Genomic DNA, 81,956 nt, shown 5'->3' on the forward strand with positions numbered 1-81,956 from the left:
TGGAATACTACAATTCCTTTAGGTATCAATGGGGATTAAAAAGAATGACCCCAGAACAATTCCGGGGTCACCTCTTAGCTGCTTAGGTCCTTTTATTAAACTGTCTATTTTTAAGGGTACAGTTCAAAACAAGGTCAAGCTGTCATTTTTTTGGACTGTATTAGTTCTCGTTGGAGTAGTTTTTATCTTATAATACGATCGGGGGCGATTGCTGCACAAGTAATCGCTCTTTGAATGTATTGTTAGTAATTTGAAACCAATTGGTTAATAAAATCGTAATTTCAATAAGTTAGTTGTACAATGGCGATGTATAACAATAGGTGAATGAGGTTGAAACTCCTAATCCAAGATAAAGGAGCTGAAAAATATGGGAGCTTTTTTTATAATTCTATTGCTTGGATTACCAATAATCGGTATCCTGATTTGCCAACGGATGTCGGAACGCGAACGTAAACCTGAGTTTCATCAATTATCCTTTGACGAGGCTGAAGAAAAAGTCCGTAAAAGACTACTTTTTTTGATGAAGATGAATAAGTTTTTCATAGACGATGACCAACACATGTATCCTTTTTTATGTACATACGAAATGACACCTTATGTTCTTTTAGCAAAGAAACGAACAGATGACAAAGCGATCGAAATACACAATGGTGAAGCGGGTTTTTTTAAAGGAATTACACTTTATTATTCACTTACAGATAAAACATTTAAAGAACCTTTAAACATTGGAGATAAATCATATACCTACACAATCGTTAGAATAGATAATTGTATGCTTAATGGTGATAATTTTAACGTTCGCTTGAACGAGATATATAAATAATTTTGTATTGAATTTGTTCAATAATCGGGGGCGTTGATCTAATATGGATTACGGCTCAATTGTTCAATTTCCTCTAACGAAAAAATAGAAGTGAGTTTGATAAGTAACCTTAGTCGGAGGTTTTCCGGATTATGAGAACAATAAACTTTACGGTCTTGCCGCCACCAAAAGTATTAAGACGCGATCTAGAGTGCTTTCGGATAGCCTCGTATACTGGCAGTGAAGCACTTGAGGTTAAAGTGTGTCCAAATGGTCTTCCTGGTATTGTGTTCCAGCTTTCTACCGATGATTCTGCTGCTATAGACCGTATTACGACCTGCTCGGCACAAGTCTCGAATATCCCCAAATTGTTTCTTCATGGGCAAGGTTCGGAACCTAGTGTCATGCACTTCAGAAACAAGCCGTATACGACAATACAAGTTGTCTTCAAGTCTCATGCGCTCTATACCCTGTTTGGTATGGATGCATCCTCGCTTGACCAAGGTTTTCTAATACCCGATCAATTTGGCGCAAAAGAGCTTGAGAAACATCTTATAGCTACCAGAACAAATTCCGAGCGAATTACAATGCTCGGAGAATTCCTGATCACAAAGCTGGAGCAATCGGATAAAAGAGATGAACTCATCGAGCAAGCACTGGGTTTTATTCGTTTGCATATTTCAACTGTCAAAGTGAAAGATTTATTGTCGGAATTTCATATTTCGGAGCGCCAATTCCAGAAGCGCTTTGCCAGGGTCGTTGGTATGCCACCCCAGTTGTACATTCGAGTAAAGCGAGTGAATGAGGCACTGAGGATGATGAATACAGGGAAGTACGAACGGTTTTCAGATATCGCTTATGCGCTTGATTATTACGATCAATCGCATTTTATCCGTGACATCAAAGCGTTTTCCTGGGTTACGCCGAAAAGCATTACGAATAAGGTAAGTGAATTCCATAACGATGAGGCAGGGTCATCGTATTTATAAAATAGATGACGGTTTTGTACAATTTTAAATCACTCTTTCCAATTATAATGGGTATGAAAAAACTTAAGGAAGGAGTATATTACAATGCGTAAAGTCAAAATGATCAACCGAGTTTCAATTGATGGTTATTTTGCGAGTCTAAACGAAATGACTGGAGGTATGGACTGGTTCGTCCCGGACAACGAGGTGGATCAAACGACTCACGAGATGGTGAAGGCAGATACGCTCATAGTGGGTAAGGATACTTTTGAGTTGTTCGAGGCTTCATGGCCGCCTGTTCTGCGAGACCCGAACACCCCTAAAGAAATGAAAGCGTTGGCGCAAGAGCTGACTGACATGAGGAAAATTGTCTTCTCAGAGACGATGAAGGAGTCTGACTGGGAGAACACTGAATTTTATAATAGCAATATAATTGAAGTTGTGAAAATGCTTAAGCAAGAAGAAGGATCTGACATTCTCATCATGGGGAGCAGCACCGTCGTGCAGCAACTTACGAATGCTGGCCTGATAGACGAGTATGTGTTCATTATGACACCAGTCATCGCTAGCGAAGGAAAGCCACTTTTTAAAGAGGTTTATCAAAAGGAGCTTACGTTCCTCAAAGCCAAGAGCTTTGCCTCTGGCAATGTGCTGCTGCACTACGCTGTTGCTGAATAGTTCACGGTATGTTGGTAAAACCATGCCTGTGGTAGCCGAGTGCTCCCACAGGCATATTGGACCTTGCCAGAAGTAGAGGTTTTTCCTATGAATAAGAATAACTTGAGGTGAGAAAACAAATGAACCTGGAACTGATGGATATTTTTCGAATGGAATTTGACTTTAGTTGGGATACTGAGACCTGGTTTTTACCTTTAGAATCTGCCCTTAAGGGTTTAGATTCCACAGATGCAAGCTGGCAACCACCTGGAGGAGGGAATACCATTTGGCAAACTGTGAATCATCTGAATTATTACAACGCCTTGCTTGTCAGACAGATCAATGACACAACCCCTGGAAAAAAGACATCTGATAGGAAGCCCTCATTCGGAGATATCGGGGAACCACCAGATTCTAAATGGAAGGAGATCTTCGCAGAGAATACATTTGGAGATAGCGGAGACCCGACAGATTCTGAAAAATGGAAGGCAGTCTTGGCAGATACTCACCTCATTTGTGAAAATTTGCGTAAATTACTAGCACAAGTCAATGACATTCAGCTGGATGAGGAACGTGTCGGGGTTCTGGCTCGTCAGATTTTGCACAACGTATACCACATAGGGCAAATTGTATTGATTCGCAAACAACAAGGTTCTTGGCCAAAGGAGCGAGAATAATTTGTATAGTTACATAAAGTTGTTTTCCTTCCTTTGCTGCATCGATGATCACTTACAGTTCTAAATCAAAGTAAATGTTCTTTTTACCCATTCTGTATCCTTATAGGCTTTAGCGATTCCAAACTGAAGGATATCCTTCTTCTTTACAATCTTTATACGAATAGAAACAACGGATTCAGATGCTAAAGGAAATGGACGCAGAGAAACATGCTTGGAATCGGCCCATTCCGCGACGATTTTTCGTCCGTCTGCAAAAGGAAACCTTTGCCGAAACCCCTCTTTAAACCAAGAAAATTCTTCCTCCTTAGGAGTACCTGGTTCTTGCATGCACAAATATAAAGAGAGATCATCACAAAATTGGACCATCAAAAAGTGATCATTCAATATGTCTTCATTATCCGGGAGATCCAATTGTTCCATCAATCGGTGCTGTCGGGCTTTTTCCTGTCTCGAGAATTCAATGGCGGCAGGCTCCTTTGCTCCGATCAAAAAGGAGTGGTAGTGGAGGCTGCACAGCAATCCAGCGTAAGTCGACTGTTTCTCAACTTCATTGATTCCTTTTTTATAAAAAGTAAGCTTGGGAATCAGTGGGAAATCGATGAAGGAATAAGGACTTTTGTCTTTATCATTCCAAAAAGGCGTTTCATCCAGATCGATCCAGGCACGATCATGTTGTGCAATGGCAAAATTCACTTCGCCCCATCTCTCTGTACCTCTGATATAGTCAGGATTCCAATGTTGAGCGATATCCCCTGAAAGAAGGCCGTGATTATGTTGCGGAATCATTACCCAATCGTCTTCTCTCTCATAGATGACCAAAATATCCCTCCATTATCTATATTAATTAATGTTGTTCTTCTACTATATTTCAAATATTGACAAGTAGGCAAGAGCTACAAAAGTAGTCATATCAGAAGTAATCGTTCCAAAATGGGCAAAGGTTTTTTATATTGTTTTCGCATATATGTTTTTCTTAAAGGAAAAAGTATGCAAGAAAGGAGATGGCATAATGGAAAAGCGAAAGAAAGAGGAGCCGACAGTTGCCCCTGGTATGGATGATTACGAACAGCTGAAAAAAGATGCGACAGAAGAAGACATTAAGAAAGGTGACTCTACGACAGTCACCAGGCTTTCTTTGGATGAAGTAGACCCAAGCTGATAAGAGTTGTGAAAAACAAAAATTGATAGAAAGGGTTGTCCGAAAGAAGAGTGTCAGACACCTCCAACACAACATTTTGTTTCAAAAACATGCATTTTATCAAAAAGTTGTAACGTTCGGAGAGTCTCAGACACTTATTGGACAGCCCTTTTTTGGGGACCTGTTCAATTGCTTTTTGATTCGTTCATCTTGATAAGATGATAGTAGATGATTTGCAGAATTTGAGCTGACATATAGATCGGGGCTGACCAAAACATTTTAAAACCTTTTTCATAATGAAATATTCCAACCTTTATTGCGATCCATTCAATAAGCAACGATATACCTAACCATATCAAAAGATATACGACTGTCATGTACCCTTTGATGTTCAGTTTTGCATAAAGGTATATGAAAAAATAACTATAAGGTCCATACATGAGGTAGCTGAGAAAATCGATGAATTGATAACCTGAATTATCATTCACATCATAAAAATCCCAGGGAGGCACACTGATGGTATGATCATAGAACATCCCGATGAAGAACCCATATACAAAATGTGCAGTCCCTTCAATAAATGAGAAAATTTTTGGCGTTATCCAAATGAGAAAAATGAATAACACGAGACTGACGATGACAAACCATTCATTAGAATCAAATGAATTTTCATATACCTTCATGTCGATGCTCCCAGTGATCGAAACAAATTATTTTTGCAAGTCCTATACCAATCAAAAAGTAGGTTGTATCCACCAAGGTATGATGAAATAAGGTGATTTTAACAAAATCGATGACATTAAAATATTCGGATAGGAAATTTAACCCTGCAATTACAGGTATGGAACAAATATAAATGATGATACGTTTCCCCCCAGAAGGAGTCCGTAAATAAATATTGACAAAAATGAGCACCAGTAAAGGAATCAATATTTCCCGATTAATAAGGAAAAACAAAAATAAAAATTGATCTTCTGTCGTATGAATGACTTTCCAATTCAGTGACATTAATGTACTGATATTTTTAGTCAATATGGAAATCACCATAAACAACAGTGAATTTTGTAAGAATGACAGACTTTTGGTAAGAAAAAAGAAAAAGAGGGAAACCAAAATAGTCACGGTGATGATAGTTGGTAAAGCGATATGAATCATTCTTTTTCTCCTTTCTCATTAAAATTCTATTACCTGAAGATATGGAGAATCATGAATCAATCGGACTCTTTTTTCTTTATAAGCTTATCTTTATCAGTCGTACCTGGAGGCTCTTCAAGCCAAGCATTCTGGATCATCAAATCCGCGCCATCTTTTGCGAATTGAGCAATTTCAAGAGACAGACGTTGATAATTTGTGATCAAATCGCTTCTCTGGCTTGCCGCAGCAGCAGTTGCATAATTGCCTATACCTGCAGCACTCATGAAACCGATTTGGAAAAGTGCTAGTTTGTCTGAGAAAGGCGGCGTTGTAGAATCGGTAACAGAGGCATCAGATGTAACCGGCGGCTGGATGTAATTGTCCAGAAGAGATTTCGTGAAAATTTGGACATGTTTCTTTGAAATATCCCTCCCTCTTTTCATGTACTCCTGTATTTCTTCCCTGGGTGAAATTTGGGCAAAGCTCAAGGAGAGTTTGCTTCCGATGAGGTTCGTCTGGATATTCATGTATAAATGGGAAATTTCCACTGAGTTCAACGGCCTCTGCCTACTGAATAGAGATACCCCGCTTAAGTACTTTTTGGAGTCCACAAAATCGGTTTTTTCGGGATATTCAATATAAGGGGCTCGGACAAAAACACCTTTCGAAAGGGCGATTTGTGAACTTAACTCATATAACTTAGCAGACTCTTGGAGGCCTTCTATGTACATCAATCTGATATCCTCCCGGGAGCTCATAGAGACGAATCCACTGTAACCAAGCATACCGATTTTTGCCATATGGTTGATGTAGGTCAAAAGGAATACATCACTATAAAGGCGTGGAGCATTTAAATTCACGTCACTTTCAAGAGTAAAGCCGACTGGTACAGGGATATCTTCCTCATTGAATATCTTTGTATACTTTTCAAGGTGATCCGATGAAATATCATAAGCAAGCTGTATTACTGGTCTGATTTCTTGATCATCAATAATGGTTAGAAAGTAACTCATTACACATTTTGACATGCTGTCCTGCATATAACCCGTCCAAACCGAAGCGATTTCAGAAGCAGTCAATGGTATTTTTTCAGTCATTGAGGAACCTCCACACAATATTTGTCATCATATAAATGATATTCTGTGTAAAAATTCGTATATTATAACTGCTACCGAGAGAACTTTTGATATAAAAAAGTATGCCCATAGAAAGTTGCTTCACATAAATGGAAACTGTTTATTCGTTTTTATTGGATGTTCGAACACATATGAGAGTAAAAAAGACAAAGTTATAGGTAAAACAGTTAACTCTTGATAATATCAATTTGCATTTACGATTCTATTTTAAACAAAAATCAACCCCCGTATATAAAAAATACGGGGGCTATTCTATACTATTGATATAATATGGTTTTTCATCTACTTGTCTTTTCTTCTGACACCTGTAGGTCGAAACCCCGGTTTTTCTTCAATTTCATAAGTAGTATCGAGTTCTTTCGAAAGCTCAACTTCTTCCTCATTCATACCACTAGTTTGATTCGGGACTTGTGAAATTTTCTTTTTATTATTATTACCTTTTCGGCCATGATCATCTCTTCCCATGAAACAACCTCCTTTCATGGGTTTAGAATACGAAAATGACAAATTATTTATTCAAATTTGCTATTCTTAACTCCTTTAACACACTAAAAATTCTGGGTACCAAAAATGCGTAAGCGGCTGGAAGATTGTTTGAGTTATTAGTAACCGTCACATTAACCTGTTCAAAGGCGGAAATATAAAATTGGACCCAAACATGATTAGGATTCGAAAGCTAATATTAGAAGACTTACCACATATGTATGACTGGATTAGAAATCACTTTTGAAAAATTTTTGTCAACTATTAGTAAAGGGGTTCTTTGTGTTGAAAAACATTCCTAGTACAAAACAGAATATTGAGTATTTGTTAATTTTCATAACATAAATTCAGCATTTTTTGTGGCTACAAAAAATAATCACGATACCTTCTAGTCAAACAATTTTAGATTTCAATAATTTCTTTTTCACTTAAAGCGAAATGAAAAAGAGTGGATTTTCATGTTAGGTCCAGGAAGTTGGATAATCATAGGAGTTGAAGCTTTACTAATTTTTGGTCCCAAGAAATTACCTGAACTCGGAAAAGCTGCTGGTAAATTACGTAAAGAGAAACTAGATTAAGAGAGGATAACTGACATTGGACTTGCTGATTTTTATTAAAGCAATCATTTTAGGAATGGTGGAGGGGTTGACTGAGTTTGCACCGATCTCTTCTACAGGTCATATGATCATCGTTGATGACATGTGGCTGCAATCAAGGGAATTCTTGACAAAGTATGTCGCAAATACCTTTAAGGTCGTCATTCAGCTCGGATCGATTTTAGCGGTTGTCGTCGTTTTCTGGAAAAGGTTGATTGGCTTGGTCAGCTTTACAAGACCCAGAAAGAATGCAGTTAATGAGGGAGAACAACTCAAATTATCCCAGGTCATCGTTGGGTTATTGCCAGCAGGTGTTTTAGGAGTATTGTTTGAAGACTATATCGATGAATATTTGTTTTCTACAGAAACTGTATTGATCGGGCTAGTCATAGGAGCGTTCTTTATGATTTTTGCAGATGTGTTCGCAGCGAAAGTGCCGACTGCTATGACAGTTGACCAGATTACTTACAAACAAGCATTTACGGTCGGAATCATTCAGTGCTTCTCGTTATGGCCTGGATTTTCCCGTTCAGGATCGACAATCTCAGGCGGGGTCCTGGTTGGGATGAGCCATCGGGCAGCAGCTGATTTCACTTTCATCATGGCAGTACCGATCATGGCAGGTGCGAGCTTCTTATCACTTCTGAAAAATTGGCAATACTTCTCAATGGATGCTTTACCTTTCTTTATTGTCGGCTTCATCAGTGCTTTTCTATTCGCTTTACTCTCAATACAATTCTTTTTGAAAATCATCAGCAAAATCAAACTAGTTCCCTTTGCGATCTATCGGATTGTTCTAGCTGGTGTTGTATATTTGATCTACTTTTAAAAAGGGACTAAAAGAGTCAGCTTCATCAAAGACCTTTTAATGACTATTTTCAATTTTGAATTAACGAATAAACGATCAAGTAGATAATATATACCAGTTCTAATGGAATCCTTCTACCATATAAAGAAAGGAAACATAATCAGAAAAACGATATACTTCCTTCTTTGGAATTAGAATATAATAATTCTAAAAAGAATTGGTTAAGCCCTGTTTTCATCAAATAATGATTAAGTTAGATCTCATAATTTTGACTTTAATTTTCATCTATAAACTAAATGACGCATTAAACGTTCAAGTGGTCCATTAATATGGAATTTTTCTAAAATGGATGCGATTACTACAGCTAATAGCCATATGGATATAGCAACAAGTGTGACTCCAGTGTTGGTCAATACTCCTCCTAAACCTAATGCTACGGGCGACAATAGGATGACCAACAAGGTTTCATTCAGAATAAAAAATGTGAGTGAACGTTTCCCTAAAGCAGTCATTGACCTAGTGATCCAACCCGGATTTTCAATGAAATTACCAATCATTCCGAATAAAGCTGCATATCCCATTCCACCAGCAGTCCCTGTTACAATTTGAACGCCATAAATGATTCCAGCTACGAAAAAACTTGGTTCCCAAATTTCATTGATCATGACTAAAGGAAGAGCACCAAAAATTGATATGGTCATTCCAATTGCAGTGATTTTTTTTAATGTTCGATGGTGCAGATGCGAATCAATTAATAGACGTTTTCTTCCAGCCCATATACCTATAAGTACTGACGGCAGAATAGGGAAAAGAAAATGAATGAAGACAGGGATGACAGGAAAGTAAAAAATGGCTTCCGTTAACGATTGTATATACCGATCATTCGCCGAAAAGTCAGAGCCAAACCCATAGCTGCCGATTTCATTTAAAAAAGACCCCCATATAAATGGAAGATAGAGAATGAAAATGAAAGTGACGATGGTTGTCACTTTGATTAATGTATTGTTAGGGCGCAATAACAACCAACCCACAAGAATACCGGCAACACCATAGGCCATTAATATATCTTGACCACCGATAAATACGGCCAAGATAAAACCGAACAAGATTAAATAGAAACATCTTCTTCTAATTGTTTGTATGGCTTCTTTTTTAGAATTCCCTTTTGTAAGCTGTTTTTCAAATACCATGGCTAATCCGTAGCCAAATAATACAGCAAACATAGGTCGTGCTCGATTGTCTATCAGTAGTTCTCCTAAAGAGTTTAATAGCTTATCTAGAAAAGTAACACTTTCCGGGCGGCTCATGACCCCTGGTTCAGAACTGTATAGAAATAATGGTGCATGGGCAAGTACGATTAACAAAAGCATGAAGCCTCTGGCTAAATCTAATGAAATCGCTCGCTTTGTTGAAGTTAGATTTCGTTGTAGGTGCATATTGCTTTTCCCCTTGAATCTTTTATAATGAGTCTTATTTCATTTATCACCATTCTTCAATCTTAAATCCATTATTAATAAACTTGCATTAAAAGTAAAGATAACTGTAGTTACCTTTGCCCACATCCCCTAGTTGCACGATAATTGACGCGTTTGGTCTTTTCCCAGCTGCGATGATCTTATTAGCAAAGGTTTTCATCATGGGATTGATTCTTACAAGTTTGAGAGTCTATTCTAGAAGAAGGTTATGAAAATTGAAAATAGTGAAGATTTACATTTAAAATGACGGTGTACTTATTATTAACCGTACTGGATCCAACTTCTATAAATACACCGTTTAAAAATGTTATAGATGGACTTGCAGCAGAAGAGGATATCTGGAAACCATGAAACACAAGAGGAGGCTAACAGTGTTTAAAGGGACAGGAGCTAAAATTCTTGACGGCTCACCAAATTATTTCGTGATAGAAGACATCGGGCAGGTATCAACCATCAACCAATTTGAAAAACTTCTGCACGACCTATACGGCTATGTACAAATGAAGGATATTCAATCTGTCAAAATCGTTTTAAACGAACGAGAAGCATCGAACAATGAGTATCTGAATTTAATGGATGATTACAACTTTTTGAAACACGATACACAATGTTTTTATAAACGGGACCTGAATTCTGTAGATGCTTCCGAACTGGTACCATCCATTGATTTCAAATCAATTGAACAAGCATCCGATGACTTATTTAAAAATGTATGGCAAAAAGTCGTGACCGAGTCCCTAAACGCTCCTCCATCACTTTCCATTGAGAAGGAATTTGAAGGCATGAAAACTGAACTTGGTCCTAATTACATAAAAAACTGTTTGATCGCTTATCATGAAAAAGTTCCGATCGGGATTACGATACCCCACATTGAACCAGGTACCATTGATGAAGGCAGACTCTTCTATTTTGGATTGGTTCCAGAATATCGAGGTAAGAAATGGGGATGGCACTCCACAAACTTTCCTTGCAATTTCTGAAAAGTATAGGAGCCACATACTATATCGGTGCAACCGGATATCGAAATATCCCTATGCAACGTATCTTTCAACTAAACGGTTGTATAATGTTCGAAAAGAAAGTCATCTTTCGATTGAATAGACATTCTACTTGAACTTTTTTCCACAGAACGATGCTATATAAGATATAAGGAGCAAACGTTATTATAATCTTGAAATTTGGGGGATAATTCATGAGAAAATTTGTAGTAGTTTTAAAAGATAAAAAGAAAGGTGACCTGACAGATAAGCTTTTGGGTCAACATATAGAACATCTGCAAAAGTTGAACCAAAAATCAAACCTGCTTATTTGTGGCCCCTTTAAGGATGATGAAAAGGCTATGCAAATATTGATCTGTAATACCATGAAAGAGGCAATAGCTCTTGTTGAGAGTGACCCTTTTGTCCAAGAAGGTTATTATGGTGATTATGAAATAAATGAGTTGATCGAAGCGAATGAGGATAATAATTGGTTGGTCAATAAGTGAATTTCAGGAAAGGAATGGATATCGGATGACATTGCGAGTAGCGCCCAATCTAATGATGGACGGAAACGCAAAGGAAGCGATCCAATTTTACAAAGACATATTGGATGCTGAAGTGCTGTCTATTACAACCTATGCAGATATTGCAGAATTTCCAGGAATGTCTTTCTCGGAAAAAATATTGGACCGTATAGCTTATGCAACATTAAAAATCGGACATACAGAGCTAAAGATTTATGACTCACCAGGATTTTCCCGTCAAATAGGAAATCAAGTAGCCATCCATTTAACTGCGACCGACCCTGTAAAAACAAAGCAAATTTTTGAAGCTTTCCAGGAGGAAGGTAAGGTGATCGGCCCCTTAGAGAAAACTTCCTTCACCTCCGCTCAGGGTATGGTAATGGACAAGTTCGGTGTAACATTCACAATTGTGACTGACAATTAAAATAAGTGTACGGTTTAGGGATAATCAATAATCGGGTGCTTATCAGTAGAATCAAGGGGGAGTAAATTTTGTTGCACGATTTAAAAGGACACTCTAATATGGAGCCAGTTGTTGGATTATTATATTCGACGGTTCATGAAAACTTCCAGCGGCTTAAAAGAATTACGGAAGATATGTCACAAGAGGAATTAGATTATAATGGTCCGGATGGTGACTTCAATAGTACAGCACAGTTACTAAAGCATTTAGCCTATGTCGATCTGAAATGGGTATATAGATTGAAAGGTGAAACGATTCCAGATTGTTTGATGGAAAAATACGGACCAGAATTAGATAGTAACAACCAACTCCCGATGATTAAAGGTCAAAGTTTAAACAAACTGATTCTGGACTATGAAGAGGTATTAAAAATGTTAAACGATACATGTTCACAATTAAAGGATATTGACTTAGATAAAATTGTAAACTATGAAACTGGAAAAAGAGCAACAATCCGTTGGGGAATATGGCACATGTCCGATCATAGTAGATATCACCAAGCACACATAAACCAACTAAGAAAGTGGTATGAGTCGCATTAACCTGGTTTGAAATTTGGGAAATATTATCGAGGCTTTCGTTGAGTATGAGGGGAAACTTCTGATTAATAAGAAGTTCCCTCATTTTTAATTGAAATTAAAGAACATAAAGATTCAAGTGGAATAAATTATTAGACTAGTGACACTCCTTTATCCAACAACTCGCGGATTCCTTCGCCGATTATTTCAATGCCTAACGGGATGTTCTTGTCTTTTACCTGGGACACACTCAATCGGATCCGGTTTTCCTTTCGGTAGTTTGAGAGATACATAGCTGTTGCATCTTGTACGAGTACATTCTTATCTTTAAGATGATCCACCAGCTTTTTCGCTTTCATTCGTTCCGGTAGTTCAATGGTCGAATAAAAACCGGAGTCTCCGCCAGTAACCCCGGCTTCTGGAGGAAGGTACTCAAGATAAGCCTTTTTGAGGAGGGTACCTTTCCTTTTGTAATATTGTCTGAGCTTCTGAATGTGCGACTTGTACATCCCGCTTTGCAAATAGATTTCCAGAGCACCTTGTGTGATGACAGGCGTGTGGACATCTGCTGCAAATTTCGCTCTGGCAAAGCTGTCAAGCAAAACTTCAGGCAAGACGGCAACGCCTAGCCTCAATCCAGGCAAAAGGACTTTAGAGAAACTCTTTGTATAAATGACTCTGCCAGACGGATCATAAGCATACATAGGATCCGCCTTTCTTTTTGTATCCAGATCCCCCATATAATCGTCCTCAATGATGTATACATCGTATTTCTGTGCGAGTTCTACGATTTTCTTCCTCTCATGATTGGAATAGCTATATCCTGTAGGATTCTGAAATCTCGATACAGTATAAAACAATTTGATTTCTCGTTCTTTAAAAATTCGTTCCAAATGGGTGAAATCAATTCCTTCGTTCGTTATTTCAATCCCACTGATTTTCAGATCACGGGAGGTAAGAGATTGGATGAAACTAGGGTGCGTCGGCTGTTCCGTGCAAATTTCGTCCTTCCCATTCGGAAAAGGAAGGGAGATGAGAAGATCGAGGGCTTGCTGCGAACCGGACACGACACAGATCCGTTCAGGTGGAGCAAAAACCTGTAGATCCTGTAATTGTTTTGAAAGTTGTTTTCGTAATTGATCAATCCCCAACGGTTCTGAGTAATGGAACATTTCCTCTTTATACAATTCAATTGCCTGGTTCATACAATGCTGGTAATCACGGTATGGCATCCGGCTTCGGTCAGGTCCAGCCGAAGTGAAATCAATCAGTTCTTTATGTGAATTGTTCCTAGATTGATTACCACCAACAAGAAAATAGCCACTCTTCGGTACTGAATAAATCCTATGCTGTTTCTCTAACTCAGTGTAAGCCTTAATGACTGTATTGATGCTGCATCGGAGTTCTTTGGATAATCTTCGGACTGAAGGAAGACGTTCACCGGGTTTCAGGTGCCCTTCGCTGATTCTTTCCTCGATTTCCTTGATCGTCTCTTCGTATTTCTTTTCCATTTTTCCTTCCTCCCTATCACATCTGTAAGGGTACAGATGACGAAAACATCGCTTTCTGGGCTTGGACTTTCTGAGTATAGTATAAGTTATCAACGACGAGGTGACATCATGTGAAAATACCAATTTAGGAGGAAGAAGATGAAATTTTTTCGTTCAGGTTTGTTTGTATTGCTGTCACTCATGCTCGTTTGGACTGGGATGTCAACAGATACGAGTGCACAGGGGAAACATGAAAAAGAATTGGACATCGAGGCTTTATTCAATGGAAAAGATGGGACCATGGTATTGAAAAATCTCAAAAATGACAACGTTTTTGTGTACAACCAGGAGAGAAGCAGGGAAAGGTTCACGCCTGAATCGACGTTCAAAGTACCGAACGCCTTGATCGGACTCCAAACATCAGCGGTCAGAGATGAATATGAGGTTAAACGGTGGGATGGCATAACCAGGGAATTTGAGGATTGGAATCGGGATCATACACTTGCTTCAGGTATGAGACATTCTGTGATCTGGTACTATCAAGACATGGCCCGTGATATCGGAGAAGAACGAATGGAAAAGTATGTGAACCTTATAAACTATGGAAATCAAGATATCTCCGGCGGAATCGATACATTCTGGCTGGACAGCAGCCTTGAGATTACTGTAAGAGAACAATTGGACTTCATCGAAAAATTAGTCAAGGAACAACTGCCCTTTGAAGAGGAACATCAGAAAACGGCAAAACGGATGATGATTGACGAGGAACAAGATGCGTACACACTCCATGGAAAGACTGGAACAAGACTTTCAGATTTCGGGTTAGGCTGGTATGTCGGTTTCATCACCACAGAAAAAGACACCTGGGTGTTTGCAGTGAACCTCGACGGAACCGGAACCGAAGCAAAAAATATCGTCAAAGAGACCTTAAAGCAGATGGACATTATAAGTGAAGAACTTTAAGTATCACAAATGGGGACGTGCTTTTCATCAAGCCGTCCCCAAAGTTTCATTTGAAAATAGGTAACTAACGTAGAATAAATGGTTGATCAGTCTCTTCATTTTTGTCTTGCTAGGAGTATTTACGATTTTAGGTTTTCTCCAGATATTCTTAGAGTGTTATTCAGATTCTAGAACGTATAGAATAGTACTCAAGCAGAAAAGGTTCTATAATTTTACAAATTAAATGGTATTGCATTCTCTTTGAAGTAGACACAATAGGGAGGTGGGAAGAATCAATGATTTGGTTTTTTGGGTAACGTCTATTGGTAGTATATTAACTTTAGGGGTTATTATTTGCTATTACGCATCGTTAGGAAAAAGAGTTTCAGAAGAGGAAAAGAATGCCGGGAAAGATTTGACTACGATATTAATCCATTTACAGGCACTTCAAAAATTTAAAAATGTATTTTATAGATTAGTATGGAATTTACATAGTTTGAAAGAAGGAAGGGAACTTGATGACAGTTTCAGAGAAGCCTGGACAAATCGTTATCCTCAATGGGGCACCCAGATCTGGAAAGTCAAGCATAGCACTGGAGATCCAAAATACATTTGAGGGAGTGTGGATGAACATAGGTGTAGATAAGGTCATGGAAATGACTCCAGAACGATTTTTACCAGGGATAGGATTAAGACCTGGAGGAGAGCGACCAGATCTTGAGCCTCTAATAATGCTGATGTACAAAGGGATGTATGAAACGATTGCATCACACAGTCGTTTAGGTTTAAACATAGTCGTGGATGTCGGTCATCATGATTCTTATTCTGTTCCTCTTGGCATTCTACCAAAATGCGCTCAAATACTAACCGGTCTTCCTGTTTTATTTGTGGGAGTATGCTGTCCACTCGAGGTTATCATGGAACGTCGTATCAACACCTGGAATTCTAGTTATGCCAAAGACGGTTCAGTTCCAGTTCCAATAAGAAAATGGCAAATGTCAGTCCACGAACCAGGGATTTATGATTTGGAAGTCGATACCTCACTGTTAACCGTAGAAGAGTGTGCGAACAAAATACAACAGAGACTTGAAGATGATCAACCTTTAACAGCTTTTCAAATTATTAAGGATATTTAAATTAGAAATGAAGAAATAAAATCAACTGTAAAGTAAATGGAAATAGGAGGAATAAAGTTGGCTTTAAATGTAGGGGATATGATTACATTTGAACGTACTTTCACAGCAGAAGATGTGGAATTATTCACTAAGATTTCCGGTGATGGAAACCCCTGGACGACGAGTCTTAGTTCGCTTAGAGGTTCAACTGCCTCGCTGTTCCCACATGAGGGTCGTTAATTTCGTTCAAGCGCCATTATATAAAACTGAGGCTCAGTATTTTTCAACCGGAGCATTTCTTCAAGAAGGAGAAATGCTTTTCTTGTGGAACTAAAGGGTAGGTTTTAGTCGGAGAGGAGGGTCGATCTGCCTGAGCGCTTCAAATACATCAAAAGCAAAATAATTTAACTATAGTGAGGAGGATCATGGAATGGAAACAGGCAATAAAGTGACAATTACGGTAGAAACGACAGTCCGCACTCCAGTTGAGGAAGTTTGGAGATATTGGACAGAGCCACAGCATATAACAAAATGGAGTTTTGCTTCGGATGATTGGCATGCACCGAATGCCGAAAATGATTTAAGGACTGGCGGAAAGTTCCACACAAGAATGGAAGCGAAGGATGGTAGCTTTGGGTTTGATTTCAGTGGTGTCTATGACGAAGTGAAAATACACGAGTTGATTTCCTACACGCTTGACGATGGAAGAAAAGTCACGATCAGTTTTGTTCCTCAAGAGAATGAAACGAAGATTATCGAGACGTTTGAAGCAGAAAGTGACAATCCCATTGAAATGCAGGAAGCAGGCTGGCAAGCGTTTCTCGACAATTTTAAAAAGTATAGTGAAATCTCCAATAAAGCTTAGGTAGTAAATCTTATTAGAAGAGGCATATCCGAATCAGGATCTGCCTCTTTATTAGGAAAATAATCATTGAGTTCGGGTGAATATTTTGAAATAATTGGTATTGGACAAAAGGTAAAGGGGATGACATATGAAACAGGCGATCACAATCATACATACAAATGATCTTCACGCGAATTATGAATACTTATTAAGACAAGCTTCATACATAAAGAAACGGGTGAAAGAACTCGATTCCGAAAATGAGAATTATCTCCTTTTAGATGGTGGCGATCACCTGGATATGAGTATCAATGAGTGTTTGGCCACTCAAGGAAACATGCATTTAGAGATGTTGGCAGATGTGGGTTATCATGCGATGTCAGTAGGCAATAATGAATTGTTGCGTTCGACTCCGGAACTGATTCGTAAGCATAGTCTCGAAACGACCGTTCCATGGTTATTGTTGAATTTGGCTGAAAGCGATGGATCAGCGATTGGAGGGATGAAAGAATCCCTGTTATTAAAAGCAGGTCAGTTGAAGATAGGGCTTTTCGGAACAACCGATCAATTTGGAGATCTTTATGAAAATAAGCATGGTTTTCGTAATCGAGATACAGTGACTTCAATAAAGAAAGCGGTTGACGACTTACGTGATCAAGGGGCTGATTTTATCATTTTCCTTTCACACATGGGGTATGAAGCTGACCTTGAATTGGCCGAAAATTTAAGTGGAGTCGTTGACGTGATTATTGGTGCCCACTCTCATACGGTTCTTGAAAGTCCGATTGTCGAATCCGGCGTGATTATTGTACAGGCAGGATCTTACGGGAAATATGTTGGAGAACTGCGACTTGAAATTGATCTAGAAGATAAAAAAATAGAAAAGTATACCGGTAAATTGATAGAAATCAATCTCGACTCCGAGTGTGATCCTGGCATGACTGCGATATTGGAACGAGGGCGCGCCGAAACGAATGAGTTCCTATCGGAAGTATTGTCTTATACCGAAGAGCCTCTAGCACATGAAGATGTCATCAAACTCATGGCTGATGGCATACGGAATTTTTGGGATGCAGAAATCGGTATCATGTATGGTGGAGCGGCTATCGGAGGACTGGAGAAAGGTGAATTGACGAGGGGCAAAGTATTGGATATTTGTAAAAGCATGCACACCCCTGTGTTGATCGAAATGAAAGGGAAGCAGATTGCAGGTTTAATAAAAGATAGTTTGAGAGAAGAACTCACCTCTAAAAAGGTTTACGGAAATGGGTTCCGTCCACATGGAATCACGATTGGATCATTAGGATTCTCTGGCGTTTCATGGACAGATCAGAATGGCGTGATCTCAGAGATAAGGGTGAACGGCGAACGATTACAAGAAGAGCGGGTATACACAGTTGGCAGCGGAACACCCCTGTTGTACGAAGAAGTTTGCGGATATGCACCTGTCAAAGGATGTAAAATGATTGATATCGCTAAAACGTTGATGGTGAAAGACGTGTTCATGATGTATTTGAAGGAAAATAATAGATTGAAGATGGATAACGTATCATGTTAAGTTTTCGTAAATAAAAAGCGGCATACCCTGAGGTCAATGTTTAATTTAAAGAGGCATATCCGAATAAGGATATGCCTCTTTTTGTTATTCAGTTAGGGGAATGGATCCAATAATCATAGAACCCGGTTTGAGGAGTAAGCCTTGATAACCTTCACTTATATACGTTTATCAATAAGTGAAACATAACATACTAGAGTTAAAGCGTTCGTACGGACTATTCTTCAAAATGGTCTTTTTTAAAGTCAGTGAACAAGGAGGAGAAAATTGATTGAAAAATTTTAAAAATAAACAATTTGCGGTTCTTGGTCTTGGGCGTTTTGGGGGAAGTCTCGTTAAAGAATTTCACAGGCTTGGAGTAGATGTCCTGGCGGTGGATATTGATAGCGACAAAGTGAGTAAGCATAGTGAACTTGCTACACATATTGTTGAGGTAGACACTGTAGATGAAAATTCGATGGAAACATTAGGAATTCGGAATTTCGATTATGTAATTGTTGCTTTAGGAGATAATTTACAAGCGAGTATTCTAACCACACTCCATTTAAAAGAACAAGGGGTAAAAAATGTATGGGTGAAAGCACAAAATGAATATCATCATAAAGTTCTTGAAAAAATCGGAGCTGACAGAATCATCCATCCTGAACGTGATATGGCGATCCGAGTGGCTCATCATATCGTCTCAGAAAAAATAATTGATTACATCGAGTTATCCAAAGAACACAGTATCATTGAGGTAGTTGCGACAAAAAAGGTGGCTGATCGCTCGCTATTACAATTGAATACAAGAGCAAGGTATGGTTGTACCATCAGTGCCATCAGAAGTGGTAAGAAGATAAAGGTAGCTCCCTCTGCTGAGGAAATTATTTTGAAAGATGACATCCTTGTATTGATTGGTCATAACAAAGATTTGATCCGATTTGAGGAAGAAGGTGTATAGACATGCAGCCCAGAAGATATGTGATCAATTTCAGTCCACCCCAATTCTTATCCCTTATTTTCCTTTTTTTTATTATTCTTGGGACATGTTTATTAAAATTACCTAATGCCACAACTGAAGGAATCACTTGGATGGATGCATTCTTCACTGCAACCTCAGCAATGACAGTAACAGGGCTAATTGTTGTGGATACCGGACAAGCTTTCACTTTTTTCGGTGAAATCATCATTCTTTCTTTAATCCAAATCGGCGGACTGGGGATCATGACTTTTGCTGTCTTAATCTTTATTTTATTAGGTAAGAAAATAGGAGTGAAAGAACGGTTACTCGTAAAGCAGGCCCTCAATCAGACCAATATTGGAGGAGTGATTTATCTGGTAAAAAGGTTATTTCTCTTTTCTATGATAATAGAAACGCTTGCTGCATTAATTTTGTTCCTGTATTGGGCACCACATATGGGATGGAAACATGGGCTTTATTCTGCTGTTTTTCATTCGGTTTCGGCCTTTAACAATGCTGGTTTTTCAATTTATTCAGATAGTTTGATACGTTTTGTAGGGGACCCGATTGTCAATATGATCATCTCCATACTGTTCATAGTTGGTGGGATTGGATTTACTGTTCTTTTTGATATCTTCAAAACGAGTCATTTTCGAAAACTATCCCTACATTCAAAATTGATGTTGGTGGGTACTTTGATAACTAATATTTTGGCAATATTCATCATCTTTATTTTGGAATACAATAACCCTGGAACCCTGGGCAACTTGTCTTTCTCCAATAAAGTATGGGCATCCTATTTTCAAGGAGTAGTCCCAAGAACTGCGGGATTCAATACGATTGAAATTGGAAGTATGGATGAGGCGACTCTATTCTTGATGATGATACTGATGTTTATTGGGGCTGGAAGTGCCTCAACTGGGGGCGGAATTAAACTGACCACTTTTTTGGCGATGGTTTTATCGGTGATCACTTTTCTAAAAAGAAAAGAAGATATCATGGTTTTTAGGAGGTCGATTACAGACCGGATTATCGTCCGTTCTCTAGCGATTTCGATTATCGGAATATTCGTCGTATTTCTAGGCGTTTTTATTTTGGATATAACAGAGAATGCCCCATTCATTGCAATTCTGTTTGAAACCATTTCTGCATTTGGAACAGTAGGATTGTCAATGGGCTTGACAGGAGATTTAACAGAGGTCGGGAAACTGGTAATTCTTTGTATCATGTTTGTGGGAAAAATCGGACCTTTAACATTGGCTTTTTCTCTGGCATACCCTGATAAAAATGGAATCCGTTATCCGAAGGAAGAAATTTTAACTGGATAGCAAAAGTAATCGCACGTACTGCTAAGGAAAAGCTGTTCCGAACAAAATAGATTTTGAATAAGATATTAGATAGTCTGTCATATAAGCTAGAGAGGAAATAAGAGGAATGATCATATCCCATAAATATAAGTTTATTTTTTTGAAAACGAAAAAAACAGCAGGAACCAGTATTGAAATTTCATTGTCGAGATATTGTGGTGATCGTGATATTATCACACCTATCATGCCTGAAGATGAGAAGATTAGAGCAGCACTGGGGAAATATCCGCAAAACAATCAAATTGGTCAAACGAATTTTTATAATCATGATTCTGCTAATAAAATAAAGTCTTTGATAGGGGAAGATATTTGGAACTCTTATTATAAGTTTTGTTTCGATAGAAACCCTTGGGACAAAGTTATTTCTTTGTACTACTTTCTTGTAAGAGACCCTCAAAAAGAAAGTTTTGATGAATTCTTGTCACGTGGAGGTTATCAATATGCTTATAACTTCCCGATCTACACAATTGATAATGACTCAGTAGTCGATTACATTGGGAGATATGAAAACTTAGAAAATGATTTGAAATCAATTTGTGATACGATTTCACTTCCTTTCGATGGTTGGCTACCAAAGGCAAAAGGACAATTCAGGAAAAACCGCGACCATTATTGTACGCAATATAATGAGGATCAAAGAGAGCTAATTGGAAACTATTATAAGAAAGAGATTGATTTATTCAAATATACATTCTAAGACTACAAGAATACAGGAGGTGGTTGAATCCAAGTCCGATCCAGACAGAAAAAAGGTTGGCGATGACCAACCCTTTTTAAACTGCAATAGATCAACAGAGTGCGAGTAAGATTTGCGGTGTGTAGAAGAAGCACGGCGCGAAGGTCGGGTAACAGAATCCGATTGTGATAAAAAAGTTGACAAAAGCTACCCATGCAAGAGCGATGCCGATTCCCCCAAATGGTGTCAGATAAAAGATCAACGTCCATCTTCCCTGGCAACCCCAGATTCCATTAATTCTTTCGTCTGTTTCAATGTCATCAGTGTATTCAGTATGAGGGCGCCTCTGAAATCCGAGCAGTGAGAAAACCTGTGTCGCACTTTGTGGCTGTTGTCCAATCAAAAATTGAAGCTGTGATTGAGGCATGGCTGACAATGTTGAAAAAAGATTGATCAAGTTCTGAGGTGGCCCAAAGGTAGGTCGGGAAAGTGTCGGGAGAATCTGCTGGACTTGCTGTTGCTGCTGCAGGGTCAATTGACCAGGCAATATGGTAGGTATCCCGACACTCCCCATTCCTCCTCCAATACCACCAAAACCACCAATACCTCCTATTCCTCCAAAGCCTCCGATTCCCCCTGGCCCGAATGGAGGCAATTGACGTGGATGTTCTGTCCGATGATACATTTTCCAATCCCCTTTTCGATGTATAATTCATATGTCACTATATGCATATTGGGATATTATGTGTTTTTTTGAAGTTTCGAACATCAATGTTTAATCTTTGCAGAGATGAAAAGCTATTGGTATGATTACTTTCATAAAAAAGAACGATTGCAACAAATTCGTTGGTTTTCACTTTTTTACACTATAAGAGAGTATAAATATTTTCTTCAATATAAGTGCAATTAAGGCTCAGCCTACGCCAATGGCTTGGCTTTACTGAGTTTTCTTTAGAGAGGTTGAGGTAGATGAGCACTTCAAGCATGGACAAACGTAAACTGACCTTATTTGCTCTCACATGGCCGATTTTCATCGAAATCCTTTTGCATATGATAATGGGAAGTGCAGATACCTTGATGCTAAGCCAGTATAATGATGATGCAGTTGCGGCGGTCGGTGTATCCAATCAGGTACTTCAACTTGTAATCGTCATGTTCGGTTTCATCGCCACCGGGACAGCCATCATGGTAGCTCAGCATCTTGGTGCGAAACAAGATGGGACAGCTGCCGAAATCGTGGTAGTATCCATAGGAGTTAACTCTGTCTTTAGTCTGTTCTTAAGCGGAGTATTGTTTCTATTTGCGGAAAAGATCCTGGTTGCAATGCACCTTCCAGGCGAGTTGATGGATCGAGCTGTTTTCTACTTGCAAATCGTGGGTCTTTTTTCATTTGTACAGGCATTGCTGATGACAATTGGAGCTAGTCTGAGGAGCTATGGATTTACGAAGGATGCGATGTACATCACAATCGGGATCAATATCATGAATATATTCGGGAACTATGTATTGATATTCGGGCAATTTGGATTTCCTGAAATGGGTGTGAAAGGGGTTGCGATTTCTACGGTTGTCAGCCGTGCAATTGGATTGATCTTCATTTTTGTCATTCTTTTGAAACGGATTCTCGTCCCATTTAAACAGTTACTCGGATATGCAAAAAAACACACATTGGATTTGTTGAAAATTGGAGTGCCCACGGCGGGGGAGCATGTTTCTTACAATACGTCACAGATGATGATCACGATATTCATCACTTCGTTAGGGACTGTAGCATTGACGACAAAAGTATACACTCAGAACCTGATGATGTTTGCCCTTTTATTCGGAGTTGCAATCGGTCAAGGGACACAAATTCTGATCGGACACCTTGTAGGTGAAGGCAACCATGAGAAAGCTTATTCAAGGTGTTTGAAAAGTTTGAGGATTGCGATGATCATATCCACTGGAATATCATTTTTATTTTATCTTTTTTCAAATGAATTGCTTGGTATATTCACAGATAATGATGAAATCATCCGGACAGGAAGTATCTTGATATTGTTGACGATCATACTTGAGCCGGGACGTTCGTTCAACCTTGTCGTCATTAATGCCCTCCGTGCTGCAGGTGATGTGAAGTTTCCAGTTTATCTGGGTATTTTGTCAATGTGGGGGATTTCTGTCCCTGTAGCATACCTGTTGGGGATCCACTTCAATCTTGGCCTGGTCGGAATCTGGATTGCGTTCATTTTAGATGAGTGGTTAAGAGGAATACTCATGCTTTGGAGATGGCGTTCAAAGGTATGGTTGGATATGAGTTTCGTACGGTCTGAATCTTTGGACAAAGCAACATGACATTCAATAAAAGATTATGATATAGATCAAGATTAGCAGCACAAACCAAGGCCATGGTTTGTGCTGCTATTTCTTATGAAAAAAATAAGCTGATCAATCGTTAACGGGTTGTACAAATCACTTTTTTTAATTAAATGGAATTCACAAGGGATGAAAATAAATATTGTAGAGTTGTTATTTCAACAGAGCTTTTGTCGTGTGATTTTATATGAAACTAATAGAACTAGAAAAATATGTTAAAATACTGATGGAAACATTTATGTACGTTATTCAAGAAAAGGGCAGTATTCTGGAATAAAACCTAAAACACAAAACATAACAATTCGTAAATAATATTGATAAAAAGAAATCTTAGGTAGGGGTACATGTTGAAAAAGATTGTTTCAATAATAGGCGGTATAATTATTAGTTTAGTTATTTCATATTTTACTTTGAGTTACGATGGTCATGAAATACATTTTCACGATAGAGACGGAAACAGATTTCAAATCATTCAAGAACCAGACACTAACCTAATGATGAATGGTTTGCTAATTGTACTGGGGACGACACTTATTATTTATTTGGTTTGGACATTTATAGAAAAAAAGGTTAACTAGCAAAAAGATATTATGTTGAATTGAACAATCGGTGGCATAAGCCTGGTAACGATATATCTTGGAGAGAGAAACCCCTATTGTTTACCAATTAATAATTGATAACAATAGGGGCTATATGTTGGATAAAGTAAATGAAAGTTGAAAATCAATTTACGGTAACAACATTAGAAAGGTCATTATCTTGCTTAACTTCTTTTGCTTTGTCTAAGTCAAAATTACGAATTGATTTAAGCACTAACAATATAAAACCACATAAAAACAAGATTACTGCTGCCAATAAAACAATAATATTAAGATTTAAAATTAATGCTAAAGTACCACCAATTAAACCACCAATTGGGGTTGCAATATTATTTAGTGTTGTCAACGCTGACATAACTCTCCCCATCATGTCAGGGGGAGTCATACTTTGAATTAAGGTGTTTTGTACAATATTAAGTACTCCAGAGAACATCCCAAAAAGTAGTATTGTTCCACAGATTAACCACCAATTGCTCATAAATGAAAATAGAAATAAGGCGAGACCATTTCCAATCCATGCTAATGAAATGGTTAAACCGTTTGTTTTTAGAAAATTAGTTGAAATCGCCCCAATAATAAAACCAATAAAAAAAGCTACATAAATACCACTATAGTATAAAGCTGAACCTTCTTTAACACCAATAGATGGCAATATTATTATTAAAATAGCCATTACAGCGTTTGATATTGCACCAAACGGTAAAACTAATCTTAAAAACTTATTTGTTTTTATAAATTGGATTCCCTGATTTAGTTCAACAATATATTTTTTCATTCTAAGAGTAAGCTTTACTTTTTTAATAGGTTGTTTATTTTTTTTTGCGATGGGATTCATTTTTAAAAGTACAACGTATGTAATACCAGCGATTATAATAGTAGCTGCTGAAATAGCAAAAGAAGTTGTAGTACCTAAGAATGTAATGAGTGATCCTCCAGCTAAAAAACCTAACAAATTAACCATTTGATCAGATGAACTAATTAAGGAATTTCCACTTAAGTATTCATTTTCTTCAACTATTTTTGTAAACAAAGAATTATCAGCAGGATAAAAAATTGAAGAAAATATAGAGGATACAAAAACCAATGAAATAATCAAAATTAAAGAACTGTAATTGTTTAAATATGCTAGAGTTATACATGAAATTAATAATGATTGTGCAAACAATGCTATACCTGCTATAAGGGCAGGATTATACCTATCTAAAACTGGTCCAAACATTACACTAAATAAAGTTGCTATAGTAAATGCAGTATATACATATCCTGTTGCTGATGTAGAATTTGTGATAACTTGTACAGTCCATAGTAGTGCAATAAAGTATATACTATCACCAATATTTGCACTACTTCTAGAGAACATAAATAATATGAAATTCTTATTTCTAATTAATGATGACAAATTCAGAATTCCCCCTTCTTGTAAGCACCCTCCATTAAATAATTTAACACATCATAACCAGACCACGTTTCAGGATAAAAAGATACAATGTCACTTATTTGTTGGAAAATCTCTTTTGATTGGCTCCTAATATTTTCTTTTGTATTCTCTTTATTTGGATATATAGGCTTCTCAAATGTGATTTTTATTTTACTATTATTCAGTCTTATAGTATGGACAACTATAACAGGAATTGAATACTTATGGCTTAATAAGGCACTTCCTTGTGGTAATACTACATCTAAGCCAACCAATTTAGTTTTTTCTTTTGGGCCAATTCCCATCGATACTTCAGGTGGTATTGCCACTATTTTATTATCTTTAATATCCTTGAATGCTTTTTTAAATATTAATGGATAAGGCTTGTCATCCAAGCTGTCAATGTAACTGTATTCTATATTGCTTATGTTGGGTGTATAAATACTATTTATTTTTTCTATCTTTCTAAGTGATTGCTCCACACCATATAGTGATATTGTGTAGTCCTTTAATTTTTCGGCAACATAATTAAGTAATATTTGATATAGATCCATATGTAGACCATTTAGAATCACTGTTCTATTTTTACTCAATTCTTCAAATAAGATATCAAGTCCTTCAAATTCAACATTATTATGAACAAAGTCCTTATTATTAAAAAACAGGAGATGTATTGCATAATACACTGGACTTTCATAGTAGTCACGAATGAAATATTTATGGGCTATTTCGAATTTTTCTTTAATGTTTTTTCCTACGTTTGTAAGTTGGACATTTTCAACGATTTGACTATAGGCTACTCTTAAATCATTAATTTGACTACTTACAGCTTGTTCTCTAACTGATAAAAAGAACTCTTCTAACTCATCTAAATTTTTATACTCAATTGATGATTCTTTATAAAAAGAATAGTCATCAATTAATGAATCAAATAAAAACATATCTTGTCTTTTTGGGATAGTAATTTTTGTTGTCATACCGTCACCTCTGTAATTTTTCTAGAACAAATATTACAATCTACCTTTTGTTTTTCCTCATACCAATTAATGGTTAGATTATTAAAGTCTAGTTCACCGGACTTATTGATTAATATTGGAGAAAATATTGGTGATAATACCTTAATTGCTTCCCAGGAATGAATAGAAGCTATTAAAGATGTTAGAGAAGATATACTACCGGCAGCTGGTGTATGTTTATCAAACTTTAACTCTGTTAATTTACCTAAATCCCAATCTTTATTTTGATGTATACAACTCCAGCACATTGTCTTATGAGGAATAGTTGTGGTACCTAAGCGGCATATGTTTCCTCTATAGCCTATTCCATTAATATGGGGAACATTTTTTTCTATACAGTACTTGGATATAATCATACCTGTTGTATAAGCATTTGGTTGATCTGAACAATTAATAACTAAATCTACATTTTCAGATATACATACAAGATCATTAGACTCATTAATGTATTCTTTTCTTTTTGTGATTTTAGCATTTGGGTTAATACTTCTTAATCTATTTGCTAACACATCCACTTTATAGTTACCTATATCATCTCTAAAATATAAAGCCTGTCTACTTAAATTTGAAATTGATATTACATCCGGATCAATAATTGTCATGTTTTCAATTCCTGATTGGACTAAATTATAGGCAATCCAGCTTCCTATAGCCCCAACTCCAACAATAGCAACATGTGAGTTTGATAATATTTCCTGAACATGGAACTCATTAAGTTTTGATGAGGAAAAATCACCAAAAAAGTTTACTTGTCTACATAAAAAATCTGTATCAATATTTGTTTGAGAATGTCCCGAAACTCGTTCGATAACGTTTAATTCTTCTAAAAAATCTATATGTTCTTGAATTTCTGGGATAGTTAACTTGGGGTATTCATTAGTTAGCGTTTTATATATATTATCTAAATCACAGGAATCACCAATTAATTCGACTAATTTTAGGGAAATTTGATCGACTTCAATAACTAGTTCCTTGTGTTCATTTAAAAAAATGATATGTAATTCATCCTTAGAGCTATTTATAAGTAATTTTACTGAATTTTTAAATTTATAATGTTTCAACTCTGTTACCACCAATTTGATAATTTGCCTCTATATATTTTGCTATTGACGAAATTGATTTCATAGCCTCAAAATCTTGAAACTTATCTGGAAATTCTATCCCAAGTTCTTCCTCAAAATTTATAAATAACTCAGTGACATCTAAAGAGTCTAAATCCTCAACATCAAGAATTCTTTTTTGTATTGATAAATCATCTGGCATTTCAATTGCTCGATCGGTGAGAAATTCTTGGAATTTTTTAAATAGTATATTCTCTAATTCATTAAGATTCATATTATATCCCTTCCTTTTGTTTAAAGGCCAGAAAAAATAAAATATTTTTTCTGGCCAATTTTTGTTTTAAGGTTCTAGTAAAATCTTATTAGCAGTTATTGTTACAGCTTTGCTTTTCACGTACGATAGACTTAAGTTTCATTTTCATGTAAATTACCTCCTAATATGTAGTCTTTTTGTACCGGTACGAGTCGATTGTAACATTAGCGGAATTTCCTAACAAATACTTATTTTTACAAATATTGATAATTGATACATAATACCTATTTAACGTTTTTGTTAGAATTAATATGTGTTAAACCCCAATACAAAGGGATTTTTTAACTTATTTCTATTATGATCAAGGTAATATAATAGGTTCAAAGCCCTTAATAGAAGGGATTTGCAAAAGGAGGAATATTATAGTGCATAATTCCATATTTAGTTATTTAGTCCTAGTAGCCAAATTAAGAATTATGAATGAAATTTCAAGAAGGGGGACGTAACTTGAGTCGAACACTAGGTAGGTTTTAATTTACTTTAAGCCTTCTTTATCCTGATGATGATTTTGGGTCAATATTTAAGCCCTCTGATCTAGGGGTTGATGAAATGATTCAAGTATTAGTTATCTCTTCTGCTTCTGCCTTTGGATGGGTCCTTGTAGAAAGAAAGTCTAAAAAGAAATAATTTTATTAAACAAACGGGGGTATAAATGGAATGAGGTATAAGTATGGAGGGGATTAATTTGAAATTTATTAGTTGGTTTGATTGGATAACTCCCACTAATCCGTTTGCTTCATTATTTTTTGGGATCTTATTTACGGTGATTATTGGAATTACGGTTTGGGTGGAAACGAAAACAGCAAAAACTGTATTAGTAACAACAGTGACAGGGACGGTTGTATCAATACTTGGTGTGATGATTTTAAATTCAATCGGTTTCTATGCATAACTTCTTCAAGAAAAGGGGGCGATAATCTAAGAAGGATCGCCTCTTTTCGCTTAATATCTAATTATCGGGGAGTTTAATTGAATAAAGAATTATTTCGAAGTAATAAAGATTAGGGGGTATTGGTGATTTTTTTCAAGTTAGTTAAGAAATTCTTTTCTTCAAGAATGACTGTTGTGTTTGTCACCCCTGATGCTGGCGAATTTCTAAAAGCTAAAGAAAAGCTTGAGTCTATGGGTATTGTTGATTATAAAGTGGAAACAGGAGATAAAACCGCAATACAGTTTGCGGGTCCTGTTGTTCATAAGATTAAAGTATTTAATAAGGATATCCCAAAAGCAAGAAAGGTTCTAAGCCAATCTAAATAGTTTACTACGTAAACGAGGGTGATAAATTAATCGTCCTAATTTGTATTTTTCTGGTAGGACTATTAACGATGGGTGTTGAAGAAGGTATTTGTTTCGTCAATTAATAGTAGGGAGAGGATTTAATTGACTTCAAAAATCATCTTTTCATCTAACAAATTAGGTGTGATAACCAATGATCAATTACAGTCAATGCTGGATAAATTTAATTTAGGAAGGCTTATCTCTTCAAGAAATACAGAACAGGGTGTAATGAAACAAACAAGATTTGTTTTTTCAACTGAAGGAGAGTTCGTCTTCAAAGGAAATCCATTGTACCCTGGACAATTGATAGAAGAAAAGTTTTTTGTAGAAGAATTACGTAAACAGACAAATGTTAACGTCCCTACTCCTTACCTTTTAGATGATTCAGATGATATTTTTGGCTGGAATTATTCATTAATGCCTCGCCTACCAGGAATGCATCTAAATTCAAAGCAACTATCAAGTAATTTAAAACGACAAGACAAGTTTAAAATTGCGGGCTTAATTGCAGAAGCCCTTCTTGATTTTCATAGTTGGAAAGGAAGTCAATATGGTGATCTAGATACTAAAGACTTAACTATACTTCCTTTTGAAGGATCATATGCTACTTGGCTTTATAATAGGATTAGGTATTGGTTTAATGATGCCAAGAAGTACTCCCAAATAACTACTGAAGACGTTGAATGGGTAGAAGCTATATTGGAAAATGCAAAATGTACATTTGAAGATCTATCTTCACCTACCTTTGTAATGGGAGATTTCAAACCAGGAAATTTTTTAGTAAGCGGTGAATCTAATGAACTTCATATAAGTGGGGTATTCGATTTTACCAACGCTTATTTTGGTGATCCGATCTCCGATTTGATCAAGATGATAACGATATATATTGATAAGGATGAAATAGAGGTAACAAAGCATTTATTATCTCATTATTTGGGTGGATCAGTGGAAAAAGAAGGATACAGACAAAGATTACAAGTACATATGCTCCACCAAAGAATCTTGGATTGGGGATGTGCAAAGGCAATAGGGAAGGTTACGTGGGATGAGGATCTTCCATTCTCTGACTGGGCAGCGAGATACACAGATACTGTGGCAAAGCTGATCGATTGATCCATTTAGATGACTTTGTTATAACGTTCGTAATCCGTTATCGGGGGCGATTCAGGCATAAGCTGCTGCTCCCATTACATAACAGTTGAGCAGGATTCTGGAATAAAACTTTCTGGATTTTGAAATGGAGGGGATAAGGGAAATGAATAAAACTATTATTAAAGGTTTTATCAGTTTTATAGTAGGGACAACTATATTTTTCTGCTTATTCTTTATAAGTGAATTTAAAGATATTTTTGAGATGGCTATATGGGGAATGGTTTCAAGCGTTTTAGGTTATATTTTTATTTCTTCATTAATTATGTCTGACAAAGAAACCGAAAACTTTGAGGAGAAGATTAATGACACTATTTTTAAGAAATAAAAGTCTTATACCTTAGTCCACTTAAGGGTGATTTCATTAAAAATTTTAAGTAAATAGTGAGGTGAAAACTGTGAGAACGGTTTTTGATTTTATTTTTGGATTATTTATAGGAGTAAGTCCTGATGAAATACAATTTCAACGTAATGTAAAAAATCTCAGAAAAGAAAAATGGTTCAATGATTTATATGGAAATGCATTCGTATATGAACAAATTACACAGAACGGAAAAGTAAGAAAGTATTTATCTCAAAAGAATATAGTTAATAAGATTAAAAATGATAAGAAAGAGAAAGATATGTTCTTAAATATGGTTAATTAATTGTTAAGCAAACGGGAGCATTTCTTTAATATTAAGGACCTATATAAAAATAACGAGGAGATAACATATGTTACTAACATTATTAAGCTATTTTATTATTCTTTTCATTGTGGCTAGACTTATAAGCCTTTCAAGTTATATTAATTGGATGCCGACTATAAAAACAACAATTAAACACGATGTTATTGTTGCGCTTGCTTTTTCTTTATTTTTCTCTTTTACAATGGGCTAAACAACCCTTTATTGAATGGTTGGTCTTTACTCCATAAAAGGGAGCTTTAACAGAAGTAATTTCAATAATACATATATCATTTTAAATATGTAAGTAAACTAATAGGATTCGATATTAATGGGGGTATAGAGTCAGTGGAATTTTTTAGTGTTCTTTTCATTGTATTGATGATTTTTACAATTAGGTGGATTCGTCTTATAAAGATAAATTCTGATAAGCAAATAGAACAAAACCAAGAAATTATTAGCTTATTGAAAGTTCTTAATGAAGACGAGGATAAACGAGAATAAAACGGCACCTTGTTAAAGAAACGGGGGCACTTCTTGAATATGTATATGTCCGTTTTCCGAATTAGGGACAGATTCTGGAGGAAGGAAATCAGATAGTTCATCTTGAATTTGTAATTATGCCAGAAAAGGGAACTATGGTTAATTATGATTCGGAGGAAAGAGAAATGGAATTAGAAGAAGTGAAAGATTTCTTAGGTTCGGCAATAAAATCCCAACACTGGCAGAAGAGAATAACTAGTTGCTTTGGGCTCTTCAATTTACCCTTGTTTAAGGATATAATACTTAGCACTATATACGAAGGAAAGGAGCAAACATAATGTCAACCTCGAAAATTGTAACGAATGCAAAAGTAGAAATGCTTATTCGAAAACCGGTTAATAAGGTGTTTGAGGCTTTTATCGACCCTGAGATAACTACGAAATTTTGGTTCACTAAAAGTAGCGGAAGATTAGAGCAGGAAAAGCGAATCCGTTGGGACTGGGAGATGTATGGTGTCGGTGCTGATCTTGTTGTAAAAGCGATTGAGGAAAACAAACGAATCCTTATTGAATTTGATGACAACACAACGGTCGAGTGGATTTTTACACCTCGTGCAGAGAACGAAACGTTTGTTACAATTACTAATGCAGGGTTTCAGGGAGAACGGGAAGAGATCGTAAATCAAGTTATTGATTCCACAGGAGGATTTACGATTGTACTTTGCGGATTGAAAGCGTTTCTAGAACACGGTATTGTTTTGAATCTAGTGGCCGACAAGTTCCCTGATGCTAACGTCAACCAATAAAATTCGCTTTAACGGCAGTCCGAACTCCCTAGGGTTGAACTGCTAATTTTTTTGGCATGTTTGTAAACAGCTCAGACCGTAGCAGCAACAATCCTAAAGGTAGAGGTAGGATACAATTTTGAATAATGATCAAGGCTTAAATATAAAATAGGAAACCTATTGGTTCATCATAATAGTAAAAAGAATAATCTTTGAACATGATTACTTTGTTCAATATAAGGGGCCGTTGATCTAACAAAGGATAACGCCTTTTTTTGCTTGATATCCAACTATTGTGCAGGATTTTGGAAAAGTTTGCTACCATAATACGTATTTCTGCTTTGTAAAAGTTTTGGAGATAAAATCAAGCCAGCTTGTTCTAATGACTAGAATAGCTGGCTTGATTTTTATCATTTTTCCTTTTCCCATCTTTGTCTCCAATTGCGCATTTCAATCAATACACTTTGAAAATCTTTTCCTTTTGTTGTTAAAGAATATTCCACTGTTACAGGAACGGTTGGAAACACTTTACGTTGAATCATACCGTTCTGTTCCAAGTGGCGCAGGGTATCAGTTAACGATTTTGTATTAATATTATCCAAATTCCTTCGTAATTCATTAAATCGCTGTGAGTCTTTATACAATTCTGCAAGGACCAAAAAAGCCCATTTTCCACCTAAAATTTGTAATACATCGCCAACCGCAAACCAACATTTCTTTTCATCTGGAGATGTTTTCATAATAATCCCCTTCCACTTTAAAAAATAAAGTAAGTTTATTTATTGAAACAATATATATAAAAATTGCCTTCTTTAAATAATACACTTACCTGATTACAATAACAATGTACCCGCCTTATAAAAATAAAAAGATAGGAGAGAAAAATAATATGTCCAACTCCACATCATCTATGGATCAACAATCGATACAGTCCATAATAGGACCTTTAATAGTAATTGTACTTGGGATGTTTATGGTTGTTCTGGATGCTACAGCTTTGAATGTGATGGTTCCAAGCTTGGTTTCAGATTTTACAAGTTCATACGCCACGGTCCAGTGGACAATAACTGCCTATACGTTAGCCCAAGCTGCTGTGGTTCCCATAGCAGGTTGGATGACCGATCGTTTTGGCACCAAGCAGATTTTCCTCATCAGTATTGCCCTGTTTACAATAGGCTCTCTATTATGTGCCTTATCAGTTACAATCGAACAATTGATTTGGTTTCGTATTGTTCAGGGAGTAGGGGGCGGAATGGTATTGCCTGTCGCATTCGCTTTCACATATAGGATTGCTCCTCCGGATAAACAGGGTGCTGTTATGGGCATCGTTACAGCCCCTATGTTACTGGCTCCTGCTTTAGGACCAGTGGTGTCTGGCTGGATGATCGACTTCATCACTTGGCATTGGGTGTTTTTAATCAACATCCCAATAGGAATCCTTGCTGTATGTATCGGAGTTTATAAGTTGCCAAAAACTATGAAGCATGACGCTGCTCCCCTTGATAAGTTGGGTATGGTTCTGTCTCCGATCGCTTTTGGAGGGCTGTGTTTTGGCATTAGTGAAGGGGGGAACAATTGGGGATCTACCTCTACCATTACTGGTCTTTTGGTTGGGGGCGTCGCTCTTATCCTGTTTGTCTTCGTTCAATTGAGACGCAAACATCCATTGCTTGAATTGCGAGTGTTCCGTTCATCCAATTTTACACAGGGGATTCTGGTACAGTGGGTAGCTTTTCTCGCTCTTTATGGCAGTTCGTTTCTTATTCCTCAGTTTTTACAAAATGCAAAGGGATATACCGCGTTCGAAACGGGCCTCACCATGGCAATTGAAGCATTAACATCAGCACTTGTCATTATGTTTGCAAGTCGTTTATTTGATAAATTCGGGGCTCGGCCACTGGCAATTGCAGGCATGGCCTCAGTAGCCATATCTGCCTGGATTTTCACCCTTACCACACCTGAAGACGGTATTGGGAAGATCATAATAGCTTTGGTTCTACTTGGGACCGGGGTAGGGCTATCGATGATGCCAATAAATACGCATCTATTTCAAAGCGCTCCTAAAAAGTTATCGGGTCGTATTTCTGCATTAACAGGTGCAATGCAGCAAGTGATGTCATCATTTGCAGTGGCAGGATCAGCAACCCTTCTAATGACGAATCTATCAAATCATTTGAATACCGGTGTCCTCAAACTTGAAGCATGGTCTTTGGCTTTTGGGAATACATTTGTATTCATTATGTCGATAGCGATAACTGGAACAATACTTGCAATGTTTATCCGTATACCACAACCGGTATTAGAATCGGGTAAAGAGGTGAGTGGATCTCAATGAATCAGACACGGTTTTTCACAAGAAGCATTATGTGGCGCAATTCAAGAAGATTGGATTGCGTCCAATGTTCAGTTATTCCGGGGGGATTGTTGAGAAACCAGGAAGAGTAAAAATAGAGATAAATATTGTTTGTGAAATCCTACACTTAAACTAAAGTGGCAGGATTGAGCAATAATGGCGTTACGTAAAAAAGATCAGATCAAAACAACTATTAAGGCTCGGAACCCACTTCTCATACTCGTTTAGAAAAAGAACCCCTGTCTTTCTAAAAAATTCATGACCCAATTCCATATGCTGAGTACGACAATCAGTACTAAGGTCAAAGCCATTGCCCCGAATGTAAGATAGCCGAAGATGCGAATGGGTGCCGGAAGTTTTTTCATGTTCACTTTGGAAAGGTTTTTGGTTGGATACCCTTCAATACGACCGAGATGGTCCATCGCATCGTTATATGCTGTTGAGTTGCCGTCTCTGCTTCGGTACTGTTCCAATCGCTTTTATGTTCGCTTTTTGACCTTTTCTAATTCCTTCTCCAAGGTGGATACCTCCTTATGTATGGAACACCCCTCAAAGAGGGAGGTATTGCCTTACTTTTTACTCAATTAATCACGGACTCGAACGTTTGCCAAGCTTAATTCACAGCCAGTTTATCATCTTTTGAAATTCAGTCTACCATATAATGTAAGGATCTTTATGATTCATTAAACTTGTCTTCTCATACAATAAGAAAAATAACTACGTTCATTATACGGAGCCTATGGAATATTTCCTTCTTGAACGACGTTATTCTAGAAAGGGACAAGCAGCCGCCTTGGGTTTCTTCAAAGCATCTTCGGCAAAAGGTTAGTTAAAAATCAATATCAATCTAATGTATAATTAGAATATATGATTATTTGTATTATAGGGGTTGGTGCAATTTGGATATTTTAGGTTTTATTACTATTATGATAGCAGGTTTCACTGCCTGTGCAGAGTTTACTTCCTACGCTTTAGTACATCCAGTTATTCGTCAATTACCTCAAAAGCAACATATACGTTTTGAACAAGGTTCACTGAAAACATATGGACTTATTATGCCAGTATTTATGCCCCTAAGTGTTATTCTTACCTTGTCCTTCGCACTATTTGCTAAAGAAGTTGGAGGTATTGAATTAATAAGTCGTTTTTCCTCTGCTGGAATGTTCATTTTGGCAACAATAATAACTATTAGATATAACGTTCCTCTTAATAAGGCAGTCAAAGAGTGGGATGCAGAAAATCCACCCACTGATTGGAAGGTGATAAGAAAACGATGGATGTTCTTTCAATCTATTCGTTCTTGGTTGCTTCTTATCGGCTTCGTGTTACTTTGTTTCTCAGTTACAATTTGATTATTATTGAAATGGATTAACTTTTTTTACATAAATAATTTGAATTCGTTTACTGGAAATAAACTTTCTCAGTCGGACTGCTTCACACTAAGTACGGTGATCGTAACCAGGATGAGTACCATTCCAAGAAGTTGAATGGTGGTCAAATGATCTCCGATAAGCAGAACGCCAAATAATGAAGCTGTCACTGGCTCTACCATAGCGACCATCGAAGCAGTTGTAGGGGCAGTCCACCGAATGCCAATCACATAAAATATAAATGAAATTCCAGCCCCCACGATCCCTAATAGAAGAAACCATCCTATGTCGCTTGACGTCAACACACTAGCTGCTTCATCATTGTCCGTAAAAAGAAAAAGGATGAGACAAAATGAAAAAAAGGCGATGGTTAAGGTGATCTGCGGCCTTCCGATTGAAGAGGCATTTTTAAACCCGAATATAAACAATGCATAGGAAAGGCCGGCAGCAAGCCCCGCTGTAGCTCCTAGAAAACTCACTGAAATCGAATCGGTGTTGTAGGCACCTGTAAGAAGGATAATCCCCATAAGTACACCAGAAATGCACCCCCACTTAAACCAGGTCGAACGTTCTAGTCTTAATAAAAAGGAGATTAAAAGGACGAACACAGGTGCGGTATACATTAAAGTAGCGGCAACAGCAATGCTTGAGGCTTGGATACTGAGAAAATAAAAAGTGAAATTTCCAGCAACACCAACACCCGCCAATAAGGACCATATGTATAAACGAGTAGAGAAGATCCAATTTTGTCTAAAGCGAAAGAGGAACCACGCGAAAAAACATATAAAACCAACAGCCCCTCGGTAAAGGGAAATCACAATAGGATTCCAGCCCTTGTTCATTAAAATATCGGCAATTCCCCCACTAATGCCCCAGCATATAGCGGCTAGCATAACCAAGCCTACACCTGCAAATCTCATCGTGTGCCTCCTAAAGATACGTAATGGTACGAATTTTGATCACGCTATTAGAAAAGAAATCAAACGTAACCTTAATAAAGTAAATCCAAGGGCCAATCAATCCTCTTTACGTTCCTGATCAAACATAAGTTTTTTAAAAAGGGTGTAGATGGTAATTCCTTTAATTTCTCTTAACTAAACCTGAGTCAGCTCGCATGCAATTTGAAAGGATGAAACTTTACGATCAAGGGGGAAAGGTGAATACAGTGAAGGTCAATATTACTGACAGCTTCAAAGTTATTTCAATTTCGAGTTTTCAACAAGGGCGATTATTCAATAGAGCATGCGCTTTTATTGTGTATAAACAAATCCATCAAAGCGTTCATTCAGCTCTGATGAATTTGTTTCTGCCTCTCATTGTTTTAAGTCTCGAGGTTGGTGAGAGCTTGCCTTGGCTTCAAGTCTTCACAAACGGGGGGCGATTTGGGAAGAAAACCTGATCATTTTAGAACTGTTACACGTTCATTAAAGATAAATGGACGATGTAGATGAAACAACCGAAAATTATCGAAACGAAACGACTTAAGCTGGTTCCCATATCAATAGAGCATAGAGATCAATTATTTACAGTTTATAGCGATAAAGAAACAACTCACTATGTTCCAAGAGAAACCCATTTGACATTATCTGAAACAGAAACACTAATAAACAGACTTCTGGATCAAATGGTTGAAAATAAAGCGATAGTTTATTCAATCATAAACAAAGATAACCAGTATATTATTGGAACTTCGGGTTTGTACATTTTGAATTTGGAACATAGAAGAGCTTCAGTAGGAGCAGTTATTCGTAGTAACTACTGGAGTAAAGGTTACGTAACAGAGGCATTAGAAAAATTGATTGACATCGGTTTTAATGAGTTTGATTTAATTAGAATAGAAGGAATGTGTATGCATACGAACAAAGCATCAGAAAAGGTAATGAAAAAGCTGGGAATGACATACGAAGGTACATTAAGAAGTGATGTGTTTGTCAAAGGAAACAGTTATGATTCAAAGGTCTATTCGATACTGAAAAACGAGTTTGCTAAAAAAAATGTGTGATTCGGTAACAGTATTTATTAAGGATCGAGTAAGCATTTCTGTAATAAGCCATTCCGCAATCGGGGACCAATTCTAAAGTATTGGATTGCGCTAGTAAGCTGATTCTTGGGTATGAATGAGATGATAAAAAAGCATGAATCGTAGATATCGATTCATGCTTTTTACTTACTTATTATCTTGTCGCTGCGTACACATCGATTACGCCGTTACCATAATAGAAGGAATCTCCAAGGGGTATGGCGGTATCATTAAGTTTTTGACGAACATCTACATTTGATAACCCAGGGTTACCTGCAAAGATAAGAGCAGCTGCTCCAGCCACGTGAGGAGAAGCCATAGAGGTTCCATTATAGCTGTCATAGCTATTACCTGGGACAGAGCTTAAAATGTTGACACCTGGAGCCATTACTTCCAGCTCAGATCCTACGCTTGAGAACGATGCGCGGTTGTTGCTGGAATCTACTGCACCAACTGCCATTACAGAAGCATATTTTGCCGGATAGCCGATGGTGTTCCGTTTGCCTCTTGTTCCAGAATTTCCAGCTGCTGCAACGACTAACACACCTGAGTTGTAAGCGTTGTCATTAGCATCTTTAAGTGCAGTTGAACCAGAACTGCCTCCTAAACTCATATTGATTACATCCATGTTGTTGGCCACTGCCCACTCAATTCCTTGAATAATTCCGCTGTAAGTTCCGCTGCCAGAGCTGTCTAGTACTTTTACGGCATATAGACTAGCTGAATGTGCAACACCAATGACGCCAACGGTATTATTCAGTCCAGCAACTGTACCTGCAACGTGCGTCCCATGACCATTGCCGTCTGAAAAGGGATCAGGCTCACCAGAGACGAAGCTCGCTCCGCCGCTCACGTTAAGATCTTCGTGGTTAGCGTCGATGCCTGTATCTAAAACAGCAACTTTAACACCAGAGCCAGTGTTACCAGTCGCATGAACTTGATCTGCTTTTATGTGGGGAATGCCCCATGGCGTTGTTTGTCCAATTGCATAAGCCATCTGGTCTTCTTCAACATAAGACACATTAGGGTTCTTCTTAAGAGCTTCAGCCGCTTTTTCAGGCAAGGAAACAAGCATAGTATCCATGAATTTATACTGATGCTTAACCTGTCCTCCTAATTTTTTTATGTTATTGATCTGAGCTGTTTGAATATCTGATTTAAAACCAACGAGGAAGTCTTTCGGTCCTTTGTCTACCGATGCGGCAGATGCAGACGGTGCAGAGAAATGTAAGTTTCCAACCAATAAGGATAGAACTAGAACCAGGCTGAATACAGCACTTAATGTTCTTAATGTAGCTTTCATTCCTTTTCCTCCAATCATGTTTTTAAAACTTTTAATAATCAAACTATGTGCTCGTGGTGCTCAGGTCCCGGGCCCCTCATATGTATGTCAGAAAAGTTAGACTATTATTAATTTAATAGTACCATGAACCTAAAGATAACAATATTGGGAAATATTTGGTCACGAACTGGGGTTAAAAAGGTAAAAAAACACCTTACTTTCCCAATCAACAAGCTCCAAAATTAGTGTTATAATAAAAGTTTTGTGTTTAATTAAACAAGGTTTGTAGTAATGGCTGTCATGGTTTAAAAATAAGAATTTTTTTATTCTGTTTGGAAAAATTAAAATAGGAGTGAAATAGTAAGGAGGTAAAAAATGTCTAACCCTTTTGAAGCAGCTTGGAATACTTTAAAAACATTAGTCGATGATGAACCTAAAAACCCTCTGCATGTTGGAGAAGTGACGGGTGTCTGGACATACTTAGCCGTAATAAATGAAGCAATTAGATATGAAGAAATAGGTCTCAATACAACTACTGATAATGATTTAAAAGAACTATTGAAAGACGCTAAAAAACTGTGTGAAAGCCAGTCCCAAAGGCTATCTGATTTTATGCAAAAAGAGGGGATCCCCCTTCCACCTAGCCCACCAAAAAAGCCTATTTCTGATTCAAATGAAATTCCACTTGGATCAAAACTGACAGATGATGAGATTGCAAATGGTGTATCTTTAAAAATTGCGACTGCTGCCGTTGAGTGTGCAATGGCCAATTCACAAACAATCCGGACAGATGTAGGTATCATATGGACAGAGTTTTATACTGAAATGCTAACGTTTGGGGCTACCACTAAAACATTGTTAAGGAAAAGAGGTTGGCTGAAAGTCCCACCTTATTACTCTCCACCAGGGTTACCAAAACAAAACTAAAACCAACATAAAGGGTAATTCTAAGTTTGGTTAATTGAAAACTCTCCTTGTAAAAGAGAATCCAGTTATAATGATCGGGCTGGATTTATTTTTATTCAGGCTCTGATAACGGACATTTCTGTAGTTCTTGTGTATTCATCAAACTTCAGTAAATGGTGCATCTAAAAGAGGAAGATGGTGTAGTTTGAAAGAAAGATGTGCCTTTTTGAAAAGGGTACATTGTTTCACCCCTTTGGATAATGGACTAAAGGGGTGTTTTTATGTCTAAAAGGTAGGTCACTGCTTATTCGCCCAAAAAGTGTAATCTCTTTTATAAACCTTCTAACATTTCTTCTGGCACTTCCCTTACCTTGATATCCTCACCAAGGAAAAGCAGCCAATTTGTCATTTCGGTCATTTCTTCGGGCTTATTGACATTGATGAAAGTCTTTAGAATGGCTGTGGTCTGGTATGGATTCGTATAGGAAATTGAAACTTTTATAGGGTGGTATTTCTTGAACTGGGATAACGCTTTTGGACCAAGTTCAAGGACAAGGTTGGTTTCTTCTTCCTGCTTCCTTAGTTTTTCTGAAATTTTCTTCTTACTCAATCTTTTTTTCGTCGGATAGGGTTCGACATCGATGAGATGGTCGACAGGGAAAATTTGCTTCTTTTCTTCCTTCAAATCATAGCCTTCAATCAACCAAAAGCTTTTTTCATGATAGAGATGCAAGAGATAGATTGGATATGACTTTATCACCTTCTCTTCTTTGATGGTGATCAATAAATAGCGATCCGAAAGAAGGATTTGGATGAGTTTTTCTAGTATGGGATGGGGGAGGTCTGTAAGGTCAAGCAGGTCGGGATTATGGGGGTTGGTCCCTGCAAAAAGCAAGATCTGATTTAAGAGGACAAGGTCATCTTGCTGGGTTTCTGAGATAAGGCCAAGTAATTTTTCAGCTAAAGACTGACGACTCTTCAGATAGGGGAGTTGTTGATTTCTTGTGGCCATAAACGCAATAAAAAGAGCTTTGACCTCACTATCGGTAAAGTGGACATCGGGCAGGACAGAGTTGGGCATGACAAAATAACCCCCATCCCTTCCAACTTCAGCGACAAGTGGCATGCCCATGGACTCGATTTCCCTGATATCTCGAATAGCTGTCGAGCGAGAGATGTTGAATTCTTGCATGATTTCAGAAATTGTAAAGTGGGCGCGGTTGTTGATATAACGCATGATGGTATTGATCCGTTCAACTTTTTTCATCGGAGCTCCTAAACAGTATCATTTTTTGACATGGTTTAAGATTATGATATACCTATCAAGTGATGAAAACAATCATTTGATAAATCTAAAAAAGAGGAAGGTTTTGAACATGGCAAATTATACCCTTGAAGAAAAAGACAGCTTTACCGTTATCGGATTAGGGACAGAGATCAAGAGCGATTACACAGACTTTGCTGGGGTGAACAAGGAAAAGGCAGATTTCTGGCAAGCCGTCAATGAAGATGGAAGACTTGATCATTTAAAGTCCATCGCAGAAAATGACTACATTTTTGCCGTGAACGAAGCGGTGAATAACAAGATGATGCATTATGCTGGCGTCATGACTGAGGCATCGGCACCAGAAGAAGCCAGAGTGATCCAATTTCCTAAAGGGGAATACCTGGTTGTCAAAGGGAAAGGGAAGACGGCTGATGAACTGAATAATACGCTTACTGGCATTGCCTTTGGTCAAGTGTTGCCAAAAGTAGCGGATTTTTCCTATGTTGGCGGTCCGAATGCATCGGTTGAGATGGGGCAGCGAAACGGCTTGGTTTTTGGTGAAATGTGGATTCCAGTTGTCAGGAAATAAACAGAGTAAAGGGAGAGATGGAAATGTCCTATGCTGTTGATTTTAAAAATGTGTCTGCGGTTGGTTTAGAGTCTTCACCAGTGGAGGCAGCGCTTGCTGGTTTACGTGCGAATGAGGCCCGGTACTTCATGAACAAATATAAGCATGAATTTACGGTTGTGCCAGCTAGCGAAAGCCAGGAGACCCTTGATTATGTAAACCGGATTTTGAAAGAAGAACGAGATATTGAGTTTGCGGCAAAACCTTTGGAAACATCACGTTTTCAAGTGAAAAATATCAAATTTGCCTACGTCTTTTATGAGGACGGTCTTGGGGTTAATGTCATGTATACAGTTGATGACCCTAAGAAACGAGCAGTGGGTTTTAAGCTTTCTGAGGGGATGGAGATCCCAAAGGAATTAGATGGGAATTTCAAGTTTGCCAGGCAGAAGTCTAAACTAGCTGGAACAATCCGGGGCTCCTTTTTTGTAATTAAAGGCGAATATTGAAGTAAGAAAGAGCTCTGATACTGAGCTCTTTTTCTTGTGAATTCATACCCGACTCTGCTTGGGAAAAATGTATGATTTATATCCCTCGAAACTCAAGAGATGATCTTTTGATCGTAGCCATACCTAATAAAATCCTTCACATAGATTTCTCTCACTAAATTCTCTGATTCTTGATCGTAGAAATTTCTGTAGGGAGGTAATGGTTGAGAAAAAGAGTGTACCGACATTTTCATATCCGCGAAATTGCGATTGTCATTTTCATTCATTTTTTCGGTGACATGATGGGGTGACTTGATGATGTCGTTTATAGGGGATTGTAGAAGGTTGTAAGATTTTTCGATCTGTCTTATCGATGTGCTGAATTCCTCTAATTTGATGAATTTTCGTATGAATGATTCTTCACCATCCAAATATTGCTGAACCATATGGCCATTGATTTGGCCCCGTTCAACTCCCATATTCTTAATTCGATACAAAAATTGTTTGAACGTTAATCCATTTTCCATACCTGGGGCGATGTCGGTTAGAAGGTCGGGGCTCCTGACTGCATGGAGAAATGAACTGACCGCTCGTGTATAAGGATTACGGACGAGTTTATACACATCTTTGCTTTCATGTAAAAGGTGCTTTCGAATCTTCAATGTGTGATTCTTTTGTTTTTCAATCACCTTCAATCGATAAGCATGAAGGATTTCATTATAATTCTTCGCCTTTTCCAGGTGTCCAATTTGATAGAGATACCACTTCAGGAGTGAAGTACAACCGCATTTCGGACTCCAAAAAAATAGGATTGGAAACTCATCGGCAAAAAGCGGGAGGGGTGGTGTGATCAACTTGTTTGCAACAAAGCGTCGATGGGAATCGATCATAGCTATTTTTCTACCTCCATTAGGATTGTCCAACTACTTGGATTTAACATAATATGTTAAAATTGGAGAATACGTGAATGAAACTGGACTTTAAACCGGATGATCGAAAATCATAGGTTTCATCGAATCTTTTTTTATATACACGAGCGGTAATTAGGCTTATAATTTATCTTGAATTAAAGATTTTTTGAATGAAGTATTATGCTTTGGAGGCATTCCTAATGGACAATTCCCATTTCTTTTATGGCTTACTCATCAACCTCCTTGTCATACTGATCATTATTTTGTTAGTTAATTTTCATACACTATCGAAACAAGGTACTACTAAACTACCGTTCCACCCTTTCCATATTTTCATCACTTGTGCGATTCTCATTTTCTTCAGTCTTACACTATCTATAAAACTGGATAATGGATTTGTCTATGATTTACGCTATATTCCATTTTTGTTAGGTGGAGTATACGGAGGGAAAAGGGTGTTGCTCGGGTTAGCTGGCGCGCTGATATTGATCCGCTTTCCACTTCTAGGACCTGGGTTCATCGTCACGGTTTTCCTTACGATACTGTCATGTTTCGTCATCCTGTATGTTGCTCCTAAATTATCATCTAAACCATGGACGACAAGAGTGTATTGGTTTTCATTTTTTTCGTTTTGTTACTCTATCCTTGCCTTTTTGATACCTTCTTTGTTTTATGGCTTTCACGATTTCACTTCGTTTTTCATTTATTCAGGTACGTTGACTGGATCCACCTTCTTTGTTTTTTATTTATACGAAATGATTAGAACAACCTATATCCTTCAATTGGAATCAATTAAATATGAAAAAATGCATGTTGTCAGTCAACTTGCTGCGAGCATGAGTCATGAAGTCAGAAATCCATTGACGACTGTAAAAGGATTCTTGCAGTTGATTCATGAAAGCCCAATGGATACACAAACGAATCAAGATCTTTCAAAGGTCGCTGTTAATGAAATCAATCGGGCTACTGACATCATCAACCAATACCTGACTTTCGCTAAACCCCATCCGGAAGTAGAAATGGAATTGGATGTCACTGAAGAGATTACCAGAAGCACGGAGATCGTCATGCCGCTCGCACTCAATCACGGTGTCTTGATTGAGGTGGATTTACTGCATAAACACTCGATCACAGGTGAACCGAATAAATTCCAACAAGTATTGATCAACATATTGAAAAATGGCATCGAAGCGATGGAATCAGGAGGAATATTGACGATCACCAGTTTTGAAGAAGATCAGAACCTTTTCATCGTCATCAAGGATTCTGGAATTGGTATGACAGAAGAACAGGTAACCCGCTTAGGCGAACCTTATTTCTCCCTGAAAGGTAAGAATGGAACAGGGCTTGGAATGATGACGGTCTTCAAATTGGTACATGTCATGAAAGGGACGATAGATGTTTGGAGCAAGTTGAACGAAGGGACAACGATCACATTGTCTTTTCCCATCACAGAACAGTCTAGTATGAAGGTCTAAGTAGAGTCTACTGTTAAAGGCTTTACAGCAAGATATCATAAATTGAAAGGAGAGGGAATCGACTGATTTGGATTGCATTGAACATACTATTCATTCTATATGTAATTTACAGCCTTTCTACCATGAAACAGCAATTAAATATGATGACAAAGCATTTTAATATAACAGATGAAGAGATCAAATTGATCAGCAATGAGGAAATTGAAAAGGAATTAGATGAAGATTTTAAAAAGTGAAGGTAAATAGAAGGGAGTAGATTGATTGTGGAAAAAGTTATACCATTCTTGATGTTTCAAGAAGGGAATGCAGAAGAAGCGATGAATTACTATACATCGCTTATTGAGGATTCAGAAATCACAAGCATTGTTCGATATGGCGCGAATGAAGCCGGCGATGAAGGTACCGTTATGCAAGCTACGTTTACATTAAAAGGGCGAGAATTCATGTGCATCGACAGTTATGTAAAACATCAATTCTCGTTTACACCTTCATTCTCCACCTATATTGTGTGTGATACTGAAGAAGAAATTGACACACTTTATCAGAAACTCCTTGAAGGCGGAGAAGCACTAATGCCTTTAGATGGGATTCAGCAAAAAATTCGGCTGGGTGAATGATCGCTTCGGTGTTTCCTGGCAATTGAACCTCCTTAAATAAAGGCTTTGTCAATCTTCATCATTGATTTTTAAAAAATTAAAAAAGGAGTGCATGATGGTGACTCGAATGAACTTGATTTTAAATGTACTGGATACTACGTTTGAAAAGGAAAGTTGGTATGCACCGTTCAAACATGCAATTGAGGGAATCACAGCTGAACAAGCGATTTGGAAACCAGCTGGAGAGGCGACAAAATCAATCTGGGAAAACGTCAATCATCTCATGTACTACAAGGAACGTCTCACCGCAAACCTGGAGGGACGAGAGTGGACACAAAACCTTGATGGTGATGAAACCTTTCATTACACCAAACCAATTGACGATGATCAGGAATGGAACAAAATCGTTGTACGTACAGAGAGAGCTCATAATAGTTTACGAGAGTCGCTGAGTAAAACTTCGGAAGAAAAGCTTGATCAAGATTCATTTGAGAAAAAGCTGCTGGACATTTTTCTCCACGACGCCTATCATACGGGTCAAATTATTCAAATCAGAAAAATGCAAGGATCCTGGCCATCCCATCGTTGAGTAAAAAGCGTTTATTGAACAAAACGAGTTAGCGCCAGATCCGGGTGAACTTCTCTGAACGATATTTAGGAGGGAACAACATGGAAACTTTTGCAGAATATGTAGCGCAAGTTGATAATCCGGAACATAGAGACCGAACAGAAGAGGTTCTGGCATGGGTCTCAAAGAAATTCCCGAATTTAAAGCAGGAAATCAAGTGGAATACCCCGATGTTTACGAATAACGGCACATTTATCATCGGTATTGACACAGCGAAGCATCATATGAGTTTCGCACCAGAAGAAGTAACCATGACGAACTTTTCTGATGAAATTGCACAAGCTGGTTACAGCTCTACAAAAGGATTGTTTCGAATTCGGTGGAATCAGCCGGTAAATTACAAATTGCTGGAGAAAATCATTAAATTCAATATTCAAGATAAAGCAGACAGTCCAACCTTTTGGCGGAAGTGACTCGATGCGTGTAAGCAACCACTTTTTTATGAAAGAGATTTTCGCAAATATCAACAAAAAAGATGACAAAGCTTAAATCAAAGAAGGAGTATATGTCTCTTGTGAGAATATACAAATGATGGATACATACAAGAAAGTTACATCATCGAAGTTAAAATTTAGGAGGAAATCATGGGAAGACCAGTTCATTTTGAAATTCATGTTGATGACATGGAACGGGCTAAGAATTTTTATGGAGAAGTTTTTGGATGGAGATTTGAAGATTGGAGCGAGTTTGCCGGAATGCCCTATTTCGGAGCTGTAACGGGGGATGAAAAAGAGCCTGGAATTAACGGGGCCTTGATGCAGAGGCAAAGTGCGCCTCCAGAAATGAACCAGGCTATGAATGGCTATACTTGTACAATGGGAGTGGAAGACTACGATTCTATTGAATCGAAAATCATCAATAATGGAGGCAAGGTCGCAATGCCTAAATATGCTTTGCCTGGAATGGCATGGCAGGGATACTACATGGATACAGAAGGAAATATCTTTGGAATCCATCAACCGGATGAGAACGCGAAATAGATCGTAACTTTAAAAGAACCCTAACTCAAGGGTTCTTTTTTACCATTTTGAAGTAAATACTTTCTTCAATAATAAGAGCAACTAAAGCTCAGCCTGCGATAAGGCTTGGCTTTCCAAAGTTTTCTTTATGCAATTCTGATGGAGAAACCTTATCATAGTGAACAAGAAGAACTAGTCCCTTTAATGATTGATGCGGTGAACCATAGAAGGGTCTTATTGGAATGTTGCCCTTCTTATTTTTCATATCCAAAAATTGATAGAGACCTTCAAAATGAAAAAACGAAATTTGATGTTCTCAAAGAGGCTTCTTGACACTCTAATAAATTGGAGGGAATCAAAATGAAAGCTCATGATTACATGCTTGAACACATGAACTGGCCAACCATTAAAGAGAAAATAGGAGCTGGGATGGATACAGTCATCATTTGTACAGCTTCTGTTGAGCAGCATGGTTATCACTTATCTGAACTGACGGATACAGTAATCGGCGAGGCGACTGCAATTCTTGTAGCAGAAAAGCTTGGTAACGCACTTGTTGCCCCAGTCATTCGTCCTGGTCTGTCAGAGCACCATATCCCAATGGCGGGAAGCCTGACGCTCCGTCCAGAAGTTTATCGTGGAATCATAGAGGATTATGTCACAAGCTACAAAAGACACGGGTTTAAAAAGGTTATCATTTTCTCCTCGCATGGAGGAAACTTTAATGAAAATGAGAAGATCGTCAAGAACCTTCAAGAGATCCATCCAGATATACAATTCAGCAGTGCATTGTCGTTGATGGAATTGATGGAACTAATGACACGATTTGAAAAAAAGTTTGGACTAGTTGAAGGAAGCTGCGGACATGGAGGAGCGATGGAAACCTCTGTCATGCTGCATATTGCCCCTGATCAAGTGGATATGGAAAAAGCGACACCAGGATATATCGGACCGATGACAGAGGACGTTTTAGATAAGCTGTTTGAAAATGGGATCGTCGGTCTTACGGAAGTGGGTATCTTAGGTGATCCGAGACAGGCAAAAGCAGAATGGGGAGAATACTTCTTAGAACTTTTATCTGATGAAATCGTAAAGGCAGTACACAAGGATTTTCATAGGGAAGTTATGTAGAGAATGTAAAAAAACAGGAGCAAGATTTAAAATGTTTCGAGTGTGCCAAAAAAGGACCAATTTGGTTTTGGGGAAACTGCGGCAAAACGCTCTATTTAAATATGAAAATTATTTTGTCACAAACCTCACCCTTATTCCGTCTATAAGGGTGAAAAGTAAAAAAGGAGGCAGAACGAATGGGTAGAATACATTCTTCTTCAAAAGTTGGCCTTGGCAAAAGACTCATATTTAATCTTGCCCAATCGAAATTAATCAATAGACTGGCGGAAAAATATCCGGGCTTTGTAGATCGGATCAGCGTGAAATTAGGCAGGGAATGGCATGGGGAAATACCCTGGACTCCGCTAAAAAAGCCTATTGAGGAAAGTCGGGTTGCACTTGTCACCTCCGGGGGGATCATTTTAAAAAGCCAGCCCCCTTTTGATTTGAGTGACACTAAAGGGGATTGCTCCTACCGTGTCATCCCTTCCGAGGCATCCCCCGATGAAACGGTCATCAGTCATTTATTTTATGATCATAGTGATGTGAAAATGGATTTGGAGGTCATGTTTCCCTTAAACACTCTTCACCGGTTGGAGAAAGAGGGGAAGATAGGCAGCGTGGCACCTCGTCATTTCAGTTTTCAGGGAGGGATTCATGATCCGACACCGCTGGTAGAAAAGACTGCGCCTGAAGCAGTGCGAAGTTTGGTGGAAGATCAGGTTGACCTCGCTATTCTCACCCCTGCCTGAAATCACTGTCACCGGTCCGTGGGACTGGTTGCACGCGAGATGGAAAAGGCAGGTATTTCAACGGTAATGGTCACTTTATTACCTGAAACCACAACGGCGTTAGGAGTCCCTAGATCCGTCCATTTTTCACGCAAATTGGGAAATCCAATCGGGCGGCCCAACCAGAAGGAGGAGCAATATTCTGCACTTCTGCAGTGTCTGGATGCTTTCAACAAAGCGAAAAAGGGAGAAATGATTACCGGTACGAGTTAAAAGCCGTGTGATCTCCTATTCTTGCAAATCTTACGTAAACAGCTCATTCATGAAGTAAGAGTCTGCGTTCTTAGAATCAATCGTAAGTTTTTTAGTGGAATAATCAAACTATGGAATAGTAAATTATTGCGTACTCCAATAAAATTGGGTGCGCTTTTCTTAATTAATAGGAAAGATCTTTATTTAAAAAGGTAGAATTGCACGCAATTCTTTCCATATTTGCAATTTCAAGTACATCTTGAGCAAAAGTGAGGTCATCTTGTGCAATTTAGTAAAATAGACCCACACCATAACATGAATATCTAATAAGTACTACAAAAGGCACTCACATATATAGTTGACTCAGTCAATTAATAATAGTACACTAAGTTAAAATTGAAATTTCAGAATACTCGGAGGGATCTCGATGCAATCTACTCAATATGTTGAAAAAATCCGTAAGTTCAATCGATATTATGCTAATGTCCTGGGCAAGATCGATCAGGAAATCTATAATCAACCCTTTCCATTGACAGAAGCCAGGGTAATCACTGAAATCAATTACAGAAATGGCTGCACCGCAACTGAAGTAAGAGAGAACCTTGGAATTGACCGAGGTTATATGAGCAGGATTATCCAACGTTTTGAGGATGATAAGATCATTGAAAAGAAACAATCGACAGTGGATAAGCGACAGTATTCACTTTACCTTACCGAATATGGCAAAAAAGTTTATGACGAGTTAGTTGATCATGCCAACCGTGGTGTATCGAAAATGATCCAACGTTTGTCAGAAGCGGAATTATCCGAGCTGGTTACATCAATGGATACGATCGAATCGATATACACGGAAAGATCTGCACAACCGGAAGTGGTCATCCGTCCTTTTAAAGCAGGTGATGTTGGGTACGTCGCGTATCTTCATGGCAGGTTATATGACGAGACCTATAAGTTCGGGAAAATGTTTGAGTACTACGTCATGAAAGGTTTGACAGAATTCATGATCAATACCGATGGAGGAGAGCTATGGATTGCCGAAGTGAATGGTGAAACGGTCGGTTCAATCGCCATCACGAAGTCCAGCGATACAGTAGCACAGCTAAGATGGTTCGTTTTAGATGAAAATCATCAAGGAATGGGCATCGGAAAAAGACTCATGGATACTGCACTCAACTTCTGTAAAGAACAGCTCTATCAGCACGTATTCCTATGGACGGTAAGTACGTTGGATGCGGCTCGATACCTTTACCAAAAATATAATTTCAAGCTGACCGAAGAAAAACCGAATGAAGAATGGACGGGGACAAAGTTGATTGAAGAACGATGGGATCTGGATCTTACAGATGAACCCACTCAGTAAATTGAACCGTAATTGGACACGGGGGATGCTAGATTCCTTGCCAATGGGAATCAGCTTTATCGTATTCGGAAGTGTTTTCGGAGTGATGGCGATTCAAACAGGTTTGACACCTATTGAAAGTATGTTGATGTCCCTTGTTTCCTTTGCAGGTTCAGCACAATTATCCATCCTTCCCATGATGGCCGAAAACGCAAGCATATCAGCAATGGTTTTGGCTGCCTTGTTGATCAACGTGCGACATCTCTTATACGGATTGTCGTTATCACCTTACTTTACGAAATTTGATTTGAAGTTTACGAATTTCATAGCCTACTTTTTATCTGATGCTCTTTATGCATTATCTTTACAACATTGTAAACGACCACAGCCGCAAAAAAGCTATCTCACCAGCGCGGGAATCTTTTTGTATTTTTCATGGGGCTTAGGCACATTCATAGGTACGATTACCAGCAGTTTCCTACCTGCGCAAAAAGACCTGGGGTTGGACTTCAGCATTACCGCAATATTTTTAATCATGGCTTATACGGAAGTCACTTCATTCCTGAAGATCGTGACGTTCCTCATGACTGGATTGATCATGATCATTCTATCCTCGGTTTTCCCGATGGGCATTCTCTTGCTCATTGCAGGAGTGATTGCTTTTGTCGTTGGTTATGTCTCACCTGATCGCTTGTTCGAGAGGAGTGGTTGAAACGTCTGCAAATTTTCTCTCCCTATTAATTGGAATCACAATCGTTACATACTTGACGAGGCGTCTATTGCTGCGAGTGCCTGAGCGGGTGCTGACAAAAAGATTCAAGAACGGATTAGCCTTCGTCCCGATTGGCATTTTTGCAGGATTGGTTTTTCCTTCTCTTTTCATCGGTGAGTCAGGCTTCGAATGGAAGCCGTCCTATCTTTTAGCTAGTGTGATTTGCTTAATGACTATGAAAGTCACAAAGAATTTCTTTTTAAGCTTTTTTGTCGGCATGGGAATTGTACTGATATGGGGGTTCGTTAAATAATAATCAGGAGAGATATTCATCTCTTCGTCATATGGAGGGCTTAAGGTGGCTATAAAGTACGTTCATACGAATATTGTGGCAAAAGACTGGTCTAGATTGGCTATGTTTTATATAGAGGTTTTTGATTGCAAGCCAGTATATCATGAAAGGGATCTTTCAGGTGCATGGATCGATCAGGTAACGAATATTGATGACGTCAGAATAAAGGGTATCCATCTCAGCTTGCCTGGATACGAAGAGGGACCTACTTTGGAGATTTTTCAATATGAGCCCGAGAATTTAAAAAGTGACATCACGCATATCAACAAACAAGGATACACACATATTGCATTCCAGGTTGATGATGTTGAAAGAGTGCTGGAAAAGTTACTGGAACACGGGGGAAAGAAATATGGGGGGTTAGTGAAAAAGAAATATGATTCAATCGGTACGTTAACAGTCATTTATGCCGAGGATCCAGAAGGAAACATAATTGAAATACAGAAGTGGGATAAGTGAATTTTTGCCGGCACTTGGATTGATCACAGTCTTAGGAGTACTGAATGTTTTGCTCTACTGTATTAAAGGATGTTATCATCTAACTTAATATAAGTAGGGAAGGATGTTACATATATGTCATTGGAAAGTGTAAAGGCCCATTTTGCGAAATGGGGTCGGGCAGAAGACGTGATGGAATTCAACACTTCGAGTGCCACTGTAGAAGAGGCTGCTGAAACGATTGGCGTCATTCCAGCCCAAATTGCAAAAACACTGTCGTTCAAAGGAAAAGAAGAAAAAAATCTTCTGGTCGTTGCTGCAGGTGATGCGAAAGTCGACAACAAAAAATTCCGCCAGACATTCGGGATGAAAGCACGGATGCTCAAGCCTGATGAAGTATTGGATCAAACCGGGCATGTCGTGGGGGGAGTCTGTCCGTTCGGTTTGGCGAAGGACATGGACGTCTATCTGGATATATCGATGAAACGCTTCGACTACCTCTACCCCGCATGTGGAAGCACGAATTCGGCGATCAAATTGACATGCGAAGAATTAGATGAATATTCATCTGCTAACGACTGGATCGATGTTTGCAAGGGTTGGGACAAGGAAGAGGCTGAGAAGGAGACAGTTTCTTCTGTCAAATCCGATTAACCGCCAATATGAGACGCTCTCTAGAGGAGCGTCTTTTTCATGCCGGAAAATTTCAGGAATTATAAAAGGAAAATTCTGAACGATGCAGAACTTCTTAGTAGATTGACCTTCAGAAAAGTCATAAGACAACGAGACCGTGCCAGCAAAAGGGCAGGGTCTTTTATCTTGAAGAATGAAAGGACGGATGAAGATGCTACAAAAAACAGAAATGCTTTTCACCTGCGAGATCATGGAAAGAGCATTCAATTTTGTCGGGCAATGTGTAACTGCCAATTTCCCAGATGCTTTTCCGAACGGAGATACACAACAGGTTCGAAAAGAGGATTCCCGAAATCAAGAATGCTGTAAATCCTGATGTTCTTTACGCCCCATATATGTGCAACGATATCATCGCAACGTATTTCGGATGTGTGGAAGTCAGTGCCCTTGAATCGGTTCCGGATGACATGACCGGTTTCCATGTGCCTTTGACGAAATATGCCAAAGTGACGTGCACGAACCGGACGATTGAAGAAGGGTACTCGGAATTGTTCGGGTGGATGAAAACGAACGGTTACAAGCAAAAATGGCTCGATCGCTCCTTTCCAATGGAGATTTTCTACATGGAGGAAGGAATGGAAGAAGAAAAGGTCGAACTGTTGATTCCAATTGACTAGAAAGACGATATCCGTTTTCAAAGGCCTTGAATTGGTTGAGCTGTTGACAAATGAATTGTGGAATATCAATCCATCTGGTAACGTCTCCATCTCAGATAATAAATGACAACCGATGAGTCGGAAAAAAATTATATAACAGATTAAAAAAATACGAATCTCTTCTTACCTGCTTTTATTATTTGCAGATAGGGAAATTTTGTACTTTCCATTGTCTTTCCTGATATCCCGGTTATAAAATTCATTTCCTTATCATTTGAATTACGACCATAGTTCTTCCGTATTCTTGAACTGATTTACGGAGAAGGCCTCTGAAATCTCTGATATTTCATTCCGATACCTTTTTATAGGTTCTGACTAAATAAATTGGAATTCCATGAAAAGCTTAAAGACTTTAATGTGCTAAGTCGATAATAGTGGAAAGGGGAATTATCTATAAATAATAAGTTTAGGAGGGTAAAAGAAAATGGAAGAAAAATATACTCTACAAGAACTTTCAGATAAAGTTGGTAAACATCAAAATATTGTTGAAGAATGGTTTGAAGAACTGCATGAAAGGTTTGAGCACCACAATGTAATGGAAAATGGGGAGTATGTCTATGATCAAACTGATTTGAAAATCGGATTATATATAGCTGAAAAAAGGGATGAAAGGTTGCCCTTCGATGACATTTTCAATAAAATTGGAGAAGTTTTCTGCCTTAAAGCCACAGATGAATCCGACGATTTAGATACCGGTGAAATAGAAACGGAAACAAATGAAAAATTACTTGGGCTTGGACGTGACCCTGAGTCCCTATTTTATGAAATTGCACAGGACAATGAAATCATTGAAATGTTCAAATATCATTCATTACGAGTTATGTTTCTGGCGAGTATGTTGGCTAAAAGAGTCGGTTGTTATGATGAAGATTTACGAATAGCAGCTTTGTTGCATGATATCGGTAAAATGGGTATATCGAAAAACATACTGTTGAAACAAGGAAAACTTAGTGAATTGGAGTATACCATCATTCAAAGCCATTCACATATCGGAAATGTAATCGTTCGGAAGCATCTTGGTTTGACCAGAGCTGCAAAGTTCATTCGTGACCATCATGAAAGATGGGATGGGACAGGTTACCCCAGAAGATTGGTAGGAGATGAAATAACTGTTCAAGGAAGGATCATCTCAATTTGTGATGCGTTTGACACCATGACGATTGATCGACGTAATTATAAAAAACAAACTTTATCTTATGATGAAGCCTTTGAGGAGTTACAAGCATGCGCGTGGACCCAGTTTGATGGCAATTTGATTCAGAAATTCATCAGTATCAGAGAAGAAATCACGATTCCAGAGTTTATGCTTCAAGAAGTATAAATCTTACTATTTTTTAGATTAACAGAGTGCTAGCAAGATTTGCTGTATACCATTTTTTGAATCTTCAATGTGTAATTTTATTGTTTTTGCAAGACCCTATTTTGATAGTAATACCTCTTAAGTTTGAAGTACAGCCGCATTGTGGGACTGGTAGTGTGAATTAAAATTGAAAACTAAAACCCCTGGCATTATACGTTAGCCAGGGGTTCATGTACAAGTATGATTTCAAGTATCAAATCAGTTCCAGTTATGCTATGGCATTACTACAAGCGCAACGAGACGCCACGCACCATCTCCTAGTTCACTAGTGAGTTCGAGGTCGAATTCCTTTCCTTCAGTTCCTCCGTCAAGTTCAAAGCTAAGCCACTTGAATGCACCAGGTGACAACTCTCCTCCTGTGTCGGCTAATAATTGGTCATTTGTATGGATGATGGTATTTGGCGATCCATACACTGAATCACCCGTCAGGAAATAAACGTTATGAAGTCCAGCCGGTATGAACAATCTAAACGTGGTCAATTCTTCGCGAGAGGCGATCAAATCCCGCTGTAACGGATCTGGTGTACCTCTATCTCGTGAGAATGGTGCTGTTCCAACCCAACCATACCCCTTTGCAGCCTCCCATGCATCTTCCGGAGTCAGTCTTTCGTAGGAAGAAAAGATTGGAGACGACGAACCACCTCCGTCTAATGCAACCAGAGCCTTGTCACCAGATGTTGCTGACACTACTTGAACATCTCGTGGTGGTCCAAACACGGTTATATTACTTGGATCCGTCTTCACTTCAACCTTCAATTTTTCAGTAGCTGGTATTGAGTCAGGTGGTGTTACCATCACTTCAACCGTAGCGGAGGATGCAGGTTCAAGGACCGTTTCAATGCTTTCACTTTTCCATCCATAAGGAACTGGAATGTTTACATTTACTTTTACCTTATTTGTCGTACCATTGCTAAGAGAGACTGAGACTGGGTTTGATTGTCCAGCGTTCATGGTACCTGCCTCAATACCAGTAATATCGATTCCTCCAACTCTCTGAGCTCCAGCCTTCCCATTATTCACAACAAATGATCCGAGGGTAACTGCAACAGCATCGGGATCATTTGCTGAAGACACAACTCGATAATCTGACTGCCATGATTCATGTGTCACTTTGAAGCGTACGTATCCACGGTAATCTCCATCGAAAAATTTGACATGGGGATTTACAGAAAGCGCGTCTTCTATATTACCTTTCCATCCACAACCAGAGCTGATGGAGGTCCCGACGAACTCAGTCCCTAATGTCGCTGACTTAGGGTTGTTGAAATCTTCCTTCAAATCATTTACCCAGCTCGAGTGCCAATCGCCACTGACTACAATTGGATTGGACGGATTCTTTTCTTTTATGAAATCGAAAAGAAAGTCTCGATCAGCGCTGTAACCATCCCATTGGTCATGATTGACACTGATTCCATCTCCTGTGTCATAATCGTATTGAGCCATCATGGTTTGTTGAGCGATGACATTCCATTTTGATTTTGAACGTTCTAGATTATTGAGGAGCCATTTTTCTTGTTCAGAACCCATGATTGTCCGGTTTGGGTCAGAAGCTTCAGGATCAAGCGGTCCACCAGGGAATCCACTTCCTACTTGATTATCTCGATATTGTCGCGTATCCAAAACACTGAATTCCGCTAGGTTTCCAAAGGTGAACTTACGATAAAGAAGCATATCGGGACCGTTCGGCTTTGATCTGCGTCTTAATGGCATGTGTTCATAATAAGCTTGAAAACCTGCTGCACGTACGGCAAGGAACCGCTCCTGTTCACCGTCTGGATAATTTGGATCAGAAATATCATCAGACCAGTCATTATCTATTTCATGGTCATCAAATGTAACGATGAAAGGGAACTTGGCATGCGCAGCTTGCAAATCTGATGATGTTTTGTATTTTGCATGAAGAAGTCGGTAATCAGCGAGTGTTTCTGTATCACCTTTCTCATATATGTAATCACCGAGGTGGAGGACGAAATCGAGGTCCTCATCTACCATATTGTTGTAGGCAGCATACCGACCACCGGCCCATGCCTGACAAGAGGCAATAGCAAACGATAGACGATCTACATTGGCGTCATTTTTCGGGGCTGTCTTCGTTTTACCGACTGGACTGATCTCTTTGCCGACTTTAAATCGATAATAGTATGCTGTATCTGGTTTCAGCCCAAATACTTCTGCATGAATAGAATGTCCAAGCTCAGGGCCTGTAACTTCAGAACCGCTTTGGACGATACGATCAAATCTTTCATCTTCAGCAATTTCCCAGCGAACGGAGACATAACTCTTTCCCATTCCACCTTTCCCATCCGCTGCAAGAGGATTTGGGGCGATTCTTGTCCATAATACAACACTATCAGGGAGCGGGTCACCTGAGGCAACACCAAGGTTAAATGGGTCTTTTGTAAATGTCGGGGCTGCATCAACATCTTCTGGTTTTACTAAAATAGATGGAAGAGAAAGACTTGCCATGGTTGCCACAGCAAACTTCCCAGTAGTTTCAAGAAAATGTTTTCGATTCATTTTCTTCGATTTTAAATCATTCGACCATTTTTCAAAATCCAACAGAATCCTCTCCTATACATGATTTAGCTTCTACGAACGCTTTCTATTCTAAGAAAAGATTGTGAAGTGGATATGTACCTTCTATTAATGTGTGATGAAGATTGTCGGTTTTTGTAGATTCAATGGTCGCAATGCCTTGTATGATTACGAGAACGAATTATATCAGCTTGGACCATCAGATCTTCATATACTAGATTCTAGAAAGGAAAACGGTTGTTGACAGAGAAAGTACATAGGATAGAACAATATTGAATAATCGGATTGTTGGAGCCGCGTTATGAAATAAAAAGGAGGACCAAATCATGAATGAATATGGTACGTTGCATAATAAAGATGGACGTCATGCCTTGACGTTTGAGCGTGTTTTTCCTTACTCGGCAGAAGAGGTTTTCCACGTCATTACGGATCCTGATAAGTTCGTCAAATGGTATCCGTTTGCGACAGGGGAGATGGATCTCGAAATTGGAGGTAAAATCCAGTTTGATGATGGTGAAGGATCCAAATATGAGGCTGTCATCACCGAGTTAGATAACCCTCATACATTCAGTTTCCGTGAAGTGGATGATCTGATCGAGATTTCGTTAACTGAAGAGGACAATGGTGTACGGATGGTCTTCATCCATACGTTTGATGACGCAACCTATGCACATTATATCGCTACCGGATGGCACAGATGTCTGGACGTCCTTAGCCAGATCATCCACGGAAATGCGATTGAATGGCCGGACAATGCAGAGGAATTGCGTGCGTTTTATGGGGAAGCCTTTGGAAAGATAACTTGAACGGATTGATTTCTTAACGGCTTGTAAAGGACATCTCGTTTAAAAATTAATAATCTATGATCTTACTCCTGAATCGAAAATGTTGTATGGGGAATGAAAAAATGAGTTGCAAACTATACCGTCTGGAAAGTATAGTTAGGGTATTGACTTTTATAGTAGGGGAGATCATACATGGGCAGGTATTCTAAAAAAGTTGAAATTCTTCATGCTGCATCCAAAGTTGTAAGTGAGCAAGGAATTTTTAATTTAACGTTAGAAGCGGCAGCCAAAGAAGCCGGAATAAGCAAAGGTGGATTGCTTTATCATTATCCAAGTAAAGAAGCTTTAGTTCAGGGAATGGTTGAGCATTTGGCCCGAAATTATCAAGAAAAAATTCGTCATAACGCAGAAATCGATCAAGGGACCAAAGGCAGATGGACACGTTCTTTTCTGGATGTAACCTTTAACCAAAGTTATGAGAATAAAGACATGAATGCCGGACTGTTGGCTGCAAAAGCAGTCAATTCGGATTTATTACAACCGATTCGAGAGGCTTATGCCAATTGGCAGAATGAGATTGAAAATGACGGACTGGATCCAGTGAAAGCGACAATCATTCGATTGGCGATTGATGGAATTTGGCTTTCCGAACTCTTTGATATTTATCAAATAGAAGAAGAGAAAAAAGATGAAGTATACAGAACGTTGAAAGCATGGACCGAGGAATAAAGAAAACTTGGCAAAGCCAAGCCTTTGGCGTAGGCTGAGCCTTACTTGCTCTTATATTGAAGAAAGTATTTGATGGAGTGATCGAGAACTTCCGGAACGCTAAGTACGATATAAGACGAATTCACCGAAATTTTTTCCGGGCATAGTAGAAAAGCTGCTTGAAGGGTTGAAAAAGCCCCTCGATTTGAGAGGCTTTTAAAAGAAGTTTTTTTATCTTACTGCTTCGTTATTTCTTTTACGCAACCCCAATAGACCTGCTAAACCTAATAGTCCTAACCATTCCCAGTTGTTTTCGTTTTCAGCACCAGTTGCATTTACATTTGTTCGACCATTATCCCTATTCTCATCATTAACTCTCAATGGTCCATCATCTTCATTGATGTTCATTGGACCTTCACCATAATTGCCATCATCTTCTTGATGCATGTTCATTTGCTCATTTCCACTATTGCCTTAAGCAAAGGCTGAAAATGACGAATACAAAAGTGTAACTGTGAAAATCATGGATAAAACGATTTTCTTTTTCAAATTTATCTCCATTATACTCCTCTGAAATTCTGGGGATTTGTTTGTTGTTATACAGCCTTATCTTCAGGTGTCTTCACATGTAAAGGTGGTGGTATTAGCCATCCTTTTTCCTTATTCATTCGTAAAATTCTAGCTCCGAATTGTGCTTTTGTTGTATGGAATTGACCATACATCATTGCAAGATCCTCCCTTATCGACTGGCCAATCGCAGTACTGCAAGTAACAAGACCAGCAGCAATATCCTTTGACGCAGATGCTGCTATTTCTGGATCATTGAATTTAGCACCAACAGGAATATCTTCTAAAGAAGCATTTGGCCGCTCAGGTGGAGCGGGAGGTAATCCAATACCATTTACTTTCAACAATTCTTCAACTTGTTTCGCTTCCTGTTTCATGGCTTGGATGCTGTCCCTAAGAAATTCCTTAAGATCATCGTCACCAGCATGATTGATGTAAGTCTGGTACCCGGCCACCATTCCATTCGTTGTTGCAAGGTAGGTAAAAAGCCCATAAACTTCACCATAATGTAAAGGTTCTTTTTGTGGATTTCCACTTAAAATTCCCATAAAATCCTCCTAATTGTTTTTCTTTTTCAATTTTTATATTTTGCAGATGTACCTGATCTTATTCAATTCGTTGAGGTTGAATAGAATATGTTTTTTGGTTGAATCTAAACCTGTTACGTTTGGATTATCAATAGGAGGTAAAATTATGTTCTTCCATATTAAAGAACTTCAATATAATGCAAAACCAGATCGACCGGATCCTGTTTATGCCAAAAAGCTTCAAGAAATATTAGGGGGACAATTCGGAGAAATCACTGTGTTTATGCAGTATCTTTTTCAGGGTTGGAATTTCCGGGGAGAGCAAAAATACAAGGATATGCTTCTCGATATCGGAACAGAAGAAATTGCCCACGTAGAAATGATTGCTACGATGATTGCGCAACTATTGGATGGAGCTCCCGCTAAAGAACAAGATGAAGCTGCGAAAGATCCTGTTATCGAGGCTGTTTTAGGGGGAATCAACCCTCAACATATCATCGTTTCTGGTTTAGGAGCGACTCCAACTGACAGTGTAGGCTACCCGTGGAATTCACGCTACACGATCGCTAGTGGGAACCTACTTGCAGATTTTCGTGCGAATCTCAATGCCGAATCACAAGGTCGTTTGCAGGTAGTAAGGTTATATGAATCGACTAATGATCCAGGGGTGAGGGATATGCTATCTTTCCTGATTGCCAGGGATACGATGCATCAAAATCAATGGATGGCAGCGATCGAGGAAATTGAACAAAACCAAAAGCCGATAGTTCCCAGTTCCTTCCCTCAGGAACTGGAGAAACAAGAAGTTTCCTACTCCTTTATGAATTTTTCACAGGGTGAAGAAAGCGCTCAAGGTAGATGGGCAAGCGGACAAACCATCGATAAACAATCTAACTTCGATTATATTGCCAATCCAGAAGCTATGGGGCAAGTTCCTAAATTGAATCAAGCACCAGCTTATATTCATAACACACCTATTCCCGGTCAACCTGCACCAAACATTGATGTTGCATCCTATATGCAAGACAAAAAACAAGAATAAATTACTCGCTCGTGATTTGAGTGGGTAAATCATATCATTAACCCTAATTAAAGTTGAAGATTGTAATTACCTTGACGAGAGTAATGACTATATTTTCGTTTTATGAACATTCACAACCGGATAAACAATCTGCTGGAATTCCAGAACTAGAAGAATTGGAAGAAGACATAAATAACACTGAAATAAGATTTCATAGAACGACAAAAGGAATTCAATTGTTTCGTTCCGGGGCTTATCTGTCACAAGGGTAAGCCCCTTTTCTTATGAAATTATGATTGAGTTAAATCAAAGAATTTGAAATGATTGGTACAAAGCCACAAAGTGGGATTAAAAAATAAGACCATAGCGAAAGATCATTAACTTGAAATATGATAGATAGTAAAACTTCTAGGGGGTAGGAACGGCTTCAAGGGTCGATGAGCTAGATACTACTTCCAAGGATCAGCCCCTAAATCCGCAGGCCCCCTCATTTGCACAGACGTGCTGGTTGTTAGTCGAAGATCCATTTAAAAACGGCGGGGTCACCGCTGGCTCTTTTTTCCGCAGAAGTGTCGTAAATTCACTGAAAATCAACGAAGTCATTTAACAGAACTTTATTTAAAGATAGAAATACCTCCTTCAGCAACAAAAGCTTGTCCTGTCTTATTGTTACTTTCGTTGTGATTTTTCATAAATTTGTTCCCCGTAACGGCGAGTAAGTTCAAGACGTGATTTAAAACAAAAGGATGAGTCATTTTTCTCATTTAAATGTGTTATACCCTTGAAACAAAACCGTCTGGATGGTACAGTTTGTATTGGATTAATAAACCGTCTGGATGGTAAAGTTAAAATTTGGTAAGTGAACCTAAAGGAGGAAATGAATTGAAAAATAAAGTGATGTTAACCGCAGCGGTAACGGGAGCAGGAGAAACCACTGACAAGAATCCACACGTTCCCGTTACACCCAAGGAGATTGCCGAATCAGCAATTGCTTCGGCTAAAGCAGGTGCTACTGTTGCCCATATTCATGCCCGCGACCCGAAAACAGGCGGGATCAGCCACAATATCGACCATTATCGGGAAATCGTTGATCGTATACGTGAATCAGAGACAGATGTGGTCATCAATATTACGTCAGGTGGCGGAGGAGATTTCATCCCTAGTCTTGCAACGCCTGCAGCTGGTGGAGACGGAACGGATATGCAGACACCAGCTGAACGTCATCAACCAGTAGGAGAACTGCTTCCAGAAATGTGTACACTGGACTGCGGCAGTACAAACTTCGGCAATATGATTTATTTAAGTCCGACAGATTGGCTGCGTGAACAAGCAAAGCTTATCCAGGAAAGTGGCGTGAAGCCTGAGCTTGAATGCTTCGATACGGGACATATCCGTTTTGCGAAACAATTGATCCAAGAAGGGTTGATCGATGGTGATCCGATGTTTCAATTTTGCCTAGGTATTCCATGGGGAGCGGAAGCGGACACTGAGACGATGCTCTATATGAAAAACCGATTGCCGGATAATGCACATTGGTCAGCCTTTGGAATTGGCCGGATGCAGATGCCGATGACTGCTCAAGCAGCAATGCTCGGTGGAAATGTCCGAGTAGGGTTGGAAGATAATCTTTATTTGAAAAAAGGGGTTATGGCGAGAAATGACCAGCTTGTTGAAAAAGCAGTCACAATGTTGCACAATCAAGGGCTGGAACCGATGACGCCACAAGAAGCACGTGAGCAATTCAACCTTCGCTCACCCCACAAAGGAGGTGCGTAACCATGCAGAACATTGCCGTAATTGGAACAGGAGTCATCGGGAATGGCTGGATCGCCCGCTTCTTAGCTCAAGGATATGATGTCGTTGCCTTTGACCCGGCAGAAGGAGCGGAAAAGCGTACACGCCAGGCGGTTTCCCATGCATGGAGGTCATTAGAGGAGAAAGGGCTTGTGGAAGGAGCTTCCCAGGGCCGATTGCACTTCATGCCTACGATCAGGGAAGCTGTCGCCCATGCCGACTATATTCAAGAAAACGTACCTGAACGTGAAGAACTAAAGAAAACTGTACTGGAGGAGATTGATCAGCACGCAAATCCAGAAGCGATCATTGGTTCCAGTACTTCAGGAATCATCCCGAGCACGTTGCAGGCAAGTTTACAGCACCCCGAGCGGTTTATTGTCGCCCATCCGTTCAATCCAGTCTTTTTACTACCACTTGTAGAGGTCGTAGGTGGAAAGGCTACCGACGAGTCTGTCATTGAGAAGGCTTGCTTATTTTTCAAACGTATATCCATGAAACCGCTTGTGATCCATAAAGAAATCGATGGTCACGTAGCGGATCGTCTGATGGAAGCGCTCTGGCGTGAAGCTCTTCACCTCGTCAATGATGGAGTGGCTACCACAGAAGAAGTCGATACAGCGATCATTTACGGTGCTGGATTACGATGGGCGCAAATGGGACCATTCCTTACCTTCCATTTAGCTGGCGGGGAACAAGGCATGCGCCATATGCTCGAGCAATTTGGTCCAGCACTTAAGCTTCCCTGGACAAAATTAGAAGCACCAGAACTGACAGAGGAACTGAAGGAACGAGTCATTGAAGGCTGTGAACGTTATGCAGGGGAAGAATCAGTAGCCGATCTTGAGCGTAAACGAAATGAATTTCTTGTAAAATTGCTTGACCTAGTTGAAGAGTATTGGCCTGAATCTAGAAGTCTTGCAAACAATTAAAAAGGGGAGGGATGAACATGTCAGAACCTGCTTTTATATACGAGGATCATGTGCATGAAGAGTGGGTGGATTACAACGGCCATATGAATGATGCAGCCTACGCGGCTGTTTTCAGCCATGCTGTCGATCATTTCATGGCGTACATCGGTTTACATGAAAAAGCCCGTGATATGTATCGATATACGATCTTCACGCTGGAAACCCACCTTTGTTATTTGAAAGAGGCGCATGAAAATGAGGAAATCTACGTGTCCGTCCAATTACTAGATGCTGACACCAAGCGTATTCATGCTTTTTTTGTCATGAAAAATAAAAATGATCAAACCGTGGCGACAAGCGAGCAAATGTTGATGGGGATCAATATGGAAACAGGAAGACCGGGTCCATTTCCTGAACCGACTGCTCAAAAGGTGGCTGAATTACGAAAAGCCCACCATTCATTAGAAAAACCAAAACAAGCAGGACGTCAAATAGGGATCAAACGTTAACCCTCCCTAATTCGCAACGAGAAAGGAGACTGAGTAGATGAATAAGATTGAAGTCAACAATCTGACGAAGATTTTCGGATCCAAGCCTAAGCAGGGATTGAAACGTTTAGAAAACGGAGAAAAGAAAGATCAAATCTTAAAAGATACCGGTATGACCGTAGGGGTCAACCAGGCTTCCTTTGCTGTTCAACCTGGTGAATTCTTTGTCATCATGGGGCTTTCAGGAAGCGGGAAATCCACATTGATCCGCTTGGTGAATCGTCTCATCGAACCGACCGCCGGTGAGGTTTACATTGATGGGGATGACATTACAAAAATGTCCCAATCCACCTTGATCGAAACACGCCGTAAGAAGCTCGGGATGGTCTTTCAAAAATTCGGGCTGTTCCCTCATCGTACGGTGCTTGCCAATGTCGGATACGGATTGGAAATTCAAGGCGTAACGAGAGAAGAACGAGAAAAGAAGGCTCTGAAGTCCATTGAGGACGTCGGATTGAAAGGGTATGAGAACAGCCGGCCTGATCAGTTAAGTGGCGGTATGCAGCAGCGTGTAGGTTTAGCTCGCGCACTCGCGAATGATACCGACATTTTGTTGATGGACGAGGCCTTCAGTGCCCTTGACCCTCTTATCCGTAAAGAAATGCAAGATGAATTGCTGCACCTACAAAAGAAAATGGGGAAAACCATCTTGTTCATCACCCATGACCTCGATGAAGCTTTGAAGCTTGGCGATCGGGTTGCGATCATGAAGGATGGCCGTATCGTCCAGATCGGGACGTCTGAAGAAATATTGGAAAACCCAGCCGATGAGTATGTCTCGAATTTCGTGAAAGACGTCGACCGTTCAAAAGTGCTGGAAGCGCATCAGGTCATGAAAAAGCCAGAGGTGCTGACGACGTATAAAGATGGTCCGAGGATGGCTGTCCGGAAGATGGAAGAAGCCGGGGCCTCAAGCATTTTTGTTGTTGATAAAGAAGATAATTACAAAGGTCTTCTGACGATTGATGATGCGATTGAAGCCTATAAGAACGATATTCCACTTGATCACGTTTTAGTTGAGGACGTCCATACGACGTCTAAACATACCCCTCTTAATGATTTGCTCGGGATTGCGGCTGAAACGAAGTATCCGATCGTGGTAGAAGAGGAAGGCAAACTGATCGGAATCATTTCAAGAGTATCGATTTTATCAGGCCTTGTCTTAGGTAAAGAAAAAGAGGAGGTGGAAGCATCATGAATTATTTCTATCTGCCTTTGGAAGAGTGGACCAATGCTTTTGTGAATGAATGGCTGCTGCCGGTCATGGGTGATTTTTTCAATCAAATCAGTAATGGTCTGGGCGCATTCATTACAGGTGTGACCGACTTGTTGTTAGTCATCCCTCCAGAAGTCATCACGCTGATCTTCATCCTGCTTTCGTGGAGGTTTGCAGGTAAAGGCATGGCTTTGTTCACCCTTGTCGGCTGTGTCTATTTAGGGTCAGTCAATCTATGGGACGGTGCGATGCAAACCGTAGCTGTCGTCATTGTATCCACGATTCTGTCCATTGTCGTCGGAGTGCCTGCTGGAATTCTGAGTGCAACGAATGGAATTGTCGACAAAATCGTCCGTCCTATACTGGACTTTATGCAAACGTTGCCGAGCTTCGTCTATTTAATACCAGCTATCCTGTTATTTGGTCTTGGCGGCGTACCAGCAGTCATTGCGACCTTTGTCTTCGCTACACCACCGGCTGTTCGGATGACGACTCTAGGAATCAAGCAAGTGCCAGCCGATGTGGTTGAAGCTTCAAGAGCATTTGGGTCGACACCGAGACAACTGCTCTTTAAAGTTCAGCTTCCCATGGCTGTCCCAACGATCATGGCTGGAGTCAATCAGACGATCATGTTAGCTCTTTCCATGGCTGTCATCGCCTCGATGATCGGCGCACCTGGCCTTGGTTCAACGGTACTGTCAGGCATTTCGACCGTTAATGTCGGTCTTGGCTTGACTGGCGGTTTAGGAATTGTCGTATTAGCCATCGTTCTTGATCGAATCACACAAGGATTAGGAAAAAAAGTATAAAGGAGAGGATTTCTATGAAAAAAATAATATTTACAGGATTGATGATCATGTCACTAGCAGCCTTGATTGTCGGCTGCTCTTCAAACGAAAAAGGAAGCGGAGAAGCGAGTGAAGGTAAAACAATTACATTTGGTGTGACGCCATGGACAAGTACGGTTCCTCCAACGAAAATCGCCGTGCTTATTTTAGAAGACATGGGGTATACGGTAAAAGAAACGAAATCTGATGTCGGCGGCGTTTTCATGGGACTATCGCGTGGTGATGTGGATGTGTTCATGGACGCATGGCTTCCTATGCACCAAGTTCATCTGGACAAATTCGAAGGCAGTGTAGAAGATACAGCTGTCAGTTACCCAGAGGCGAAGACAGGCTGGGTCGTTCCAACCTACATGAAAGATGTCAATAAAATTTCCGACTTAAAAGGAAAAGAAGACGAATTTAATAACGAAATATTAGGTATTGAAGAGGGTGCGAGTGCCACAAAAGAATCGGACGAAATCATCAAAGCGTATGATTTGGACATGAAACAGGTCAACTCATCAGAAGGTGGTATGATCGCAGAAGCTACTCGGCTTATGGCACAAGAAAAACCGGTTGTGTTCTACGGTTGGCGTCCTCATACGATGTTCAATAAGTATGATTTGAAAGTACTGGAAGATGATAAAGGATTCTTCGGAACATCTTCTGTGCACGTCATTACGAATAAAGATCTTAAAGAAAAGGCACCGGAAGCGTATGAATTCCTAAGCAACTGGAACATCTCGATCGATGAAGTAGAAAAAATGATTGTAGAGATAGAAGAGAACGGGAAAGACCCAGAGAAGGTCGCCCGTGAGTGGATCGAGAATAACCCGGATAAAGTGAAAAAAATGAAAGGTGAATAGTGGATCTTAACGGGAAAGCAGCGTCTGGCATCAGTCAGACGCTGTTTTCTTTCGTTTGTATAATAGAAATATAATTTGGAGATTTGTGCTGCCTTAAATAAGGGGCAGCTTTTATTATGTTTAGTGCATCATTTTTCTATTGACTAAACGTTCATTTAAAAGAAAAATAATGTTAAAAGAGTGGTAGAAGAAAACGCAAAACAGTTCGGGATACAATGTGAGGTCTTTGAAAAGATGGGAGTGTAGATTGCAGACCTTAGTGACATAAATAAGATTTGCAAGGAGGTTATGATTTGAAAAAACAAGTAATGTTTATTCACAGCGCAGGACCCCAGAAAGGGAAGCAAGGAAGTAGTCAACTGATCGGTTACTTACAAAAATCGCTTCGTTCGGATTACCATTTTTCCTCCCCTGAAATGCCAGATCCAGAAAACCCGAGATATGATCCATGGAAGAACGAACTGCAAGCGAAACTTTCTGATTTAAAGGGTTCCTCGGTTATTCTGATCGGTCATTCATTAGGTGGCTCTGTCCTCCTGAAGTACCTGTCAGAAGAATATTTTAATTTATCCATCTCTGGTTTGATTGTGATTGGATCACCATACTGGGGCCTGGATGATTGGCGATATAAAGAATTTGAACTCTCCGAAAATTTTGCTGCAAGACTACCTCAAATCTCACAAATCTATCTTTATCATAGCCGCAATGATGAAATTGTACCTTTTTCACATTTTGAGCACTATGCCTATAAGCTTCCAAACGCGAAGAAAAGGATCTTCGAGAACTACGGGCATTTATTCCAAGATGATCTGCCCGAACTTATTCATGATATTGAAGCAGTGAGTCGTTAAACAGAAATTTTTACATGGGAGAAGGTATCGGGTTTTGTCCGCAAAGGATGATAGGCTCTATACCTTCTTTTTTTAACAGAAGAAATCCGAGTATATTCCTGTTACAAATCCGAAAACCCATCGTATCTATCCTTACCTCAAATCCATCAATCGGATTAAAACGCAGAATAAACCTTAACTTTGTATAGTGTTACTTCAAGAACCCTAACTATAGGGTTCTTTTCTTAAACCTTTTTTAATCCAATGCTGATGGTACAATGACCAGCCAGCCGACGTCTATTGAGATGTCAGGGGAGAATACAATTCGTAGCTTATCCTTTTTCCTTCGTCCCAAAAGAAAGAGTCTTATCTGTATCCAGTTTTCAGGAAAAGCGTTGAAGTGATACAGGATTAGGTGATGACTTGTAGAATATCATATTGTGACTAGGCTTCTTGCTTAATAGTTGTTGATCTTCATCTTAGTAAGGAGGACATATCATGAAATATTATGGCAACTCCATGAAAAAGTTGGAGGTCATGCGTTTAGATTTGAGCGTGTCTTTCCCTACGCGGTAGAAGTGGTGTTTCAGGTCATTAAAATGTAAAGAGGAGCAAGTATTGATGATATTTTCAATTATTCAATTAATGATCATGCAATTGATTTTACCTGTCGTGTTTATTATTTCCCTTTGGAAAGGGTCTTTTCATAGTAAGCTCGATTGGATGGTCCAGATGATTTTCAGTGTGTTTTTTATATCCTGGATATTCTTTTCATCACCATGGGATTGGTTCAGCTACTACTTGCGGTTCATATGGCCGATATTGCTGTTGTTTGCGATATATATGTCATGGAAAAAAGCACGGTCCTTGCCGACTCGTATCAAATATGATTCGAAACAAAAATGGTCCCTCGGCATCTACGGGGTACTCTTAGTGGTCTTCGGTATGTATAATGTGCTGGTGTTCAGTGGATATTCAACCGATGAACAAGCGATTGAATTGGATTTTCCGTTAAAAAATGGGGTTTATTATATCGGTCAGGGCGGTAACCATGTACAGATCAATTACCACAATGAATATCCTCCACAACGATACGCACTGGACATTGTCGAGCTTAATCCATTTGGAGCAAGGGCTTCTGGAATATATCCGAAACAACTCGATAAGTACGATGTTTTCGGAGATGAGTTGTATAGTCCGTGTTCCGGAGAAGTGCTTGAAGCTCGTGACCATCTGCCTGATCTGATACCTCCGGAAGCAGATTCAGAAAGACCAGAAGGGAATTTTGTCAATCTAAAATGTGAAGGGAAGGACGCAAACGTTTATATTGCTCATATGCAAGAGGGAAGTGTGGAAGTGGAAGCTGGGGATTTTGTGGAAAAAGGAGAACATATTGGTCTTGTCGGAAATTCCGGTAATACAAGTGAACCCCATTTACATATACATGCTGAAAAGGATGGCGAAGGTGTACCTATTCATTTCAATGGAAGGTTCCTTGTTAGAAACAGCCTGGTTTGGTAGGAGTTTTACGAAACCAGATTGAAAATTAATTAAAGGAGACGATCTTATTTCGGTGTCGCTTGCGACATTTTTTCGTTATACAATTGAAAAAGAATGCGAAGGGAGAGAGATGAAGATGGTGAAGCATAAGAAAGCTTCTATTGCGGTCGCCCTTGTTATTCTTATTGTGCTGATCGGTGCTTTTGTTCATTACCAAAGAAACCAACAACAAGAAGCTTTCGAATCCTTTATAAAAGATTATGCTTCCCTAAATGGTGAGGCTGCTAAAGCCGTTGCAGACTATCGAAGAACGCTTGAGTCTGGAAATGCCGAAGCCGCATATGATGAAGCTGACAATGCCTATGCCTTCGTCACCGAAGCGATTTCAGCCCTATGGGAGTTGGAAGTTCCACCTGATCTTCCAAAAGGTGTACGAGCAGAACTTGAGTCTGCATTAACAAACATAAAAGAATCGCATCGTTTAAGGAAACTCGAAATGGAGACTGCAAAAAAACTCATCGAAAAACATGGAGACCCCTTTGATGAGAAGGAGTTGAAAACACTGGAACAATCTGCTGATCGACATGCGTCGGAAGCGGTTGATTCGATTCTCTCAGCTGGTAAACGTCTCCATCTTCCTTCAGAGGAAATAGAGCGATTGTTGTTAAAAACACATCGATGATCCGATGTGTTTTTTGCGTTTCAACTGGTCCTGTCCACTACCCATCCTTCTTCAACAATCCTCCCTTTTCTTGAATAACGGTCAGAAATGATTCATATCTATACTTAGACATCTATTTCTAGCTGCTTTTATAAAAGAAATCAATAGGAGGGAGGTCAAGTTAGTTGAAAAAAGTTAAAGTTGGTTTACAGCCTCTTGTAAGTAACATAAATTTACCCACTGTTTTGAAGACCACTATACTTCCAGGTGACTCAATTGAAAGATTATTTATTGCAACCCAGATAGGAGAGATCTTTTACATAGGAAACGGCGTCATCAGACCTTTTTTAGATATTCGCCCGCGTATCATAAAACTAGGCGTTTCTAGTGGTGGATATGATGAACGGGGATTGTTGGGGCTGGCGTTTCAACCCAACTTTTATCAGAACGGTCTGTTTTACCTTCATTATTCAGTAGCTGGAACACAAGGTCCAGGTGCTCCCTCTAAAAGTTTTAATCCTGACCCTTGTGATCCTGAAACTTTAAACCTAAGATGGGTGAATAGAGAAACGCAATATGATCATCTTGATACAGTAGAGGAATGGCTCTTACAATCGAGTGGTCACCCTCAAAAACGACGGACATTACTTAATTTAAGAAGACCATTTTCCAATCATAATGGTTTCAATAGTTTGAACTTTTCTCCTGAAACAGGAAAACTTGTCTTAACCACCGGTGATGGAGGAGCAGGCTATGATCCATTTAACTTAAGCCAGGACAATCTAGAAATCGCTGGTAAAATAATTGAAATTGATGTAAGCAAGAATACAAACATCAATAGTCCGCCTATCGTCACACGTTTTAATGAACTTCCGACACCTATTCAGGAAACGCTCACAGTAACGGCTAAAGGGGTCCGCAATATACCAGGCATTTCATATCAAAGGTTTTATAATCAGTATATTAAATATGCTGGAAATGTCGGACAGGATCTGGTCGAGTCGATCTATTCATTCGTCCAATATAAACCGATACCGGTTACCCAGCTTATTGAAGCTTCTTTCATGAATTCTGAACTTGACCAAGAAGGATTCATCAACTTTGGCTGGCGAGGGTGGGAAGGTGCTTTTCCAACTCCGGTTATGAGAGGGTGCACCAAAGATCCGGATTTGGATGAGAAAACAATTGCTTTTTACGATGAAGCAGTGACTCTTTCAGGGAGCCGGCTTCAGCCTTTGACCAGTTATTTTCATAAAGATGACAGGCCAGATAAGTTTGCAGGAACTGCACTTACAGGAGTACAGCCCTATATGGGGAATGGAATCCCCGATTTAACAGGAAGGGTCGTGTTTACCGATCTTGCCCGGAAGGAAACCCAGCCACAGGTTAGAGGGGCTTTAGCTTATACCAGCGTGAGACCTGATGGTAGACAGAATGATTTTAGTCTGATTCAAACCGATTATGATTTTGGGTCTCAATCAGCCTATTTTGTCGGGTTGGGAACGAATCTGAATCAAACCAGATTATATTTAGGGGTTTATGGCTCTATGAAAGTGACAGATTTTAACCAGGGTACTGTTTTTGAAATCGTTCCATAAAACATTTTCTTGGTAATCTTTTACATGGATTTAATTGAATCAATATTGAACCCGAGGGAACAACCAGATTCCATCGGGTTTATTTAATTAAGGCTTCCAGTCAACAAAACCGTTCTTTTTACGGGAATCACTTGATTAATGTCCGGAGTAGTCGGTCTGTATTTGGAGGATCACTAAATGATAATCACTTTCAACCTATTAAAAATGATCAAAGCAATTTCAACCCATAACCAGCTATAAAGGAAAGAAAATATAAAGATCATTCCAGACGTAAGAAATGAAAAGGAATCAGATACCGCAGGACCTAAAATTGGAAAGTGAAAAATGAATAGTAGACTCATGATACCAGTCATCAAAAGAATTGTACCGGTAGAAATAATACTCAATCTCCTCTTAAAAAAGTGAAAAGATGTACCTATGCCCAACCCTAACAATCCAGTTGTAAAAGGAAATATGAATAACTCAGTTGGCTGTAGGACGAATAACAACATGATTGTAAGAAAATAGGACATCACTCCAAACGGAATGGAAAACATCGAATATAACAGAATAGGTGCAGTGGCAAGCGGACTTATGAAATATCCTACACCTGGTAAAAATCCTCCGGCAGCCTGTAGAATAGCAGCAATACAGGAAAAAATAGCCCCCAATATGAGCATCCTCGTTTTTTTATATCTATTGAATATGAATTGAGATGAACGGACCTCATCAGAAACAGGTTTTAAAAAACACACATTTCCACCTCGTTCTAAATGGTTTACGTTATCACATTCTATTAACCCTTTATTGGAGATAGAACTACCATAATAATCTAAACGTCAATATCCTTTTAAATGGAAAATAAGCAAAAACATGGAAGACGTTGATAGACTTTAAAGCTATTAATTGACTTTAGCAAAATAGCTGATTTTCCTATTGATTTTTTAATAGATTTATACGTTTGCCCCTTTCAAATACTAGAATCTCTCATATATATGATACGAAAGGTTTTGATTTATATTATATCCTTTTTGAAAGGAGGAACATTATTTGAGTCGACAAGACCTTGAAAGACTATGTCAGGAATACGCTAGGATTCTTGAAGGAGAAGGAAGTTTAGATGAAAACGGTGTTTGTTTGGTACAAAAATTCCGTGATCTTCGATTTACCATTCTTGGACGTCCCACTCAATCCCCACTAGTCCTTCCACAATTCTTTACCTTTGAAGGTGTTGATAGTAGAGGCAATGCATTGAATCTAGGAGAAACAGTTCTCTTACAAGAAGAAGTAAACCCCCTCTTAACAGAACTTCGACAAAGAGATCTCATTGTTACTGCAATTCATAACCATTGGTTGTTTGAAGAACCTAGAGCAATGTATATGCATTTCGAATCAGTAGAGCCACCACTACAATTCGCAAGAAAAGTGAGAGAAGCATTTAGAGTTTTAAACAACAACAGCCGTAAGAAAAAAAAGAAACGTAATTCTGGTTTCGATGATTGGTTCTGGTAAAAGATTAAGTCAATGGATGTATTTTAAATTTGTTTAATAGCAAATTTTTTTAAAAATGAATGGCGTACTCAATGATCCATTAGTACGCCAATTATTTCTTATCCCTCAAAAGCCCTCTTAACTGGAATAAAGAAGGATATCTTTTTCTTATGAAATTTGAAAAATGAGTTAGGACCACTAAGGGCGGACAGTCTGCGAAAACGTGTATCTCGTAAATAAAGAAAACATAGCTGGATCTTTTATATATCTTGAGGACGCTGAAAAAGGGCGTGCTTTTTTTATTTTCACACAATCATCGAGGATTCTGAGACTACAACATTGATAGTCGTGCAGATTTCCTACTCCAGGTTGCTCGTTTTCCGCAGGCGAGGCTGTCCAAAAACTTTGAGGACAGCCTCTTTTCTTTTTATTAAAATACCTTATACCCTTGATGCGCAAAAGTGTAAAAAGTAACCTTTGGCCGGATTGATGCTCCAACCCGCCGGAATAAGTCCCAAAGCCGCCGGATTCCGATGAAAAGTGGCCGGATTATGCGCTCATTCCGCCGGATTACCCATGAAAGTGGCCGGATTAACTTCTGAACCGGCCGGAACAAATTGAAATTGTTGCCCAACATCTAAGTTTTATGAAAGAAATCCATCCACGAGCGAGTGTTCCCAAAAGTTTTTTATTAAAAAGGATTGTATCTAAGCGGTATTAATAGTAATATACTATTAAATTAAATAGTATGACATAAATATAAATTTATAGATTATTAGTATAACCTAAAATCCAGCACTACAAGTCAAAATAAGAGGGAGCTCATATGTGAAAAACAAGGAAATCGTTTATGTCGTTTCTGATTCGGTCGGCGAAACAGCTGAACTGATGGTAAAAGCCGTTGCAGCACAATTTAACGGTGGAGAAGTTGAAATCAAACATATTTCTTATGTAGAGGATGTAAAAGATCTTAATAATGTCATTACTGCTGCGAAGTATAGTAATTCCATCATCGCCTATACACTGGTGGTGCCTTCTTTAAAGCAATATCTTGATGATGGGGCAAGGGAAGAGGGAATCATTGCGATTGATTTGATGAATCCGCTGATGGAAGCATTCAGTCAAAAATTCAGGAAAGAACCAGTTCGGCAGCCAAAACTAATAAGGCAAATGGATGAAAACTATTTTCGTAGAGTTGAAGCAGTTGAGTTCGCAGTCAAAAATGATGATGGGCAAGATGTTAGAGGGCTCAGCCGTGCAGATATCGTATTGATTGGTGTTTCCAGAACATCAAAGACACCACTTTCCATGTATCTGGCCCACAAAAGATTCAAGGTGGCGAATGTACCGTTAGTACCGGAAATCACGCCTCCTGATGAACTTTTTGATATTCCTAAAAATAAATGTGTGGGTTTAGTCATAACACCTGATAAATTGAATGAAATACGAAAGGAACGATTGAAGAATCTAGGATTAACAGCCCAGGCGAATTATGCGAATCTGAATCGGATCCTTGAAGAATTGGATTATGCTGAAAAGATCATGAAACGGATTGGGTGTCCGATTATCAATGTCTCAAATAAAGCAGTAGAGGAAACAGCTGACTTGATATTAGCGATGTTAAAAAAGAGAGGGGTAATATTCCATGACTAAATTCGTTTATATGTTCGATGAGGGGAGTATCGAACAAAAGGAACTTTTAGGAGGCAAAGGTGCCAACCTGGCAGAAATGACCCGGATCGGTTTGCCTGTTCCTTACGGGTTCACGATTTCGACAGAGGTTTGTAATTTGTATTACGAGGCAGGAAAATCCATCCCTGAAGAAATCGAGTCTCAGATTTCAAAAGCGCTTCAAACCCTTGAAGAAGAAACAGGAAAATGTCTTGGAGATCCCTCCAATCCGTTGCTTGTGTCTGTCCGTTCGGGTGCCGTACATTCGATGCCAGGAATGATGGATACAGTATTGAACCTTGGGATGAATGATCAAACAGTAGAGGGGCTGGCAAACCTTACGAAAAACGCTCGTTTTGCATATGACTCTTACCGTAGGTTCATTCAGATGTTCAGTGATGTGGTGTTGAAAGTTGATGGTTTTTATTTTGAACAATTTTTAGAAGAATATCGGATTGAAAAAGGTTACCAAACAGACCCTGAAATGTCTGCAGATGATTGGAAAGAAGTGATCAAGGGATACAAAAAGCTTGTTGAAAAGCATGCTGGAAGGACTTTTCCTGAGAATCCGAAGGAACAATTATCCTTATCGATCCGTGCCGTATTTGATTCATGGAATAACCAACGGGCGATTGTATACCGTCGCCTTCAGAAAATCCCAGGTCATTTCGGGACAGCTGTAAATATCCAAAGCATGGTATTCGGAAATATGGGTAATGATTCGGGTACGGGAGTCGCGTTTACCCGGAATCCATCGACTGGAGAGGCAAAACTTTACGGTGAATATTTGATCAATGCCCAGGGAGAGGATGTTGTTGCTGGGATCCGTACCCCGCAGCCCATTGCTACTCTCCATGAGAAAATGCCTGACGTTTATGAGCAGTTTGTTGAAACAAGCCACCTTCTTGAAAAGCATTATCAAGACATGCAGGACATCGAGTTTACAGTAGAACGAGGAAAACTGTTCATTCTCCAGACAAGGACAGGTAAACGAACAGCTCAAGCTGCTCTGCGAATCGCGGTTGAACTCGTAAAGGAACAAATCATCAGTAAGCAGGAAGCCATTTTACGTGTCGATCCAGATCAGCTTGATCAGCTTCTCCATCGCCGTATTGATGAATCATACGTACGGAATCCGTTAGCCAAAGGTCTACCCGCATCACCTGGGGCCGCAACAGGGCAGGTCGAATTTGATGCGGATGAAGCTGAACGATTGGCGAAAGAGGGCAAAAAAGTCATTCTTGTACGTCCAGAAACAACACCGGATGATATTCATGGAATCGTTTCTTCCCAGGCGACAGTCACGAGCCGTGGAGGAATGACAAGTCATGCAGCGGTGGTTGCAAGAGGGATGGGGAAAGCTTGTATATGTGGATGTGATGCATTGCGTATTGATTTAAAATCAAAGCAATTCCAGGTGGGAGATACGATTGTCAACCGAGGAGATCGGATTACGATCGATGGTTCGACGGGGGAAATTTTCCTAGGTGAAATTCCAATGATCGACCCACAGCTTTCAGATGAGTTTCAATTGTTGCTTGATTGGGCAGATCAGGAAAGGACACTAGGTGTAAGAACAAATGCTGATAATCCTGCCGATGCCAGGAAGGCTCTCGAATTTGGCGCAGGTGGAATCGGATTGTGCCGTACAGAACATATGTTTATGGATATGAAGCGGATCCCGATTGTCCAGGAGATGATCCTTGCTGAAACATATGAGGAGCGTGAAGTTGCCCTTAGCAAGCTTTTACCTATGCAACAGGAGGATTTTGAAGGAATCTTTGAAGTCATGCAGGGTCATCCTGTAACGATCCGTTTATTAGACCCTCCTCTTCATGAGTTCTTACCGGATAAGGAAGAATTGTTAGTTGAAATAACCAAACTACAGCTGACAGATCCAAACGCTAAGGAGTTACATGAAAAAGAGCATCTGTTAAGAAAAGTACGGCAGTTGGATGAATTCAACCCAATGTTAGGACACCGTGGCTGCCGATTGGGTATGATCTACCCTGAAATTTACCTCATGCAGACCAAAGCCATTTTTTATGCGATTGCGAAGGTGATGGAAAAAGGCATAGACGTAAAACCTGAAATCATGATTCCTTTGGTCGGACATGTAAATGAGTTGAAAGAAATGCGACAATTAGTGATCGATGCCGGGTTACAGGTTGAAGAAGAAACCGGACAGAAATTCGATTATCTCATTGGTACGATGATCGAAGTGCCGCGTGCAGCCTTGACAGCTGACCAAATTGCTCAAGAAGCGGACTTTTTCTCGTTTGGAACGAATGATTTAACCCAAACAACATTCGGATACAGTCGTGATGATGCAGAGGGTAAATTCCTTCAAGCGTATATCGAAAATGAGGTTTTATCAGAAAACCCTTTTACATCACTAGATCAGGAAGGTGTCGGAAAGCTTGTCGAAACTGGCGTAAAGCTTGGCAGGAGCACAAAACCAGGATTGAAAACAGGGATTTGCGGCGAGCATGGTGGAGAAAAATCATCGATACAGTTCTCCCATGATGTAGGGTTGGATTACGTAAGCTGTTCACCATACCGTGTACCACTTGCCCGGCTGGCGGCAGCTCAAGCTAAAATCAAACACGAACAAAAACAATACGAACCTCAAACACAACGATAAAAATCAGTGGACTATACGCTACTGTCTTCACTTACAAAGACTCGCCGATCGGCGGGTCTTCTTTTACTTAATAAAAGATGTAAAAAACGTGTGGCTTATGGCTTTAATTTTGAATGAATTAAACGTTGACAAAAGCAACGTTTTTAAGTATAAATAAACTAAATAATCAGAAAATGGTGAATAATTTGTGTAATGAAGAGATCAGGAAGTTCAATCGTTTTTATACCCGTGTATTGGGTCTTGTTAATCAATACTCTGAAACAAGTTTGTTTTCTTTACTAGAATCCCAGATCTTATATGAAATCTATGCTAGAGATGTTTGTATCCAAAATGAGCTGTGTGAGTACTTTTCAATAGACAAAGGATACATGAGCAGAATCCTCAATAAATTCAGTGCTCAAGAGTTGATTGTGAAAAGACCATATGAACTGGATAAGCGTAAAATCCAATTGGTCATTACTGAGAAAGGAGAAGAACAAACAAAAACTCTGATTGATTCTTCTAATTTTTATGTAAATAGAATGATCAAGGATATTCCTGCATCAGAACTCAACAAGTTGATTGCCTCCATGAAAACGATAGAAGAGATATTGAATAAACAAGTAGATATCCAATAAAGGAGGAGAAAAATTTGAGTAATGTCTACATTGTTGTTGTCGTCCTTTATTTATTATTGATGATTGGCATGGGAATTTATTATGCGAAACGGGAAGTGAGGACAAGTGAAGATTTCATGGTGGCCGGAAGACGCCTTCCAAGAATTGTTCTGATTGGTACTCTATTAGCTACATGGGTCGGTTCTGGAACTGTTGTGGGAGGGGCCAGCTTTATCTATCAATATGGTCCCTTTGCCTCGATCATCTATTTTGCAGGTGCTCCGATCGGTATATTCATTCTCTATTTCATAGCTGATAAGGCACGTTCCTTGAGTAAATATACCATTCCAGAAATGTTGGAAATCAAATTTGGAAAGAATACGAGGACGATCTCTGCGTTATTCATCTTATTAGCGTATGTCGGAATCACTTCTTATCAATTCATCGGCGGAGGTTACGTTCTTAGTCTCACTACAGGGATGTCTGTTGAATTAGGTACGTTGATAACGGCAGCTGTCGTCATCTTTCTCGCTACGACAGGTGGAATGTTTTCTGTAGCCTATACTGACTTTCTGAGCTCATTCCTCATTGTCCTTGGTTTTATCATTGGCATTCCATTCGCTTTATCAGCTGCTGGCGGGTTTGAAGGATTAACGGCTGGATTGGCGGACCATCAATTAGCCTGGGATGGCGGATTGACCTTTCCTCAATTACTGGGCTTTTTCTTACCAACTTTTCTTCTGATCCTTGGCGACCAGAATATGTACCAACGTTTTTCATCCGCAAAATCTCCCGAAGTCGCCAAGAAATCTACCATCGGATTCCTGGCTGGAGATCTATTGATCATGGGGCTTGCGATTTTGCTTGCAACTTGTTCGATCGTACTCTTCCCGAATATTCCTCCAGATACAGCTATTCTAGAACTTGCAGCGAGTGGACTGCCAATCGGAATAGGCTCTCTAATTCTAGCTGCATCAGTTGCATTCATCATCACTACTGGAAACTCCTACTTGTTATCTTCAGCAGGCAACTTAGTTTACGACTTGATTCAGGGACTGAAAAAGAAAAAAATCGATGAAAGTAAGATTCTTGGTCTTAATCGTTATATCGTGATCCTCCTTGGGATTTTTGCCTATAGTCTCGGGCAATTCTTCCCATCTGTGTTGGCTATTCAGATGTACTCCTACACGATGTATGGTGCTGCAATCACCCCGACGATTCTGGCTAGTTTCCTCTGGAAAAGAGCGACAACTGCTGGTGTTTTGTCATCGATCATGATCGGTGGAGTTGCAACGATCTTCTGGGAAATCGGTCTTCAGAAACCGATGGACTGGAACAGCGTACTGTTTTCATTACCTCTGTCCTTACTCGCGTTGATCATAGTGAGTTTACTGACAACGCCCAAAAAGCTTGACGTACAACCGGTAGCAACGATCAATAAATAAAATTGGAGGGTATCAAGGATGAATATCAAAAAGCATATAGAGGTTTTTCGAAGTTATCTGAAAGAAAATGATCTGACTGCTGCAGTTGTCATGTTGCCGGATCACCAGTATTACTTGACTGGATTCAGGGCTTTAATTTACTCACGGCCCATTTATCTAGTTGTTGATGCAGAAAAAAGTACGTTGATCGTTCCTGGTCTAGAAGAGCTTCATGCGCTCCAGAAAGCAGAAGTGGATCACGTCGAAGTGTATTACGAACATCCTGAAGAGATGAACACCAATCAGATGAAGGTGGTAAAAGAAGTTTTGACCCACTATCCCCATGGCACCAGGGTGGGATTAGACCTGGGAAGTGCACCAGCCAGTCTCTATCAATTCCTTTCAGACCTCGATTTTTCCATATCCGATGTAGGAGAACAACTGGTACGAATGCGCTATATAAAAGATGAAGAAGAGATCGAGATGATGAAAAAAGCGGGTGAATTAGTCAACCTGGGTGTGAAAACTTCCATTGAAGCTTGTATGGAAGGGACAAGTGAATTGGAAATCGATTCAAAAGGGAATTTGGAGATCTATAAAAAAGCATCGAATGCCTATCAAGAGGCGATATTGGACCTCGTCGTCATGTCACCTTCTGGTAAAGTGAGAACGACGTTACCGCATGTTTTTTCCAATACAAGGCGTTTCGAAAAGGGAGATGTCATCATCCACAGTCGTCAGGTAGCCCTGAATGGATATCGGGCTGAGTTAGAAAGGACCATCTTTGTCGGAGAACCTGATCAAGAACAAAAGAAGATTTTTGAAGTGGCGACAGAAGCCCAATTGAAAGCATTGGAATTCATTCGCCCAGGGGTGAAGGCGTCAGATGTGGATAAAGTAGCAAGGGATGTCATCAAAAAAGCCGACTTGGAGAAATATGCAGTCCATCGAACAGGACATGGTTTAGGGATATCGGCACATGAAGAACCTTATGTCCGATTTGATAATGATCTGATACTGGAAGAAGGCATGGTCTTTTGTATCGAACCAGGAATATATGTTCCAGGCATTGGTGGATTCAGGCACTCTGATACAGTAGTCATCAGAGAACATGGGGTGGAGTTGATCACGGAGTATCCCAAAACACTCAATCAATTGATCCTTCAATAATTCAAATATCAGATATGTAGCCTCTTTATCGTTATCGATATTTTGTAATAATCATGTTTGGCATCCGCTTAACCAAATCCTAGAAATGGAGCTGTCCTTATGACGTCCGCTGTCGAGAGTATAATTGGGGATACCTGTTTAATTTGCAATTATCTTGCGGTAATGAAATTAAATATCAAATATAAAGGAAATATCTTCTTGACAGTCGAATATTAGCCTAGAACCATATTTAACTATTCCGATGAGGAGGATTCTTGTGCGTTCACGACCATTATTTATTGAAAATCCAGAGCATGATAGGTATGTTAGTCTTGTGCCTGATGGAGATATTGAAGAAATACTTAGTAAGCAACGAACTAAGACCATTACCCTCTTAAGCAGTGTATCAGAAGAGTCAGCAAGTAAGGCGTACGCACCAGGGAAATGGACTTTAAAAGAAGTGATTGGGCATATGACCGACTCGGAACGTGTGATGTCGTATCGAATGCTTGCCATTGCACGAAATGAAAGTGCACCACTCCCAGCAATGGATCAGGATCAATACGTTTCTGCGGCAAACTTCAACAAATTATCCTGGGAGCAGTTACTAGCTGGTTTAGACACGGTACGCTCCAACACGTTAAGCCTTATTTCAACCATTGATGACGCAGCGTGGGTTCGTAATGGAACTGTAATGAACAGCCCAGTTTCGATAGGTACCATTGCATATGGCATTGCCGGGCACGAGTTACATCATATGAAAGTGATTAGTGATAAATACTTATAAGTCAATTTCTATTAATGAAAAAACCTAATTTCTCATTTAATGCTGAAAAATTAGGTTTTTTAATATTGAAACTTCCTTAACGTTATAAATCTGCATTTCCCTGACGCTAGGTGGCATTTGGAATAGGGTTAATATTATTTAGTCCCATATTATTATGGTCAATATCATTTGGTAAGTGGATGACAGTGATAATACAAGGGATGTTATGGGTTATTGCTTTTGCATTTTTTTATAAGTGCCGCCGATAAAAGACATTCACGTATAGGCAAAAAAAATTGAAGTTTTACTTATTAAATAAAAGGGGGCTATTCTTCAAGTGAACTGTACCCTTAAAAATAGACAGTTTAATAAAAGGACCTAAGCAGCTAAGAGGTGACCCCGGAATTGTTCTGGGGTCATTCTTTTTAATCCCCATTGATACCTAAAGGAATTGTAGTATTCCAC

General features: G+C 39.1%; 90 protein-coding genes and 2 pseudogenes. 70 read left to right on the forward strand and 22 right to left on the reverse strand.

The annotated features are described in order from the left end of the window. From N8M93_RS22935 to N8M93_RS19985, 5 genes are all read left to right on the forward strand, one after another. A partial coding sequence (locus tag N8M93_RS22935) for an IS3 family transposase (RefSeq protein WP_396125745.1) occupies positions 1-86 on the forward strand: 86 nt, incomplete at its 5' end. A 281-nt stretch (positions 87-367) separates the two neighbouring features. Continuing rightward, positions 368-823: a hypothetical protein gene (locus N8M93_RS19970; protein WP_261134398.1), complete on the forward strand. Its 456-nt coding sequence runs from the start codon at positions 368-370 to the stop codon at positions 821-823. 131 nt (positions 824-954) lie between these two features. After that, on the forward strand, positions 955-1,791 hold the full coding sequence (locus tag N8M93_RS19975) for an AraC family transcriptional regulator (RefSeq protein WP_261134400.1): 837 nt from the start codon (positions 955-957) through the stop codon (positions 1,789-1,791). An 84-nt stretch (positions 1,792-1,875) separates the two neighbouring features. After that, positions 1,876-2,448 (forward strand): dihydrofolate reductase family protein, encoded by a 573-nt coding sequence (locus N8M93_RS19980; RefSeq protein WP_261134404.1) that lies wholly within the window; start codon positions 1,876-1,878, stop codon positions 2,446-2,448. Between the two features lie 119 nt (positions 2,449-2,567). Further along, entirely contained in the window at positions 2,568-3,104 is a 537-nt protein-coding gene (locus tag N8M93_RS19985; RefSeq protein WP_261134405.1) for a DinB family protein, read from the forward strand. Positions 3,105-3,164: 60 nt separating this feature from the next. Here N8M93_RS19985 and N8M93_RS19990 read toward each other — a convergent pair whose 3' ends face one another. After that, positions 3,165-3,923: a DUF3891 family protein gene (locus tag N8M93_RS19990; protein ID WP_261134406.1), complete on the reverse strand. Its 759-nt coding sequence runs from the start codon at positions 3,921-3,923 to the stop codon at positions 3,165-3,167. Between the two features lie 190 nt (positions 3,924-4,113). On the opposite strand from N8M93_RS19990, the gene N8M93_RS19995 reads away from it, so the two are divergent. Then, on the forward strand, positions 4,114-4,263 hold the full coding sequence (locus N8M93_RS19995) for a hypothetical protein (protein ID WP_261134407.1): 150 nt from the start codon (positions 4,114-4,116) through the stop codon (positions 4,261-4,263). A 164-nt stretch (positions 4,264-4,427) separates the two neighbouring features. Here N8M93_RS19995 and N8M93_RS20000 read toward each other — a convergent pair whose 3' ends face one another. From N8M93_RS20000 to N8M93_RS20015, 4 genes are all read right to left on the reverse strand, one after another. Next, on the reverse strand, positions 4,428-4,925 hold the full coding sequence (locus tag N8M93_RS20000) for a hypothetical protein (protein WP_261134409.1): 498 nt from the start codon (positions 4,923-4,925) through the stop codon (positions 4,428-4,430). Continuing rightward, the gene (locus N8M93_RS20005; RefSeq protein WP_261134411.1) at positions 4,912-5,397 is read right to left on the reverse strand and encodes a hypothetical protein; all 486 of its coding nucleotides are present in this window, start codon (positions 5,395-5,397) and stop codon (positions 4,912-4,914) included. Before N8M93_RS20005 ends, N8M93_RS20000 begins: the two co-directional genes overlap by 14 nt. Positions 5,398-5,453: 56 nt before the next feature. Further along, positions 5,454-6,473 (reverse strand): DUF3231 family protein, encoded by a 1,020-nt coding sequence (locus N8M93_RS20010; protein WP_261134412.1) that lies wholly within the window; start codon positions 6,471-6,473, stop codon positions 5,454-5,456. A 321-nt stretch (positions 6,474-6,794) separates the two neighbouring features. Beyond that, positions 6,795-6,977: a YfhD family protein gene (locus N8M93_RS20015; protein WP_261134413.1), complete on the reverse strand. Its 183-nt coding sequence runs from the start codon at positions 6,975-6,977 to the stop codon at positions 6,795-6,797. Positions 6,978-7,453: 476 nt separating this feature from the next. On the opposite strand from N8M93_RS20015, the gene N8M93_RS20020 reads away from it, so the two are divergent. Both N8M93_RS20020 and N8M93_RS20025 read left to right on the forward strand, forming a co-directional pair. Next, entirely contained in the window at positions 7,454-7,573 is a 120-nt protein-coding gene (locus N8M93_RS20020; protein WP_261134414.1) for a twin-arginine translocase TatA/TatE family subunit, read from the forward strand. Positions 7,574-7,628: 55 nt separating this feature from the next. Further along, positions 7,629-8,420 carry an undecaprenyl-diphosphate phosphatase gene (locus N8M93_RS20025; RefSeq protein WP_396125746.1) on the forward strand — a complete coding sequence of 264 codons (792 nt, stop codon included), beginning with the start codon at positions 7,629-7,631 and terminating at the stop codon, positions 8,418-8,420. A 260-nt stretch (positions 8,421-8,680) separates the two neighbouring features. Here N8M93_RS20025 and N8M93_RS20030 read toward each other — a convergent pair whose 3' ends face one another. Beyond that, a complete protein-coding gene (locus N8M93_RS20030; RefSeq protein WP_261134415.1) occupies positions 8,681-9,835 on the reverse strand; it encodes a DUF418 domain-containing protein in 1,155 nt (384 codons plus the stop codon). A 410-nt stretch (positions 9,836-10,245) separates the two neighbouring features. On the opposite strand from N8M93_RS20030, the gene N8M93_RS20035 reads away from it, so the two are divergent. From N8M93_RS20035 to N8M93_RS20050, 4 genes are all read left to right on the forward strand, one after another. After that, a complete protein-coding gene (locus N8M93_RS20035; RefSeq protein ID WP_261134416.1) occupies positions 10,246-10,854 on the forward strand; it encodes a hypothetical protein in 609 nt (202 codons plus the stop codon). Between the two features lie 212 nt (positions 10,855-11,066). After that, positions 11,067-11,360: a YciI family protein gene (locus N8M93_RS20040; RefSeq protein WP_261134417.1), complete on the forward strand. Its 294-nt coding sequence runs from the start codon at positions 11,067-11,069 to the stop codon at positions 11,358-11,360. 25 nt (positions 11,361-11,385) lie between these two features. After that, positions 11,386-11,802: a VOC family protein gene (locus tag N8M93_RS20045; RefSeq protein WP_261134418.1), complete on the forward strand. Its 417-nt coding sequence runs from the start codon at positions 11,386-11,388 to the stop codon at positions 11,800-11,802. Positions 11,803-11,870: 68 nt separating this feature from the next. Next, positions 11,871-12,383: a DinB family protein gene (locus N8M93_RS20050; protein ID WP_261134419.1), complete on the forward strand. Its 513-nt coding sequence runs from the start codon at positions 11,871-11,873 to the stop codon at positions 12,381-12,383. Positions 12,384-12,511: 128 nt separating this feature from the next. Here N8M93_RS20050 and N8M93_RS20055 read toward each other — a convergent pair whose 3' ends face one another. Beyond that, positions 12,512-13,870, reverse strand: coding sequence for a PLP-dependent aminotransferase family protein (locus N8M93_RS20055; protein ID WP_261134420.1), 1,359 nt, complete (start codon positions 13,868-13,870; stop codon positions 12,512-12,514). Positions 13,871-14,008: 138 nt separating this feature from the next. On the opposite strand from N8M93_RS20055, the gene blaOXA reads away from it, so the two are divergent. The 9 genes and pseudogenes from blaOXA (at position 14,009) to N8M93_RS20100 (ending at position 21,309) form a co-directional block, all read left to right on the forward strand. Then, positions 14,009-14,812, forward strand: a complete 804-nt coding sequence (blaOXA, locus tag N8M93_RS20060; RefSeq protein ID WP_396125741.1) for a class D beta-lactamase — start codon at positions 14,009-14,011, stop codon at positions 14,810-14,812. 262 nt (positions 14,813-15,074) lie between these two features. After that, a complete protein-coding gene (locus N8M93_RS20065) occupies positions 15,075-15,407 on the forward strand; it encodes a hypothetical protein (protein WP_261134497.1) in 333 nt (110 codons plus the stop codon). Beyond that, positions 15,310-15,927: a chloramphenicol phosphotransferase CPT family protein gene (locus N8M93_RS20070; RefSeq protein ID WP_261134421.1), complete on the forward strand. Its 618-nt coding sequence runs from the start codon at positions 15,310-15,312 to the stop codon at positions 15,925-15,927. The genes N8M93_RS20065 and N8M93_RS20070 overlap by 98 nt, the downstream gene beginning before the upstream one ends. A gap of 57 nt (positions 15,928-15,984) precedes the next feature. Then, positions 15,985-16,071, forward strand: a pseudogene (locus N8M93_RS22825) (enoyl-CoA hydratase); the annotation flags it as partial. A 265-nt stretch (positions 16,072-16,336) separates the two neighbouring features. Continuing rightward, positions 16,337-16,771, forward strand: coding sequence for an SRPBCC family protein (locus N8M93_RS20080; protein WP_261134423.1), 435 nt, complete (start codon positions 16,337-16,339; stop codon positions 16,769-16,771). 127 nt (positions 16,772-16,898) lie between these two features. Continuing rightward, positions 16,899-18,308: a bifunctional UDP-sugar hydrolase/5'-nucleotidase gene (locus N8M93_RS20085; RefSeq protein ID WP_261134425.1), complete on the forward strand. Its 1,410-nt coding sequence runs from the start codon at positions 16,899-16,901 to the stop codon at positions 18,306-18,308. A gap of 268 nt (positions 18,309-18,576) precedes the next feature. Next, the gene (locus N8M93_RS20090; RefSeq protein ID WP_261134426.1) at positions 18,577-19,245 is read left to right on the forward strand and encodes a TrkA family potassium uptake protein; all 669 of its coding nucleotides are present in this window, start codon (positions 18,577-18,579) and stop codon (positions 19,243-19,245) included. 2 nt (positions 19,246-19,247) lie between these two features. Beyond that, positions 19,248-20,573 carry a TrkH family potassium uptake protein gene (locus N8M93_RS20095; protein ID WP_261134427.1) on the forward strand — a complete coding sequence of 442 codons (1,326 nt, stop codon included), beginning with the start codon at positions 19,248-19,250 and terminating at the stop codon, positions 20,571-20,573. A gap of 106 nt (positions 20,574-20,679) precedes the next feature. Further along, positions 20,680-21,309 (forward strand): sulfotransferase family protein, encoded by a 630-nt coding sequence (locus N8M93_RS20100; RefSeq protein ID WP_261134428.1) that lies wholly within the window; start codon positions 20,680-20,682, stop codon positions 21,307-21,309. A 91-nt stretch (positions 21,310-21,400) separates the two neighbouring features. Here N8M93_RS20100 and N8M93_RS20105 read toward each other — a convergent pair whose 3' ends face one another. Further along, a complete protein-coding gene (locus tag N8M93_RS20105; protein ID WP_261134429.1) occupies positions 21,401-21,973 on the reverse strand; it encodes a hypothetical protein in 573 nt (190 codons plus the stop codon). Between the two features lie 284 nt (positions 21,974-22,257). On the opposite strand from N8M93_RS20105, the gene N8M93_RS20110 reads away from it, so the two are divergent. Beyond that, complete coding sequence (locus N8M93_RS20110; protein ID WP_261134430.1) at positions 22,258-23,622, forward strand: MATE family efflux transporter; 1,365 nt, start codon at positions 22,258-22,260, stop codon at positions 23,620-23,622. Positions 23,623-24,366: 744 nt separating this feature from the next. Here N8M93_RS20110 and N8M93_RS20115 read toward each other — a convergent pair. From N8M93_RS20115 to N8M93_RS20130, 4 genes are read right to left on the reverse strand one after another with little or no spacing between them, the layout of a single operon-like run. Next, entirely contained in the window at positions 24,367-25,641 is a 1,275-nt protein-coding gene (locus N8M93_RS20115) for an MFS transporter (protein ID WP_261134431.1), read from the reverse strand. 2 nt (positions 25,642-25,643) lie between these two features. Then, positions 25,644-26,636 (reverse strand): hypothetical protein, encoded by a 993-nt coding sequence (locus tag N8M93_RS20120; protein WP_261134432.1) that lies wholly within the window; start codon positions 26,634-26,636, stop codon positions 25,644-25,646. Next, complete coding sequence (locus N8M93_RS20125) at positions 26,633-27,736, reverse strand: ThiF family adenylyltransferase (RefSeq protein ID WP_261134433.1); 1,104 nt, start codon at positions 27,734-27,736, stop codon at positions 26,633-26,635. The genes N8M93_RS20120 and N8M93_RS20125 overlap by 4 nt, the downstream gene beginning before the upstream one ends. Beyond that, on the reverse strand, positions 27,723-28,010 hold the full coding sequence (locus N8M93_RS20130) for an acyl carrier protein (protein WP_261134435.1): 288 nt from the start codon (positions 28,008-28,010) through the stop codon (positions 27,723-27,725). Before N8M93_RS20130 ends, N8M93_RS20125 begins: the two co-directional genes overlap by 14 nt. 709 nt (positions 28,011-28,719) lie before the next feature. Between N8M93_RS20130 and N8M93_RS20135 the strand changes: the two genes are divergently transcribed. From N8M93_RS20135 to N8M93_RS20160, 6 genes are all read left to right on the forward strand, one after another. Then, positions 28,720-28,941, forward strand: a complete 222-nt coding sequence (locus N8M93_RS20135) for a hypothetical protein (protein WP_261134436.1) — start codon at positions 28,720-28,722, stop codon at positions 28,939-28,941. 122 nt (positions 28,942-29,063) lie between these two features. Continuing rightward, complete coding sequence (locus tag N8M93_RS20140) at positions 29,064-29,306, forward strand: hypothetical protein (RefSeq protein ID WP_261134437.1); 243 nt, start codon at positions 29,064-29,066, stop codon at positions 29,304-29,306. Between the two features lie 123 nt (positions 29,307-29,429). Beyond that, positions 29,430-30,440: a phosphotransferase family protein gene (locus tag N8M93_RS20145; RefSeq protein WP_261134438.1), complete on the forward strand. Its 1,011-nt coding sequence runs from the start codon at positions 29,430-29,432 to the stop codon at positions 30,438-30,440. A 142-nt stretch (positions 30,441-30,582) separates the two neighbouring features. Beyond that, entirely contained in the window at positions 30,583-30,804 is a 222-nt protein-coding gene (locus tag N8M93_RS20150) for a hypothetical protein (RefSeq protein ID WP_261134439.1), read from the forward strand. 70 nt (positions 30,805-30,874) lie between these two features. Beyond that, a complete protein-coding gene (locus N8M93_RS20155) occupies positions 30,875-31,123 on the forward strand; it encodes a hypothetical protein (protein WP_261134440.1) in 249 nt (82 codons plus the stop codon). An 838-nt stretch (positions 31,124-31,961) separates the two neighbouring features. Further along, the gene (locus N8M93_RS20160; protein WP_261134441.1) at positions 31,962-32,429 is read left to right on the forward strand and encodes an SRPBCC family protein; all 468 of its coding nucleotides are present in this window, start codon (positions 31,962-31,964) and stop codon (positions 32,427-32,429) included. Between the two features lie 389 nt (positions 32,430-32,818). Here N8M93_RS20160 and N8M93_RS20165 read toward each other — a convergent pair whose 3' ends face one another. Further along, positions 32,819-33,148 (reverse strand): helix-turn-helix domain-containing protein, encoded by a 330-nt coding sequence (locus N8M93_RS20165; RefSeq protein ID WP_261134442.1) that lies wholly within the window; start codon positions 33,146-33,148, stop codon positions 32,819-32,821. 149 nt (positions 33,149-33,297) lie between these two features. Between N8M93_RS20165 and N8M93_RS20170 the strand changes: the two genes are divergently transcribed. Beyond that, the gene (locus N8M93_RS20170) at positions 33,298-34,743 is read left to right on the forward strand and encodes an MDR family MFS transporter (RefSeq protein ID WP_261134443.1); all 1,446 of its coding nucleotides are present in this window, start codon (positions 33,298-33,300) and stop codon (positions 34,741-34,743) included. A gap of 242 nt (positions 34,744-34,985) precedes the next feature. Here N8M93_RS20170 and N8M93_RS20175 read toward each other — a convergent pair whose 3' ends face one another. Then, a complete protein-coding gene (locus tag N8M93_RS20175) occupies positions 34,986-35,234 on the reverse strand; it encodes a hypothetical protein (protein ID WP_261134444.1) in 249 nt (82 codons plus the stop codon). 426 nt (positions 35,235-35,660) lie between these two features. Between N8M93_RS20175 and N8M93_RS20180 the strand changes: the two genes are divergently transcribed. After that, positions 35,661-36,113, forward strand: coding sequence for a DUF1772 domain-containing protein (locus tag N8M93_RS20180; RefSeq protein ID WP_261134445.1), 453 nt, complete (start codon positions 35,661-35,663; stop codon positions 36,111-36,113). A 68-nt stretch (positions 36,114-36,181) separates the two neighbouring features. On the opposite strand, the gene N8M93_RS20185 is transcribed toward N8M93_RS20180, so the two are convergent. Beyond that, the gene (locus tag N8M93_RS20185; protein ID WP_261134446.1) at positions 36,182-37,051 is read right to left on the reverse strand and encodes a DMT family transporter; all 870 of its coding nucleotides are present in this window, start codon (positions 37,049-37,051) and stop codon (positions 36,182-36,184) included. Between the two features lie 527 nt (positions 37,052-37,578). Between N8M93_RS20185 and N8M93_RS20190 the strand changes: the two genes are divergently transcribed. After that, positions 37,579-38,133, forward strand: a complete 555-nt coding sequence (locus N8M93_RS20190) for a GNAT family N-acetyltransferase (RefSeq protein ID WP_261134448.1) — start codon at positions 37,579-37,581, stop codon at positions 38,131-38,133. 172 nt (positions 38,134-38,305) lie between these two features. Here the strand turns inward: N8M93_RS20190 and N8M93_RS20195 are convergent, their stop codons facing one another. Continuing rightward, on the reverse strand, positions 38,306-39,454 hold the full coding sequence (locus N8M93_RS20195; protein ID WP_261134449.1) for a S8 family peptidase: 1,149 nt from the start codon (positions 39,452-39,454) through the stop codon (positions 38,306-38,308). A gap of 354 nt (positions 39,455-39,808) precedes the next feature. Here N8M93_RS20195 and N8M93_RS20200 point away from each other — a divergent pair, with 354 nt between their 5' ends. Further along, entirely contained in the window at positions 39,809-40,360 is a 552-nt protein-coding gene (locus N8M93_RS20200) for a DUF3231 family protein (protein ID WP_261134450.1), read from the forward strand. A gap of 310 nt (positions 40,361-40,670) precedes the next feature. Here the strand turns inward: N8M93_RS20200 and N8M93_RS20205 are convergent, their stop codons facing one another. Further along, on the reverse strand, positions 40,671-41,606 hold the full coding sequence (locus tag N8M93_RS20205) for a YafY family protein (RefSeq protein WP_261134451.1): 936 nt from the start codon (positions 41,604-41,606) through the stop codon (positions 40,671-40,673). A gap of 109 nt (positions 41,607-41,715) precedes the next feature. On the opposite strand from N8M93_RS20205, the gene N8M93_RS20210 reads away from it, so the two are divergent. Beyond that, complete coding sequence (locus tag N8M93_RS20210; RefSeq protein WP_261134452.1) at positions 41,716-42,195, forward strand: GyrI-like domain-containing protein; 480 nt, start codon at positions 41,716-41,718, stop codon at positions 42,193-42,195. Between the two features lie 23 nt (positions 42,196-42,218). Beyond that, positions 42,219-42,683 (forward strand): phage tail protein, encoded by a 465-nt coding sequence (locus N8M93_RS20215; RefSeq protein ID WP_261134453.1) that lies wholly within the window; start codon positions 42,219-42,221, stop codon positions 42,681-42,683. 92 nt (positions 42,684-42,775) lie between these two features. Here N8M93_RS20215 and N8M93_RS20220 read toward each other — a convergent pair whose 3' ends face one another. Then, positions 42,776-43,552: a sulfotransferase family protein gene (locus N8M93_RS20220; protein ID WP_261134454.1), complete on the reverse strand. Its 777-nt coding sequence runs from the start codon at positions 43,550-43,552 to the stop codon at positions 42,776-42,778. A gap of 221 nt (positions 43,553-43,773) precedes the next feature. Here N8M93_RS20220 and N8M93_RS20225 point away from each other — a divergent pair, with 221 nt between their 5' ends. From N8M93_RS20225 to N8M93_RS20300, 16 genes and pseudogenes are all read left to right on the forward strand, one after another. Further along, positions 43,774-45,051 (forward strand): HAMP domain-containing sensor histidine kinase, encoded by a 1,278-nt coding sequence (locus N8M93_RS20225; RefSeq protein ID WP_261134455.1) that lies wholly within the window; start codon positions 43,774-43,776, stop codon positions 45,049-45,051. Between the two features lie 263 nt (positions 45,052-45,314). Then, a pseudogene (locus N8M93_RS20230) lies at positions 45,315-45,708 on the forward strand (VOC family protein). 57 nt (positions 45,709-45,765) lie between these two features. After that, positions 45,766-46,236, forward strand: coding sequence for a DinB family protein (locus N8M93_RS20235; protein ID WP_261134456.1), 471 nt, complete (start codon positions 45,766-45,768; stop codon positions 46,234-46,236). Positions 46,237-46,316: 80 nt separating this feature from the next. Then, a complete protein-coding gene (locus N8M93_RS20240; RefSeq protein ID WP_261134457.1) occupies positions 46,317-46,688 on the forward strand; it encodes an iron chaperone in 372 nt (123 codons plus the stop codon). A gap of 171 nt (positions 46,689-46,859) precedes the next feature. Continuing rightward, the gene (locus tag N8M93_RS20245; protein WP_261134458.1) at positions 46,860-47,255 is read left to right on the forward strand and encodes a VOC family protein; all 396 of its coding nucleotides are present in this window, start codon (positions 46,860-46,862) and stop codon (positions 47,253-47,255) included. A 339-nt stretch (positions 47,256-47,594) separates the two neighbouring features. Continuing rightward, positions 47,595-48,365 (forward strand): creatininase family protein, encoded by a 771-nt coding sequence (locus N8M93_RS20250; RefSeq protein WP_261134459.1) that lies wholly within the window; start codon positions 47,595-47,597, stop codon positions 48,363-48,365. A 176-nt stretch (positions 48,366-48,541) separates the two neighbouring features. Next, positions 48,542-49,096 (forward strand): glycine/betaine/sarcosine/D-proline family reductase selenoprotein B, encoded by a 555-nt coding sequence (locus tag N8M93_RS20255; RefSeq protein ID WP_261134460.1) that lies wholly within the window; start codon positions 48,542-48,544, stop codon positions 49,094-49,096. Between the two features lie 39 nt (positions 49,097-49,135). Beyond that, positions 49,136-49,348 carry a hypothetical protein gene (locus N8M93_RS20260; protein ID WP_261134461.1) on the forward strand — a complete coding sequence of 71 codons (213 nt, stop codon included), beginning with the start codon at positions 49,136-49,138 and terminating at the stop codon, positions 49,346-49,348. Positions 49,349-49,754: 406 nt separating this feature from the next. Then, positions 49,755-50,687 (forward strand): helix-turn-helix domain-containing GNAT family N-acetyltransferase, encoded by a 933-nt coding sequence (locus N8M93_RS20265; protein WP_261134462.1) that lies wholly within the window; start codon positions 49,755-49,757, stop codon positions 50,685-50,687. Beyond that, a complete protein-coding gene (locus tag N8M93_RS20270; protein ID WP_261134463.1) occupies positions 50,641-51,378 on the forward strand; it encodes an AzlC family ABC transporter permease in 738 nt (245 codons plus the stop codon). Before N8M93_RS20265 ends, N8M93_RS20270 begins: the two co-directional genes overlap by 47 nt. Continuing rightward, complete coding sequence (locus tag N8M93_RS20275; protein ID WP_261134464.1) at positions 51,329-51,691, forward strand: AzlD domain-containing protein; 363 nt, start codon at positions 51,329-51,331, stop codon at positions 51,689-51,691. Before N8M93_RS20270 ends, N8M93_RS20275 begins: the two co-directional genes overlap by 50 nt. Before the next feature lie 45 nt (positions 51,692-51,736). Continuing rightward, positions 51,737-52,189: a VOC family protein gene (locus N8M93_RS20280; protein ID WP_261134465.1), complete on the forward strand. Its 453-nt coding sequence runs from the start codon at positions 51,737-51,739 to the stop codon at positions 52,187-52,189. A gap of 114 nt (positions 52,190-52,303) precedes the next feature. Beyond that, positions 52,304-52,822 carry a YbaK/EbsC family protein gene (locus tag N8M93_RS20285; protein WP_261134466.1) on the forward strand — a complete coding sequence of 173 codons (519 nt, stop codon included), beginning with the start codon at positions 52,304-52,306 and terminating at the stop codon, positions 52,820-52,822. Between the two features lie 190 nt (positions 52,823-53,012). After that, a complete protein-coding gene (locus N8M93_RS20290; RefSeq protein WP_261134467.1) occupies positions 53,013-53,177 on the forward strand; it encodes a hypothetical protein in 165 nt (54 codons plus the stop codon). Then, complete coding sequence (locus tag N8M93_RS20295; protein ID WP_396125744.1) at positions 53,104-53,478, forward strand: GyrI-like domain-containing protein; 375 nt, start codon at positions 53,104-53,106, stop codon at positions 53,476-53,478. Before N8M93_RS20290 ends, N8M93_RS20295 begins: the two co-directional genes overlap by 74 nt. Before the next feature lie 463 nt (positions 53,479-53,941). Then, complete coding sequence (locus tag N8M93_RS20300) at positions 53,942-54,838, forward strand: HD-GYP domain-containing protein (RefSeq protein WP_261134469.1); 897 nt, start codon at positions 53,942-53,944, stop codon at positions 54,836-54,838. Positions 54,839-55,090: 252 nt separating this feature from the next. On the opposite strand, the gene N8M93_RS20305 is transcribed toward N8M93_RS20300, so the two are convergent. Beyond that, complete coding sequence (locus N8M93_RS20305; RefSeq protein ID WP_261134470.1) at positions 55,091-57,436, reverse strand: alkaline phosphatase D family protein; 2,346 nt, start codon at positions 57,434-57,436, stop codon at positions 55,091-55,093. Between the two features lie 302 nt (positions 57,437-57,738). Between N8M93_RS20305 and N8M93_RS20310 the strand changes: the two genes are divergently transcribed. Together N8M93_RS20310 and N8M93_RS20315 are read left to right on the forward strand one after the other, a co-directional pair. Beyond that, the gene (locus N8M93_RS20310) at positions 57,739-58,218 is read left to right on the forward strand and encodes an SRPBCC family protein (RefSeq protein ID WP_261134472.1); all 480 of its coding nucleotides are present in this window, start codon (positions 57,739-57,741) and stop codon (positions 58,216-58,218) included. A gap of 171 nt (positions 58,219-58,389) precedes the next feature. Continuing rightward, positions 58,390-58,926, forward strand: coding sequence for a TetR/AcrR family transcriptional regulator (locus tag N8M93_RS20315; RefSeq protein WP_261134473.1), 537 nt, complete (start codon positions 58,390-58,392; stop codon positions 58,924-58,926). A gap of 210 nt (positions 58,927-59,136) precedes the next feature. Here the strand turns inward: N8M93_RS20315 and N8M93_RS20320 are convergent, their stop codons facing one another. Together N8M93_RS20320 and N8M93_RS20325 are read right to left on the reverse strand one after the other, a co-directional pair. Next, positions 59,137-59,358: a WGxxGxxG family protein gene (locus N8M93_RS20320; protein ID WP_314728315.1), complete on the reverse strand. Its 222-nt coding sequence runs from the start codon at positions 59,356-59,358 to the stop codon at positions 59,137-59,139. 143 nt (positions 59,359-59,501) lie between these two features. After that, the gene (locus N8M93_RS20325; RefSeq protein WP_261134474.1) at positions 59,502-60,020 is read right to left on the reverse strand and encodes a DUF3231 family protein; all 519 of its coding nucleotides are present in this window, start codon (positions 60,018-60,020) and stop codon (positions 59,502-59,504) included. A 145-nt stretch (positions 60,021-60,165) separates the two neighbouring features. Between N8M93_RS20325 and N8M93_RS20330 the strand changes: the two genes are divergently transcribed. The 18 genes from N8M93_RS20330 to N8M93_RS20415 all read left to right on the forward strand — a co-directional run bounded on the left by N8M93_RS20330 (position 60,166) and on the right by N8M93_RS20415 (position 81,512). Continuing rightward, on the forward strand, positions 60,166-61,041 hold the full coding sequence (locus tag N8M93_RS20330; RefSeq protein ID WP_261134475.1) for a manganese catalase family protein: 876 nt from the start codon (positions 60,166-60,168) through the stop codon (positions 61,039-61,041). Between the two features lie 861 nt (positions 61,042-61,902). Continuing rightward, entirely contained in the window at positions 61,903-62,796 is an 894-nt protein-coding gene (locus N8M93_RS20335) for a 3-keto-5-aminohexanoate cleavage protein (RefSeq protein WP_261134476.1), read from the forward strand. Between the two features lie 2 nt (positions 62,797-62,798). Next, positions 62,799-63,746: an L-carnitine dehydrogenase gene (locus tag N8M93_RS20340; RefSeq protein WP_261134477.1), complete on the forward strand. Its 948-nt coding sequence runs from the start codon at positions 62,799-62,801 to the stop codon at positions 63,744-63,746. A 17-nt stretch (positions 63,747-63,763) separates the two neighbouring features. Further along, positions 63,764-64,234: a thioesterase family protein gene (locus tag N8M93_RS20345; RefSeq protein WP_261134478.1), complete on the forward strand. Its 471-nt coding sequence runs from the start codon at positions 63,764-63,766 to the stop codon at positions 64,232-64,234. Between the two features lie 37 nt (positions 64,235-64,271). After that, positions 64,272-65,471 carry a glycine betaine/L-proline ABC transporter ATP-binding protein gene (locus N8M93_RS20350; RefSeq protein WP_261134479.1) on the forward strand — a complete coding sequence of 400 codons (1,200 nt, stop codon included), beginning with the start codon at positions 64,272-64,274 and terminating at the stop codon, positions 65,469-65,471. After that, positions 65,468-66,298: a proline/glycine betaine ABC transporter permease gene (locus tag N8M93_RS20355; RefSeq protein WP_261134480.1), complete on the forward strand. Its 831-nt coding sequence runs from the start codon at positions 65,468-65,470 to the stop codon at positions 66,296-66,298. The genes N8M93_RS20350 and N8M93_RS20355 overlap by 4 nt, the downstream gene beginning before the upstream one ends. A gap of 14 nt (positions 66,299-66,312) precedes the next feature. Beyond that, positions 66,313-67,182 carry a glycine betaine ABC transporter substrate-binding protein gene (locus N8M93_RS20360; RefSeq protein ID WP_261134481.1) on the forward strand — a complete coding sequence of 290 codons (870 nt, stop codon included), beginning with the start codon at positions 66,313-66,315 and terminating at the stop codon, positions 67,180-67,182. Between the two features lie 293 nt (positions 67,183-67,475). Continuing rightward, positions 67,476-68,033: an alpha/beta hydrolase gene (locus N8M93_RS20365; protein ID WP_261134483.1), complete on the forward strand. Its 558-nt coding sequence runs from the start codon at positions 67,476-67,478 to the stop codon at positions 68,031-68,033. Between the two features lie 600 nt (positions 68,034-68,633). Beyond that, entirely contained in the window at positions 68,634-69,533 is a 900-nt protein-coding gene (locus N8M93_RS20370; RefSeq protein WP_261134484.1) for a M23 family metallopeptidase, read from the forward strand. 115 nt (positions 69,534-69,648) lie between these two features. Beyond that, positions 69,649-70,194, forward strand: a complete 546-nt coding sequence (locus tag N8M93_RS20375) for a hypothetical protein (protein WP_261134485.1) — start codon at positions 69,649-69,651, stop codon at positions 70,192-70,194. Positions 70,195-70,358: 164 nt separating this feature from the next. After that, positions 70,359-71,771 (forward strand): sorbosone dehydrogenase family protein, encoded by a 1,413-nt coding sequence (locus N8M93_RS20380; RefSeq protein ID WP_261134486.1) that lies wholly within the window; start codon positions 70,359-70,361, stop codon positions 71,769-71,771. A 1,029-nt stretch (positions 71,772-72,800) separates the two neighbouring features. Further along, entirely contained in the window at positions 72,801-73,262 is a 462-nt protein-coding gene (locus tag N8M93_RS20385) for a DUF1259 domain-containing protein (protein ID WP_261134487.1), read from the forward strand. Positions 73,263-74,069: 807 nt separating this feature from the next. Continuing rightward, positions 74,070-74,894, forward strand: a complete 825-nt coding sequence (locus N8M93_RS20390; protein ID WP_261134488.1) for a pyruvate, water dikinase regulatory protein — start codon at positions 74,070-74,072, stop codon at positions 74,892-74,894. Then, positions 74,887-77,556, forward strand: coding sequence for a pyruvate, phosphate dikinase (gene ppdK, locus N8M93_RS20395; protein WP_261134489.1), 2,670 nt, complete (start codon positions 74,887-74,889; stop codon positions 77,554-77,556). The genes N8M93_RS20390 and ppdK overlap by 8 nt, the downstream gene beginning before the upstream one ends. 185 nt (positions 77,557-77,741) lie before the next feature. After that, positions 77,742-78,173, forward strand: a complete 432-nt coding sequence (locus N8M93_RS20400) for a MarR family winged helix-turn-helix transcriptional regulator (protein ID WP_261134490.1) — start codon at positions 77,742-77,744, stop codon at positions 78,171-78,173. Between the two features lie 14 nt (positions 78,174-78,187). Beyond that, the gene (locus N8M93_RS20405; RefSeq protein WP_261134491.1) at positions 78,188-79,597 is read left to right on the forward strand and encodes a sodium:solute symporter; all 1,410 of its coding nucleotides are present in this window, start codon (positions 78,188-78,190) and stop codon (positions 79,595-79,597) included. Between the two features lie 18 nt (positions 79,598-79,615). After that, positions 79,616-80,746: a Xaa-Pro peptidase family protein gene (locus N8M93_RS20410; protein ID WP_261134492.1), complete on the forward strand. Its 1,131-nt coding sequence runs from the start codon at positions 79,616-79,618 to the stop codon at positions 80,744-80,746. A 256-nt stretch (positions 80,747-81,002) separates the two neighbouring features. Beyond that, positions 81,003-81,512 (forward strand): DinB family protein, encoded by a 510-nt coding sequence (locus N8M93_RS20415; RefSeq protein WP_261134494.1) that lies wholly within the window; start codon positions 81,003-81,005, stop codon positions 81,510-81,512. A gap of 357 nt (positions 81,513-81,869) precedes the next feature. Here the strand turns inward: N8M93_RS20415 and N8M93_RS22940 are convergent, their stop codons facing one another. Beyond that, a complete protein-coding gene (locus tag N8M93_RS22940) occupies positions 81,870-81,956 on the reverse strand; it encodes an IS3 family transposase (RefSeq protein ID WP_396125556.1) in 87 nt (28 codons plus the stop codon).

The organism is Bacillus sp. Marseille-Q3570 (assembly GCF_946151055.1).
Taxonomy (GTDB): Bacteria; Bacillota; Bacilli; order Bacillales; family Fictibacillaceae; genus Pseudalkalibacillus.

Coding starts and splice junctions, on each gene's coding strand:
- N8M93_RS20095 (WP_261134427.1), top strand. CDS start 19,248: ATGCAGCCCAGAAGATATGTGATCAATTTCAGTCCACCCCAATTCTTA.
- N8M93_RS20110 (WP_261134430.1), top strand. CDS start 22,258: ATGAGCACTTCAAGCATGGACAAACGTAAACTGACCTTATTTGCTCTC.
- N8M93_RS20320 (WP_314728315.1), bottom strand. CDS start 59,358: ATGAACATGCATCAAGAAGATGATGGCAATTATGGTGAAGGTCCAATG.
- N8M93_RS20345 (WP_261134478.1), top strand. CDS start 63,764: ATGTCAGAACCTGCTTTTATATACGAGGATCATGTGCATGAAGAGTGG.
- N8M93_RS20135 (WP_261134436.1), top strand. CDS start 28,720: ATGGAGGGGATTAATTTGAAATTTATTAGTTGGTTTGATTGGATAACT.
- N8M93_RS19985 (WP_261134405.1), top strand. CDS start 2,568: ATGAACCTGGAACTGATGGATATTTTTCGAATGGAATTTGACTTTAGT.
- N8M93_RS20045 (WP_261134418.1), top strand. CDS start 11,386: ATGACATTGCGAGTAGCGCCCAATCTAATGATGGACGGAAACGCAAAG.
- N8M93_RS20005 (WP_261134411.1), bottom strand. CDS start 5,397: ATGATTCATATCGCTTTACCAACTATCATCACCGTGACTATTTTGGTT.
- N8M93_RS20195 (WP_261134449.1), bottom strand. CDS start 39,454: ATGAAAGCTACATTAAGAACATTAAGTGCTGTATTCAGCCTGGTTCTA.
- N8M93_RS20360 (WP_261134481.1), top strand. CDS start 66,313: ATGAAAAAAATAATATTTACAGGATTGATGATCATGTCACTAGCAGCC.
- N8M93_RS20040 (WP_261134417.1), top strand. CDS start 11,067: ATGAGAAAATTTGTAGTAGTTTTAAAAGATAAAAAGAAAGGTGACCTG.
- N8M93_RS20010 (WP_261134412.1), bottom strand. CDS start 6,473: ATGACTGAAAAAATACCATTGACTGCTTCTGAAATCGCTTCGGTTTGG.
- N8M93_RS20085 (WP_261134425.1), top strand. CDS start 16,899: ATGAAACAGGCGATCACAATCATACATACAAATGATCTTCACGCGAAT.
- N8M93_RS20150 (WP_261134439.1), top strand. CDS start 30,583: ATGAATAAAACTATTATTAAAGGTTTTATCAGTTTTATAGTAGGGACA.
- N8M93_RS20080 (WP_261134423.1), top strand. CDS start 16,337: ATGGAAACAGGCAATAAAGTGACAATTACGGTAGAAACGACAGTCCGC.
- N8M93_RS20300 (WP_261134469.1), top strand. CDS start 53,942: ATGGAAGAAAAATATACTCTACAAGAACTTTCAGATAAAGTTGGTAAA.
- N8M93_RS19970 (WP_261134398.1), top strand. CDS start 368: ATGGGAGCTTTTTTTATAATTCTATTGCTTGGATTACCAATAATCGGT.
- N8M93_RS20315 (WP_261134473.1), top strand. CDS start 58,390: ATGGGCAGGTATTCTAAAAAAGTTGAAATTCTTCATGCTGCATCCAAA.
- N8M93_RS20000 (WP_261134409.1), bottom strand. CDS start 4,925: ATGAAGGTATATGAAAATTCATTTGATTCTAATGAATGGTTTGTCATC.
- N8M93_RS19975 (WP_261134400.1), top strand. CDS start 955: ATGAGAACAATAAACTTTACGGTCTTGCCGCCACCAAAAGTATTAAGA.
- N8M93_RS20120 (WP_261134432.1), bottom strand. CDS start 26,636: ATGACAACAAAAATTACTATCCCAAAAAGACAAGATATGTTTTTATTT.
- N8M93_RS20410 (WP_261134492.1), top strand. CDS start 79,616: ATGAATATCAAAAAGCATATAGAGGTTTTTCGAAGTTATCTGAAAGAA.
- N8M93_RS20170 (WP_261134443.1), top strand. CDS start 33,298: ATGTCCAACTCCACATCATCTATGGATCAACAATCGATACAGTCCATA.
- N8M93_RS20185 (WP_261134446.1), bottom strand. CDS start 37,051: ATGAGATTTGCAGGTGTAGGCTTGGTTATGCTAGCCGCTATATGCTGG.
- N8M93_RS20350 (WP_261134479.1), top strand. CDS start 64,272: ATGAATAAGATTGAAGTCAACAATCTGACGAAGATTTTCGGATCCAAG.
- blaOXA (WP_396125741.1), top strand. CDS start 14,009: ATGAAATTTTTTCGTTCAGGTTTGTTTGTATTGCTGTCACTCATGCTC.
- N8M93_RS20290 (WP_261134467.1), top strand. CDS start 53,013: ATGCTACAAAAAACAGAAATGCTTTTCACCTGCGAGATCATGGAAAGA.
- N8M93_RS19995 (WP_261134407.1), top strand. CDS start 4,114: ATGGAAAAGCGAAAGAAAGAGGAGCCGACAGTTGCCCCTGGTATGGAT.
- N8M93_RS20250 (WP_261134459.1), top strand. CDS start 47,595: ATGAAAGCTCATGATTACATGCTTGAACACATGAACTGGCCAACCATT.
- N8M93_RS20130 (WP_261134435.1), bottom strand. CDS start 28,010: ATGAATCTTAATGAATTAGAGAATATACTATTTAAAAAATTCCAAGAA.
- N8M93_RS20325 (WP_261134474.1), bottom strand. CDS start 60,020: ATGGGAATTTTAAGTGGAAATCCACAAAAAGAACCTTTACATTATGGT.
- N8M93_RS20225 (WP_261134455.1), top strand. CDS start 43,774: ATGGACAATTCCCATTTCTTTTATGGCTTACTCATCAACCTCCTTGTC.
- N8M93_RS20070 (WP_261134421.1), top strand. CDS start 15,310: ATGACAGTTTCAGAGAAGCCTGGACAAATCGTTATCCTCAATGGGGCA.
- N8M93_RS20220 (WP_261134454.1), bottom strand. CDS start 43,552: ATGATCGATTCCCATCGACGCTTTGTTGCAAACAAGTTGATCACACCA.
- N8M93_RS20205 (WP_261134451.1), bottom strand. CDS start 41,606: ATGAAAAAAGTTGAACGGATCAATACCATCATGCGTTATATCAACAAC.
- N8M93_RS20245 (WP_261134458.1), top strand. CDS start 46,860: ATGGGAAGACCAGTTCATTTTGAAATTCATGTTGATGACATGGAACGG.
- N8M93_RS19980 (WP_261134404.1), top strand. CDS start 1,876: ATGCGTAAAGTCAAAATGATCAACCGAGTTTCAATTGATGGTTATTTT.
- N8M93_RS20200 (WP_261134450.1), top strand. CDS start 39,809: ATGTCTAACCCTTTTGAAGCAGCTTGGAATACTTTAAAAACATTAGTC.
- N8M93_RS20370 (WP_261134484.1), top strand. CDS start 68,634: ATGATATTTTCAATTATTCAATTAATGATCATGCAATTGATTTTACCT.
- N8M93_RS20030 (WP_261134415.1), bottom strand. CDS start 9,835: ATGCACCTACAACGAAATCTAACTTCAACAAAGCGAGCGATTTCATTA.
- N8M93_RS20285 (WP_261134466.1), top strand. CDS start 52,304: ATGTCATTGGAAAGTGTAAAGGCCCATTTTGCGAAATGGGGTCGGGCA.
- N8M93_RS20255 (WP_261134460.1), top strand. CDS start 48,542: ATGGGTAGAATACATTCTTCTTCAAAAGTTGGCCTTGGCAAAAGACTC.
- N8M93_RS20020 (WP_261134414.1), top strand. CDS start 7,454: ATGTTAGGTCCAGGAAGTTGGATAATCATAGGAGTTGAAGCTTTACTA.
- N8M93_RS20340 (WP_261134477.1), top strand. CDS start 62,799: ATGCAGAACATTGCCGTAATTGGAACAGGAGTCATCGGGAATGGCTGG.
- N8M93_RS20165 (WP_261134442.1), bottom strand. CDS start 33,148: ATGAAAACATCTCCAGATGAAAAGAAATGTTGGTTTGCGGTTGGCGAT.
- N8M93_RS20260 (WP_261134461.1), top strand. CDS start 49,136: ATGGAAAAGGCAGGTATTTCAACGGTAATGGTCACTTTATTACCTGAA.
- N8M93_RS20215 (WP_261134453.1), top strand. CDS start 42,219: ATGTCCTATGCTGTTGATTTTAAAAATGTGTCTGCGGTTGGTTTAGAG.
- N8M93_RS20100 (WP_261134428.1), top strand. CDS start 20,680: ATGATCATATCCCATAAATATAAGTTTATTTTTTTGAAAACGAAAAAA.
- N8M93_RS20295 (WP_396125744.1), top strand. CDS start 53,104: ATGCTTTTCCGAACGGAGATACACAACAGGTTCGAAAAGAGGATTCCC.
- ppdK (WP_261134489.1), top strand. CDS start 74,887: ATGACTAAATTCGTTTATATGTTCGATGAGGGGAGTATCGAACAAAAG.
- N8M93_RS20055 (WP_261134420.1), bottom strand. CDS start 13,870: ATGGAAAAGAAATACGAAGAGACGATCAAGGAAATCGAGGAAAGAATC.
- N8M93_RS20210 (WP_261134452.1), top strand. CDS start 41,716: ATGGCAAATTATACCCTTGAAGAAAAAGACAGCTTTACCGTTATCGGA.
- N8M93_RS20160 (WP_261134441.1), top strand. CDS start 31,962: ATGTCAACCTCGAAAATTGTAACGAATGCAAAAGTAGAAATGCTTATT.
- N8M93_RS20355 (WP_261134480.1), top strand. CDS start 65,468: ATGAATTATTTCTATCTGCCTTTGGAAGAGTGGACCAATGCTTTTGTG.
- N8M93_RS20240 (WP_261134457.1), top strand. CDS start 46,317: ATGGAAACTTTTGCAGAATATGTAGCGCAAGTTGATAATCCGGAACAT.
- N8M93_RS20265 (WP_261134462.1), top strand. CDS start 49,755: ATGCAATCTACTCAATATGTTGAAAAAATCCGTAAGTTCAATCGATAT.
- N8M93_RS20375 (WP_261134485.1), top strand. CDS start 69,649: ATGGTGAAGCATAAGAAAGCTTCTATTGCGGTCGCCCTTGTTATTCTT.
- N8M93_RS20105 (WP_261134429.1), bottom strand. CDS start 21,973: ATGTATCATCGGACAGAACATCCACGTCAATTGCCTCCATTCGGGCCA.
- N8M93_RS20310 (WP_261134472.1), top strand. CDS start 57,739: ATGAATGAATATGGTACGTTGCATAATAAAGATGGACGTCATGCCTTG.
- N8M93_RS20190 (WP_261134448.1), top strand. CDS start 37,579: ATGAAACAACCGAAAATTATCGAAACGAAACGACTTAAGCTGGTTCCC.
- N8M93_RS20015 (WP_261134413.1), bottom strand. CDS start 6,977: ATGGGAAGAGATGATCATGGCCGAAAAGGTAATAATAATAAAAAGAAA.
- N8M93_RS20330 (WP_261134475.1), top strand. CDS start 60,166: ATGTTCTTCCATATTAAAGAACTTCAATATAATGCAAAACCAGATCGA.
- N8M93_RS20025 (WP_396125746.1), top strand. CDS start 7,629: ATGGTGGAGGGGTTGACTGAGTTTGCACCGATCTCTTCTACAGGTCAT.